Below are 111699 nucleotides of genomic sequence, written 5' to 3'. Positions count from 1 at the left end.
GCAATCTGTAACGATACAGTAGAAATGTCGAGGGCTTTTTCTTGTGTGCATTGCGACAATATCCCCGCAGGTTGAATCCGTCATCTGTGCCCCCTTTTTCCGCAGTAGCGAAAAAGGTAAAGCGAGCCGTAGACCGGTTTTCCTTAAATCATCTTGTGATTTCAATCTGATATATTGATTGTGCATATGCGATATCGCTTATTAAGATGGCGATATTAGGAGGATAGTGGATGCAGCCGAGAACAGCTAGAAATAGCAATTCCGGCCTTCGTCGAAAAATTTAGAGGTGGGCAGTTGCGTGGTGAAATCGATTGATCTAAGTTTTTCCGGCAACGTTTCAGTGAGGGAGGAGAACTCATGAAAATCCGTATGATGGCGGCCGTGCTTGCCGCCTCAGTCGCGCTTCCGCTCGGCGCCGCCAGTGCTACCGATCTCGAGGTCACGCATTGGTGGACCTCAGGCGGCGAATCCGCCGCCGTCGCCGAGCTGGCAAAGGCTTTCGACGCCACCGGCAACCACTGGGTCGACGGCGCGATCGCCGGTTCCGGCGGCACTGCTCGTCCGATCATGATCAGCCGCATCACTGGCGGCGATCCGATGGGCGCCACCCAGTTCAACCATGGCCGTCAGGCAGAGGAACTTGTCCAGGCCGGCCTGATGCGCGACCTGACCGATGTCGCGACCGCCGAGAAGTGGAAGGACATCATTCGTCCGTCGAGCCTGCTCGATTCCTGCACCATCGACGGCAAGATCTACTGCGCACCTGTCAACATCCACTCCTGGCAGTGGCTGTGGCTTTCGAACGCCGCCTTCAAGAAGGCCGGCGTCGAGGTTCCGAAGAACTGGGACGAATTCGTCGCCGCCGCCCCGGCTCTCGAAAAGGCCGGTATCCTTCCGCTCGCCGTCGGCGGTCAGCCATGGCAGGCTGCAGGCGCCTTCGACGTACTGATGGTGGCGATTGCCGGCAAGGACACGTTCAACAAGGTCTTCAAGGACAAGGATGCGGAAGCTGCTGCCGGCCCTGAAATCGCCAAGGTCTTCAAGGCCGCCGACGATGCACGCCGTATGTCCAAGGGCACCAATGTCCAGGATTGGAACCAGGCGACCAACCTCGTCATCACGGGCAAGGCCGGCGGTCAGATCATGGGCGACTGGGCGCAGGGCGAATTCGCGCTCGCCGGTCAGAAGGCCGGCACCGACTATACCTGCCTGCCGGGCCTCGGCGTCAACGAGATCATTTCGACCGGCGGCGATGCCTTCTACTTCCCGCTGCTGAAGGATGAGGAAAAATCCAAGGCGCAAGCTGTGCTTGCCAAGACGCTGCTTGACCCCAAGACCCAGGTTGCCTTCAATCTGAAGAAGGGTTCGCTGCCGGTGCGCGGTGATGTCGATCTCGCCGCCGCAAATGACTGCATGAAGAAGGGTCTCGATATTTTGTCCAAAGGCAACGTGATCCAGGGTACCGACCAGCTGCTTTCGGCCGACAGCCAGAAGCAGAAGGAGGACCTCTTCTCCGAATTCTTCGCCAATCCGTCGATGACGCCGGAAGACGCGCAGAAGCGTTTCGCTGAGATCATCGCTTCGGCTGACTGAGCGATAGAGTCGCTGCCTTCGCGATCCGGCTCCGCAAGGGCCGGATCGTTCCCGGACAAATGTTCGGCCGGTGGCGTGTCTCCGGCATCCCGGAAAACCGGGGCGGGGATGGCAGACGGCAAATCCGCTCTGCCGCGGTCGCAGTTGCGATTTGAGGAGAAGTGTTCATGACGGGTCAAGCGCAAGCCGGCCGGCCAATCAAGTTACTGCGCAATCTGAATGCCAAGATTGCATCCATCCCGATGATCCTGACGGCGTTGGTGATCTTTGTCGGCGGCACATTCTGGACGGTCTTTTATTCCTTTACCAATTCCAAGCTCCTCCCGCGGTTGAGCTTCGTCGGCATCGATCAGTATGAGCGCCTCTGGGCGGCACCTCGCTGGGTGACGGCGATCGAGAATCTGGCGCTCTATGGCGTGCTCTCGCTGATCTTCAGCCTTGTCATCGGCTTTGTGCTCGCCGCGCTGATGGATCAGAAGATCCGTTTCGAAAACACCTTCCGCACTATTTTCCTCTATCCCTTCGCGCTGTCTTTCATCGTGACGGGGCTCGTGTGGCAATGGGTTCTGAACCCGGACTTTGGCGTGCAGTCGGTGGTGCGTTCGCTCGGCTGGACGAGCTTCACCTTCAATCCGCTCTATACGCCTGAAATCGTCATTTACGGTATTCTGATCGCGGCGTTGTGGCAGGGGACCGGATTGGTCATGTGCCTGATGCTCGCCGGCCTGCGCGGCATCGACGAGGATATCTGGAAGGCGGCGCGCGTTGACGGCATCCCGATGTGGAAGACCTATCTTCTCATCGTTATTCCGATGATGCGGCCTGTGTTCATCACGACGATCGTCATCATCGCTTCCGGTATCGTCAAGGTCTACGACCTCGTGGTGGCGCAGACGTCGGGCGGCCCCGGCATCTCCTCGGAAGTGCCGGCGAAATACGTCTATGATTACATGTTCCAGGCGCAGAACCTGGGGCAGGGCTTTGCCGCCTCGACGATGATGCTGCTCACGGTAGCGATCATCATCGTTCCGTGGGCCTATCTGGAATTCGGAGGAGGGCGCAAGCGTGGCTAATATCGGAACTCTAAACACCACGGCGGCCGGCATCGATGCCGTCTCAGGGAGACTCGGCGACGGACCAACCGGCCCAAAGCCGCGCCCGGCATTGTCGCCGCGCAACATCATGCTCTACGGCACGCTGACCATCGCGGCGCTCTACTATCTGCTGCCGCTCTATGTGATGGTGGTGACGTCGTTGAAGGGCATGCCGGAAATCCGCCTCGGCAACATCTTCTCGCCGCCGATGGAAATCACCTTCGAGCCCTGGGTGAAAGCCTGGGCGGAGGCCTGCACGGGCTTGAACTGCGATGGCCTGTCGCGCGGCTTCTGGAATTCGGTGCGCATCACCGTGCCGTCGGTCATCATCTCGATCGCCATCGCCTCGGTAAACGGCTATGCGCTGGCAAACTGGCGCTTCAAGGGATCCGAGCTTTTCTTCTCGATCCTCATCATCGGGGCGTTCATTCCCTATCAGGTGATGATCTATCCAATCGTCATCATCCTGCGCGAAATCGGCATTTACGGTACGCTGACCGGCCTCGTTATCGTGCATTCGATCTTCGGCATGCCGATCCTGACGCTGCTGTTCCGCAACTATTTCGTGTCGCTGCCGGAAGAACTGTTCAAGGCGGCGCGCGTCGACGGCGCGGGTTTCTGGCAGATCTTCCTGAAGATCATGCTGCCGATGTCGCTGCCGATCTTCGTCGTGGCGATGATCCTGCAGGTGACCGGCATCTGGAACGACTTCCTGTTCGGCGTGGTCTTCACCCGGCCGGATACCTATCCGATGACTGTGCAGCTCAACAACATCGTCAATTCCGTCCAGGGCGTGAAGGAATACAACGTCAACATGGCGGCGACGATCCTGACCGGCTTGGTGCCGCTGATCGTCTATTTCGTCTCCGGACGGCTTTTCGTTCGCGGCATCGCCGCCGGCGCAGTGAAGGGGTGATCACATGAACATGAATTCTACTGTCTCCAATTCGAGCGTCTCGATCAGGGATCTGTCGCTGAACTTCGGATCGGTCAGCGTGCTGAAGGATCTCAATCTCGACATCAACGACGGCGAATTCCTTGTGCTGCTCGGCTCATCCGGCTGCGGCAAGTCGACCTTGCTGAACTGCATTGCCGGCTTGCTCGATGCTTCCGAAGGCCAGATCTTCATCAAGGGCAAGAACGTCACTTGGGAGGAGCCGAAGGACCGCGGCATCGGGATGGTCTTCCAGTCCTACGCACTCTATCCGCAGATGACGGTCGAAAAGAATCTCTCCTTCGGTCTTCGCGTTGCCAAGGTGCCGCAGGCCGAGATCGACAAGCGCGTGGCGCGCGCGGCCGAGATCCTGCAGATCCAGCCGCTCCTGAAGCGCAAGCCGGCCGAACTTTCCGGCGGTCAGCGGCAGCGCGTCGCCATTGGCCGGGCGCTGGTGCGCGATGTCGACGTGTTCCTGTTCGACGAGCCGCTGTCCAACCTCGACGCCAAGCTGCGCTCGGAGCTGCGCGTCGAAATCAAGCGCCTGCACCAGTCGCTGCAGAATACGATGATCTACGTCACCCACGACCAGATCGAGGCGCTGACGCTCGCCGACCGTATCGCCATCATGAAGAGCGGCATCATCCAGCAGCTCGACGATCCGACGACGATCTACAACCGGCCGCGCAACCTCTTCGTCGCCGGGTTCATCGGCTCGCCGTCGATGAATTTCCTGCGTGGCGAGCTGGTCAAGACGGCCGAGGGGATCGCCTTTACGGCCAACGGCGTCAACTTCTCGCTGGCTGCCTATGACGCCAACGAGGCACTGCAGCCCGGCCGCAAGGTGGTGCTCGGCGTTCGTCCCGAGCACATCAAGGTTAACGAGAACGCCGGCGGCGAGGAACATGACGCGACCGTCGACATCGAGGAGCCGATGGGCGCGGACAATCTTCTGTGGCTGAAACATGCCGGTCACACGATGTCGGTCCGCGTCAACGGCGCGCGCCGCTTCAATGTCGGAGCCAAGGTGAAGCTGAGCTTCGACATGGCGCTGGCGTCGGTGTTCGATGCCGAGAGCGAGTTGCGGCTTTAGGGAGATTCTGCGGACGGGGGCCGGGGATGGCGCCGCCGCCTGCTTGCCGTAGGGCTGTTTGAATGAATTCGACCGACGCTCCACCGAAGCCGGCGCGAGCTTGGCAAGAGGCCAACTCCGCTCTCCGTCATCCTCGGGCTTGACCCGAGGATCCATGCCCGCGGCGGTCGTCGGATGCCGAGTAGATGCTCGGGTTAAGCCCGAGCATAACGGAGGCGAAGGGGGCGCAGCGAACGACAATTGCCGGACGGCGGCTCTGCGCCGTCCATCTTAAAAACGTGAATCGGAAATGAAATTGTGACGCAACAACCGCCCCCCTCCTGCATCGACCTTTCCGGTTCGTGGCAACTGACCTCCGTCGATGGCGAGATTAAGAGTGTGATCACGCTGCCAGGCGACGTGCACACCGCGCTCCACCGGGCCGGCCTGATCCCCGATCCTTATTTCGGCCGCAACGAGGAGAAAGTACAGTGGGTCGCCAAGCGCGAATGGGCGGTCGAGCGAAGCTTCACGCTGCAGGAGGCCGAGGGCGACTGGTACCTCGATATCGACTATCTCGACACAGTCGCCTCCGTTTATGTCAATGGCTTCCTGGCACTCGAAGCCGACAACAGCTTCCGCCGCTATCGCCCCGACGTGTCGAGCATGCTGAGATCCGGCGACAACGTCATCCGTATCGTGTTTGCCTCCAACTCCGCCGTCGGCGCCGAGCGGCAGAAGCAGCAGCCCTTCTATATTCCTTACAGCACCGGCAATTCGCCGATCCCGGACGGCAACATGCTGCGCAAGCCGCAATGCCATTTCGGCTGGGACTGGAATATCGCCATTGCGCCGCTCGGCCTTTACGGCACGATCGCGCTCAAAAAGCTTGAGAGCGCACGCATCGAACATGTCGTCACCCGCCAGACGCATAATCTCGACGGTTCGGTCGATCTGACGGTCACGGCAACGCTGTATTCCAAGGGGCCAAGTATTGCCCAGGTCTATTTCGATCTCGATGGCGAGCGGGTGCGCCTCGATGTCGGCGTCCATGGCGAGACCCATGTCAACCATCTCTTCCATATCGATCATCCGCGCCTTTGGTGGCCTTCCGGCAGCGGCGAACAGGCGCTCTACACGCTGTCCGTCGAATTGCCGGCGGATGAGGTGGTGAAACAGATCGGCCTTCGCACCATCGAGCTGATCACCACCCCGGATGCATCAGGCGCCCGTTTTACTTTCAAGGTCAACGGCCGCGAGATCTTCTGCCGCGGCGCCAACTGGATCCCCGCCGATGCGCTCTATTCGCTCTCCTCGCCGGAGAAGACGGAAGACCTGCTGCAATCGGCGAAAGCCGCCAACATGAATATGATCCGCGTCTGGGGCGGCGGTTTCTACGAGCAGGATCATTTCTATGATCTCTGCGACCGGCTGGGGCTGATGGTCTGGCAGGACTTCATGTTCGCCTGCAACCTCTATCCCTCGACCGAAGACTTCCTTGAGAATGTGGCGATCGAGGTGGATTACCAGGTGCGCCGGCTTTCCTCGCATCCCTCGATTGCGCTCTGGTGCGGCGACAACGAACTTGTGGGCGCGCTGACCTGGTTCGAGGAATCGAGGAAGGATCGCGATCGCTATCTCGTCTCCTATGATCGGCTCAACCGGACGATCGAGCAGGCGGTGAAGAAGGCGCTGCCCGGCGCGCTCTGGTGGCCGTCGAGCCCGGCTTCCGGCTATCTCGATTTCGGCGATGCCTGGCATGCCGATGGCTCGGGCGACATGCATTACTGGTCGGTCTGGCACGAGAACAAGTCATTCGACAATTACCGATCGGTGCGGCCGCGCTTCTGCTCGGAATTCGGCTTCCAGTCCTATACCTCGCTGCCTGTGATCAGGACCTATGCCGAGGAGAAGGATATGAATATCGCTTCTCCCGTCATGGAACTGCATCAGAAGAATGCCGGCGGCAACGAGCGCATCGCCGGCACGATGTTCCGCTATTTCCGCTTCCCCAAGGATTTCCCGAATTTCGTCTATCTCTCCCAGATTCAGCAGGGCCTGGCGATCAAGACGGCGGTGGAATATTGGCGTTCGCTGAAACCCCATTGCATGGGCACGATCTACTGGCAGCTTAACGACACCTGGCCGGTCGCCTCCTGGTCCAGCCTTGATTATGGCGGGCGCTGGAAGGCGATGCATTATCTCGTCAAGCGCTTCTTCCAGCCGGTGGCGGTCGCAGCCATTCCTTCCGAGGACGGCAAGACGATCCGCTTCTCGCTGGTCAACGACACGTTTGCGGATGTCAGCGTCGATCTTTCGATCTCGTTGCTGACGATGAAGGGCGAGCGGAAGCACGTGAAAGACGTGCAGGCCGTCTGCTCGCCGGATGCGGCGGTGACGGCCGCGACCATCGACGTTGCCGAGATCGGCGAGGGAACGCTGCTAGCCTGGCGTTTCACCGCCTCGAACGGCATGGGCGGCGAGGGCCATTATGTCAACGGCACCTACAAAGCGCTGGAGCTTGAGCCCGCGGGGCTGACGGTTACGCATGAATATGTCGAGACGAGCGGTGCGATCGACATCAACGTCACCGCTAAGGGACTTGCGCTCTTCGTGATGATCGAGAGCGAGACGGACGGCAAATATTCCGACAATGCCTTCGATCTTGCGGCCGGAGAAAGCCGCCGCATCACCTTCACCCCGGCAGAGCCGCTTGAACGCGGCAAGCTGCCGGATTTCCGGTTCTACGACCTGCAGTCCTGCCAGTCGGCGGATTGATCCTTCCCAAGCGTGGGCACGAGGCCCAAGGAGAATATGATGACGAAACTCAGCTACCAGCTCTACAGCGCGCGTAATTTCCAGCCCTATTCGGCAATTTTCGAGAAGCTCGGCAAGGCGGGCTATGCGGAAGTCGAGGGCTTCGGAGGCATCTATGCCGACCTCGACGATGCCGGCTTGAAGAGCCTTCGCGCCGAGCTCGACAAGAACGGCCTCGTCATGGCGAGCGGCCATTTCAGCCCTGATTTCCTGGAAAAGGACGTTCAGAAATCGCTCAACATCGCCAAGATTCTCGGCATGGATTCGATCTATGCGCCGCATCTGGCGGCCGACCAGCGTCCCGCCGACGCCGCCGGCTGGACTGCCTTCGGCAAGCGCCTGCAGGAGGTGAGCAAGCCTTACAAGGACGCCGGCTACGAGTTCGGCTGGCACAACCATGATTTCGAGTTCGTCAAGCTCGCCGATGGCTCGCTGCCGATCGAGCGCATCTTCGAAGGCGCGCCTGACATTTCCTGGGAAGCCGATATCGCCTGGGTCATCCGCGGCGACGCCGATCCCTTCGCCTGGATCGAAAAGCTCGGACCGCGTATCACCGCAGTTCACGTCAAGGACATTGCGCCGGCAGGCGAAGCGAAGGACGAGGACGGCTGGGCTGACGTCGGCCATGGCAAGGTCGAGTGGGCCAAGTTGATTGCAGCGCTTCGCGGCACCAGGGCCAAGCATTTCGTCGTCGAACATGACAATCCTAATGACATCGACCGCAACATCAGCCGCTCGATCGCATCCTTCCAGACTTATTGAGGCACATCATGACCAGGGAACTTGGCGTCGGCATCATCGGATGCGGCAACATCTCCACTACCTATTTCTCGCTCGCACCGCTCTTCAAAGGGCTGAAGGTGCTGGCCTGCGCCGATATCAACGTGCAGGCCGCTGAGGCCCGCGCCAAGGAATATGGCGTGAAGGCACAGACGATCGAGGCGCTTCTCGCCAATGACGAGATCGACGTCGTCGTCAACCTGACGATCCCGGATGCGCATTTTCCGGTGTCGAAAGCGATCCTCGAAGCCGGAAAACATGTCTATTCGGAAAAGCCGCTGGTGCTTTCGCTGGAGCAGGGTGAGGAGCTTCGCCGCATCGCCAAGGCGAAGAATCTCGCCGTCGGCTGCGCGCCGGACACCTTCCTCGGCGGCGCCCATCAGCTTGCCCGCAAGTTCATCGACGACGGCGGCATCGGCCGGGTCACCTCGGGGGCCTGCTATGTGATGAGCCCCGGCATGGAGATGTGGCATCCGAACCCGGACTTCTTCTTCCTGCCAGGCGGCGGCCCGATCCTCGATCTCGGCCCCTATTACATCGCCAACCTGATCAACCTGATCGGGCCGGTGAAGCGCGTCGGCGCCATGACCTCGATGGCATCGGAGACCCGCACGATTACCAGCCAACCGCGCCATGGAGAGATCATCCCGGTCAAGACGCCGACGACGATCCAGGCGTTGCTCGAATTCGTCAACGGAGCCACGGTGACGCTGTCGGCAAGCTGGGACGTGTGGTCGCATCGCCATGCCAACATGGAACTCTACGGCACCGACGGCTCGCTCTACGTGCCGGACCCGAACTTCTTCGGCGGCACCGTCGAGGCAAGCGGCCGCGACAAGGACATCAAGCCGCTGGAAGACTGGGACCATCCCTTCGGCAAGATCAACCAGGAAAGCCCGAACGGTTCGCGCGCCAACTACCGCACAGCCGGCCTTGCCGATATGGCGATGTCGCTGATCGAGGGGCGTGACGCACGCTGCTCGCTGGACCGCACGCTGCACGGTGTCGACGTTATGACCTCGATCCTGAAATCGGGCGAGGAGGGTCGGTTCATCGATCTCACCACGACCTGCACCCAGCCGGCGGCACTTGGCATCGAAGAGGCGCAGGCGCTGTTGAAGTGATTGAGACCCGCGCCGTGCGCTTGCCGTATCGGCGCGGTTGTTCCAATAGTCTCGTCATACTCGGGCTTGTCCCGAGGATCTGCCGCGCTTTCAGTAGATCCTCGGGACAAGCCACACGTTTTTTGCTTTCGGCCGCCACTTAGGGCGGATACGAAGGGGAAGCAATTTAAGACAGGTTCAGGAGACCTTCAGATGAGCTGGCAGCCGGCCGAAGACCGCTATTCGAAGATGAAATATAACCGCACGGGCCGTTCCGGCCTGAAGCTTCCGGCCGTTTCCCTCGGTCTCTGGCACAATTTTGGCGGCGACACGCCGCATGATCGCAAGATCGACATGTGCCGCACGGCGTTCGATCTCGGCATCACCCATTTCGACCTCGCCAATAATTACGGCCCGCCTCCCGGCAGCGCCGAGACCGCTTTTGGCGAGATCCTGCGGTCCGAGTTTTCCGGGCTTCGCGACGAGCTGATCATCTCCTCGAAAGCCGGCTACGACATGTGGCCGGGTCCTTATGGCGAATGGGGCAGCCGCAAGTACCTGATCGCCTCCTGCGACCAGAGCCTTAAGCGCATGGGCCTCGACTATGTCGATATCTTCTATTCGCATCGTTTCGACCCGGACACGCCGCTCGAGGAAACCTGCGGCGCGCTCGACCATATCGTCCGCTCCGGCCGGGCGCTCTATGTCGGCATCTCCTCCTACAATTCGCAGCGCACCCGCGAAGCGGCCGCGATTCTCAAGGATCTCGGCACGCCCTGCCTGATCCACCAGCCGAGCTATTCGATGCTCAACCGCTGGGTCGAAGACGACAGGCTGCTCGATACGCTTGACGAAGTCGGCATGGGTTCGATCGTGTTCTCGCCGCTGGCCCAGGGCATGCTGACCACGAAGTATCTCGGCGGTATCCCAGCCGACAGCCGCGCAGCCCAGAACCATTTCCTGAAGCGCGACTTCATCCGTCCCTCGATCATCGACAATATCGGCAAGCTCAACGCGATTGCCGAAAGGCGCGGCCAGACGCTGGCGCAGATGGCGATCGCCTGGGTGTTGCGCGGCGGCCGCGTGACCTCGGCTCTGATCGGCGCCAGCCGCTCGTCACAGATCATCGATTGCGTCAAGGCACTGGATAATCTTGAATTCAAGGCCGAGGAACTTGCCGAGATCGACGTCTACGCACGCGAGGCGGACATCAATCTCTGGGCGAAGTCGGCGGAGCGGGAATAGGGAAGGTCGGGGAAATTTAAGACCCGGAGTTCGGGCAGTTGGTTGCCACACCCTCCTTCATCTCTGTGAACTCAGGCATCCCCGAGGGATGTCACAGAGATCCAGCCATCCCAAGTCCTTGGGCTGAAGGGACTCCCTTCGCCGCACGGACGCGCGGCGGCTGAATGCCTGTGACAAGCACAGGAATGAGGGCGAGAAGTGAGCTATCTTGGCCCGTATGACGTACGTACCACAGAAATAATCTAGGAGGAGGCCGCAACTATGATCCGCAATCCCATCCTGCCCGGGTTCAACCCCGATCCGTCGATCTGCCGCGTCGGCGCGGATTATTATATCGCCACCTCCACCTTCGAGTGGTATCCCGGCGTGCAGATCCACCATTCACGCGATCTGGTAAACTGGACGCTGGTGCGCCGGCCACTCGAGCGGCGGTCGCAACTCGACATGCGGGGGAACCCTGACAGTTGCGGCATCTGGGCGCCGTGCCTTTCCTATGCCGACGGGCAGTTCTGGCTTGTTTATACCGACGTCAAGCGCTTCGACGGCAATTTCAAGGATGCGCCGAACTACATCGTCACCGCGCCTTCGATCGAGGCCGAATGGTCCGATCCGGTCTATGTCAATTCCTCCGGCTTCGATCCCTCGCTCTTCCACGACGATGACGGCCGCAAGTGGTTCGTCAACATGCAGTGGAACCACCGCACCGAAAGCTTCGGCGGCTCACCGAAATCGCCCGCCTTCGATGGGATCCTGCTGCAGGAATGGGACCCGGTAGCGAAGGCGCTGAAGGGGCCGATCAAGAACATCTTTGCCGGCAGTCCGCTTGGCCTCGTCGAAGGCCCGCATCTCTTCAAGAAGAACGGCTGGTATTACCTGACGACTGCCGAAGGCGGTACCGGCTACGACCACGCCGTCACCATGGCACGCTCGCGTCGCATCGAAGGGCCTTATGAGACGCATCCCAACATGCATCTCATCACCTCCAAGGATCACCCCGGTGCGGTGCTGCAGCGGGCCGGCCACGGCCAATACGTCGAGACGCCGGATGGTCAGGCCTATCACACCCATCTCTGCGGCCGGCCGCTGCCGCCGAAGCGGCGCTGCACGCTGGGGCGCGAGACGAGCCTGCAGAAATGCGTCTGGCGCGACGATGACTGGCTCTATCTCGAAAATGGAACTTGCGTGCCTGATGTCGATGTGCCGAGTCTTTTTGGTGCTGCGCCGGTGGAAAATCCGATGCGCAGTGAATACAGTTTCGATGGTACGGCGCTGCCGGCTGATTTCCAGTGGCTGCGCACGCCCGAGCCGCAACGTATCTTCAACCAGACGGACCGTCCGGGCCATCTCCGGTTGATCGGGCGCGAAAGCATCGGTTCCTGGTTCGAACAGGCATTGGTAGCCCGCCGGCAGGAGCATCACAGCTTCCGCGCCGAGACGGTGATCGAGTTTTCGCCCGACACCTATCAGCAGGTCGCGGGGCTGACACATTATTATAACCGCCACAAGTTCCACGCGCTCGCCGTCACGCTGCATGAAACACTCGGCCGCTGCGTCACCATCCTTTCCTGCAATGGCGACTATCCGAACGGACGCCTGAGCTTTCCGGCTGAAAGCGGGGTGGCGATCGCCGCCGAGGGCCGCGTACAGCTCGCCATGGAGATTCGCGAGAACGACCTGCAGTTCTTCTGGCAGACCGAAGGCAAGGGGGCCTGGCAGCCGATCGGCCCGGTGCTGGACGCCGGGATGATCTCCGACGAGGGTGGACGCGGCGAACACGGCTCCTTCACCGGCGCTTTCGCCGGCCTGTTTGCCTTCGACACGTCGGGGCGGGGAAAGGTCGCGGATTTTGATTGGTTTAATTACGAGGAGTTGTGAGGGTGGCTCGGCTACGCGGAACTGATAAAAAGAAAGCCGGCGCAGCGGCCGGCTGAGACGAACGCGGCTGGACAGGGGATACTCGCCGGCTCCAAGCACTTCGTGACTGAACAATAACTTTCACTACAAGCCGAGGCAGCGGTAAAGGGCGCAACAAAAACGCCGAAAAACGGCTCCGCAAAGGGATGGGCGGCGGGGCGGATGCCGGTGCTTGCCTCGGCTCTCTTATCGGGCATCAAGATCACCGTATGATGACATTCCGAACCGGCTGTTACCTTTCTTTTCCCCGGGTTGGTCATTGCGATGATAGTCGAAAAGCTGGCATCTTGGCCATATCTCCAGCGGGTGACTCCGTCGTCGCCAGTAACGGTGTTGGCGCTGCGTGAATGCAGTGTTCACGTTCCCGAAGGATGTCAAATCGTCACAGACGAACTATATAGCGGGCCGAAATACTTCGAGAATCCTTAAGAGTTCCGCATGGCCCCCATTATTTCCGTTCAGAACCTGACCAAGACCTATGCCAATGGGTTCGAGGCCCTGAAAGGCATCAACCTCGACGTGGAGAAGGGCGAGATTCTGGCGCTGCTCGGACCGAACGGCGCCGGCAAGACGACGCTGATCTCGATCATCTGTGGCATCGCCAATCCGAGCGGGGGGCAGGTGCTGGTCGCCGGTCACGACGTCGTCAAGGATTTCCGCGCCACGCGTTCCATGATCGGGCTTGTGCCGCAGGAACTGACGACCGATCAGTTCGAGACAGTGTTCAATACGGTGAGCTTTTCCCGTGGGCTGCATGGCAAGAAGGCCAACCCCGCCCATATCGAGAAGGTGCTGCGGGCGCTCTCGCTCTGGGACAAGAAGGACAACATGCTGCGCCAGCTCTCCGGCGGCATGAAGCGGCGTGTGCTGATCGCCAAGGCGCTCTCCCACGAGCCGGAGATCCTTTTCCTCGACGAGCCGACCGCCGGCGTCGACGTGACGCTGCGCAAGGATATGTGGAATGTCGTCGAGCAGCTGCGGGCTTCCGGTGTCACCATCATCCTGACAACACATTACATCGAAGAGGCCGAGGAGATCGCCGACCGGGTCGGCGTCATCAACGGCGGGCAATTGCTGCTCGTCGAGGACAAGGCGGCGCTGATGGCCAAGCTTGGCCGCAAGCAGCTCATTCTCGATCTCATCGAACCGCTCGAGCGGCTGCCGGACTGCTTCGCCGGCAACGGATTGACGCTGGAAGCTGATGGCTGCCGGCTGACTTATGATTTCGATACCGATAATGAGCAGGAGAGCATCGCGACCCTGCTAACCCGGCTGAGCGAGAACAATATCCATTTCAAGGATCTCTCGACGCGGCAGAGTTCGCTCGAAGACATCTTCGTGGCGCTGGTGGGAGCGGCAAAATGAACGTCGAAGCAATCAAATCGATTTATTTCTTCGAGATGGCGCGCACGCGCCGCACCCTGCTGCAGAGCGTGATCTCGCCGGTAATTTCGACATCGCTCTATTTCATCGTCTTCGGCGCGGCGATCGGCTCCCGCATACAGGAAGTGGAGGGGGTATCCTACGGCGCCTTCATCACACCCGGCCTGATCATGCTGACGCTGCTCGGCCAGTGCATCAGCAACGGCTCCTTCGGCATCTATTTCCCGAAATTCACCGGCACGATCTACGAGGTGCTGTCGGCGCCGGTGGCGATGACGGAAATCCTGCTCGGTTATGTCGGGGCGGCGGCGACCAAGGGGATGATCATCGGTTTCATTATCCTGCTGACTGCCAATCTTTTTGTCGACGTCAGGATCGAGCATCCTTTCATGATGATCCTGTTCTTCCTGCTGACGGCCGTCACCTTCAGCTTGTTCGGCTTTATGATCGGCATCTGGGCCGGTAATTTCGAGCAGCTGAATCTTATTCCGATGCTGGTGGTGCCGCCCCTGACCTTCCTCGGCGGCAGCTTCTACTCGATCAACATGCTGCCGCCCTTCTGGCAGGCAGTCAGTCACTTCAATCCAGTCCTCTATCTCGTCAGCGGTTTCCGCTGGAGCTTCTACGGGATCGCCGATGTCAATCCGGCGACCAGCCTGGCGATGATCACGGTGTTCCTGGCGATCTGCCTCGGCACGCTCGGCTGGATCTTCAAGACCGGTTACCGGCTGCGCAACTGACACTGACCGTGGTCATCGGAAACTCCGATGACGCTATCGATTTCTTCCGTTTTTCTTCCGCTGCGGTCTCGGGCATCTGCTGTCTCATTCGAATGGAGATGCGAGATGACTGCTATCAGGATTGAAGGTGTGAAGGTGTTGATCGTCGGCGGCAGTTCCGGCATGGGACTGGCGCTTGCCATGCGCCTGCTTGCCGAGGGAGCGTCGGTGACGATCGTGGGGCGCAGCAGGGAGAAGATCGCGGCAGCCCGCCGCCACCTCGGCGATCATCCGAACCTTGCGACGCGTGCCGTCGATATAACCCGCGAGGAGGAGGTCGCCGCGCTGTTTCAGGACGGCGAACCACTGGATCATATCGTCAGCACGGCGGCCAATATCGACGGCGCTTATCAGCTTCTGCCGTCGATCGAGCTTGCGGCGGCGCAGCGGGTGGTCGAAAGCAAGCTTTACGGGCCGCTGCTTCTGGCGAAGCATGGCGCCATCGGCCTGCCGCCAGGGGGATCCATCACCTACACCTCAGGGGTCGCCGCCTATCGACCGGCGGCGCGTGGCGCGGTGGTCGCAGCCGTCAACGCGGCGCTCGAAGGCCTGGTGAGAGCGCTTGCCGTCGAGTTGGCGCCCATCCGTATCAACGCCGTATCACCCGGATGGGTCGATACGCCGATCTGGCGCTTTGTCGCCGGCGACGCCAAGCATGCGACGCTGAACACGATGGCGGAGCGCCTGCCGGTAGGCCGGGTCGGGCAGCCGGAGGATATTGCCGACGCAATCCGTTTTCTCATCGGCAACGGCTTCACTACAGGCACGATCCTGCACGTCGAAGGTGGACATCGGCTGGTTTGACCTGCGAGAGATTTTCGCTTGCTGACTGCAGGATAAGGGCGAGCGCAGGCGGCTGAACGCGCCGGCGCCGCCACGTCATCACCAGCGAAGCGGCTGGCGGTTTGCCCGGCCACGACAATTCGACGATTTCGCCACGCGCCGGAGACAACCCGATCGCGAGGCGCGGGACAAGCCCATAGCCGGTGCCGGAGGCAACGAGGCGAATGATCGTCGCAATACTGTCTGCTTCCGTCGCAATGGGCGGCGGCGTCACGCCCGCTTCCGCAAAGGCCGTATCGAACAGATGGCGATAGACGCAGCCTGCCTCAGTCGCAACAAAGGGTGCGGTACTCAGCGCCGCCAGGCTATCAAATGAGGATAGCTGCGAGTTGTGGCCCGCGATCAACACCAGCGGTTCGCTGCAGATATGGCGCGTCGCGAACCGCTCGTCCTCATGGCCGCGATCGAAAGTGAAGGCGACGTCGATGGAGCCGTGCTGCAAATGCGCATGCAACTCGCCACTGCCGCCAACCTTGAGTTTGAGAGCAAGGCCAGGGTTCTGCCGACGGAATCTGGAGAGCCAGGGCGCCAGCCTTTCAGCGGCGATGGTTTCGAGCGTGCCCAATATGACCGATTGTTCGGCGTTGCCGGCGGCCGAGCGGACCGCGTCCTTCGCCTCGCCATTCAGCGCCAAGATCTCTTCCGCATAGGCCTTCAAAGCTGCCCCTGCCGGCGTGGGGACGACACCTTGCCGGGATCGAACAAAGAGCTCGGCGCCCAATTCCTCTTCCAACGCCTGAATCTGGTCGCTGAGGCTCGACTGGGCGAGGTTGACCTCGGAAGCGGCGCGCGTGAGGTTTCCGTGGCGGATGACCGCAAGGAATGTCTTCAGTTGTCGTGGGGTCATGTCTGGTTCCGGCATTGCGCAGGCGCAGAATACAAACAAAGAGGACCGAGCGGCAATGAGGACGCGCCGCAATTTTAACACGGAAAATTTCCAGCGTTGCTGTCATCGACCGCGGGGGCAAGGGATGATCATCAGCAGCGTGTTTGAATTCTTCGCGATCGCCACGCTCCTCTGCTTAAATCCACAAGAAAGCAGGTCGCACGACGCCGCAGCACCCGTCAAAGTTACTTGTGCCGTGGTCATGGGGCAACACGAGCCGATCTCTGCTGAGGTATCATACGTCCCGGATGTTGCTTGCGAGCTTGTCGACCATGCCGATCCCGCCGTCCATCTCTCGATTACAGTGTATTCGGACTTGAAGGGGGTGAGCTGCGCATCTATTGCTGGTCTGATCCCTGTTCCTTCAGGGGTTCGCGATCGCGCATCGATTTTTCCAGCCGGCGATTTACGGCCGACATCTTTAGGCGAGTCTGACTTCGGTATTGCGGTTCCGCTTGTTGTAAGGCAGCGACCTATTTTCGGCGAAGCCCTTTCCCCTCAGGCGCTGTTGACGAGGAGAGCGCCTGAGAGAATGAGGAGGGTGCCGGCGGCGAGCTTGAGTGTGTTGATCTCTGAGGCTTCGCCGAGGTAAAGGGCGCCGATTGCCAGCGTCACCAGCACGTTACAGCTCCAGATTGGCGCGAGTTTCGAGACGGGTACGCCGTAAGCGAAGAGCGCGAAGCTGATCAGGCCGGTACCGAGGGCGAAGCAGGCGCCGGCGGTTGCGGCAAAACCGAGGCCCTCGATGCTCCAGGGAGCGGGGCGCCAGATCAGCGCGGCGACCAAGCCGGCGAGAGCACAGGCGGCGCCGAAGACGATCAGATAGACGGCGGAGCCTGTGGCGGACATGGCGCTCTGCTTCTGGAAGATGGCGGCAATGCCCCAGAATATGGCGGGCAGAATGCCGCCGATGACGATCGGCCAGAGTGAATTCATCGCGAAACTCCTGTCGCACTCATAGGTCAAGCCTTCGCCTCAGGCGAAGGCCGATCGAACATGCGGGGTGCCACCAGACTAGGAGTTTCTTCTTGCTCTTTGTGGTCTTGTTGTTTTGCGAGCGAAGGTGCCAGATCCGGCCGTTACCGTAAAGTGCGCATTACGCCATTGGCCGCACGGGTTCGCCGGATTGCATTTCCAACAGGCGGTGAAACCTCACGTTGACGAGGTGGAAATATTGGTCTAGCCATAGCGGTCATGAAGATCGCTATGGTTCTTGTCGTGGTGATAACGCGCATGGGCAGGATGGTGTAACCATCCGGCGATCGGCCCTATGCGCGGTAAATCAAGCTCCTGACGGGGCTTTTTTTGTGCCCTGAATTTGCGCCTCGCCTCGTCAGACTCTCCCACAATCTCGCTGACAAGACGGGTAAAACCATGACACGCGACAATTCCGTTCAGACTCCCGGCAACCGCCTGACAGAGAAAACGGTCATGACACCGACAGCGGCGCCCCGACGCACGATCCTTCTCCTGCTGACGGCGCTCTCGGTCTTGCCGGTCAACATATATCTGCCGGCGCTGCCAAACATCGCAATCACGTTTCAGGCCGATTTCGCGCTCGTCAATCTTTCGATTGCGGGTTATGCGATCATCAACGCCGTGACGGAAATTATCGCGGGCGCGATGTCGGATCGCTACGGCCGCCGCCCGGTTGCGCTGATCGCCGTTTCCATTTTCATCGTTGCGTCGATCGGCTGCGCGTTAGCTCCCAATATCGGTGTTTTCCTGTTGTTTTGCGTGATGCAGGCGTCGATCGCCGCCTGCTTCTGCGTTGCCCTCGTCGTCATCAAGGAGACGGCGGGTGACCGCCAGGCCGCCAACAGGATCGGCCACGCCGCCATGGGATGGGCCATCGCGCCGATGCTCGGTCCGAGCTTCGGCGGCGTTCTGGATGAAGCGTTTGGGTGGCGGGCGATCTTCGTCGCTCTGGCGCTGCTTGGCGCAGCCATCCTCGCCATCTCCATGCGCGAGCTGAAGGAAACGGCCGGACACGCCTCAAGATCGAGAGGCAATTACTTTGCTTCCTATCGGCAGCTTCTCAGCTCATCACGGTTCTGGACGTATACGCTGTGCATGGCCTGCTCCACCGGCACTCTCTATATCTTCCTCGGCGGCGCATCCCTGGCCGTTGGTTCGTTCGGCGGATCGAGCGCGAAACTGGGCTTCTTCATGGGAATGGTTCCCGCAGGGTTCATTCTCGGCAGTTATATCGCTGCCCGATTGGCGGGGAAATCGCTCGGCACCACACTTGTCATTGCGCGCCTGTCGACGTGCATGGGCCTGCTGCTGGGGCTGATCCTGTCGATCTCAGGCGTTACGCATGTCCTGGCGTTTTTCGGACCCTGCATGTTCATCGGCATCGGCAACGGTTTGACCTTTCCCGCCGCCAATCTGGGCGTGATGTCGGTTCGCGCCGATCTCGCAGGTACCGCTGCCGGACTTGCCGCCGCCATGTCGATCGCCGGCGGAGCGCTGATCGCTTCGATCGCCGGACTTTTTCTCCGGGAGGCCGGCGCGATTCCGACGCTGTTCGCGATGTTACTGACATCGGCGTCGCTTGCTTTGTCGGCAGCGCTTTTCGCAGCTTTTATCGACGCTCCTCATCGAGAGCCTGCAGAAAGCGGATCGGGGATAAATTAATCCGCCGGTTCAATCCCGCAGGCGCAATTCGTCGGTCTGCATCTGCATGGAGCCTAGCGTTTCCAGGAAGCTCATGCCGAGCAGGCTCTGGTCGAGTCGGCCGTCCTCGGCGACGCTGGCTGCGACGTTGTTGCGGATGATCGGACCGATCGCCACCTCGTCGAGAGTGATCGGGGCTGCGCGGCTGCGGCCGTTGGCGGTCATGACCGTCATCGAGTAGGTGAGCCCGGTGAGATCGATGCCGATGCGTTCGGCATCCTCGTGCGAGAGCGCCACCATGCTGGAGCCGGTGTCGACAAGCATCTCGACCGTTCGGCCATTGACATTGACGTCGGCTTCGAAATGGCCGCTCAACAGCTTGTGCAGGATGATTTCCTTGCCGCCCTCGCTCGTCGTGACGACGACGGCGTGGCCGGGAACGAGGCCGGCGAGCACGCGGTTGCCGACTCCGAGTGCTTCCTGGCGATAAAGATAGACGGTGACCAGCGTCAGGATGATCACCAGCCAGATCATCATTTGGCGCATGGTTTCACCGACGCGGCGCCGGCTTCCCCAGATGCCGGCCGACAGCATCAGCGCGATCGGCAGCAGGTAAACGACGCGGCCGAAATCGTCGCTTTGCAGGCCGAGGATGCGGCTGCCGTCATTGTTGAGGATCAGCACGGCAAGGCCGATGCCGATCACGACGAGAAAGACAGTCAAACGGATCATCAGAGCCGCTCCGGCTGTTCGGCGAGGTTTGATTTCATGTGGGTCCTTGTGGCAGCCGCGAGCCTCGCCGGCAGCACCGCCATGATCCCGCCCCGTTCGGCATCGGTATAGGTCATCCAGCCGCCAATTTCCTCAAGAGTGCGGCCGCATCCGGCGCAAAAACCGGTGGCTGAAACCATGGAACAGACGTGAATGCAAGGTGTTTGCATGGAGGATATATCGGAGTTTCAAAGAGCCGTCGCAAGGGCGCAAAAAGTGGCGATTTCGCAAATCTGCTGCGTTGCCCCCAGCGTGTCGCCCGTGTGCCCGGCAAGCCGGCGGCGGATGAAGACGGTGCAGGCAAATCCTGCGATGCCGGTGGCGAGCAGGCTGGCGACGAGCGGCTGCAGGCCGAAGGCCGGCCAGATCAAAAGCGCTGCGAGGAGACCGGCCGAAACGAGCGCAAAATGCATCGCCGCCTCATCCGGCTGACCGTTGGAGGCGGCCACGCCATCGGCCTTTGCCGGCGGCAGCCGCTGCCAATGCCAGACGATCGCGCCGCGGCTCAGCGCCGCGACGGCGGGAATGGCAAGGACTGCTGCGAGCGGCGAGGAATGGCGGACAATGGCGGCAAGCGCTGCTGCCCGGATCGCTAAGGAGAGAATGAGCGCGATGGCGCCATAGGTGCCGATCCGGCTGTCTTTCATGATGATGAGGCTCTGCTCGCGGCTCTTGCCGCCGCCGATGCCGTCGGCCGTATCGGCTAAGCCATCTTCGTGCAGCGCGCCGGTGGCAAGAGCCTGGACTGCAAGTGCGACCAATCCGGCCACCAGCGGATCGGCTTGCATGCCTAGAAGAAGGAGGAGAGCGAGGGCTGGGACAAAGCCGATGAGAAGGCCGGCGAAGGGAAAGGCGCGCACCAGGCGGCCGAGCCTGCCGTCATAGCCGTGGAACAGCGCTGGCGGCATGGGAAGGCGGCTGAGGAAGGCGACGGCGCGGGCGGTATCGACCGCATAATCCTTGATCTTCATTCTGTTTCGTTCTGCCGAAGGCCCCGGCGGCGCTTTTGGTGTTGTTCGCTTCGTTCGCCGGCTTTAAGAGAGAGCCACCGCAAAGAAGCTGATTTGCTCGACGCAAACAAGTGGTTTGCGTGAAAACAAGAATAGCCGATTCATAGGAATACCGCACAGATGAGCGTTTCAGGCCTGCCGTTCGACGATTTCCGTACCCTGCTCCGCGACCTGCCGGGGCCGGATGCCCGCGCGCTGGTGGCCGCACGCGAACGCGATGCGCAGCTGACCAAGCCGCCGGGTGCGCTCGGACGGCTCGAAGAAATTGCCTTCTGGCTCGCCGCCTGGACCGGTCGCTCACCGGCCGTCAACCGGCCGCTGGTGGCAATCTTCGCCGGCAATCACGGCGTCACCAGGCACGGCATTACCCCTTTTCCTCCGGCGGTGACGCAGCAGATGGTCGAGAATTTTGCAGCCGGCGGCGCGGCGATCAACCAGATTTGCGTCGCTTATGATCTCGGCCTGAAAGTCTTCGACCTGGCACTCGATTATCCCACAGGCGACATTACCGAGGAGGCGGCTCTGTCCGAGCGTGACTGCGCCGCGACCATGGCCTTCGGCATGGAAGCAATCGCCGGCGGCACCGATCTGCTCTGCATCGGCGAGATGGGCATCGGCAATACGACGATTGCGGCTGCGATCAATTATGCCCTCTATGGCGGTTCGGCGCGCGATTGGGTGGGGCCCGGCACCGGCTCTGAAGGCGACATGCTGGAGCGCAAGATCGCGGCGGTGGAAAAGGCAGTGGCGCTGCATAGCGACCATCTCGATGATCCGCTCGAGATCATGCGGCGGCTCGGCGGGCGCGAGATTGCAGCGATGGCCGGCGCTATTCTTGCCGCCCGCATGGAGCGCATTCCGGTGCTGATTGACGGTTATGTCGCGACTGCCGCGGCTGCGATTCTCAAAGCCGCAAATCCTACCGCGCTCGATCATTGCCTGATCGGCCACGTCTCGGCCGAACCCGGGCATCTGCGCTCGATCGAGATGCTTGGCAAGACGCCGCTTCTGGCGCTCGGGATGCGGCTCGGCGAAGGCACCGGTGCGGCACTGGCCGCCGGCATCGTCAAGGCGGCGGCCGCCTGCCATTCCGGCATGGCAACCTTTGCGCAGGCGGGTGTTAGCGGCAAACATTGAGGCTGCTGCCGGCACCGGCGATGCGGGCTCCGGTTCGCTTGCGCCGTTCAGTCGGATTCGCTATTTGCCTATTGGCTCACCAAAGGGGAGATGGCGAAGACTTTCCCGGGTCTGGGGCGCAACGGGAAGAGGAGAGGGCGTATTGACCAAGCCTGCGGTGACGAAAGAGACCGGATTTCGGCATTTCATCGCCGCTGCCAGCTATTCCTGGGCGGGCTTTCTGCGTGTGCTGAAAGAGGCGGCCTTCCGCCAGGAGCTCGGATTCTTCTTCGTGTCGCTCGTGGCGCTGGCGCTGGTCGGGGCAAGCGCCGGCGAGATCGTCATCGCGGTTCTGCTATTTCTCGGGCTGTTTTCGATGGAGGCGATGAATACAGCCGTCGAGGAAGTGATCGACCGGATTTCACCGGAGATTTCGATCGTCGGCAAACATGCCAAGGATCTCGGCTCCTTCGCGGTGACCTGCATGATCGCCGCCTGCTGTCTCTATCTCGGATTCGTTCTCGGCAAACACCTGTTTTTTGGTTGAATCAGGCAAAGCTCTTGCGCTTGCGCGCGACGGCCTGAGCCTCTTCGACAGCCGGCAGGCTCTGGAGCACGCGTTTGGCGGGCAGGATGGCGATGACCTCTGTGCCCTCGCGCAGCTTCGATTTCAGCAGGAACTGTCCGTCATGCTTGGCAAGGATCGCCTGGACGATCGGCAGGCCGAGGCCGGTGCCCTGCTCGGCGCTCTTGATGGCGATCGAGCCCTGGCCGAAGGCCGAGAGCACAACGGGAATCTCTTCTTCCGGAATGCCGGGTCCGTTATCCTTGATCGAGATGTACTGGCCGCCGCCGGCCGTCCAGCCGACCTTGACGTGGATTTCGCCGCCCTGCGGCGTGAATTTGACGGCATTGGAGAGAAGGTTGAGCACCACCTGGCGCATCGACTTCTCGTCCGCCCAGATGGCCGGCAACTGCCGCTCGAACTGATCCGAAATGGCGATATTCTTGGCGCGCGCACGCAGCTGGACCATGCCGATGCAATCTTCGGTGATATCGAGAAGCGAGATCGCCTCTTCGCTCAGTTCGTATTTGCCGGCCTCGATGCGCGACAGGTCGAGGATTTCGTTGATGAGATCAAGCAGATGCTGGCCGGAGCGATGAATATCGCCGGCATATTCCTTGTAGGTCGGATTGGCGAGCGGCCCCATGACTTCTGCCGACATCACCTCGGAAAAGCCGAGAATGGCGTTGAGCGGGGTCCTGAGTTCGTGCGACATGGAGGCAAGGAAGCGGGACTTGGCGAGGTTTGCCTCCTCGGCGCGACGACGCGCCTCGTCAGACATCGATTTCGCCACTTCCAGCTCGGCGATCAGGTCGTCTTTCTCCGACTGATAGGAAAGGATCCTGAGGTTCGATTTGAAGAGCCGGTCGCTGATGTAGTTGAAGAAGACCAAGGTGGTCGTGAACAACCCGGTCAGGCTGATTTCGAGGAGGTCGCGCGATAGGCCACTCTTCGCGCCAAGCGCCAGGACCGCCGGTGCGAAGGCGACCAGCACGGCAGGCGTCAGCATGAAATTCGACATCGCCGTGACGGAGAGCGCAATCAGCAATGTTGCGCCCTTATAGAGAATGAAGCTCGACGGCTCGCAGGTGTCGCAGCTCTGCAGCGCGAAGACGGCCCAGCAGCAGCCGACCAGGAACTGGCCGGAGAGCAGCAGGCGGCGCCATTTGCGGGCGCTCTCGGAGGTGATTTCCTGGCGGCGCGCGCGCCGCGCCAACAGAATATTGCCAGTGTGGCAGGTGAGCGTCAGCAGCGCCCAGAAGAGCAATCGAGTGTCTTGGGTGAAATAAACGCCGAGGGCGGTAATGATGACGACAAAGAGCGGCATGATCGTCGCGCCCTGCAGCATCGACGCGATGTACATCTTAAGTACATCACGGTCGAAGGAGGAATTGGACGCATGGCCGGACTGAAGACGTTCGCGCGTCTGCCGCACGGCCTTGGAAACGGCCTTGTTGCGGTGGGTGCGCGACCTGTCGACGATAATCTTGTCGGTCGATGTGCTTACGCCGGTACTCATGTGCACGTTGAAACTTCATCCCAGGGTGGATAAGAGCTTAACCGGCAATTCTTAAGAAGATGTTTGCCATCTTTGCCAAGGATTTGTTTTTTAAGGAGGCGAAAGCGTGACACGGGGCCTGCGCCTGATTCGCGACGGCGTAACCGCTTTTGCCCTCCTGGCGCTCCTGGCGCTGATCGCCGCCAAGGTCAACGATACTGCGGCCACAAAGCATGCGGGCGCCTTTCATGCCGCCGATGGCGACAGTCTTTCTTTGGGGCGGGAACGCTTCCGTCTCGAAGGCATCGATGCACCGGAGCTTAATCAGAGCTGCGAGCGGGCGGGAGCGGTCTGGGCTTGCGGGCGCGCTGCGCGCCAGGCGCTGCAGGAGATGGTGCTGGTATCGGGAACGCTTTGCCAGGGCAGCCGGCGCGACCGTTACGAGAGGCTGCTCGTCGTCTGCCGCGATGGGGCAGGCGGAGACATCAATGCCGCCATGGTCCGGCGGGGCATGGCCATCTCCTATGGCGGGTACGGCAAGGAGGAGGCCGAAGCGAGGGTTGCCAAGGCGGGGATGTGGGCCGGAAGTTTCGAACGGCCGCGCGATGTGCGCGACCATGCCCGCCAGAATTCCGGTTTCGACGCGGCGCTGCGCCTCATCGGGCGGATCGTCGGATGGGAGTAAAGCGATGACCGACGAAGCCGAGCTGGAAATTTTGCGACGTGAAATCGCCGCCTGCCGCATCTGTCGCGACGCGCCGGCAAAGGGCGCCGCGCGGCGGTTGCCGCACGAGCCGCGGCCGGTGGTCGTGATTTCTTCGAACGCCCGCATCCTGATCGCCGGGCAGGCGCCCGGACTTCGCGTGCATGAGAGCGGCCTGCCATTCGACGATGCCTCGGGCGACCGGCTGCGATCGTGGCTCGGTGTTGACAGCGCAACATTCTACGACCGCGACCGGTTCGCCATCGTGCCAATGGGCTTCTGCTTTCCCGGCTACGACGGTAAGGGGGCAGATCTGCCGCCGCGTCGCGAATGTGCGCCGTTCTGGCGGCAAAGAGTCATTTCGGCGATGCCGCAGATCGAACTGGTGCTGGTCATCGGTCAATATGCACAGGCCTGGCATATGGCCGGCGGAAGCCAGGCCGGTATGACCGAGACGGTGCGGGGGTGGCGCGACAGCCTTATGTCCGGCCGATCGCCGGCGGTGCTGCCGTTGCCGCATCCGAGCTGGCGCAACAGCGGCTGGCTGAAACGCAATTCCTGGTTCGAGGAAGAATTGCTTCCTGTCTTGCGGGCACGGGCAAAAATGCTGCTTTCCTGAAACAAAATTCTTTTCGTCGCGCGGAATCGAGGTATACAAAGAAAAAAATTCGAAAGGACTGACGTGCGCATGGACCGCCTCGACCGAAAAATACTGCGTCTGCTGCAAGAAGATTCAACCCTTGCCGTTGCTGACCTCGCCAAGAAAGTGGGGCTGTCGACGACGCCATGCTGGCGCCGTATCCAGAAAATGGAGGAAGACGGCGTCATAAAGCGTCGGGTTGCCATCCTCGATCCCGAGAAGGTCAACACCAAGGTCACGGTTTTCGTGTCGATTCGCACGGCTACCCACTCGATCGAGTGGCTGCGCCGTTTTTCCGAGGTGGTCGCGGAATTCCCCGAAGTTGTCGAATTCTACCGGATGAGCGGTGATGTCGATTATCTCTTGCGAGTCGTCGTGCCCGATATCGCAGCCTATGACGCCTTTTATAAGCGGATGATCGCAAAGATCGAGATTCGCGACGTCTCCTCCGCCTTCGCGATGGAGCAGATCAAGTATTCGACGCAGTTGCCGCTGGACTACATGATTCTCGAGAACGCCAAGTCCAACGAGGATTGACGCCGGTGTGATTTGCGATTGCGCGAATAGGTTGTATCTGGACGATAGGCGCGGTCGCGTATGTCACGCCTGAGTCTGGCCGCTCAGGCGATTCGACTGCATGCAGGAATGTGCGGGGCGAAATGCGGCTTTCCCGAGAAAGCGGTCGCAATTGCAGTAAAAGCCGGAAAAAACGCGAAAAATGGCTCCGTTTTCGCCAAAAAGTATATAGCCTAGTAACGATTGCGAGGCTATGATATGTGACATCAGTGAGGGTCATGTCATCATTTTGTCTCATTGGTATCGAATTCAGGACATCATGTTCTACACCGCTGCCTTGTATATGTTCATTAGCGGGCGGTAGATTTTAGGCTTTACCAATATGTCCGACAGGGGGTCGGGCGGTGAAGAATTTGACGATGCAGGTAGCGTTTGCGGCCGGCGATGGAGGTTTCCGTCGCGGGGTCGCTTGTCGTGTTTTTTTTGGCTAAATATCTGGAGTTGTTGTATAAAAATCACGTTTGCGGGGAAAGTTGCTGAACCTGATCCTTCTCGCCTGCATCGAGAATTGCCTGAGAGAGCCTTGTATGTGATGACGGTTTGGCGGTTCGATCGATCCGCACGCCGAGATGGCTGTTCAAACTGGGCCGGCTTCAAATCGACTACCCGATTGGAAGCCAGCCCCGATCGACAAAGGAATGGATTGGTAAATGAACATCAGAATGGTTTTGCTCGCATCAGCAGCAGCATTTGCTGCATCGACGCCGGTTCTTGCAGCTGACGCTATCGTTGCTGCCGAGCCGGAACCGGTTGAATATGTTCGCGTCTGCGACGCTTACGGCACCGGCTACTTCTACATCCCGGGCACCGAAACCTGCCTCAAGATCGAAGGCTACATCCGTTTCCAGGTTGACGTTGGTGATCAGCCGCTCAACGGCTCGCTCAGCAACGATTCGGATTGGGATGCCCGTACACGCGGCCAGGTTCAGTTCACGGCCAAGAGCGACACCGAGTACGGTCCGCTGACCGGCGTTATCGTCATGCAGTTCAATGCTGACAACGCTTCGGATCAGGATGCCATCCTCGACTCCGCTTACCTCGACGTCGCGGGCTTCCGCGCCGGTCTCTTCTACAGCTGGTGGGACGACGGCCTCTCCGGCGAAACCGACGACATCGGTTCGATCGTAACGCTGCACAACTCCCTCCGCTATCAGTATGAAAGCGGCACCTTCTACGCTGGTATCAGCGTCGACGAACTGGAAGACGGCTTCTATAAGTCCGACGAAGGCCCGAACAACGTTGGCGTTGCCTTCGGCATTGGCGGCACCGCTGGCGCGTTCAGCTACCAGGTCACCGGCGGCTGGGACTTCGACAACGAAGACGGCGCTGTCCGTGCAATGGGTACGGTTGAAATCGGTCCCGGTACGCTCGGCCTCGCTGCCGTATACTCCTCCGGCCCGAACTCCTACTACTCCGCAGCTGAATGGGCTGTCGCTGCCGAATACGCAATCAAGGCAACCGACAAGCTCAAGATCACTCCTGGCGTCCAGTACTACGGTGACTACTACGCTTCCGGCGACGACTTCAGCAATGACGACGCTTGGAAGGTTGGTCTGACGGTTGATTACCAGATCGTCGACAACTTCTACGCCAAGGCTTCGGTTCAGTACCTCGATCCGGACAACGGCGACGACTCGACGTCTGGCTACTTCCGCCTGCAGCGTTCGTTCTAATCGACTTAATGATGCTCCCGGTCTCCTGACCGGGGGCACTCAATCAGTTTCTGATCCGAGTGACCTCCGATCAGCTACGGGGACGGGTCCGGTCTTCCCTGCCGGACCGTCCTTGCAGCGTTTTTGCTCCCATCTTCATGGCAGTTTTTTTGATCGCCATCCAGGCAGGCCGACCGGCATGTTGCGTATCGCACGTCGGCATCCAGTCGCGATCTGAAGATACCCCGTTCGAAACTCAGCAGGCGAGTCAGCCGCCTTGAGGACGGGCTCGGCGCACGGTTGATAGAGCGTTCGACCCGTCACTGAGGCCCAGTCCGACCCGCAGGGCGTGGTGCGGATGGCCTACCCGCTCGGTCTTGTCGACATCTCCGTGGGCGGGATACTGCCTGAATTCGTCGAACGTTATCCAAGATCAAGTTGCAGATCATTGGCTCCGACCGGCGCCCGATCTCATCAACGAACGGATTGATCTCGAGGTGAGGCGACCAACGAGCCGGAGACGCAGACAAGCCTGACGATGCGCAAGCTCGACCGGACGCGGTGCGTCCTCGTCGCAAGTCCGTCGCTCGTCGAGCGCAGCGGTGGGTTGAATTGCGTGGACGAACTCGCCGATCAGCCGACGCTGGCGATGATCTCATGGGTGTCGTTCCATACCAGGGAACTCATCGGCCCGAATGATGACGAACGGGTCATCCGGCAACAGCCGCGGCTGACTTGCCGCAGCATGACCGCCATTCTCGATGCAGCCCGCGCCGGCCTCGGCTTCGGACTGCTGCTCGAAAGTGCCTGTGAGGCGGATCTTCAGGCTGGCAGGCTGGTGCGGGTGCTGCCGGAATGGCAGTCGGAAGAAAGCGAGTTTTATATCGTTTTCACGACGGCCAGGGGCATGCCGCCGGCGGTAAAAGTGCCGATCGATTTTTTGGTCGAAAAATCCAGGCATCACTGACGGCCAGGCGAAAGCCTCGGCCCTATAGGTGTGCTTTGCCGAAGATCTGGCCGTCGATCTAATTTGGGGCTTCAGCCGGGTATGGGTAGCTCTCAGACGACCAGGCACGAGGTAGGCGGGAAAAAGCTCGAGGAGCGGCGGCCTGTCATCGTTCAAGTCGGACAGCCCGCACTGAAGCTGGGCGGTTACCGCGGCACGGACAAGCATGCGGTACGGACAATCAGAGGAACGATCTGCCTCGACCAATGTTGAATCCTGGGCGGTGGAGTCCCTGATGATGCGAATGCTGATGATCGTCATTATCGGAGCAATGATTGCTTCAATACTCGGTATCCTGGCGATCAAGCCATTTGATCGCGGTAGCGACGAGCCACCGCCGGTGATTCAACAACCGGAGCCGAATAGTAGTTCAACCTCGGCTGAGGTGCCAAGTTCTCGGTAAAAACAGAAGCAAACCAAGCTCTTTCCAACTGGGCTCGAGCCATAACAACGGAGCTATATGAAGCCTCCTGATGTGCGATTGCAGAACTCTCGCGCCAAAGCAATGGAGCGAGAGTCGAGAGTTGAATGAGCAGATGACCGCCGGCTCGTGGACGGCTTTCTGTGGCGCTACGCGGACCGTCAGTGGGCCGTCTGTGAATGTGCACCGCCGCGTTGCGAAATGCCGCTCAGTGCTTTGCCTGTTTCCATCGTCTCGCCCTTCATGGCGAGATCGCCAAGCGAGATGATGCCGACCAGCCGCTTGCTTCGGTTCAGCACGGGCAAGCGCCGCACTTGAAGATCCCCCATGTTGTGGAGGACGTCTTCGATATCTTCGTCATCGAAGCAGTATTTGACATCGGTACTCATTACGTCGCGGACCTTTGCGTCGGGGCCTTTGCCTTCTGCCACGCCACGAATGGCGATGTCGCGGTCGGTGATCATGCCGACCAGCCGGTCATTCTCGCCCACCGGGAGAACGCCGGCGTCGAGACGTCCCATCATTGAGGCAACATCTCGCAAAGTGTGCTCGGGATCGGTGATCTGCACGTCTGTGGTCATGCAATTGCTGACTTTCATGATAACCTCCCTGGTGCTGCCCGCGCCTCTCGCACGGGATAAGGAGAATCAACGCGCGCCGTTGGGAAACGTTCCTGCCCAGACCGGTCGGCTTTATGCGTGCCGGAGTGACGTCGTCGAAATTGACTCGACGCAAACCGTGAAAATTGTGCCGGAGTATATCTCTTCTTTCTCCTCCTCATGACGGCATCCTCGACATCGGCAGTTTAGTGACATCGATTCCGAACCAAGCAGCGCTTCTGGCCTCGGAACCTTCGGAGGAGCAATCGGTTCTTGTCGTAAAGCTAGAGGAACTGGCGATGTCCAGAAAAATTGCTGCCCCCGCCAAACGGATCGACCCTAAAGGGCAGCCTGTCCACCGTTCCGACGACCAGGCGGCCCCGCGGAGTCTGACGATCGCCAGCATCCGCCACGAGATACAAGAGAGACGCCGGCACAGAACCCAAACGACAAAGGGCACCCGCATAGGCCGTCGGAATAAGGCAGAGACCGAAGACGGTCTCAAGGCGCGCGATCGGTAAGAGCGTCGGCTCCCTCCTGCTCGGCGCAATGCCCACAACAATAAATGATGTCGCCCTGCTCGACGCCATGCCCGATGATCCGGACGCCGCAATGCGGGCAGGCCGGAGCGAGTTTCTGAATAGCGCACTCGAAGCTGTCGAAGGTGTAGGTTTCATTTCCTAGATTTACTTGGAAGGCCTTGTCATAATCGTTGCCGCACTGGTCGCATTTGGCCATAACTGAATCCTCCTGCTTATCAACCTCGCGCGCAGCGACAGGTTCCATTTTAGGTTCCGGCTCAAGCCTGGTACCCGACCATGTGGCCGACCGATCAATTGCTGCCGGGCGTGATTTTTGAATCTTGGTTGATTCGCTACTTTAGCGCCTTGTTTTTGCGCATGTGATTGTTGCAAAACCGCTGCATGCTTTTGCGGAACATGCGGCATCGCGCTATTTCAGCCGCGCCACGAGCTTTTCGGCGCTCAGCTCCCTGACCGCGTCCCTGCCGATCCAGCGGGCGGTTTTATCCGGAGTTTCGGCCAGAAGCTTCGCCAGCCGCAGTGCCGGGCCATGGCAGCCGCGATTGCGTTTGCCGATGCTGCGCAGGGCCCAATTGACGGCCTTGCGAACGAAGTTGCGGGAATCGCCGGAATGCGCCTCGATCAGGGGCAGCCAGGCAAGGATAGTCATATCGCTCTCGTTCTTCCGATGGACGGCGGCGCCGGCGATCATGGCGAAGGCGGCGCGGCGAACGAACTCGCGCGCGTCGGCGGCGAATTCCGGTATGAGTTCGTCCAGCCGGGCCTCGACGAAGAGATCGGCGGCGCAGTCGACGATCTCCCAGGAATTGAAATCATTGGCCCAGCTTCTGGCCTCTTCCGCGGTCAGCCGTTTCGGCTCAGCTGTGCACAGGGCAAGCAGGCGGGCTTCGCGGATATCACTTTGCCAGAGCTGCATTGCCCTGACGTGATCCCTCTTCGCCAATCTGGCGACCGCTCTGATATCGGGATTGGAAATCCCGAGAGCGCGACCGGTGACGATGCCGAAGCGCGCCATGCCGGCGACATTCTCCTCCGAGCGCAGCGTTTCGAGATGCGCGATCAGTTCTGCCGGATCGGAGGAGGGGCCGATCATTTCTCAAGACGGGCGAGCAGCGAGGAGGTGTCCCAGCGATTGCCCCCCATCGCCTGCACGTCGCCGTAGAACTGATCGACAATGGCTGTGACTGGCAATTTGGCGCCGTTGCGGCGGGCTTCGGCGAGCACGATGCTCAGATCCTTGCGCATCCAGTCGACTGCGAAACCGAAATCATATTTGCCGGCGTTCATGGTCTTGTGGCGGTTTTCCATCTGCCAGGAGCCTGCCGCACCCTTTGAGATCACCTCGACGACCTTTTCGATATCGAGGCCGGCGCGCTTGCCGAAATGCAGCCCTTCGGCGAGTCCCTGGACGAGGCCGGCGATGCAGATCTGGTTGACCATCTTGGTCAGCTGGCCGGAGCCTGCCGGCCCCATCAGGCCGACCATCCTGGCATAGGCTTCGATGACGGGCCTGGCGCGCTCATAAACGGCTTCGTCGCCGCCGCACATGACGGTCAGGACACCGTTTTCGGCGCCGGCCTGGCCGCCGGAAACCGGAGCGTCGATAAAGTCGACACCTTTTTGCTTTGCCGCTGCATAAAGTTCGCGAGCGACCTCGGCGCTGGCGGTGGTGTTGTCGATCAGCACCGATCCAGGCTTCATGCCGTGCAGAGCGCCGCTATCGCCTGATGTCACCGATCGGAGATCCTCATCGTTGCCGACGCAGACGAAGACAAAATCGGCCCCCTCCGCGGCCCCAGCCGGGGTAGGGGCGGATTTGCCGGAGAATTTCTCAGCCCAGGCGGCGGCTTTCTCGGCGGTGCGATTGTAGACGGTAACATCGTGGCCGCCCTTGATCTTCAGGTGGCCGGCCATGGGAAAGCCCATGACGCCGAGACCGATGAACGCGACTTTAGCCATATGTCCTATCCTTTTCCTGAGTGAGAGGCCCCGAGGATTAACCGAAACGGCGGGAGCAGAAAAGCCATCAGAAGCGACTTCCCGTCGATTGACGTGAGGCTGGCCGTCGTTCGATCCAGCCCTAGATTGCAGGAAGGCACAATACTCCGGGGGACGGCATGAGCGAAAGTCCGACGATCAAGCAGCGGCGCAAGGGCCGCAGTGGCATGCAAGCGATGCTCATTCCGTCGCAGCAGATGGTCGCGGAGCAGATCCGATCAGCACCGCAAGGTGTTCACACCGATCTCGGCGCCCTCCGCCGCCGCCTCGCCGCCCAATACGGGGCGGATGCCTGCTGCCCGGTGACAGTGCAGCGGCATTTGCGAGCCGTCGCCGAACTGTCCTTCGGCGCGTTGGCGGCGGGCGAGCCGGTTTCGGCGGTGACGCCCTACTGGCGTCTGGTCGATCCCGCGAGCCTGCTTGCGGCGCGTCTTGCCGGTGGTCCCGCCTTCATTCGGGAGCGGCTGGAGGCCGAGCGTCCGGAGAGTTCTTGAGGCAGTTTATCGGGCTGGTGCGGCGGTGCGCTCGCTGCTGCCGAATATCTGCCTGTCGCAGCGGCGGTGCGATCGATGTGAGATGCTTCTATACATAGCTGTAGAGCTATGTAAACTCTCCGTTTCGATGCGCCGCAAGGCTCTGGTTCTCTTCCTACTTGGTTCTATAGGAATCTCGCAGCGTGCTTGCGGCTTGATTCACGTATGCCTCGACAGCTATACGTAAATTCATAGCCCCAGAGATATGAATCGCCAATGCCAGATGCTCACGACGTGCTTTTTAGGACGCTTGCCGATCCGACGCGGCGGGCTCTGTTCGAGCGGCTGTGCCGCGAAGGGGAGAAGACAGTCGGGGCTCTGACGGCCCAGGCCGGCGTGTCGCAGCCGGTTGTTTCGAAGCATCTTGGAATACTGAAGCAGGCCGGATTGGTGCGCGACCGCCACGAAGGACGGCAGACGCATTACAGTGCGCAGCTTGGCGCGCTGGCGCCGCTGGTCGACTGGACGCGCGAGATGGCCGGCTTCTGGCAAAGCCGCTTTAACGCTCTCGAAGATTTGCTGAAAAGGATGGATCAATGACCGACACATCGACAGAAACGCGCTCCGTCGTCATCGAGCGGGAAATGCCCTATCCCTCGGAAAAGATCTGGCGGGCGCTCACTCAGCCGCACCTGCTTCAGGAGTGGCTGATGAAGAGCGACTTTAAGCCCGCCATCGATCATCGTTTCAGTTTCAGCGCGGATTGGGGCTCTGTCGACTGCAGGGTCCTGGAAGTCGAGCCGAACAAGACCCTGTCCTATAGCTGGGAAGCCTATGGGCTGGAAAGCGTGGTCACCTGGACTCTCACCCCAACCGGCACCGGCACACATTTGCGGATGGAGCAGTCTGGCTTCCGGCCGGATCAGCGGCAGGCTTACGGGGGCGCCAGGAGCGGGTGGACGCAGTTCTTTGCAAATCTGGAGCAAGTTCTGGCGCGGTCGGAGTGAGATCGTCGAAGGGCGGATCGTCCGTCGCTAAAGCTCGTTTTCCCGGGATAGGAGGTCCCTTTGAACTGGAACACCTGCTTTCGGCAAATCCATCGCTGGCTGTCCGTCGCCTTTACGGCGGCTGTCACCGTCAATATCATCGCCGTGCTGCAGGAGAAATCGACCATCTGGGTAGGCCTCTTGGCGCTGTTGCCGCTCCGCCTGTTGATGCTGACCGGTCTTTACCTGTTCCTGCTGCCCTATGCCGCGAGGTGGTGCGGGAGATGGGAGTGAATGCGACCGAGAAAAGATCCAAGACGGCGGCCAAGGTGACGAGCAAGACGGCCGCCGAACCGGCCGCGACGCCGAAGCTGCTGTCGGGTGGCAACCCGCAGATCGCCAAAGGCCATGGCGACGCGCCCGTGCAAGCCTATATCGCGGCGATGCCCGGCTGGAAAAGCGAGATCGGTCGTCGCCTCGATGGGATCATCACCGCCACGGTGCCTGGCGTATCCAAGGCAGTCAAATGGAACTCTCCCTTCTATGGCATCGAAGGGCAGGGCTGGTTCCTCGGCGTCCATTGCTTCACGAGATACGTCAAGGTGGTCTTCTTCCGCGGCGCCCTGCTCGATCCTCCGCCGCCGGGCGCGTCCAAGCAGAAAGACGTGCGTTACCTCGACATCCGCGAGGATGACGACATCGATGAAGCCCAGTTGACCGCCTGGGTGGAGCAGGCCAGCCGATTGCCCGGAGAGCGGATGTGACCGCAGCGATGTCATCGACATCTGGGCCGATGAAGAGAGACAATCATGAAGAAAGCGACGGCAAGCATGAAGAAGAGCGGTTCCGGGCAGCAGGCCGAAGAAGCCTCGCCCTCCCAAATGATCGATGCGAGGATCGAGGAGCTCAAGGATTGGCGCGGCGAGGCGCTCGCGCGGGTCCGGGCGCTGATCAGGCAGGCCGAGCCTGACGTTGTCGAGGAATGGAAGTGGCGAGGGGTTCCGGTCTGGGAGTGCGGAGGCATCATCTGCACCGGCGAGACCTATAAGAGCGTGGTGAAACTGACCTTTGCCAGGGGTGCCGCGCTTGAGGATCCTTGGGGACTCTTCAACTCCAGCCTCGAAGGCAACACCCGGCGCGCCATCGATATCCACGAGAGCGACAAGATCGACGAGGAGGCGTTGAAGGCGCTCGTTCGCGCCGCCGCCGCGTTGAACATGTCAGCCAAGGCCTCTCGTTCTAAAAAGTGATGTAATATCTGAAACTTGCTAATGGATCGGGCTTGTTTCGCGCTCGAGAAAGAGTTCGAGATTGTCGAGGCCGATTTCGGTGCCCTGAAGACGGGCGCCGTTGTCGGCATATCCGTCAAGAAACACCGCTTGTTCGGTAAAGACCATCTTTGTGCCGCCGGGTTCGGCTTCGAAGGCGACGGTGGCGAGTGAGACCGAGATGCGGGCTTCGCCGAGCTTCATCTCATAAGCGTAGATGATCCGCGCATCGGGCACGATGTCGATGTAACGGGCGTCATAGGCGTGCAGGAGCCCTTCCGTATCGGCGACATAATTTCTCTCCAGTCCACCGGGACGGAAATCCAGGCCGTATTCCAGCGGCACCCAATCGCCGTGGCAGGCGAACCACTGGCGCTTGGAATCCGGCAGCGACCAGGCGCGGAAGACGCGGGCGACGGACGCCTTCAGGTGGCGTTCGATGACGAGGGTGGCGTGTTCTGTGGATCGTGTCGTCATTCGGGGAGGGTCTCCGGCTCATCGGCGAGAAATTGGTCCAGCCTGTCGAAGGCGGTGGTCCAGCGGGTCTTTCGCTGTTCCACCCAGCGCTCGACGGCGGCAAACGCATCCTGCTGCAGGCGGTAGGTCCGCACCCGGCCGGATTTTTCGGAGAATACGAGGCCGCTGTCTTCCAACACCTGCAGGTGTTTCATTACCGTCGGCAGGGCGACGGCGAGCGGCGCCGCGAGCTCGGTGACGGAAGCCGGGCCGCGGCCGAGGCGGTCGATCATGCCCCGGCGGCTGCGGTCGGAAAGCGCGTGGAACATGCGGTCGAGATCCGCCTGGTCGTCGATCATCCCGCTGCATCCCGGAAGCAGGCGGGCAGCCTCTCTTTATAAGGGTAGAACTTGAAATAGGGCCGGGCTTCTTCCAGCGTTCTTGCAAAGGATGGGCGCGTCAGCAGCCGATCGTAATATGCGCTAAGGTTGGGCTGTTCCGGTGAAAACGGGATCAGCGTCTCGGCGTAAAAGAGGGCCGGGGCGGCGGCGCAATCGGCCATGGTGAAATCGTCGCCGGATATCCATTGCTTGCCGGCCAGCTGTTTTTCGATCATCGCGTAGGAGGTGCCAAGCGTCGACCGGGAGGCGGCCATCTCGATCTCATCCGCCTCGCCCTCGGGTCGGCGACGATTGCTGACCAGCGACTGCATCGGTGCCTGGACATAGTTGTCGAAGAAGCGGTCCCAGAGGCGGACCTGCAGCGCCCGGTCGATCTCCAGCGGCAGCAGGCGAACGGGGCCGGGATAATATTGCTCGAGATATTCGATGATGATCGAGGTCTCGGGGATGGTGCTGTCGCGGGCCTCGTCGCGCAGCAGCGGCATCTTGCCGATCGGCCAGAAGCGGAAGAGATCGGCACGCGAGTTCTCATCGGATAGATCGACGAGACGGTTTTCGAAGGGCGTGCCGTTTTCGTAAAGCGCAATCAATACTTTGTGGCAGAAGGAGGCGAGCGGATGCCCATAAAGCACAAGCGACACGGGGCGACCTTTCCAATTTGGAAAAACTTTACCGATCGACTAAGTAACAGCTAGCCGCACATCACGCAAGAGATACTTCGCCGAGCATGCAAGTATTCCGTCAGGCGATATGTCTGGCGATTACCAGATGGCCGGGCGTCGGCTGTCCATCTTCCATCCGCACATTGATATCCGATATCTCGACAAGCTCGAAACCGGTGGCCGTCAGCCGCTCTCTCACATAGGCGTCGGCATGGGCGAAGCGCTGATGCGGGCCGACCATGTAAGCGCGTCCGGCGAGAATTTCTTCGGGCAGGGTTTCGGAGGAGAAGATGAAGAGGCCGCCCGCCGTCAGATTCTCGGCGGTCCCGAAGAACAACGGTTCGAGCGCCCCGAGATAGGGCAGCACATCCGTTGCGGTGATGATGTCGAAGGCTTCCTCGTCATTGTCCTCGAGGAAATCCTCGACTTCGGCGACGAAGAGCGTCTCGTAGAGATCCTTCTCATGAGCGATCTCGACCATCTTTTCCGAAATGTCGATGCCGGTCATGTCTTCGCAGAGGTCGCGCAGGGCGCCGCCGGTCAGACCCGTGCCGCAGCCGAGGTCGAGCAACCGCTTGAATGGTCCGAGCTTCAGCTGCTGCAGGCGCTGGCGGACCAGCATCGGCACATGATAGCCGAGCTGCTCGACGAGCACGTCCTCGAAGACCTCGGCATGCTGGTCGAACAAGGTCTCGATATAGGCGTCGGGCGCCTTGGCCGGCGTTTCACCGCGGCCCATCGCGGCGATGCGCACGGCGGCTCCGCCGTGGTCGTCCGGATCGATTGTCAGTACTTCCTCATAGGCCGCCACGGCCGCATCGACATCACCGGCCTTTTCCAGCGCCAGTGCACGGTTATAGGCCTCGGCAAGGGCTTCTTCGTCGATTTTCTTTGCCATCGCGGTCATTATCCTTCTGTTTCAGGCACGGCTCTAAGGCGGCTTTCAATCTTTTGCAATGGCGTGGCTGCAGGCGCAGAATGGTCGGGCGCCCTATGAGAGGCAGCCGAAAGGGAGACGAAGGGAGGAAAATCATGGAGACCGAGCAGGACAGAATATTGTCGATAAGGGAAAGAGAGGATGCGCGGAGGTCGCTGCTGCCCGGTACGCCCGGCGAGACCACCAATACGCTCGTCCATTATTACCGTGGCGAGCTCGGACGCATGACGAGCTGGCGCGACCGCATCGACCGGACATCCAACTGGGCGATCACCGTGGTGGCGGCGCTGCTCTCGGTATCGCTGTCGACTCCGACCTCGCATCATGGCGTGCTGCTGTTCGGGATGATGCTGATCACGCTGCTTCTGATGATCGAGGCGCGGCGCTACCGCTTTTTCGACATATACCGCGCCCGCATCCGCCAGATCGAGCGCTGCTATTTCGCGCAAATTCTGGCGCCCGACCCCAATAGCGGCAGCGATTGGGCCGCGGTGATCGCCGGCAGCCTGCGCCATCCGCGCTTCCTGCTGAGTTATGGCGAGGCGATGCATCGCCGTCTCAAGCGCAATTACGGCTGGATGTATTTCATCCTGCTGCTAGCCTGGTGCCTGAAGATCTCGACGCCGAAACTGCAAACAGAGGGCACGCCGGCGCTGCAGGCGCATTCATGGGCTTATGTTATCGACAATGCCGTGCTTGGGCCGATCCCCGGCCTTGCGGTCATTGCTGCGGTCGTCGCCTTCTATTTCGGCATGCTCTATTTCGCATTGCGTCCGGATCGTGACGAGGGCGAATTCGGCCATGGCGAGGCGCATGTCTGATCAGTGCAGGATGAACTCACCCTTCAGCGCGCGCCACTCGGTTGCCGAGATCAGCTTGCGGTGGACGTAGCGCACCGAATGCAGCGGTCCGTCGAGCTTCTCCTGCCAGAATTTCAGGAAGCCGCGCATCTCGGGAAAATCCGGGGCGAGATCGTAATCCTGCCAGACGTAGGTCTGCAGGATCCTCGGGTGGTCCGGCAGGCGGTAGAGGATTTGGGCGGTGGTGAGGCCGTAACCTTGTAATTGTCTTTCCATGTCCGTGTGCATTTTATTCCGCTTGTTCTCGTTCCCACTCGCGCGCCTATTAGCGCTACGTGATATGGAAACATGCGAGTGGTTAACGGAAACTTTACAGACACTTCCGGAAAGGGCAATTCATTTTTAATATCAATGGCTTGGCAGCACGGCCCCGCGAGTGCTGCCAGTCAGCGCTTGAGATGGCGGGTCAGCCGACGCTCGATCCACGCCCAGAGATGGCGCAGCGCCTCGACGATGGTGAGATAGAAGATCGCCGCCCAGAGATAGGTCTGGTAGTCGAAGGTGCGGGAGAAGGCGTAGCGGGTTTCGCCCATCAGATCGAGCACGGTGATGATGGCGACGACCGCCGAGCCCTTGATCAGAAGGATGATTTCGTTGCCATAAGGGCGCAGCGCGACGATGAAGGCCTGGGGCAGGATGACCTTGCGGAAGGCAATGGCCTTGTGAATGCCGAGTGCGGCGGCCGCCTCGCGCTGGCCGTGCGGCACGCTCTCGATTGCGCCGCGCAGGATTTCCGCCTGATAGGCTGCCGTATTGATGGTCATGGCAAAGAGGCCGCAATACCAGGCTTCGCGGAAGAACCACCAGATGCCGATGGCTTCCAGCTGTGGACGAAAAACGCCGAGGCCGTAATAGACCAGGAAGAGCTGCGCAAGCAGCGGCGTGCCGCGGAAGAAATAGATGTAGCCATAGGCGAGCCAGTTGAGCACCCGGTTCTTCGACAGCCGCGCCATGGCGAGCGGCAGCGACAGGATGGCGCCGCAGACGACGGAGATGGCGACAAGGCTGAGCGTCACCCAGAGACCGTGTAGATAACGCGGCCCATAGCGGGAGAATTTGTCCGGATCCCAGCCCTTGACGACGGTAAAGATCAGCAGTGCTGCGAAGAGGGCCCAGAAGGCAACGAGGATATAGCCGCTGAGGCGTGCCGCCGTCATCGGCTTTGCCACCTCTCGGGGGGCGGGTTGCGGCGGGATCAAGGCTTCGGCATAGCTCATCGGCGGACCTCGGAACGTTTGGCCCAGCGGTCGATGCGGACGAGCAGGAACGAAGAGAGGATGGCGAGCACCAGATAGAGACAGCAGGCGATGCCGTAGAAGAAGAAGGGTTCCTTGGTCACCCGCACGGCGACGCTCGTCTGGCGCAGGATGTCGGCAAGGCTGATAATCGAGACATAGGACGTGTCCTTCAGCAGCACCATCCAGAGGTTCGTCAGGCCGGGGAGTGCGATTCGTACGAGCTGCGGCAGGATGATGAGCCGCAGTGTGCGGCCGCGATGAAGGCCGAGCGAGTCTCCCGCCTCATACTGGCCCTTGGGTATGGCGCGGAAAGCCGAGAGCAGCACTTCCGAACAGTAGGCGGAGAAGACGACCGACAGCGCGATCACGCCGGCGAGAAAAGCGTTGATCTCGATCGGCGGGCCTACATAGCCGGCAAGCTCGAGGAGGGACTGGATCAGCATCTGCATGCCGTAATAGATGATGAAGAGCGTCAAAAGCTCCGGCAGGCCGCGGAAGATCGTCGTGTAGATGCCGGCGGCCAGCCGCAGCGGCTTTTCCTCCGACTGTTGGCCGAGCGCCACGAGAAAACCGATGACGAGGCCGATCGGCAGGGTGACGATCGCCACCGAAACGGTGACCTGCAAGCCGAGGGCGATTTCGTCGCCCCAGCCAGTATCGCCGCAGGCAAGAATCGTCGACTGACCAAACCAGGTGAAGATGCCAACGGGTCCGCACAGCGGATCGAAAATGTGAACAAGTGAGCTCCAGAAGGAGCCGAGCGCGGAAAATAATCCGCCCATGCGAGTATTCCCCTCACGGCTTTTGCCGTTTTAATCTTGTCACCGTTGTCAAACAAAAATGGCGGAAGAGCAAGCCTTCCGCCATTCGCTTTACCGGCCAGATACCGAATTTCTCATTCGCCGTAAACGTCGAAGTCGAAGTACTTGTCCTGAATCTTCTTGTACTCGCCGCTGGCGCGGATCGCAGCGATCGCCGTATTGAGCTTTTCCTTGAGCGGATCGCCCTTGCGGATGGCGATGCCGGCGCCTTCGCCGTTGATTTCCTTATCGACCGGCAGGGTGGTCAGGATCTTGCAGCAGGCACCGGCGTCGGACTTAACCCACTCGGAGAGAACGACGACGTCGTCGATGACGGCATCGACACGGCCGCTGGAAACGTCGAGCTTGTATTCGTCAGCGGTCGGATAGAGCTTCAGCTCGGTGTCGGCCAGATGCTTCTCGGCGTAGTTGGCGTGCGTCGTCGAGGTCTGCGCGCCGATCACTTTACCCTTGAGCCCAGCAACGTCGGTGATCTTGGAGTCCTTCGGCACGGCGATCGCCGGCGGGGTGTTGTAGTACTTGTTGGAAAAGTCGACGAGCTTCAGGCGTTCCGGCGTAATCGACATGGAAGAGACGATCATGTCAAATTTCTTGGCGTTGAGCGCCGGAATGATGCCATCCCAATCGGTGCTGACGAAGCTGCATTCGGCCTTCATCTCGGCACAGAGCGCCTTGGCGATATCGATGTCGAAGCCCTGAATCGTGCCGCTGGCATCGACGAATTCGAAGGGCGGATAGGTCGAATCGGTGCCGATCACGTATTTTTCGCCATCGGCCATGGCCGAGCCGGCAAAGAGTGACATTGCCGCGATCGAGGCTGCCGCGAAGATGCGGGTGGAGTTAAACATGAGGATCCTCTCTGTTGGTGGCCGCTGTCTGTTTTTCTCTCGGACTCGCGGCCGCTATTCAACGGTGTCGACACCGCCTTAGGGCGATAATCAGACTTTTTTTCATGGAATTGCAACACAAATTCCCGCGCAATTGTGCGGTGCAAATAACAGGCGAGATGAACGAAAGCAGACTGCAACATTCACGGGAGGTTAATCCCGCGCTTCCTAGAACCGGAACAAATCGGCGGCTTGGCGCTTTGCCAATTCGCCGTTTCGCCTCATTGCGAAGCTAGGGGCGAATCAAGGCCTGTGGGCCTTCAGGAAGCTCAAACAGGATCGAGGAAACCAGATGGGCAAGAAATCTAGATTGTTTGCGAGTGCAGCTTTCCCGCTGCTTTCCCTATCGCTGGCTCTCCAGCCTGCCACGACGATGGCTGCTGTCCGCGACGGCACGACGCCGACCGCGGCCGTGCAGCAGGCGGAACAGGGCAGTTTCGAAGTGGCGCAGGACGCGCCTTCCGAGGAAGAGCTCTTGAAGAAGAAGCGCAAGCAGAAGGAGGAAGCCCCGGCCGAGCAGGCGCCGGCCGCGGAACAGCCGAAGGAGGCGCCCGCCGAAAAACCGAAGCCCGAGCGCAAGGAAGCGCCGGAACCCAAGGCAGAGCCGGAGCCGCCGAAGGCCGAAGCCGCGCCGAAGGAAGAGCCGGCCCCGCAGGCCGAAAGCAAACCCGAGCGCAAAACCAAGAAGGAAGCCCAGCCAGAGGCCAAGCCGGACGCCGAGCCCCAGCAGGAGCAGCAGCCGGTAACGCAGGAAAAGCCGAGGAAGCCGAAGAAACAGGCCGAGCCGGATGTCCAGCCGGAGCCCGAACAGCAGCCGGCCGCCAAGGAAGCTCAGCCGGAGACGGAGCAGGCGCAGCCCGAGGCGAAGCCCGAAGGCGGCAAGCGGGAAAAAGGCCGGGATAAGGCTAAGGCGAAGAGCGAAACTGCCGCTCCCGAAGCGGTGGCGCCCGCCGAGGAACAGACCACGCCCGAAGCCAAGCCGGAGGTAAAACCCACGGCCGAAACGCCTGCTGAGAAGAAACCGAAGAAGGGTGAGGCTGCCGCACCCGCGGAGAAGGAAACCGAAGACAAGGCGGCAGCTCCGGAAGCTGCGCCCGCCGAAAAACCCGCCGAAGGCACGGCCGTAAAGCCTGCCGCTGAGCAGCCTGCCGGCGAAAAGCCGGCTGCGCCCAGCACCGAAACGGCCCAGCCAGCGCCGGATGCCAGCGGCGGTCAGCAGGTCGAGCAGGCGATTCCGGCACCGGAAAAGGTTTCTCCCGAGGAACTGGAACGCCGCAAGAAGGTTGCCGCGGATCCGGCCAAGAGCAACGAGACCGTCGTGCTGCCGGTCGAGAATGGCGCCGCCGTGCTCGACAGCGACAAGGATGCCGACCGCAGCAAGGGCCGTGAAGGCCGCCGCGACCGCGACAAGGTGCGCGCCGAGAGCCAGGAGGTGAAGGTGCCGACCTCGGATGCCGATGCGCAGGCGGCCACCGCCGATAAGGCGCCGGCGACGATCAAGCTCGAGGCGGTGACCAGGGAGAAGGGCACCAGACTAGAGGAGCGGCCGCGATTCGTCCGTCCCGAGGGCGCCCGCGTTGACGACCAAACCGACGACAATCGCGTGATCATTCAATACAACAATCAGGTAATCGTGCGCAGCGACGACGACAGACGGTTCCTGCGCGACGGCGAACGGCCGATTTATGAAGAGCTGCCCGACAGTCGCTATCGCGAGACGATTACACGGCCGGAGGGCTATCGCATCGTGACGATCCGCAACCGTTACGGCGATATTATCCAGCGGTCGCGCATCGATGCCCGCGGGCGCGAATCCGTCCTCTATTACTCGCCCGATCTCTACGAAGATCCGGACCGCGGCTATTTCGAAGATCCGGGCGCCGATCTGCCTCCAATGCGGTTGCGGGTGCCGCTCAGCGATTACATCATCGATACGCGCAGCGACCCGGACCGGGACTACTATGAGTTCCTGAGCGAGCCGCCCGTGGAGCCGGTGGAGCGGGTTTATTCGCTCGACGAGGTGAAGTATTCGGCGCGTATCCGCGACAAGGTGCGCCGCATCGACCTCGACACGATCACCTTCGCGACCGGCAGCGCCGATATCCCGATGACCCAGGCGCGCACCCTGCGCAAGGTTGCCGACGCGATCAGCCAGGTGCTGAAGAAGGATCCGAGCGAGACCTTCCTGATCGAGGGGCACACGGATGCCGTCGGCAGCGATCAGAGCAATCTGGTTCTTTCCGACCAGCGCGCGGAATCGGTCGCTAACGTGCTCACCGACGTCTACGGCATCCCGCCGGAAAACATGGCGACGCAGGGTTACGGCGAGCGTTACCTGAAGGTGAACACATCAGGTCCCGAACAGGAAAACCGCCGCGTCACCATCCGCCGCGTTACCCCGCTGGTGCGCCCGGTCGCCGCCAACCAGTAAATATTGTTGCCCCTCTCCAGTCGTGGAGAGGGGCAACAGGCTTGCTCCCTCTTCTCCCCGCGGGGGAGAAGAGACTTGAAGTCCTACTCGCCGACTCTCTTCGCCGCCTTTTCGATGACGTCGGCGACTCTTTCCGGTTGGGATGCGAAAACGGCATGGCTGGCCTTGATTTCGGTCACGTCACTGCCGGCTCGTTTTGCCATGTCGCGCTCGAGATCCGGGTTGATGGCGCGATCCTGAGTGGCGACGATCGACCAGCTCGGCTTCGTCCGCCATGCCGGCTCTGCGATCTTGGCCGCGAAGGCCTGTTTCGAGGCGAAGACTTGTGACTTTGCCAGGAAGTCGGCCTCGGCTTTTGGAAGGTCGGCGGCAAAATCCGCCGCGAAGGCGCCGGGGTCGAGATATAGATATTTGCCGTCCTTCGTTTCCTTGATATCCATGCTGCCGGCCGGCTTTGAGCTGGCGAGGCTCAGCAGGCTTTCGCCCTCGTCGGGCTGGAAGGCTGCGACATAGACGAGGCCCGCGACATGAGGATCGTTGCCGGCTTCGGTGATCACCATGCCGCCGTAGCTGTGGCCGACGAGGAGCGTCGGTCCTTCCTGAAGGTCGAGAACCCGTTTTGTCGCGGCCACGTCGTCGTCGAGCGAGGTGAGGGGTTCCTGGACGATGGTGACGTTGAAGCCGCGCTTTTCGAGGATCTCGGTTGCCTTGCGCCAACCCGAGCCGTCGGCCAGCGCGCCGTGGACGATCACGATGTTCTTCACCGAGGCAGCCTCGGCTGCGAACGCGATTCCGGCGGTGGCAAAGGCAAAGGCTGCGATGAAAGTCAGATGCTTGTTCATGAGGTTACTCCTTGTGGTCGATGTTGAAGAGCGGGGTGTGGAACGGTCTTGGGTTCAGCCGAAGGTGAAGGCGTAGGCCTGGACGCCGGGATCGAGGAAGCGGATCTCGAAGTTGCGGGCGGCGACGGTGCCGGATTGGCGGACGAGCTGGTAAAGCCTGGTCGCGGTGACCGTGCCGTTGCCGTCGGCATCGATGTCGGAGCCGTGATCGGATCCTGGCGGCTTGCCATCGATCGATACCTGGAAGCGGATCGGTTTTGCGTCGGCACCGGGTCCGAGCACGAGATGCAGGTCACGGGCGCTGAAGCGATAGGCGATGCCGCCGCCCGGCTGGTCGAGCGTCGCCTGATCCTTACCGACGGTCCAGGTACCGGAGAGGCCCCATGCGTTGAGACCGGGCTCGGCAATCGAGTAGTTCTGCGGCGTATCGGCCTGCAGCCCTTCGGGCGACGCGAAATTTGCCGTCTGCCCATAGCCGAGATAGGTCTCGCCGGAGCGGATATTGCTGAGGTCGGGAGCCGCTTCCACGCCCTTGGCATTCGGTACGGCGGGCGCCGTCGCCGTCATTTGGCTGCCGGCCTCGCGCAGCAGGTCCTGAATGGCCTTTTCGGTCCTGCCGTAATTGCCTTCGCCGAAATGATGATAGCGGATCTGGCCCTTGGCGTCGATCAGATAGGCGGCCGGCCAGTAGCTGTTCTCGAAGGCGCGCCAGATCTTGTAGTCATTGTCGACGGCAACGGGATAGCCGATCTTGAAGTCACTGATCGCGCTTTTGACGTTATCGATCTTCTTTTCGAAGGCGAATTCCGGAGCGTGGACGCCGATCACCACGAGACCTTGATCGGCATATTTTTCCGCCCAGGCCTTGGTGTAGGGGATCGTGCGAATGCAGTTGATGCAGGAATAGGTCCAGAAGTCGACGAGCACCACCTTGCCGCGCAGCTCTGCTGTCGTCAGGGGTTTCGAGTTCAGCCATTCGACCGCGCCGTCGAGCGAGGGCGCATAACCCTCGACGGGGAGATCGCTGCGGAAAGGCTTCTTCGCATCGACCGCGACGAGCGTCGCGTCGTTGCTCGCGACCTCGGAGGGTGCAGCGGCGAGCTCCTTTGCATGCAGCCGGTCGAGCACGGCCTGTTCAAGAGACGCGGTGCTGGCGTAGGAGAGGCGGGACAGTAGGCTGGTGTCGAGGCCGAGGGCGATGATGGCGACACCTGCGAGCACGGCAGCGCCAAGCACCTGGCGAATACGATCACCGAAACCGAGCGAGCGCTTCATGGCGGCAAATATCTTTCCGCCGGCCGACAAGGCGACGGCAAGGGAGGTCGCCGCACCGGCTGCATAGGCAACGAGCAGGAAGCTGGTCTCAAGGTTGGCGCCCTGCAAGGCAGCACCCGTCAGCACGAGACCGAGGATCGGCCCGGCGCAAGGCGCCCAGAGCAGGCCGGTCGCGACGCCGAGAATGAGGGCGCTCCTAACCGTCGGCGCCGTGCGTCCGCCGCCGCTGGCGTTCACGAGGTTATTTCCCAGGTCGACGATCGGACGGGCGAGGGTGCTGGCAAAGCGCGGCGAAAGCAGGCTCACGCCGAAGAGGGCAATCAGAACGATCGCGGCAAGGCGGCCATATTCATTGGCGCGAATGGCCCAGCTGCCGCCGACCGCAGCAAGTGTCGCGACCAGCGCGAAAGTGGCGGTCATGCCTGCCAGCATCGGTAACGTGCTTTTGACGAAGGGCTGGCCGGCGCGGGCGAAGACGAAGGGGAGGATGGGGAGGATGCAGGGGCTGAGTATGGTCAGCATGCCTCCGAGATAGGCAATGATCAGAAGTGTCATCATCGTTTCCTTTGAAACCGATTGGTCGGGCTCTGGACGGCGATGGGCCTGAACCAGCAACGACGCGATGTAGCCGGGCGGAGGTATCTCCGGTGTGTCTGGTTTGGCGGGAAAATGTACCGAACTATTGCGCTGGGGCGGAAGCGATACAAAAGAATACAAACTGCCTCATCCGCAGAGGGGCTGACGCACCCGGCGCTCGGACGAAGGCAGGGCGGCGATTGTATCAGAATGTATCTCGGCGGGCCGGGGTTACATTCGCATTCAAAAACCGCGGCTTGCGACATACGGGCGATACAAGCCGAACGTCTTCTGAGCACCGTGATCCATTCGACAGGAGAGACCCATGTCAGAGCAAATCAACCATCACCGCCGCCGCTTCTTCGGCATGACAGCCGTCGCCCTTGCGGCGGTTGAATTCGGCGTGACCGGCATCGCCGCTGCCCAGACCGCGCCGGCTTCGGCCGGAGCCATGCCCGACGTGAAGAGGGGAACCCATACGTCCTTCGAAGCGCTGAAGCAGATCAAGACCGATGTGCTTAATATCGGCTACGCCGAAGCCGGCAAGACGGACGGTCCTGTGGTCCTGCTGCTGCACGGCTGGCCCTATGACATTTATAGTTTCGTCGACGTCGCGCCGCTGCTTGCCTCCGCCGGCTACCGCGTGATCATACCTTATCTGCGCGGCTACGGCACGACCCGGTTCCTCAACGACAAAACGCCTCGTAACGGCCAGCCTTCGGCGCTCGCCGCCGATATGATCGCCCTGCTCGATGCGCTCAAGATCCAGAAGGCGGTGATTGCCGGCTACGACTGGGGTGGGCGGACAGCCAACATCATGGCCGCACTCTGGCCGGAGCGCTGCAAGGCGATGGTGTCGGTCAGCGGCTACCTAATCGGCAGCCAGGCAGCCAACGAGAAGCCGCTGCCGCCGAAAGCCGAGCTTGCATGGTGGTACCAGTTCTATTTCGCCACCGAACGTGGCCGTCTGGGCTATGCCAGCAACACGCATGATTTCGCAAAGCTCATCTGGCAGACGGCCTCGCCGAAGTGGAATTTCGACGATGCGACCTTCGACCGATCTGCTGCCGCCTTCGACAATCCGGACCATGTCGACATCGTCATCCACAATTATCGCTGGCGCCTGGGGCTGGTCGAAGGCGAGGCGAAATACGACGCCTATGAAAAGAAGCTTGCCGCCTTGCCGATGATTTCGGTGCCGACGATCACCATGGAGGGTGATGCCAACGGCGCGCCGCATCCGGAGCCCTCCGCCTATGCCGAAAAGTTCTCCGGCAGGTACGAGCATCGCACGATCGGCGGCGGCATCGGCCACAACCTGCCGCAGGAGGCGCCGCAGGCCTTTGCCCAGGCGGTCATCGACGTCGATCACTTCTGATCGGCGGCAGTGGCTCGTTGCACGGGCCGGCGGAATATGCGTAGGTCGCGTCTGCGCTTCGGTATCATGACCGAGGCGGTGGGCGCGGCCATATCGTTGAGGAATAGGCAAATATGGATCATGTCGATCACGTCCTGATCGTCGACGACGATCGCGAAATCCGCGAGCTGGTTTCGGGCTATCTGCAGAAGAATGGCCTCAGGACCAGCGTTGCCGCGGACGGCCGCCAGATGCGCAGTTTTCTGGACTCCAATTCAGTCGACCTTATCGTGCTCGACGTGATGATGCCCGGCGATGACGGTCTGGTGCTGTGCCGCGAACTGCGCGGCGGGCGGCACAAGGCAATCCCGGTCCTGATGCTGACGGCCCGCACCGACGAGATGGACAGGATCCTCGGGCTGGAGATGGGCGCCGACGACTATCTCGCCAAGCCGTTCGCAGCGCGCGAGCTTCTCGCCCGCATTAAGGCGGTGCTGCGGCGCACGCGCATGCTGCCGCCCAACCTGCAGATCAGCGAGGCGGGACAATTGCTGACCTTCGGCGATTGGCGGCTCGACACGGTTGCTCGCCACCTCTTGGACAAGGAAGGGACGGCGATTGCACTGAGCGGCGCCGAATACCGCCTGCTGCGTGTCTTCATCGACCATCCGCAGCGGGTCCTCAATCGCGATCAGCTTCTGAGCCTGACGCAGGGGCGCGACGCCGAGCTCTTCGATCGCTCGATCGATCTATTGGTCAGCCGCCTGCGGCAGCGGCTGGGAGACGATGCGCGCGAACCCACCTACATCAAGACGGTGCGCAGCGAAGGCTATGTCTTCTCGGTTCCGGTCGAAATTTCGGAGCCGCGGCAATGAGGAGTGCGGTCGCCATGCTGCCTGGCCTGATGTGGCCGAGAACGCTGCGATCGAGGATCTTTCTCATCCTGCTGGTCGGCCTGGCCTTCGCCTACGGGCTTTCCTTCAGCGTTCTCTACATGGAGCGCTACATGTCGGCCAAGGCGGTGATGCTCGGCACGCTCGAGAACGACGTTGCAACATCGATTGCCGTTCTCGACCGGCTCCCGGCGGCCGAGCGCGGCGACCTTGTGGACTGGTTGAGCCGCGGCAACTACCGATTCGAACTTGGGCCTGGCTTGGCCGGTGTGCCCGACGCCTCGAGCAAGGGCAGGGAGATCGCGGGAAAGATCGAGGCGGCCGTCGGGCACCGCTTCCCGATCCGGATCGAACGGATACCGGGCGGGGTGAACCGGCTGCAGGCGCATCTGATGCTGAGCGACGGCAGCCCGCTCACGATCGATGTGACGCCGAGGGGCGTCATGCCGATCGCGGAATGGCTGCCCTATGTCTTTGCCGTCCAGATGGCGCTCCTCATCCTGTGCACCTGGTTTGCGGTGCGCCTGGCGATCCGGCCGCTCGGAAGGCTGGCGGCTGCCGCAGATGCGCTCGATCCTGACAAGGATGGTCCCGCTTTGAGCGAGGCGGGGCCGAGCGAAGTCGCGCATGCGGCGAGGGCGTTCAATGCGATGCGGGAGAGGATCGCCCATTATCTCGAAGAGCGGGTCCAGATACTGGCGGCGATTTCCCATGACCTGCAAACGCCGATCACCCGCATGCGACTGCGCGCCGATATGGCGGAGGATTCGCCCGAGAAGGACAAGCTGGTGAGTGATCTCGCCGAGATCCAGCGCCTCGTGCAGGACGGCATAGCCTATGCGCGCAGCGCCCACGGCAGCGGGGAGAAGAACGCCCGCATCGATCTCTCCTCGTTCATTGACAGCATAGCTTACGACTATCAGGACACCGGGAAAGCCGTCAAAGTCGTCGGGCTGGTTGAGGGCGCCGCCTTCACCAAGCCGCATGCCCTTCGCCGCATCCTGTCGAACTTCATCGACAATGCCCTGAAATTTGCAGGCTCTGCCGAGATCAGCGTCGGGCATGACGCGGAACAGCATGTCGTCATATCGGTCATGGACCGCGGGCCCGGAATACCGGACGATATGCTGGAAGCAGCCATGCAGCCGTTCTTTCGGCTGGAGCAATCCCGCAACCGCGAGACCGGCGGCACGGGGCTTGGCCTTGCGATCGCCCAGCAGCTGACGGCCAAGATCGGTGGTTCGCTGCGGCTATACAATCGCGCCGGTGGCGGGCTTGCGGCGGAAGTCACCCTGCAGTGACCGCAGGGTTACCGGGGGTTTTTCCGGCGGTTTTGTATACAAGAATGTCCCGGATACCGGATGCTACGTTTTGTGACATTTCGGTCGATTTTGGAAACATGCAGGATATATCGGCCGGTCAAAACTCACTTCGTCAACCCGGTCGCAGCAGTGATCTCCTCGCGTTCTGCGGCCAATCTACGGAGTGTTCCCATGACAAATATCGAACAGGTTCTCTATACCGGCAAGACCCACACCACCGGCGGGCGCGACGGCGCTTCGCAAAGCGACGACGGCCAGCTCGACATCAAGCTCTCGCCTCCCGGCAGCGCGCGGCTCGGCACCAATCCCGAGCAGCTTTTCGCCGCCGGCTGGTCCGCCTGCTTCATCGGCGCGATGGGCATTGCCGCCGGCAAGCTGAAGATCAGGCTTCCCGCGGAGACTGCGGTGAATGCCGAAGTCGATCTCGGGACGACGGACGGCGATTATTTTCTGCAGGCCCGGCTGAAGGTCAGCCTGCCCGGCATCGAGCCGGATGTCGCCAAGGCGCTTGTCGACGAGGCGCACCGGACCTGCCCGTATTCGAAGGCGACACGCGGAAATATCCATGTCGAGCTGAGCATTGCCTGAAGGCGGCAGCGGAGAGGAAACAGGGCGAGGCCCGGCCGGGCTTCGCCGATGGAGGGTCCAATGAGATTGATGATTATCTGCGTTCTGGCATCTGCGGTCTTCGCCGCCCCCTGTATCTACGACATCAGCTCGCACGAACCATCGCCGCTTGCGGGCCTTGTCACGGCGGCCTTCGCGGTTGAGCAACCGCTTTTCTGAATTTAGCAGGGAGAATGACAGTGAAACTCTACCAGAACGAAATTTCTTCCGCGACCTCGAGGGTCCGGATCGCGCTGGCCTTCAAGGGGCTGACGGCAGAGGCGCTGCCGGTGAGCATTCTCGGAGAAGATGCCGAGAGCCGGCAGGCCAGCTATCGCAGCGTCAACCCGCAGGGGCTGGTGCCGGCCTTGCTGACGGATGGCGGTGTCCTCATCACCCAATCGCTGGCGATTGTCGAATATCTCGATGAGGTTCAGCCGGAGCCGCCGCTGCTGCCCGATACGGCTGAAGGCAGGGCGCAGGCCCGTTCGATCGCGCTTGCGGTCGCAGCCGAAATCCACGCGCTGCTGCCGCCGCGGATCGGCCTGCATCTGAAGGCTGCCTTCCAAGCCGATGCCGACGCCGTTGCCGCCTGGAGCCGTCATTGGGTCGGCGAGGGAATGGCCGCGGTCGAGACGATGATTGCCGGCCGCAGGAATGGCACTTTCGCCGTCGGAGACAGGCCTGGCATAGCCGACATCTTCCTCTTTCCGCAGGCGGTCAGCGCCCGACGCATGGGCTTCGACCTTGCCCGGTGGCCAAATATCGCTGAGATCGTCACCAAGCTGGAGACGATACCGGCTTTTCGTGAGAATGCGCCTGCGCCGAGGAAATGATCTGATTGGTGAAGACGCAGCCGAAAAGTATTTCATTCTCCACACGACGTCACCCTCGGCCTTGTGCCACTACTGTCCGGTTGAAATCCTTTCCAAAGGGTTATGGGGAAATTAGTGTCTACTTTACGGTGCGTAATGTAGGCACAGAAGGCTCGGCATAATTTCGCCTCGGAACTCTCTGCGACGCCGATGCCACCCGCCAGCATTCGTCTTATCGCGAAAATAATAAGTCAAAACAGTAAAGCGGCACATCTACTGCAAGTCTCGGAAACTTCCGCAACCGCTTTTGCTAAACCGGACAGCAGTGGGCAAGCCCGAGGATGACGGAAGGACTTTGCTTAGCGGGTGACCCTTGCCTGCAGATGCGGAGGGTAACGATCGCCTTCGACCTTGATGGTGGCCAGCGCGCTTTCGGCAAGGTCCTTAGCGCTTAGCTCGACCGCGGCGGATTGAATTTTTTCCTTGAGGCCGTGCAGCTTGGTCGTCCCGGGATTGGCGCGATCAGGGCTTGTGCGCCAGCACCCATGCGAGAGCGATTTGGGCGGAGCTTGCCTTTTTGCCCGCGGCGATTCTCCGAGACGATCGACCAGCGCTTGGTTGCCTTTGGCGCCTCCAGAAAAAGAGCGGACCGAAATGGCGGACATCCTTGCTGTCGAGTTTGGTCGTTTTTCAATCGGGCCGCTCAGAAAGCCCCTGTCGACCATTTGACATTCCGTTTGTCGCCACTAATTCCAGTATAAACTGAAGGAAACAATGAATGAATACAGTCGTGCCTGCCATGAAAGCCCGTACCGGAGTGTCCGGTTTAGATACAATTCTGGCAGGTGGTCTTTCGCCGGGGCACGTGTTTCTCCTGGAGGGAAACCCCGGGGCGGGAAAGACAACGATTGCGCTGCAATTTCTGATCGAGGGTGCTCGACTTGGCGAGCAGGGGCTCTACATCACCCTTTCCGAAACCGAGAGCGAGCTTCGTGCAGGTGCCGCATCGCACGGTATGGTGATCGACGGCCATATCGAGGTCTTTGAAGTCGTTCCTCCGGAAAGCTTGTTGGATGCCGACCAGCAGCAGAGCTTGCTCTATTCATCAGACCTGGAACTCGGAGAGACGACAAAGGAGATCTTTGCCGCATTCGAGCGGGTCAAGCCAAGTCGTGTGGTTCTCGACAGCCTGTCGGAGATCCGGCTGCTCGCGCAAAGCTCGCTGCGCTACCGGCGGCAGATCCTGGCGCTCAAGCACTATTTTGCCCGCCAGGGGGCGACAGTCCTTCTGCTCGATGATCTGACGTCCGACGTGCTTGACAAAACGGTGCACAGCGTCGTGCACGGCGTCATCCATCTCGAGGAGATGGCGCCGACCTATGGTGCCGAGCGCCGACGGCTCAGGATCACGAAGTACCGCGGGCAAGCCTTCCGCGGCGGCTTCCATGACTTCACCATTCAAACGGGCGGTGTTGTTGTTTTTCCACGTCTCGTTGCCGCCGAACATCGGTCAACTTACGTCCGCGATGAAATATCCTCGAATATCCCGGAACTGGACCTTCTGCTGGGCGGGGGCTTGGAAAGAGGTTCCAGCACGCTCATCCTCGGTCCAGCCGGTACCGGCAAGAGTACTTTCTCGTTTCAATTCTTGGTCGCGGCGGTCGCGCGTGGCGAGAAGGCGGCGGCCTTCATCTTCGACGAGGAGCTTGGTCTGCTCTTTACGCGGCTAAAGTCTTTGGGAATGGATCTCGAGACGTTAAGGAGCAGCGGTCTTATTCATATCGAACAGCTCGACGCCGCTGAACTGTCGCCAGGTGAATTCGCGCATCGCGTTCGCGATTGCGTGGACAAGACGAATGCCAAGACCGTCATCATCGATAGCATCAATGGCTATCAAGCATCCATGCCGGATGAAAACTCGCTGATCCTTCACATGCATGAGTTGCTTCAATATTTGAACAGGCAAGGTGCCAATACCTTCCTTACCGTTGCGCAGCATGGGCTTGTCGGCGACATGAAGGCGCCGGTCGACGTCACCTATCTAGCGGACACAGTCATTCTGCTGCGTTATTTCGAGGCTGCGGGAAGGGTGAGGCGAGCAGTCTCCGTAATCAAGAAGAGAACAGGGCTGCACGAGGATACCATCCGGGAGTATCGTATAGACAGCTCCGGGCTGACTTTCGGGGACCCTCTGGTCGGGTTCCAAGGTGTGCTTCGCGGCGTTCCCGAATTCGTGACGACCTCAGCGCCGCTCCTGTCGACAGTTGACGGGGATCGCGGCAATTCCTAGCTCCGAAAAACCGAAAGCATTGATATACACTCCTGCCGGTCGCGATGCTTGGGTGGCGGGATCGTTAATCGAAGAGGCCGGATTGGCACCAATTGCTGCCGCCGACCTGGCTATGTTCGCGTCGTCGCTCGGCGATGACGTCGCACTTGGCGTCCTGACAGAAGAGGCCGTTCGTTCGACAGATCTCAGGCCGATAGCGGCATGGGTTTCGGCTCAGCCGAGCTGGTCAGACCTGCCGTTCATCGTGCTTACCATGCGTGGAGGCGGGCCCGAGCGAAATCCCGCCGCCGCTAGGCTCTCGGAGGTTCTTGGCAACGTCACCTTCTTGGAAAGGCCGTTTCATGCAACCTCCTTCATCAGCATTGCCCGTACCGCATTGAAGGGGCGCTTGCGCCAATATGAGGCGCGAGCTCAGCTCGAGGCGCTGGGCGAGGGAGAGCGACGGTTGCAGACTGCGCTCGCCGCCGGTCGTCTCGGGGCGTGGGAACTGGCGCTCTCGTCGATGGCTCTGTCCGCCTCGGCGACCTGCAAAGCAATCTTCGGCCGAGATGCCGACGACGATCTCACGCGCGACGATCTCATCGCAAGCATCCACCCAGACGACCGGGATCTTGTGCTGGCGCGCCTGCGTCGGACGATCAATACCGGACGTGATTATTCGATCGAGCACAGGACGATCTGGCCGGATGGATCACTGCATTGGACCGAAGTTCATGCGCAGCTCTATACCGACAGATATGGTTCGGCCAGGAAGCTCGTCGGCGTCTGCTCCGATACCACCGCTCGGAAAGCCATTGAGGAAAATCTGAGGCGGCTTAATGAAAACCTCGAAGAGCGTGTGAGGGAACGAACCAGGGAGGTCAACGCCGCCCACCAGACGCTACTGGAGGAAGTCGCGCAGCGCGAAAGAGCTGAGGAGCAACTTCGCCAATCGCAGAAAATGGAGGCGATCGGTCAGTTGACCGGCGGCGTCGCACACGACTTCAACAATTTGTTGATGGTCGTTCTCGGAAATTTGGAATTGCTTGGCAAACACGTGGCCGGAGATGCCAAGGCGACGCGTCTGGTCGACGGCGCGCTTCAGGGCGCGCGGCGCGGGGCGGCACTGACACAACGGCTGCTGGCCTTCGCCAGACAGCAGGATCTGCAAGTCAAGCCCGTTGATCTGGCCGAGCTGGTCTCAGGCATGAACGACCTCCTGCGACGCTCGGTAGGATCCTCGATCAGGGTCGAAACCATCCTGCCGGCGACCCTGCCGCCGGCCCTGGTCGACGCGAACCAGCTCGAACTGGCCTTGCTCAACCTTGTGGTCAATGCCCGTGACGCGATGCCGGAGGGGGGGACGCTGTCAATTTCGCTGCGAGAGGAACATGTTTCCGGCGATAAAAGTGATCTCGGCGACGGAAGCTATGTGGTGTTGGGGGTGGCCGACAGCGGCATCGGCATGGATGCGGTGACGCTGAAGAAGGCAGTCGAACCATTTTTCTCCACTAAAGAAGTCGGAAAGGGCACGGGCCTGGGGTTATCGATGATCCACGGACTCGCGGTTCAGCTCAATGGCGCACTTCGCCTGAGAAGCGAGCCTGGGTTAGGAACGACTGCCGAGTTATGGCTTCCGGCGACCGCGTGGCGCCCCGAGGAGCCAGCCGGATCGGAGGTGGCAATTGAGCAAGCTGCATCCAGACTGAAGATTCTCCTGGTCGATGACGACGCGTTGATCGCCATGAGTTCGGTCGACATGCTTGAAGATCTCGGCCACGAGGTCGTCGAAGCAAATTCCGGCTCGCAGGCGCTGGAACTGATCAGGAGCGGTCAGCATTTCGATCTTGTCATCACCGATTATTCAATGCCCGGCATGACCGGCGAACAGCTCGCCCACGCCGCTAGGGAGATTGATCCAGAGTTGCCGATCCTGCTGGCGACAGGTTACGCCGATCTTCCTGCTGGCACCGATTTCGATCTTCCGAGATTGGGAAAGCCCTATAATCAGGCTCAACTTACCAAGGAAATCGCTAAGGCAATGGCAAGCGGAAGTGCTCCGGTTCTCAGATCCGCGAGCGGCGCAGGCGGCTCAGACCCAACAGCGCCACACGTCTTTTCCGACGCGCAAAGGACGCTGTAGCACATTTAATCGCTGCATATTGTCATCCGCAAATCGACTCGGGTGCAGCGTCACCCCAAATCGGTTCCGGTGGCGGTGTCATTCGGCAGGCGGTCCAAGGCCAACGGCCACGGCGATGAAATCAGCGATGGCACCTGTATCATCTAGACTGAAGACGGGCAGGGACGTATCTGATACGGCGTGATCGGCAGCGATCGCGCAGATATGAGGATCGCTCGGCGCCAGCGGTTCGCGATTGGCGGCCTCCAGGCGACGAGCCTCGATCTTCGGGATTGGCTCGCGCTTGTAGCCTTCGATCAGCACGAGATCGCAGGGAGCAAGCCGTGCGAGAATTTCCTCGAACTCGGGTTCCGGCGCGCCGCGGAGCTCATGCATGATGGCGTAACGCGTGCCGGAGACGATGGTGACCTCGTGGGCGCCAGCCTGGCGGTGGCGGTAGCTGTCGGCGCCGACCTTGTCGATGTCGAAATCATGATGGGCGTGTTTGATCGTCGAGATCCTGTAGCCGCGGCGCGTAAACTCCGTCACCAGCCGGACGGCGAGCCCCGTCTTGCCTGAATTCTTCCAGCCGGCGATGCCGAAGATTTTGGGTGCGGTCATGCGCGAAGGGCCTCCAGCCAGCGTTGCGCCTCGACAAGATCGTCCGGGGTATTGATGTTGAAGAAGGGATCGAGCAGGCTGGCGCGGGTCGGATGCAGCGGAAACGCCACTTCCGTAACGTCATGCCGTAACAGGAAGTCGCGTACGCGGCGTTTCTCGTCGGTGGCGATCCAGGCTTCGAGATCGGCAGCGAGCGTCAGCGGCCAGAGCCCGAAGACGGGATGGCTACGGCCTTCGGACGCCGCGATGGCGATCTGCGACGGGCGTTCGATCGCTGCCGCCAGCCGGGCGACGAGATCGGCCGGGAAGAACGGGCAATCAACCGAGACGGTGACGACATGGGTGATCGCGGGAAGGCCGGCGGCATAGAGCATGGCCGCATGGATGCCGGCCAAAGGCCCGGCCTTGCCGGGAAAACGGTCGGGGACGACAGGCACATCTTCTGCGGAGACATCGGCGTTGACGGCGACGGCGGCGACCTGCTGCGCGAGGCGGCTGAGGACATGGTGCAACAGGCTCTCGGTTCCGAGCATCACGCTCGCCTTGTCGCGGCCCATGCGCTGTGAGCGGCCGCCGGCCAGCACGATGCCTGCTATATCGAATCTGTCGAGCGAGAACTCCGTCATCATCCTGCCTCAAACCGGTGAGCGCGGCGCGGATTCCTGCGCGATCGGCGGGACCCGGCGCTTGGCTTCACGATAGAACGTATAGAGGCCGGAAGCGATTACGATCGCAGCGCCCAGGAGCGTCCAGCTGTCCGGCACTTCGGCGAAGAAGAAAAAGCCGAGCAGCGAGGAAAAGATCAGGCTGGTGTAGCGGAACGGCGCGACGAAGGAGATTTCGCCGGTGCGCATGGCGAGAATGACCGACTGGTAGCCGACGAGCACCAGCACCGAGGCGAGCAGCAGATGCCCGAGCGACGTGGCGCTGACCGGCTGCCAGCCGCCGAGCACCGGGATGAGCAAGGCGCCGAAGAAGGAGATGGAAATGGCTGTGATGACGGTGATCATCAGCGAGGGAATCTCCGGATCGATCGAGCGGGTGGCGAGATCGCGGCCGGCCGTCGTCAGGACCGCGCCGACGCAGAGGAGGGCGGCGGCGGTAAAACCTTCCGGGCCGGGACGGATAATGATCATCACGCCGACGAGGCCGACGAGGATCGCCGACCAGCGCCGCCAGCCGACGGGCTCGTTGAAGAAGAGCGCGGCGCCAAAGGTGACGACCAGCGGCAGCGACTGCAGGATCGCCGAGGCATTGGCAATCGGCATCATGCCGAGTGCGGTGATATAGGTGACGGCGGAGAACATCTCGCAAACGATGCGGAGGATGATGATCGGCTGCCGCACGACGCGCCAGGAGCGCAGGGCTCCCATCTTTCTGGCGATCAGATAAACGAGCAGGCTGGTGAAGAGGCCGCGCAGGAACATGATCTCACCGGCGTTCATATAGGCGACAACCGATTTGGAGAGAGCATCGCTCGCGGAAAAGCCGGCCATCGCCATGCTCATATAGATGGCGCCCTCAGTATTGCGTGACCGCGGCATGAAGAGATTCCCTTTACCTGTGCGACCCTTCTTAGTCGGGAAGAACCATGAAGGGAATCGGATGAATGTCACACCCGGGATAAATCGATGATGCAACGCACAATGGCACTTACGTCGCGGCAGGCACGCATTGGAAAGGCCCGCAAATCAGCATTTTACAACACGAATTTTCAATGCGGCGAACGAGGCACCTTCCTCCGTCGGCGATTGAGTTGATCACCACCCGAAAGCATCGACTGTCGACGGCTTTTGTTTGTCCGCGCGGGAAACGGGTGGCTGCGTCGCCTGATGTTTGAGATTTGGGATGCCTCGACAACTGAGGAGAAACGGACATGACACTTCTGAACGACAAGGTCGCAATCATCACCGGCGCAAGCTCCGGCATCGGCCGCGCGGCGGCGAAACTCTTTGCGCGGGAGGGTGCGAAGCTCGTGGTCACCGGAAGGCGACAGGCGGCGCTCGATGCCGTCGTCGCCGAAATCGAGGCGGAGGGCGGGCAGGCCGTCGCGATATCGGGCGACGTCAGGGAAGAGGCGCTGCAGGCAAGGCTTGCCGATACGGCAGTCTCGCGCTTCGGCCGGCTCGACATCGGCTTCAACAATGCCGGCATCCTCGGAGAGATGGGGCCGGTCGCCGGGCTGTCGCTGGGCGGCTGGCGCGAGACGCTCGAGACCAATCTCACCGCCGCCTTCCTCGGCGCCAAACATCAATCGGCAGCGATGGGACAAGGTGGCGGATCGCTGATCTTCACCTCCACCTTCGTCGGTCACACCGCCGGCATGCCCGGCATGGCCGCCTATGCGGCGAGCAAGGCGGGGCTGATCGGCTTCGTGCAGGTGCTCGCCGCCGAACTCGGGCGGCAGAACATCCGCGTCAATGCCCTGCTTCCCGGCGGCACCGACACGCCGGCCAGCATCACCAATGCGCCTGATGCGACGCCAGATCTGCTCGCCTTCGTCGAGGGGCTGCATGCGCTGAAGCGCATGGCACAGCCGGAAGAGATCGCCAATGCGGCGTTGTTTCTGGCGTCCGATATGGCGAGCTTCGTGACGGGGACGGCGATGCTGGCGGATGGCGGGGTTTCGATCAGCCGGACGTAGGATGGGTGAGGGGCGTTCATTTTGGCCAGGCAATGAAAGATGTGCCGTGCGGCCCCTCATCTGCCTGCCGGCATCTTCTCCCCGCTGGGGAGAAGGGACTCGTGGCAGGGGCCTCGCTCCTTTCTCCCCCTTCGGGGAGATGAGGTGAGGAGCGCCAGCGACGAACGCCTTGAGCGGCAAGCGAAAGGCAGATGCCTGCTCAGGTCAAATCTTCCATTCAGCTTCGGTGCCGCCCAAGCCGACCTACGACATAATCAACCCGCCGTCGACATTGATCGTCTGGCCGGTGATGTAGGCGGCGTCGTCGCTGGCGAGGAAGGTGACCAGCCCGGCGACGTCTTCGCCGGATCCGGCGCGTTTCATCGGGATGCCTTCGACCCATTCCTTCATCAGTTCGCCGGCGGCGTAGTTGCCCAGCAGTTTGCCCCAGGCCTGGTCGTTATAGGCCCACATATCGGTTTCGATGATGCCGGGGCAGAAGGCGTTGACAGTGATGTTTTCGGTCGCGACTTCCTTGGCGAGGCTCTGGGTGATGCCGACGACGCCCATTTTCGAGGCGGCGTAGTGCGGGGTGTAGATGAAGCCGTCGCGGGCCTGGCCGGAGGCGGTGTTGATGATGCGGCCGCCGCGCTTGTGCTTGCGCATCCTTGCGATAGCCTCCTGGGCGCAGAGGAAGACGCCCTTGGTGTTGACGGCCATGACCTTGTCCCATTCTTTTTCGGTCATGTCCTCGATGCGGGCTATGGTGATGACGCCGGCGTTCTGGATCGAGACGTCGACGGCGCCGAATTCAGTTTCGGCGGCGTCGTAAAGCGCCTTGACGCTCGCCTTGTCGGTAACATCGCCGATGAAGGGGATCGCCTTGCCGCCGTCGGCCCTGATCGCTTCGGCAACACCGTGGACCAGATCCTCATTGGCCGAGACCACGAGATTGGCGCCTTCGTGCGCAAAGCGCCTGGCGATGGCGGCGCCGATGCCGCGGCTGGCGCCGGTGATGACGACAGTCTTGTTTTCGAAGCGTTTCATCCTCTTTCCTTTCAGATATCTCTCGGGAGACGGCAATCCGCTGAACGAGTTCGCGCAGTCTTGAGCGCCAATGACGGCGCCGTGGCCTCAGCTTGTTCCATCGGCGGGAAGGCGGGCGGACGACGATATCGCGCCGTCTTGCCCGTTGGTCCCTTCAGCGCCTCGATCTCAGCCAGGGAGGAAGCGAGATCGGTTCAAGTCCTAAAATCAGCGTTCTGATCGCATCACCAGCAGCAGAAACCGCCATCGACGAGAAGATCGACGCCGGTCACGAAACTTGCCGCATTCGACAGCAGGAACACCGCCGGACCGACCATCTCGTCGACCGTTGCCATGCGTTGCATCGGTGTCTGCTCTATGAAAAGCTTGGTCTGATGAACCATCTCCGGACGGGTGTTCATGGGCGTTGCCGTATAGCCGGGGGAGATGGTGTTGACGCGAATGCCGCGGCCGACCCATTCCATCGCCATTGATTTCGACATATGAATCACGCCCGCCTTGGAGGCGTTGTAATGCGCTTGGCTGAGGCCCCGGTTGACGATGACGCCCGACATGGAGGCGATGTTGACGATGGAGCCGCGTCCATTCTTCAGCATGGCGCGGGCCTCGGCCTGGCAGGAAAGGAATATGCCCTTCAGGTTGATATCCATCAACGTCTGGTATTGATCCTCTTCCATATCTTCCGCCGGGTTCGCATTGGCGATGCCTGCAGCGTTGACGGCCAACGTCAAGGCGCCGAGGTTCGCTTCGGTTCGTGCGACTGCATCAGCAAGTGAGGATTTGTTTGTGACATCGGCAGCGATCTCGATCGAGCGGCGGCCGGCGGCGCGAATAAGTTCGGCGGTCTTGGCCAGTCCATCGTCGGTTCGACGGTCGAGCAGCGCCACATCAGCGCCGCATTGCGCAAGGCCGATGGCAATGCGCTGCCCGATGCCGCTCCCGGCACCGGTTACGATGGCAACCTGGCCGCTTAGGTCGAAAAGCTTCGGGGCGTTCAGAGTGATGTCGGACACCGCTCTTCCTTTCTCTGTCTGTTTAGATGGTCGCTAGCTCCATGACCGAGACGTCATTCGCCTGGTCACGATCGAGGATGCCTGCCTGCTTGCCCTGGGCAAGCACGAGAATGCGATTGGAAATGCCGAGAACTTCCTCGAGGTCCGAGCTGACGACGATGACCGCCACACCCTGTTTGGCAAGGTCGACGATTATGTCGTAGATGCCCGCGCGGGCGCCGACGTCGATGCCTCGCGTCGGTTCATCGAGGACCACGACCTTGGGCTCGCGCAAGAGCCACTTCGCGATGACGACCTTCTGCTGGTTGCCGCCGGAAAGATCGGAGGCGTACTGCTCGGCTCGGCCCTTGACGCCGAACCTGGCAACTGCCTTTTCCGCGAAGGAGCGCTTGATGCGCGGCGTAATCCAGCCGCCGCCGAGTTTGTCCAGATTGGCGTAGATAATGTTCTCGCTGATCCGGTGCCCGACGATCAGGCCCTGCTCCTTGCGGTCTTCCGGAACCATCACGATGCCTTTGGCGATCGCGTCGGCCGGGTCGCGCAACCTGAGTTCCTCGCCTTCCAGCTTGATTGAGCCTGCACTGATCGGATCCGCTCCCGCAATTGCACGCACCATTTCGGTGCGGCCGGCACCGACCAGTCCGGCGATGCCGAGAATTTCTCCGGCCCGCACCTTGAAGTTAACGTCGCGGAAAGAGTCATCAGGCGAGCTCAGCCCTGATACCTCAAGGACCGGGCGGTCCCTCGGAACTGGGAGGGTAGGGAACAGGCGATCAAGCGGGCGTCCGACCATGCTCTCGACAATCGTTCGCACCGGGGTGGCGCTGTCTGAGAATTCCTGCACCCGCTCCCCATCGCGAAGAACGACGATCCGGTCGGTGATCTGCTTGATCTCTTCCATGCGGTGGGAGATGTAGACGATGCCGACACCTTCCGAGCGAAGCTTGCGAACCTGCTCGAACAGAGCTTCCGTCTCCGCGCCGCCGAGGGCGGCTGTCGGTTCATCGAGGATCAGGAGCTTGGCGTTGAGAGCCAGCGCCTTGGCGATTTCGATGAGCTGTTGATTTGCCGTGGAAAGGCCGGCGACCATCCGTGTGGCCGGTATATGAAGGTTCAAACGCGCGAGCTGGTCCTGAGCCCGGCGAACCATCTGAGCCCGGTCGACGACGCCGTTCTTCATCGGCCAGCGTCCGATGAAGACGTTTTCGGCGATCGACAGTTGCGGCAGAAGCTGCAGTTCCTGATGGATCAGGACAACGCCCTTGTCGATCGCTTCGCGTGGGGTGGTCGGGGCATAAGGCTGCCCCAACCATGTCATCGAACCCTCGGAGGGTGTGCGTGAACCGGCAATGATGCCTGACAGCGTCGACTTGCCCGCTCCGTTTTCACCGAGAAGTGCCACCACTTCACCGGGATAGACGTCCAGGCTGACATTCTTCAGCACCTGGAGCGGCCCATACCACTTGGATATGCCCCTCAGGGAAAGAACTGGATCAGTCACGACACACCTCCTCAAGACCTCGACATCATTACGGATGGTTGGCGATGAAGCCTGCGACGTTTTCCTTGGTTGTCAGCGTGGCATCCAAGAGCTGTACCGGCGGTACTTTTTCACCGGCGACAAGCTTGGCGGCGTTTTCGACTGCATCGCGGCCCATTTTCTGCGTCTGCTGCGTCGCCGTCACGTTGAAGACGCCCTTGCTGAGCGCTTCAAGAGCCGCGGTATCCCCATCGAAGCCGCCGACCACGATCTTCTGCGAGGGATTTGCGACCTTGATCGCCTGAGCGGCGCCAAGCGCGAGGCCATCGGCCTGTGCGAAGACGATCGAGACGTCGGGGTTTGCCTGCAGCATATTCTGCATGATCTGGAAGCCTTCGTCCTGGCTCCAGATGTTCGAATATTGCTCGGCGACAACCTTCACATCAGGATAGGCCTTGAGCGATTCACCGCAGCCCTTCGAGCGATCGACTTCCGGGGTGGTGCCTTTCTGGCCATGGATGATGACCATCTTACCCTTGCCGCCGGCTTCCTTCAGAATGTAGTCGCACACTGCCTTGGCCGATGCGACGGAATCCGTTGCAAGGAAAGTATCGCCCGGCGCGCCCTCGGCGTTGCGGTCGACGTTGACGACCGGAATGCCGGCGTTCTTCGCCAGCTTGACCGGAACGGTCGCCGCTGCCGCACCTGCCGGAATGTAGATCAGCGCGTCGATCTTCTGGGTCAGAAGATCCTGGATCTGGTTGACCTGCGTCGGCCCGTCGCCCTTCGCGTCGACCGTGATGACTTCGATGCCGCGCTTCTTGGCTTCGGCCTCGACCGATTGCTTGATTTGGTTGAAGAAGTTTGCCTGAAGGTTGGCAACGGCTAGGCCAAGCTTCTTCAGTTCCGCCGCGTGTACGGGACCGAGCATGAGACCGAGCAGTGCAGCGGACGCGAGCATGGTGCGCGCAATTTTCATTGAAGTTCCTCCGTTGTTTGATGGACCCTAGGGTATGTCCTCCCCCTGGGGTTATTGATCCGCCCCGAATTTCCGGGACGGAATTCCGTGTCCGCCAACGCGGCGGAGCATGCGCGTCAGGCGCGACGCCGACGAATGGTCTCTGCGCCGACCGCGAGCACGATGACGATCCCGATGATCACCTGCTGCAGGAAGGGCGAGACGTTGAGAAGGTTGAGGCCGTTGCGAAGCACGCCGATGATCAGCACACCGATCAGCGTTCCCCCGATGCCGCCCGCGCCGCCGGAGAGCGACGTGCCGCCGATAACGACCGCGGCGATGGTGTCCAGCTCATAACCCAGGCCGCTGGAGGGCTGGACGGAATCCAGGCGGGCGGCGAGCACGATGCCTGCGAGCCCGGCAAGGACGGCGCTCACGACATAGACGGCTATGGTCACCAGCGGAACGTTGATGCCTGCCAGGCGCGCGACTTCGGCGTTGCCGCCCACCGCATAGAGCATGCGGCCTTCGGAGCGGAAGTGCAGGAAGAGCCATGCCGCAAGAACGACCGCGAGCATGAGGAAGACCGTGGCAGTCATGACGCCGAAATGACGATCGATCGCCAGCATCATGAACCAGTCGGGAAAGCCGACGATCTGCTGGCCGTCGGTGATCATGTTCGCAACGCCGCGCGCCGCCGACATCATCGCAAGCGTGGCGATGAAGGCTGGAACCCTGAACTGCGTCACCAGAAGCCCGACGATAAGGCCTGAAATAGCCGAAGCGATCAGGGCAAAGGCGATCCCCACGGGCAGCGGCAGACCGGCGACGTTGGCCGTCCAGCCCATGACCATCATCGCCAGGGCGAGTGCGGAGCCAACGGAGAGATCGATGCCGCCGATCAGGATGACGAACGTCATTCCAACCGCCATGATGCCGAGGACGGTGATCTGGTCGAGGATATTGAGACCGTTTCGAACCGAAAGAAACGTGTCTGTGCTGAAGCTCAGAAAGATGCACAGCGCGAGCAATCCCACGAGCGGACCGGTGGCTCCCTTGAGCTTACCGAGCCAAGCGCCGGACGAAAGCCTTTGTTCATTGATATCGAGCGCCACCATTGCTCCTCCCTATGCCTAGGCTTGTATCCGATATTTGTGCAAGCAAGAATAATTATTCACTATTGCTGGAAAATTCATTAACAACTTGCTTTTCGTCTGTCAACAGGATTTGTTCAAACACGGCGTCGCCGGGCTTCGCGTCTAAAGGCTTGACTAATCGGCGTATTGTGCAAGAATATTGAGTAGTGAATATTTATGCACCAAGAGGAACCCATGGATTCGACAGAACTTGAGCGCATCGCCCGCGAAATCCGATTGCGCGATCTCCAGGCGGTCTTTGAAGCGGGCGCCGGCCATATCGGCGGGGAGATGTCGGTCATCGACATTTTGACCGCGCTCTATTTTCGTGTGCTGAATGTCTGGCCGGACCAGCCGAAGCATCCCGACCGCGACAGGTTCGTTCTTTCAAAGGGACATACGGCTTGCGCTCTCTATGTGACGCTCGCAAAACGCGGCTTCATCCCGGAGGAGGAGATTTCCACCTTTTTGCAGCCGCATTCGAGGCTGAACGGGCATCCGAATTGCAATAAGGTTCCCGGCGTCGAAACGAATACCGGGCCGCTCGGCCACGGTCTTCCGGTTGCAGTCGGAATGGCGAAAGCCGCTAAACTCTCGGGCGCTAGATATCACACCTACGTCGTCACCGGCGACGGCGAGATGCAAGAGGGCTCCAACTGGGAAGCGATCATGGCGGCAGCCCAGTTCAAGCTCGAGAACCTGACCTTGATCATCGATCACAACAGGTTCCAGCAGGGCGCCGCGCTTGCCGAGACCAACGATCTCGCTCCGCTTCGTCCGAAGCTCGAAGCCTTCGGCTGGGAAGTCACCGAGATCGACGGCAACAATATGGGCGAAATCGTTCCGGCTCTCGAACACCGGGGTTCAGGACCGCACTGCATCGTCGCCCACACCAACAAGGGCCACGGAATCTCCTTCATGCAGGACCGGGTCGAGTGGCACCATAAGGTGCCGAGTAGGGAACAATACGAAATCGCATTGGCAGAATTGTCGGAGGCACTGTAATGAACGCGCCAGTAAACCCACCCAAGCTTCACGATTGCCGCGATGCATTCGCCTCTACGCTCGAGCGGCTGGCAGCTGAAGACGAAACGATCGTTGCCGTCTGCAATGATTCCGTCGGTTCCTCCAAGCTCGGCGGCTTCAAGTCGAGGTTTCCGGAACGCCTCGTCAATGTCGGCATCGCGGAGCAGAACATGGTCGGCGTCGGAGCAGGGCTCGCCAATGGCGGGCGGCTGCCCTTCGTGTGCGGCGCTGCTCCGTTTCTCACGGGGCGGTCGCTGGAGCAGATCAAGGCAGACATTTCCTACTCGAACGCAAACGTCAAACTGGTGGGCATTTCGTCCGGAATGGCATATGGCGAACTCGGTCCGACTCATCATTCGATCGAAGACTTTGCCTGGACGCGCGTCTTGCCCAATCTCCCGGTCATCGCGCCCTGCGACCGGATCGAAACCGCTGCTGCCGTTGCCTGGGCGGCGACCTACAGCGGGCCCTGCTTCCTGCGTCTGTCGCGGGTCGGAGTGCCCGACCTTCTTCCGGAGGGGCATAGGTTCGAACTCGGCAAGGCGAATCTCCTTCGCCAGGGTTCCGACGTCACCCTGATCGCCAACGGCACCCTAACCCATCGCATTGTGAAGGCTGCCGAGATTCTCGCCGACCGCGGTATCGATGCCAGGGTGCTCAACCTCGCAACGGTTCGTCCGATCGACGAGGAGGCCATCATCGCCGCGGCGAGGGAAACCGGCGCGATCGTTACGGCCGAAGAGCATTCGATCTTTGGCGGGCTCGGCTCCGCGGTGGCCGAAGTGGTGGTCGATTATGCTCCAGTTCCGATGAAGCGTCTCGGCGTTCCCGGCGTCTATGCCCCGACCGGTTCGGCAGAGTTTCTGCTCGACGAATACGGAATGTCGCCGTCCGCAATCGCCGAAGCTGCACAGGCGCTGATCAAGCGCAAGTAACTGGGGATGGAACGGCCGGGGCGTATTTTGCCGCCGCGGCTACCGCCTGATCTGTGGAGGATAGAATGCGGGCAATTCTGGCAATCGACCAGGGCACGACCAATTCAAAGGCAGTTCTCGTTTCCGAGACGGGGGAAATCATCGGCAGAGGTTCGTCTCCTGTCGGCATCTCCTATCCGCGGGAGGGGTGGGTCGAACAAGATCCACGCCGGCTGTACGCCTCGGTCTGCGAAGCGGTCGACGCCTGCCTGAAGACCGGCCCCGATGTGACGATCGAGGCCGTAGCCATTTCCAACCAGCGCGAGTCCGTTACCGCCTGGGACGCGGAAACCGGAGACGCGCTCGGACCGGTGGTCAGCTGGCAGTGCCGTCGAACGGCGCAGGATTGCGAACGTCTGATTACCGAAGGCCGCCTCGATCGTGTGCAGGCGCTGACCGGCCTGCCTCTGGATCCGATGTTCCCGGGTTCGAAATTCCGATGGCTGCTCGACCGGATTTCGGCCGGGCGATCGGTACGGCTGGGAACGGTCGACAGTTGGCTCATTCACTGCCTGACGGGTGGTCGCCGGCATGTCTGCGACGCTTCGAATGCCGCAAGGAGCCAGTTGTTCGATCTCAACGAACAGAGATGGAGCGAGGAACTCGGCGAGATCTTCGGCGTCGATATCGGGCTCCTGCCCGAGGTGCTCGACAGCTCAGCCGATTTCGGCAGAACGCAAGGATTACCAGGGGTGCCGGATGGCACGCCGATCATGGCCGCGATTGGGGACAGCCACGCGGCCCTGTTCGGCCATGGAGCATTCAAGCCGGGCGACGGCAAGGTGACCTTCGGAACCGGTTCTTCGGTCATGACGACGCTGCCGCGATTCATTGCCCCGCGCAACGGCATCACAACTACCGTCGCATGGCGTATCGGGGGAAAACCGACTTTTGCGTTTGAGGGCAATATTCTCGTTTGCGCCGCCAGCCTTCCCTGGATGGTTGACATTCTCGGCCTGGCTGACGTAGCCGCCCTTGTCGAACTTGCGACGAGCGCCGAGCCGGGCGCGCCCGGCTTCGTGCCGGCGTTCGTGGGGCTCGGTGCGCCTTACTGGAATTCCGACGCTCGTGCCCTGTTCTCCCAGATCAACTTCAATACGACACGCGCGCAGATGGCGCGGTCGGTAACCGATTCGATCGCTTTCCAGGTGCACGATGTGATCGCGGCCATGCGGGCACAGAGCGGCGGCGAGCTCGGCGCGCTCTATGTGGACGGCGGGCCGAGCCAAAACCGTTTCCTGATGCAGTGCGTCTCGAACCTGATCGACCATCCCGTCATCCAATGCGAAGCACCCGAGGCCTCGGCTCTTGGCGCCGCCTATCTGGCGGGGCTGTCACTCGGCTTGTGGAGCGATCTCCATATTGTCTCGGAGCTGCCGCGGAACTCCCAAATCATTGAGCCGCAACCCGTGGATCGAGCAGCACTTCTCGAGATCTGGAATGATGCGCTTGCCCGCTCGACGTCCTGCAAAACACAGGCTAAAGGTGAATAAAAATTCACACTGGGACCAGCGATGACTCGCCTCAACGAACTCCGCCTCATTTCAAGGGTCGCCCAGATGTACCACATCGAGGGGCGGCGGCAGGCGGAGATCGCGCAACACCTTCGCCTGTCGCAGGCGACGGTGTCGCGTATGCTGAAGCGTGCCGAGGCGGAAGATATCGTACGAACCAGCGTGATCCCTCCCGTCGGCACCTACAGCGAACTCGAGAGCGTGCTTCGCGAAAAATACCATCTGCCGGAGGCAATCGTCGTCGAATGCACGGAAGATCGGGACGGAGCCATCATGGCCCGTATCGGCGAGGCGGCGGCGCATCTCCTGGAGGTGACGCTTGCGCCGGGGGAGATCATCGGCGTTTCGAGTTGGAGCCAGACCATCTTCAAGATGGTCGAGAACATTCATCCCCAGAAGAGCGCTCAGGCGAAGTACGTCGTCCAGACCTTGGGAGGCATGGGCGATCCTTCCGTGCAGACGCATGCGACGCAGCTGACCACGCGGCTTGCGCGGCTGACCGGCGCCGAGCCGAAACTGCTGCCTGTGCAGGGCGTTACGACATCCAGAGAGGCAAAACTTCTGATGCAGGCCGACCCCTTCGTCCGGGAGACGATGGATCTCTTTGGCAGCATAACGCTTGCGATCGTCGGAATCGGAGCCGTCGAACCGTCCGAACTTCTCGCGCGGTCCGGCAACATCTTTTCGTCCCGCGAACTCTCCGATCTCGCGGAAGCAGGAGCCGTCGGCGATATCTCGCTTCGTTTCTTCGACAAGAACGGCAAGCCGGTCAAGACACCACTGGACGACCGCGTCATTGGGCTTCCACTCGAGGATCTGGAACGGGTGGACCGGGTCATCGCCCTTGCTGGCGGTGCCAAAAAGACCGACGCCATCGCGGGCGCGCTCCGCGTTGGGGTTATCGACATGCTTGTAACGGACAAGTTTACCGCGCAGCGGTTGATCGACTGACGGCGCGGGTGGTGGAGTGCCCGCCTCTTCCTTCGAGGCTCCGCCCGATGGGCTACGCGCCTCACGATAAAGGCTGACCGTCGTGGCGCGAGGCTCTCGCGGGCGTTGCTGACACTCCTGGATACTTCTGGAATTTGCCACGCCATATTCCGGCCCTTCGCTTGGGCTCAGGGCGTTGGGCCCTGCGATCGATTTACTGGATCAATCGCTCCCGCTTGGGGGATCGGGCCTTACCCACCCGTAACACTCATATGCCGCGCCACCGCTGGTCGATTGTGAGTCCGGTCGATGATGAAGTCGTGGCCTTTCGGCTTGCGGGTGATGGCTTCGTCGATGGCAGCCTGGAGGAGGGCGTCGTCTTCGGTGGCGCGCAGTGCGGCGCGCAGATCGGCGGCGTCGTTCTGGCCCAGGCACATATAGAGGGTGCCGGTGCAGGTCAGGCGCACACGGTTGCAGCTCTCGCAGAAATTATGGGTCATCGGCGTGATGAAGCCGAGGCGGCCGCCGGTCTCTGTGACCCTGACGTAACGGGCCGGGCCGCCGGTCTGGTAGTCGATGTCGGTCAGCGTGAACTGTTTCTCCAGATCGGCGCGCAGCTCGGAGAGCGGCAGGTACTGGTCGGTACGGTCCTCGTCGACCTCGCCCATCGGCATGGTTTCAATGACCGTCAGATCCATGCCGCGGCCATGGGCGAAGCGCAGGAGATCGGGCATCTCGGTATCGTTGAAATCCTTCAGCGCCACGGCGTTGAGCTTGATCTTCAGCCCGGCCTTTTGAGCGGCATCGATACCTTCCATGACCTTGGCGAAATCGCCCCAGCGGGTGATCTTGCGGAACTTGTCGGGATGGAGCGTATCGAGCGAGACGTTGATGCGGCGCACGCCGCACTCATAAAGTTCCTCGGCATGGCGCGACAGCTGTGAGCCGTTGGTGGTCAGGGTCAGCTCGTCGAGGCCGGAGCCGATCTTCTCGCCGAGCCGGCGGACCAGATACATGATGTTCTTGCGCACCAGCGGCTCGCCGCCGGTTAGCCTGATCTTCCTCACGCCCTTGGCGACGAAGGCGCAACAGAGCCGGTCGAGTTCTTCCAGCGTCAACAGGTCCTTCTTCGGCAGGAAGGTCATGTTCTCGGCCATGCAATAAGTGCAGCGGAAATCGCAGCGGTCGGTGACGGAGACGCGGAGATAGGTGACTGCCCGGCCGAAAGGGTCGATCATTGGATGTGCATCCACCGCCAGCGGCGATGCGGTGCCTATCGTTCCTATTCTCGTATTCACCTTTTCCTCCGCAGCCGGATCTGAAACGCGCCAGACCCGTACGTCTGCCTGTTTTCAAGCGATATGTTTCTATTTGTGCATATGTGATTGCGCCGTCAAGGGAAATGGATTTCGCACACGCTAATTTGCGCTTGCCACGAAACAGGCGAACGCCTACTTCTCCAGGGGAAAGAGGTGTTAGAGATGAGCGATACCTGGCCGAGCGAACTTCGTGTTTCGAAAGACCGGCAGTGGCTGGCGATAACCTTCGACGACGGCCGGAGCTTCGACCTGTCGGCCGAACTCCTGCGCGTGCTGTCGCCCTCGGCCGAGGTGCAGGGCCACGGCCCGGGGCAGAAGGTGACGGTGCCGGGCAAGCGCAACGTGGCAATCATCTCGATGACGCCGACCGGCAATTACGCCGTCAGGATTGGATTCGACGACATGCACGATACCGGCATCTACACCTGGACCTATCTGCGTGAGCTCGGCGAACGGGGGGCGGAGCTGTTTTCGGCCTATGAGGACGAGCTCAGGGAAAAGGGTATGAACCGCGACACGGCGGAAAAGCCGCGCTGAACTGAAAAATAACCAGCCGTCGGGGAATTTATGGCGAAAGCGAATAGCAAGAACTGGCTGCGCGCCAAAGGCAGCGCCGCCGGCAGCAAGGTGACCTTCCTCGAGCTCTTCTTCGATCTGGTCTTCGTCTTTTCGATCTCGCAGCTTTCGCATGCGCTTGCCGCCCATTACACGCCGCTCGGCGCCGCCGAAGCGGCGCTGATGACCTTTGCCGTCTGGTGGGTGTGGATCTTCACCGCCTGGGTGACGAACTGGCTCGATCCCGACAAGATGCCGGTGCGCGGCATGCTCGTCGTGCTGATGATGCTGGGGCTGATGCTGTCAGCCTCCATTCCCGAAGCATTCGGCGACAAAGGGCTGTTCTTTGCCGGCGCCTATGTGGCGATGCAGGTCGGCCGCTCGCTATTTACGACCTATGCGATGACGCGCGTCGACCGCGCCAACACGCTGAATTTCATCCGCATCAGCACCTGGCTTGTGGTGGCTGGGATCTTCTGGATCGCCGGCGGGCTCCTCGATCATGAAGCCCGCCTCATCGCCTGGGTGATCGCGCTGGCGATCGAATATGCCGGACCGGCGGCCGGTTTTGCGGTCCCCGGCCTCGGCCGCTCACAGGCCAGCGACTGGGATGTTTCCGGCGCCCATATGGCCGAGCGCTGTGCGCTCTTCGTCATCATCTGCCTCGGCGAGGCGATCCTCGTGTCCGGCCGCACTTTTTCGGAGCTGCCGGTTTCGGGGCTGACGGGCATTGTTTTCGTCACCGGCTTCGTCGGCACGGTTGCCATGTGGTGGCTTTATTTCCGCTTCGGCCACGGTCGTGCTGCCCACCGCATCGAACATGAGGAGACGCCGGGAGCTTTGGCGCGGCTGGCCTTCACCTATGGGCACATCCCGATCCTTGCCGGCATCATCGTACATGCGGTGGCGGTCGAATTCATGTTCTCGCATCCGCATGAGGTGGGCGATCTCGGCATCGCCGCGGCGGTGCTTGGCGGCTCCGGCCTGTTCCTGATCGGCAATCTCTGGTTCAAGGGCGCGACCAGCAGGCAGCTGCCGCTGTCGCATCTCGCCGGCCTCGTGTTCCTGATCCTGCTTACCTTCGCAGCACCCTTCATCGAGATCTATCTGCTGGGCATTCTGGCGACGCTGGTTCTGATCATTGTCGCGGCCTGGGAATACCGCTCGCTGACCGGCACATCGGCGGCGCCGACGCTGCATTGAGATCAATCGTCGTCGTTGCTGAGATCCTTGAGCAGCACGGTGATAATGCGTTCCATTGAATCGGCGGTCGCCATGCATTGCTCGATCGGCTCGTCGGAGAGCGTGCGTTCGATGAGATCGGTCTGAATCGCCATCGCCGCCTCGGTCAACCGGCGGCCTTCCGTGGTGAGATAAAGGCGCAGCACGCGCTTGTCGCGCGCGTCGCCGCGCCGCTCGATCAGCCCACGCTTTTCCATCTGCGGCAGCAGCATGCTCATATTGGAGCGGCCGACCAAGAGCTTGCGCGCGAGCTCCTGCTGCGAGATGCCTTCGAAACGGTAGAGATTGACCAGAATGTCGAGGTGCGGCGGCTTGATGTCGAGATCGGCCAGCGAGCGGGTCAGTGACTGCTGCATCAGCTGGCAGGCGCGCGCCACCGCGATCCAGCTGCGAAAACGTGGATGATCCCAGGGAAGGGATTGATTTTTGTTCATCGTTGTACTTTATTGTTCAGTGTTGAACGTATTGGATTCCCACTATGGCAAATTTCGCGCTCAAGGTCATCCGCCTGGGATTCTCGGTTCTGCAAGCAGTTTCTCCCCGGCTTGCGGGCAGGGCGGCGTTTCTGCTGTTTTGCCGCACGCCATCGCAGCGTCCGAAGGGCGGCAAGGCGAAGGCGGCGCATGCGGCTGGTGCGGCACGGCTTGCGGGCGCCGAGCGTTTCGTCCTCAAGCTTTCCAGCGGCGCCAAAGCCCATGCTTACCGGCTGAACGGCGGGGCGCTCGGGAAGCGCAAGCGCTATCTCGTCACCCATGGCTGGGGTTCCAGTGTGGTCTATATGGCCGATCTTGTTTCGACGTTGGCGGCAACGGGTGCCGAGGTCGTGGCGCTCGACTTTCCCGGTCATGGTCGTGCGCGCGGACGCTTCCTGCATATGGGGCTTGCTGTCGAGGCGATCGCGGCGGCGGGGGAGCGGTTCGGCGCATTCGATGCGGCGATCGGCCATTCCTTCGGCGGTGCAGCGCTGATGGTCTCGGCCGCCGCCCTCCTGCCAGACGCGGCGCCCGTCACTGGCGAGCGACTGGTGCTGATCGGCGCGCCCAGCGACATGGCATGGCTCTTCACCGATTTCGGCCGGCTGATCGGCCTTGGCGCCGCTGCACAGGCGGCACTGGAGAATGAGGTTCATCATGTCACCGGGCGGAGACTCGAAGATTTCGACGCCGGCAATACTGCAGGTACGATCTCGAGTTCGGTGCTCGTGGTTCATGCGGAGGACGACAAGGAAGTGTCGTCGGCGCATGCCAGGCGTTATGGTGCGACGGGCAAGCGTGTACGGCTGTTCTGGGCGAACGGCTTCGGGCATCGGCGCATCGTCGGCGCGGCTCCAGTCCTTGGAGCAGTCGCGGCCTTCCTCGAAGAGGAGGCGCATAAGGAGCTCGAATGCATCAAAAAAGATGCGGAGATCATTCCGATTTTTGAGCTTCCGGCGCGGCGCGCGGCATTGTAGCGTCCGGCGCGAAGATCAAGTCGCGGCGGGCGCCCCATGAAAATCATCAGCAGCATCGAAGAGCTCAATACGATCTATGGCGCGGGCCTATCGCAGGCCTCGGTCGACAAGGTGACGACGCGACTGACGCCGCTTTACCGCCAGATGATCGCGATCTCGCCCTTTGCCGCACTTGCTACCGTCGGGCCGGAAGGGCTCGACTGTTCGCCGCGCGGTGATCTCGGCGGCGTGGTGCGCGTTGTCGGCGACGAGACGCTGCATCTGCCCGACTGGCGCGGCAACAACCGCGTCGATTCGCTCTCCAATATCGTGCGTGACCCCAGGCTTGCGCTGATGTTCCTGATCCCCGGCTCGAACACGACGATGCGCATCAATGGTCGCGGCGTCGTCTCCAATGACGAGACGCTACTCAGGGGTTTTGAGATGGACGGCAAACATCCGCGCACGGTCGTCGTCATCTCCATCGACGAGGTCTATTTCCAGTGCGCGCGCGCCGTGATGCGGGCCGAGCTCTGGAATGCCTCGCACTTTGCCGACCCCGCCGCTCTGCCGACGCCGGGGCAGATGCTGAAGGCGGCAGTCGGCGATTTCGACCAGGAAACCTACGACCGGGAGTGGCCCGGTCGCGCGGCGAAGACGATGTGGTGAAAGCCGTCAGGCCTTGTAGATCAGCCAGCTCTTGCTGAAGTCCTTCTGCATCCCGTCCTGATAGAGGACGATGCAGTTTCGTCCGGCATTCTTGGCGCCGTAAAGGGCGATGTCGGTCTTGCTGTAAAGCTCGCCGGCATCCTCGGCATTAGAGGCCATGCAGATGCCGATCGACACGGTAATCGGGCCGTAGTTCACGCGTGTGCGGGAGTTTTTGAACGGGGTGGTCTCCAGCGTGCGGCGGATGCGTTCTGCAATCGCCGTCACTTCCTCGGCCGTGTTGCCCTCGATGATCAGCGCGAATTCCTCACCGCCGGCACGGGCGACGAAGACGTCGCGTCGCACATTGCTGCGGATCACCGAGGCGACGGTAGCGAGGATCTTGTCGCCGACGGGATGGCCGTAGGTGTCGTTGATTTTCTTGAAATTGTCGATGTCGGCGAGCAGCAGGGCGGTCACCGGCCGCATGCCTGGATTGTTGAAAACGGCAGCAAGGCGGTCGTCGAACGCGCGGCGGTTGGAGAGGCGCGTCAGCGAGTCGGTGTTGGCGATGCGCTTATATTCGTCGAGTTCCTTGCGGACTTGATCCATCTCCTGGGAACGCTGAACGACGTCCTCGACGGTGCGTTCACCATGCGCCATGGTATCGCCCGTCGCCCGGCTTAAAAGTTCAATTGCGTTTTCGATCAGTTCGACGCTGGCATTGCTCTTGGAGGTGATGCGCTTATGGGTCTCGCCGAGCAGTCTGGTATAGCTTTCGAGTGAGCTCTGCTCCTGCCGCAGAATCCGCAGCAACCCGTCGAGTTCGCCCGATATGCGGGTATGGGCGTCATCGAAGACTTGACCTGGGCTCGTGTTGAAATATTGCGCGCCGAGCGCGTCGAGTTCGGCCTGCGTCGCATGGGCGCCGAGGGCCGCAAGTTCTCGGGTAAGGGCAGGATTGGAGCCGATATAGGCCTCGTAGAAGAGTTCGTAATTGCGGGGTATCGGGGCAACGCCCATCGAGCGCATCGCATAGGTGATCTGACCCGCGACATCGGGAACCTGCACCTTGGGCGCGACAGCCGTATTCATCCGGCGATACTCCTCATATATTCAAAGGCAATATTTTAGTTGTTAGCTTAAATTTCTTGGGAAAAGATTAAAGCGACATATACCAAAGATTACATATGACAAGTTCCCGGAGAGGCAATACTTCCGGCAGGTCTATGATTTTTCATCAAAAAACGTATTTTTAGTGAGGCAATGCATATCCGCTGTGCGGGAATGGTGTCTGAAAAACTTAAAGTTCTTCTTGTGCTGAGGATCGTATTCATCTTGTCGACAGTTGGTTTTGGGCGCCGGCTATTTCAGAACGAGTATTTTGCAACGATACTTCCTGACGGCCGAGCCGGTCGCAGTCTGCAAATTCAGGCGTAAGATTATGCGAAGGTCTCGTCACACTTCCTTCGCCATCATGGCCGTCGCCGCCATCGCTGCTGGCGTCTTGCTGTTGGAGCATGCCGGCCTCCTTGCCGGAGCTTTCCGCACGGAAATCCTGGCAAGGGTGGATGACGGCAATGTGGTGAATGCTTTGGATATTGCGGGCGGAACAACGCGGTAGAAAGTCCGCCCGCGGCCATCGAGCCTGCCGCAATTACCCCAGGTTCAATTCCTGGAAGAAATCATTGCCCTTGTCGTCGATGACGATGAAGGCGGGGAAGTCTTCGACCTCGATCTTCCAGACCGCTTCCATGCCGAGTTCTGGATATTCGAATACTTCGACCTTGCGGATGCAATCCTGCGCGAGGCGGGCCGCGGGGCCGCCGATCGAGCCCAGATAGAAACCGCCATGCTTCTTGCAAGCCTCGCGCACGGCACGCGAGCGATTGCCTTTGGCGAGCATGACCATCGAGCCGCCGAAGGACTGGAACTGGTCGACGTAACTATCCATGCGGCCGGCAGTCGTCGGGCCGAAGGAGCCGGAGGCGTAGCCGGCCGGCGTCTTGGCGGGGCCGGCGTAGTAGACCGGGTGGTTTTTCAGGTAATCGGGCATGCCTTCGCCCTTTTCTAGCCGTTCGCGGATTTTGGCGTGGGCGAGGTCGCGGGCGACGATGATCGTACCGGTCAAGGACAGGCGCGTCTTGACCGGATGCTGCGACAGTTCGGCAAGCACCTCGGCCATCGGCCGGTTGAGGTCGACACGGACGGTCGATTCCGACAGTTTCGCCTCGTCGATCTCGGGCATGTATTTCGACGGATCGGTTTCTAGCTGTTCGATGAAGATGCCGTCGCGGGTGATCTTGCCCTTGGCCTGGCGGTCGGCGGAACAGGAGACGCCGAGGCCGATCGGTAGCGAGGCGCCGTGGCGGGGCAGTCGGATGACACGTACGTCATGACAGAAATACTTGCCGCCGAACTGGGCGCCGACGCCCATCTGCTGTGTCAGCTTGTGGATTTCCTTTTCCATCTCGAGGTCGCGGAAGGCGTGGCCGCTTTCCGAACCTTCGGTTGGCAGCTCGTCGAGATAGCGTGTCGAGGCGAGCTTGACCGTTTTCAGGTTCATCTCGGCCGAGGTACCGCCGATGACGATCGCCAGATGATAGGGCGGACAGGCCGCCGTCCCTAACGTTAGGATCTTCTCCTTGAGGAAGTCGATCATCCTGTCGTGCGTCAGGAGCGAGGGCGTGCCCTGATAGAGAAAGGTCTTGTTGGCCGAGCCGCCTCCCTTGGCGACAAAGAGGAATTCGTAGGCGTCGGTGCCTTCCTGGTAAATGTCGATCTGCGCCGGCAGGTTGTTCCTGGTGTTCTTCTCCTCGAACATCTTCACCGGCGCGAGCTGCGAATAACGCAGGTTCTTCTTCTCATAGGCATCCATGACGCCGCGGGCGAGCGCTGCGGTATCGCCACCCTCGGTCCAGACTCTGCGGCCCTTCTTGCCCATGATGATCGCCGTGCCGGTGTCCTGGCACATCGGCAACACGCCGCCGGCGGCGATATTGGCATTCTTCAACAGGTCGTAGGCGACGAAGCGGTCGTTATCGGTCGACTCTGCATCATCGAGGATCGAGGCGAGCTGCTTCAGATGGCCGGGCCGGAGCAGATGGTTGATATCGGCAAAGGCGGTTTCGGCAAGCAGGCGGATGCCCTCCGGCTCGACGGTCAGGATTTCCTGACCCTTGAAGCGATCGACCGAGACGTAATCGCTGCTGATCTTGCGATAGGGGGTGGCATCCTTGCCGAGCGGAAAGAGATCGTCAGCCATCGAAGTGACCTTTCTGGTGGGCGCGTCGCGAAATTGGAACCGATCTAAATCTCCTGTCGGGCAAAAGCAATCTGCATGCGCAAGTTTGGAGTTGGGGCCAATGTCGTGCCGCATTTTGCAGTCGGTATGTCACACGCGATAAGCGAGTGAAAGAAAGGGGACATCGACATTTGTCGCGAAACGACCGACCTCAGGTTGCCTTCAGTTCAAGCGCGGTTCATATTCCGGCAGCGTTAACCTGCCGGGGCTTCCAATGACAAATGCAAAGCCAACTGCTGTCGACGACCTTCTCGTATTTTTCGAGCATGACTGGATCATGGGCGATCTGCTGCGCCTCGCCAGCGATCCCGAAGGAGCGGACATGTATGTTCGCTTGGGGATTCGTCCTACTCGCTCTACCTGACTCACATGATTGCGATCGGTGTGGCAAGCTCGCCATCTATATTGCCGGGGTCGAACGCTGGACTGCGCCGCTTGCTCTTCGAATTCCATTGCTCGTGATCACGACGATATTCTGCGTTTCTGTTGGACTCGTCTTTTACTTCTGCGTCGAAAAGAAGATTGCGCAGTTTCTCAAACGATTGGAGAGAGGCAGAAGGGCCGCTTCATACATGCCTGCTGAATAAGTCGCGGCCGCGTCGGAGCTTATCTCAGCATTCAGACAAAGCGGGCGTTCTCTGCGCACCATGCGTAGAGTGGCCGGGTTCAGCATCGTTTCCTCCATTGCAGGATGGAAGGGGGTCGAACCCGTGGCTCAACCCGACACTGTTCGCGGGCGGGATGGGAGACGCCGGCTCATTTCGGGCCGATCATCGTTTCCGGGCGGACGATGGCGTCGTAGTCTTCGGCGGAGACGAGACCGCTGGCGAGGGCTTCCTCCTTCAGCGTCGTGCCGTTCTTATGGGCAGTCTTGGCGATCTTGGCGGCCGCGTCGTAGCCGATCTTCGGGGCAAGTGCGGTCACCAGCATCAGCGAACGTTCGAGGCCGGCCTTGATGTTGTCCTCGCGCGCCTCGATGCCTACGATGCAATTGTCGGTAAATGAGACGGCGGCGTCGGCAAGCAGCTGCACCGACTGCAGGAAATTATAGGCCATCATCGGATTGTAGACGTTGAGCTCGAAATGGCCCTGGCTACCGGCGAAAGTCAGGGCGGCGTGATTGCCGAAGATGTGGATGCAGACCTGCGTCAGCGCCTCGCATTGGGTCGGGTTGACCTTGCCGGGCATGATCGACGATCCGGGCTCGTTTTCCGGCAGCGCCAGTTCGCCGAGACCGGCGCGGGGGCCGGAGCCGAGGAGACGAATGTCGTTGGCGATCTTGAAGAGGGCGGCTGCGGCTGCGTTGATGGCGCCATGGGAAAAAACCATGCTGTCATGTGAGGCAAGCGCCTCGAACTTGTTCGGCGCGGTGACGAAGGACAGGCCCGAAATAGCGGCGATCTCTTCGGCGACCTTTTCGGCAAAGCCCGCCGGTGCATTGAGACCGGTGCCGACGGCGGTGCCGCCCTGGGCGAGTTCGCAGAGTCCGGGCAGGGTCATCTCGATGCGCTTGATGGCGGAGCCGACCTGGGCGGCGTAACCGGAAAATTCCTGGCCGAGCGTCAGCGGCGTCGCATCCTGGGTGTGGGTTCGGCCGATCTTGATGATGTGGCTGAATTCCGTGACCTTCATGTCGAGAGCGGCATGCAGGTGTTTCAGGGCCGGCAGCAGGTGATGCGCGATACGTTCGGCGCAGGCGATATGCATGGCCGTGGGGTAGGTGTCGTTGGACGACTGGCTCATATTGACGTGATCGTTCGGATGCACCGGCTTCTTGGAACCCATCACGCCGCCCAGCATTTCTATGGCACGATTGGCGATTACTTCGTTGGCATTCATGTTGGACTGCGTGCCGGAGCCGGTCTGCCAGACGACCAGCGGAAAATGGTCGTCGAGCTTGCCGTCGATCACTTCCTGGGCCGCATCAACGATGGCTTTGCCGAGGCCAGGATCGAGCTGGCCAAGTGCCATGTTAGCGCGTGCCGCGGCTTGCTTGACGATGCCGAGTGCGCGCACGATCGAGAGCGGCTGCTTTTCCCAGCCGATCTTGAAATTGCCGAGCGAACGCTCGGCCTGGGCGCCCCAATATCGGTCGGCGGCGACGTCGATGGGGCCAAAAGTATCGGTTTCGGTGCGGGTTGCGGTCATTGGGGTTTGCCTTCCTGTCACATGCTGTTTCGGGCATTTTCTAAAGATGAGGTTTTATAGGTTGGAAACCAGATCAAGAAAACCGGATGCCGTGCGAAATATTGAAAATTCCAGTCAGGTTTGCGCCGGCTGGCGGCCGTGCTTTTTAGGCCACTTTGAAAATATTATGCATCGGCAGGTTTTTGCCGCACTGGCCTGGCGGCAAAAATTCGGTAAAAAATTAACTAATAATTTCATAATTTTGTGTGAACTGCTGCGCGGCGCCGTGCAGAATTTCCGTCACAGAGAATTGAGTCCGCCGGCGCTGGCGGCGAAGGCCGGTTTCTGATCAATGAGGCCCTACGCTGCGTGAGTTTCGCGGGATTTGATCTGAGAACAGCATGACATCGGGACTGGAATATATATGACGTTCGTTTTGAAAAGCGCGGTATCCGCATTTGCAGTTTCCTGCGGCCTGGCAGTGATGGTCGCTCCCGCACATGCCTACACGCTGATGGATATGCTGCGAGGCGACAGGCAGCGGAGCCAGAGCACCATCTTCATGGATCAGGCGCCGGGCCGACCGGTGCCGCGCGGCGCCGTCGGCGGCTCGCTCGGCGGGCTTGATCCGGAAGCGCCGTTGCCGAAGGTGAGCGGTCCGCGCTATTACACCTATAAAGCCGAAACGCTGCAGTTCGTCGACACCAGCAAGTTTGCCGATCCCGTCGTCACCGGCGCGGTGGCCGAGGTTTCGCCGAGCGGTGAGGCCGGTGCCGAACCGGTCGTGCAGCGCCGCCTGCTGGCGCAGGCCAAGGTGCGCGCCAATGCCGACGTCGCCAAGGCGCTCGAGGCCTATTACCGTGACAGCCGCAATCCGCTCGTCTGGGTTGAAGGCAATGGGATCAACGAGCGCGCCAAATCGGTGATGGCGGCACTTGCCGATGCGGCCTCCGTCGGCCTCGATCCCGCCGATTACGCCATCCAGACACCGGAAATTGATCCGGCCAATCCCGATCCGGCCGTCCGCGACCGGGCGCTGACCCAGTTCGAACTCGAACTCTCGGCCAAGGTGCTTGCCTTCGTGCAGGACACGGTGCGCGGCCGCATCGATCCGAACAAGATTTCCGGCTATCACGATTTTCAGCGCAAGGCGGTCAAACTGGCGCCGGTCCTGAAGCTTGCCCGCATGAGCCCCGATGCCGGCGCCTATATCGCCAGCCGCTCGCCGGACAGTCCGCAGTTCGAGGCGCTGAAGGCGGAGCTTGCCAAGCTTCGCGCCGCCGATGGCGGCAAGGAGGAGCAGATCGTCGTTTCGCTCAGCGGCCTGCTGAAGCCGGGCGACAGCTCGCCCGAGATCGCCAATATCGTCAAGGCTGTCCAGAAGCACGGTTCCGAGACGCTGAGGACCGATCACGCCGCGACCTTGGCAGCCTACACCGGCGGCAGCGACTATTCGCCTGATATCGTCGCGCTGGTGGAGGATTTTCAGAAGGAGCGCGGCCTGAAGGCCGACGGCGTCATCGGTCAGGCGACGGTGCGCGCCATGACAGGCGGTGACACCAATGCATCCAAGATCGACAAGCTCGTAGTCGCCATGGAACAGGCCCGCTGGCTGCCGGAAGATCTCGGTTCGCGCTATGTCATGATCAACCAGCCGGCCTACATGGCCTACTATCACAATGACGGCAAGGAACAACTGTCGATGCGTGTCGTCGTCGGCGGCAAGAATAATCAGACCTATTTCTTCGACGACGAGATCGAGACGGTGGAGTTCAACCCGTTCTGGGGCGTGCCGCAGTCGATCATTATCAATGAAATGCTGCCGAAGCTGCGCTCGGATCCGAACTATCTCGACCAGCTCGGCTATGAGGTTGAGGTGAACGGCCACGCCGTCGCCTCATCCAGCGTCGACTGGTACGGCTCCACCGACAATGTTTCGGTCCGCCAGCCGCCAAGCAGTGACAATGCCCTCGGCGAACTCAAGATCCTGTTCCCGAATAGCCATGCGATCTACATGCACGACACGCCGTCGAAGAGCTTCTTCAAGCGTGACATGCGGGCTCTCAGCCACGGCTGCGTGCGTCTTTCCAATCCGCGCGCGATGGCCGCTGCCGTGCTCGGCACGACCGTCGACGATGTCGCCAAGCAGATCGCCAACGGGCAGAACCATGCGGTGAAGGTACCGCAGAAGGTCCCGGTTTACGTGTCCTACTTCACCGCCTGGCCGAACAAGGACGGCGTCGTGGAGTATTTTGACGACGTCTACGGCCGCGACGCCTATGTCAAAAAAGCCTTCGACGCGACGACAAAGGCGCGCGGCGCGCAGATCTGACGCAGGTTTTATGCGTTTGGGGACGGGCGGTCTTCGGGCCGCCCGTTTTGTTTTGGGACGGGTTACCGACGCCGTTGTTCTCCTCGGTTTATGACGGAGGAGAGGGGGCTGCCACGGCACGCCGGTAAAGGAAAAATGACATAGGCGAGTGGCAGCCTCAGACCGCGACCTTGTCCGGATACTCCCGCAACAACCGCTCCACCAGCTCCGGCATCAACTCATCGTAATGCATGATGATCACATCCGGATCGAGGCTTGAAACCGGCACATCCGAGTAACCGAAGGGTACGGCGATCGACGGGACGGCGGCATTCTTCGCCACCGCGATATCGTTGATGCTGTCGCCGATCATCACGGTCCGGCCGATGTCGCCACCAGCGCGGTCGATGGTGCCGATGAGATGGCGGGCGTCGGGTTTGCGGTATTCGAAAGTATCGCCGCCGGTGATGGCTTCGAAATAGCCGGTGAGGTCGAGCTTATCGAGCAGGCCGTAGGCGAGGCTTTCCATCTTGTTGGTGCAGACGGCGAGGCGGTAGCCGGCTGATGTCAGCCGGTCCATTGCGGCGACTAGGCCGGGATAGGGTTCGGTATGGCCTGGCATATTGCCGGCATAATGGGCGACGAAACGTTCGACCAGCGGCGGGACGGCGTCGCTTTCGAGCGGATGGCCCCGCAGCCGGCAGGCACGTTCGATCATCACCCGTGCGCCCTGGCCGACCAGGTGGGTGAGGTCGTCATAGCTGACCGGCTCGAGGCCGAGGGCTGCGATCGTATGGTTCAGGCTTTCGACCAGGTCCGCATGGGTATCGAGAAGCGTGCCATCGAGATCGAAGACGATGAGCGCCGGGCGAACGGGGGCAGGGGTCAAGGGCTTGCCTCTTTGAGCGATGAGTCTTCCGGGAAGCGACGGGCCGCGCCCGGGGGACGAGGGATCGTGCCTGAGGTAGGCGATCACGCGGCGGAAAGCAACGTCCTGTGATGGCCGGGAGGGCTGCAGGCATTTGTTTCCGCTTTTCATTTTCCGTGATGATTTTGACTTTCGTTTGCCAAGCGAGCCGTGTAAACAGCACATCCAACGCAATAAATCGGAGCTGGCGGCGCATGGATGCCCGCGAAATGAAGATCAAGGCCGCCGAGGCCGCGCTCGCTCATGTCGAAGACGGGATGCGCCTCGGGATCGGGACGGGCAGCACCGCGGAAGAGTTCGTCCGGCTGCTGGCGGAAAAGGTTGCGGGCGGCTTCAGGGTCGAAGGTGTTCCGACGTCCGAACGAACCGCGCGGCTCTGCGTCGAACTCGGCGTGCCGCTGAAATCGCTTGACGAACTGCCGGCGCTCGATCTGACCGTCGACGGCGCCGACGAGGTCGATCCGGCGCTCAGATTGATCAAGGGTGGCGGCGGCGCGCTGCTGCGCGAAAAGATCGTCGCCGCCGCTTCTGAGCGGATGATCGTCATTGCCGACGAAAGCAAGCTGGTCGATACGCTCGGGGCCTACGCGCTGCCGATCGAAGTCAACCCGTTTGGTCTCGTCTCGACGCGGATGGCGATCGAGAAAGTCGCGGCTCGGCTCGGCCTTTCCGGTGAACTCAGCCTGCGCCAGTCGGGTGACGGAGAGTTTACCACGGATGGCGGCCATCACATCATCGATGCATCTTTTGGCCGCATTCCTGATGCAGAGGCGCTTTCGAGCGAGCTGAATTCCATACCCGGCGTCGTCGAACACGGGCTCTTTATCAATATGGCGGCACTTGCGATCATTGCCGGTCCTGCGGGTGCGCGCACGCTGCAGGCAAACAGATAACAGGAGCATACACTCATGATGAACATTGCAGGTCTTGGCCGTTTTGCCGCTGCGACCATCGTTCTTTCCGGGCTTGCCTTCGGGTCCGCCGTCAAGGCGCAGGAGGTTTCCGATGAGCAGCTGAAGGCCGCGCGCGCCGCTGTCACCTCGATCGGCGCCACCGCCGCCTTCGATAACATCCTGCCGGGTTTGGCCGAGCGCCTGAAGGCCGGCCTGATTCAGGACTCGCCGAACTACCAGGACATCATCTCGTCGACGGTCGATGCACAGGCGCTGGCGCTGGCGCCGCGCCGCGGTGATCTCGAGAAGGAAGCCGCACTTATCTATGCCAAGACCTTCACCCTCGAAGAGCTGAAGGCGATCGCCGATTTCTACAATTCCGACGTCGGCAAGAAGCTGCTGCGTGACGGCCCGGTCGCCTTGCGCGAGATGGGGAAGGCCGCCGATATCTGGGGCCAGGGGATTTCCCGCGATCTGGAAAAGCAGAGCAACGCCGAGCTTTCCAAGGTTATCAAGGCACCGCCGCCGGCAACTGACAGCCCGGTTGCTCCTGCACCGGCCGCCCAGCAGTAACGACTGCCCCCAGAATTCGCGAAAGCCCGGCGTCGTCCGGGCTTTTTTTGTTATAATGCGCCAGAGCATGATGCCGAAAGGTGTGAGCGGTTTTCGAACGACATCATGCTCTTACTCTTTAATTTAGAACAGAGTTCAGGTTTTCGGCCAGGCCTAAAATCATCCTGTTCTGGAGCCCTGGCGGTGAAGGTTGGTGAGGCCGATATGTCCGATCGTTACGAGGCTGTGAGAGTACGAATATCAGGCAAGGTCCAAGGTGTGGGTTTTCGCATGTGGACGCGCGATGAGGCGCTCCGGCTCGGGCTGACCGGCTGGGTGCGCAACGAGGTGGACGGATCCGTCGCTGCCTTGGTCGCAGGGCCGGACAACGCGATCTCGACGATGATCGAGCGTTTGAGGCGCGGGCCTGCAGGGGCGTCGGTTTCGGGCGTGGAGACGGAAGCGACCCGGCTTGAGAAGATGCCGACGGATTTCCGCATCACGTGATGAGAGCAGCAGTCCGGCAAGGGACGGGCTGTACGGATGCGTCTGACGCTCAGCCCCATTCCTTCGAGCTCTTGGCCAATTGCCATGCGCCTGTCTCGTCCGGCTCTACGCGCTTGTTGCCGCGGTAGAAAATCGGCAGTCCGGTTTTCTTGTCCATCGCAAAGCGGCTCGGCGTGAATTTCTCGTCTTCGTGGCCCTCGATGGCGAGATTGAGCGCCTCCTTGAATTTGCCGGCCTTGCACAGCTTGGCGAACAGAGTTTGATCCATCTTTTGCTCCGGCATCCTTTTCCATCTCAAGCATTGCCCTGCCAGCCTCAGCTGGCCGGGTCAACCGTAAACGGTGACCGGCTCAAATCAAGATTCAGCGATGGAGAGTGGGATGAGGTAGGGGCGGGGCTTTTGTTTTCATGGGGATCGCCCCTATATCAGGAACGTCCTTTCCTGCGATTCCCTTCCGGAGTTCCTCATGTCTTCCTACGACTACGACCTCTTCGTCATCGGCGGCGGTTCCGGGGGCGTACGCGCCGCCCGTGTTGCCGCCTCGCTTGGCAAGAGGGTGGCGATCGCCGAGGAATATCGCTATGGCGGCACATGCGTCATCCGCGGCTGCGTGCCGAAGAAGCTCTTCGTCTATGCGTCGCAGTTTCATGAGCATTTCGAGGATGCGGAGGGCTTTGGGTGGACGGTGGGCGAAAGCAGCTTCGACTGGAAGAAGCTGGTAGCGGCCAAGGATGCCGAGATCGCGCGGCTGGAAGGCCTCTACAAGAAGGGGCTCAGCGGCGCCAATGCCGACATCCTGGAAACGCGCGCCGAACTGGTCGATGCTCATACGGTCCGGCTGATGAAAACCGGACAGACGGTGACGGCCAAGACCATCATCATCGCCACCGGCGGAAGGCCGAACCCGCATGCGGCCCTTCCCGGTCACGAATTCTGCATCTCCTCCAACGAGGCCTTTCATCTCGAAGAGCTGCCAAAATCGATCGTGATCGCTGGCGGCGGCTATATCGCCGTCGAGTTCGCCAATATTTTCCATGGTCTCGGCGTCGAAACGACGCTGATCTATCGCGGCGCCGAAATCCTGTCGCGCTTCGACGAGGATCTGAGGCGCGGGCTGCACGAGGCGATGGTCGCCAAGGGCATACGCATTCTCTGCCACGATACGCTGCAGAAGGTCTCCAAAGGCGAGGACGGGCTCACTCTCGAGACGATGAACAATGGCACGCTGCAGGCAGGAGTCGTCCTGCTGGCTCTCGGGCGCGATCCCAACACCGAGGGCCTGGGTCTGGAGGCGGCCGGCGTCGCTGTCGACGAGCGCGGCGCCATCATCGTCGACGACTATTCCCGTACCAACATCGAAAACATCTATGCCCTCGGCGATGTTACCAATCGCGTACAGCTGACGCCGGTGGCGATCCACGAGGCAATGTGCTTCATCGAAACCGAGTACAAGAATAATCCGACGCGGCCGGACTATGATCTTATCCCAACCGCCGTCTTTTCGCTGCCGGAGATCGGCACCGTCGGCCTCTCGGAAGAGGAGGCGGGCAAGCGTTACGACGAACTCGAGGTTTATCGTGCCCAGTTCCGCCCGCTGAAGGCCACGCTTTCGGGCCGGGCCGAGCGGATGATCATGAAGCTGATCGTCGATGCGGCGAGCCGGAAGGTGGTCGGCGCCCACATCCTCGGCCACGACGCCGGGGAAATGGCGCAGCTGCTCGGCGTCACGTTGAAAGCCGGCTGCACCAAGGATGATTTCGACCAGACGATGGCGCTGCATCCAACGGCCGCCGAGGAGCTGGTCACCATGTATGCGCCGAGCTATCGGGTCCGTGACGGGCAGCGCGTCTGAGTCCTCCGCGTGCGCTTAGCTGGTAATGCGCGGCGCGCGGATGACCTTGAGGAAGAGCGCCTTCATCGCATCGGCGATACCTTCCGTCGGCGTCACCTCGAAATAGAGGCCGGGCGAGGCGCATTCCTGCATCTTCGTCGGGATTTGGCTCTGGAAGGGGCTGATCCAGGTATTGTACCAGCTATTCTTCGGCAGAGGCAGATAAGTCGTATATAGCACCGCAATCCTGATGCCCTTGTCCTTCAGCGGTTTGCAGAAGGAAGTGTCGATCGGCTCCTGGCAGCGGTTGCCGGTCAGTTTTTTGGTGCAGCCCTTCGGCTTTTCGCTGTCGCCGACGCCGTCCGAGACGAAGAATAGGATCTTCTGCGGCGTCGTGGCGGTGCTGCCGTCGCCGGGGGTGGTGATAATGTCTTTCATCTGAGTCAGCGCGTTGTCGAAGCTCGTTTGCTGGTCGTTATTGTAGCCCTGCTTCGGGATAGTCATCAGATCGACCGCGTCGGTGTAGGTGCCAACCTTGTCTAGGTCGTCCGTCGGGTCCGATATGGTGGTCAGATTGGCGTCTTCGGCCTTGGCGCCGAAAGTATAGACGCCCATGCGGAACTGATTGGTGGAAGCGCGCGTCGACTTCGCGGTGAGCGTCAGCTCCTTGGTTGCCTGGCGTACGACGTCGATGCGCATGCTGACGCCGAGCCTCTTGGCAAGGTTGTAGTAGTTGTTTTTGTTTTCCGTTTCGTGGCAGGCGAAAGCGCAGCTGTCGCTGGTGTTCTTTTCCATCGTCGCGACGTCTTTCGCGGTGGCACCGACGCCCATCGATGGCGTGTTGTCGAGCAAGATGTAGAAATCCATGAAGGAGGCGGTCAGGTATTCGGCCGTTGCCGTGCCGGAGATGGTGATCGAATCCTTGCCGAGAACGCGCATGAAGGTGGTTGGCACGGTCGCCGTGAAGGAAACCTGCGAATTCAGCTTATTGGCGTTTTTGGTAACGTCGATGCCGAGATCGATATTAACATCCGCCAGTTCTCCCGATACTTGCGACAGGAAAATGCTGCGGGCGTCGGTCTTGCCGAGAGAGATCGTGCCATTGCCGCTCATGGTCATGGCGGCGGCGACCGCGCTGGATTTTTCGGCGATCGAGCCCACGGCGGCAGCATCGGCGGCGGCAAAGAGCTGCGTGCGCAGGCTCATGGCGTGAGCGAAATCCACCGCCATCCCTGCCATGCCGAGCAGCGGCACCATCAGCAATGCCGTCATGATACCGAAATTGCCAGAACGATCCGATATGAATCCTGGCGGAAGGATCGCCATGATGTGTCCCCAATGTTGAAACTCATCCCGGTTCTACATTCAAAGTCTAAAATATGGGGAAACCGACGTGGTATATGCCGGTTTAACGATGGTAACGGGGTTTTTTGCCACCTATATGCGAGCATTGACCGATGGCGGCGGCATGGCATGGAGCTTCCGGCGATTGGCCTTTGCAAGCCCGATCTAAAGGGCTATAAGCCGCCGCAATCGAGGATAGGTGCATCCCAGGGACGGATGTGAATGAGGTAAGTGACATGGCAGAGAATTGGACCCCGAGCAGCTGGCGGCAGAAACCGATCCTGCAGGTTCCCGAATATCCGGATGCAGCCGCCTTGGCGGCAACGGAGGCAACGCTCGCCAGCTATCCGCCGCTCGTCTTCGCCGGCGAGGCGCGCCGACTGAAGAAGCATCTCGCCAATGTTGCCGAAGGCAACGGTTTCTTGCTGCAGGGCGGCGACTGCGCCGAGAGCTTCGCCGAACACGGCGCCGACAATATTCGCGACTTCTTCCGCGCTTTCCTGCAGATGGCCGTCGTGCTGACGTTCGGCGCGCAGCTGCCTGTCGTCAAGGTCGGGCGTATCGCCGGACAGTTCGCCAAGCCGCGTTCGTCGAATGTCGAAAAGCAGGGTGACGTGACACTGCCGGCCTATCGCGGCGACATCATCAACGGCATCGAGTTCACTGAGGAGTCGCGCATTCCGAACCCGGAACGCCAGGCCATGGCCTATCGCCAGTCGGCTGCGACGCTGAACCTTCTGCGCGCCTTCGCGATGGGCGGTTACGCCAACCTCGAAAACGTCCATCAGTGGATGCTGGGCTTCGTCAAGGACAGCCCGCAGGGTGAGCGGTACCGCAAGCTGGCCGACCGCATCAGCGAAACCATGGATTTCATGACGGCGATCGGCATCACCTCGGAAAACCACCCGAGCCTGCGCGAGACCGATTTCTTCACCAGCCATGAAGCGCTGCTGCTCGGCTACGAGGAGGCGCTGACCCGCGTCGATTCCACCTCGGGCGACTGGTACGCCACGTCAGGTCACATGATCTGGATCGGCGACCGCACGCGTCAGGCAGACCATGCGCATATCGAATATTGCCGCGGCATCAAGAACCCGATCGGGCTGAAATGCGGTCCGTCGCTGCAGGCCGACGATCTGCTGCAGCTGATCGACATCCTGAACCCAGCCAACGAAGCCGGGCGGCTGACGCTGATCTGCCGCTTCGGCCACGAGAAGGTCGCCGAAAACCTGCCGCGCCTGATCCGCGCCGTCGAGCGCGAGGGGCGCAAGGTCGTCTGGTCCTGCGACCCGATGCACGGCAACACGATCACGCTCAACAATTACAAGACCCGTCCCTTCGAGCGGATCCTGTCGGAAGTCGAAAGCTTCTTCCAGATCCATCGCGCCGAAGGCACGCACCCCGGCGGCATCCATGTCGAGATGACCGGCAAGGACGTGACGGAATGCACCGGCGGCGCCCGCGCCGTCACTGCCGACGATCTGCAGGACCGCTACCACACCCATTGCGACCCGCGCCTCAATTCCGACCAGGCGCTCGAACTCGCCTTCCTGCTTGCCGAGCGCATGAAGGGCGGCCGCGACGAGAAGCGCATGGTCGCCAACGGCTGAGACAGCCGAAATAGAACGACGAAAAACCCGGCGCAATGCCGGGTTTTTTATTGTCTTCAGATGCTGGCCTGAACGCTGTGCAGATTGGCGTAGACGCCGCCTTTCGCCATCAGATCATCATGGGTGCCCTGTTCGACGATGCCGTCGCCGGTCAGGACCAGGATACGGTTGGCATGGCGGACGGTCGACAGGCGATGGGCGATGACCAGGGTGGTTCGGCCGTTCGCCAGGCTCAGCAGCGCCTGCTGCACCGCCCGTTCGCTCTCATTGTCGAGCGCGCTGGTCGCCTCGTCAAAGATCAGAATCTCAGGATTCTTGAGGAAGGCGCGGGCAATGGTAATGCGCTGGCGCTGGCCGCCGGAAAGTTTGACGCCGCGTTGGCCGATATCAGTGTCATAGCCATTAGGAAAGGCCGTGATGAAATCGTGCGCATTGGCGGCGCGGGCAGCCGCTTCGAGCTCGGCATCGGTCGCGTCCGGCCTGCCGTATCGCAGGTTCTCCGCAATTGTGCCGGCAAAGAGATAGACATCCTGCTGAACCACTCCGACATGGCGCCGGAGCGAGGCCAGTGTCACGTCGCGAATATCGGTGCCGTCGATCCGGATCGCCCCGGCCGCGACATCGTAGAAGCGCGGGATAAGGGCGCAAAGTGTGCTCTTGCCAACCCCTGAGGGGCCGACCAGGGCGACGAACTCTCCGGGGGCGATGGTGAGTGACAGCCGCTCCAGAACGCTGGGGCCATCGGCCTCATAGCCGAAGGCGACGTCGCAAAAGCTGATCTCGCCCTTCGGCGCCGGCATCGGACGGGCGTTGGGTCGATCGGTGATATCAGGGGCGATCTCCAGGATTTCCATAGCCCTGATGAAGCCGGTATAGCCCTCCTGCCAGAGCCGCACGAAATTGGCGAGCCGCTGCACCGGGTCGACCAATACGGCGACACAGAGCAGGAAGGTCAGCATATCGGGGACGGTGAGATCCGCTGACAGGATGCGCAGGCCGCCGACGATGATCACCAATATCGTCACGAGCTGGGCGAAGGTTTCGGTGCCGACCGAAAACCAGGCTTCACTGCGGTAGCCCTCGGCGCGGCTTTGCAGGAAGCGCTGGTTCTGTGCGTCGAAGCGCTCTCTTTCCAGCGCCTCGTTGGCGAAGGACTGGACGACGCGGATACCTGCCAGAGCGTCCTCGACGCGCTCGTTGACGGCGGCGATCTGTTGCTTGCTGGCTTCGAGCGCGCGGTTCATGCGCCGGTTGAAATAGAGCGCATAGGCGACCGCGACCGGCGTGAGCAGCAGGATCAGGGTCGCCAAGGGCGGGTCGATGAAGAAGAGCACCAGCATGGCGCCGGCATACTTCAGCACGGCGATGGCAAGATCCTCGGGGCCGTGGTGGAAGAGTTCGCCAAGCCAGAGGGAGTCATTGGTGATGCGGCTCATCAGCTGGCCGGTGCGCTGGCGGTCGTAAAAGCTGAAGGAGAGCTTCTGGCAATGCTCGAAGAGCTCCTGCCGAACCGTCGCCTCGATGCGGGCGCCCATGACGTGGCCGCGATAATCGACGAAGAAGATTGCGGCGATCTGGACTGCCAGGACGGCCAGCATGACGCCGCCCATGGCGAGGATCTGGGCGAAGGCCTCCGGCGCATCGGGTAGGGCCAGAAGGCGGCTGGTGACGATATTGGCGCAAAGCGGCAGGGCGACCGCCGTGCCGGCAACAAGGATCGCGCAAAGCAGATCCGCCAGCAGCAGAGGCAGATGCGGGCGATAGTAGGAGAGAAATTTTCGCATGCGCGACCAGCGCCGGCCATGATCGGCGGCGAGGTCGTCCAGGAAGAATGTAGGGAAGGCGTTATTGCGTCGCGCGTTTTTCCTCGCGCGGGAGAACGGAATATTCATGAGGCAGAATGTCCTTGTGGGCGATGTTTCCTTTCTGTTTGGACAGGATCGCTCTCATGACAGTCTCCCAAAGGTTGAATGAATTGAACCCTCAGTATCGCCGAGAAGCCGGATCAATTCAACTTGGTGACGTGAGGAGATCGGTCGGTGTTGTCGACAGGCAACAGCGGAAGGTCTGCTGGCCATGTATATGGGAAGCGAGCGTGCTTCAAGTTTTCTGATCTCTCGTTGAACGGAATGGATTTGACGCCCGCGGCAATCGGCGGCAACTTTCTGCGAAATGGAGGAGTGGTCATGACCGAACGGCATACAGGCGGCTGCCTTTGCGGCGCCGTGCGATATACGATTGCGGGCAAGCCCGGCCCTGTCGTCGGCTGCCATTGCTCGCAGTGCCGCCGGCAGACGGGATTTTATTATGCGGCGGCCAACGTGCCGCGCACGGCTCTTTCGGTGGAGGGCGCCGAGGCGGTCCGCTGGTATCGGTCGAGCGGTGAGGCGCAGCGCGGCTTTTGCGGGAATTGCGGCTCGGCACTGTTCTGGCAGGGCGACGAATCGCCGGAAGTTTCGGTCCTGGCCGGAAGCTTCGACGAGCCTACCGGCCTTTCCTTCGGTCACCACATTTACTGCACTGACAAGGGCGATTTCTACGAGATCACGGATGGCCTGCCGCAATATGACAGGTTTCCGGTCTAGCTTCTGGCTGAAAGCGCGGCGGTGAGGCGGGCGACGTCCTCGCGCAACGCCGTCAGCTCGGTCAGCACATGCATATCGATCTTCTGATGCAGGGAGAGCACTTCGAGCTCGGCCTTGAGATTGACTTCGTAATCCTTTGCGGCCTCGAAGCGGTCGCGCTCGGCCTGGCGGTTCTGCGACATCATGATGATCGGCGCCTGGATGGCGGCGAGCATCGACAGGATCAGGTTCAGGAAGACGAAGGGATAGGGGTCGAAGGCGCGGGTCGCCAGTAAGACGGTGTTGATGATCGTCCAGACGGCGAGAAAAGCCAGGAAGGCGATGATGAAGGACCAGGAGCCACCGACGCGGGCGATGCCGTCGGCGACACGCGCGCCGAACGAGGCTTCGGCGGAAAGAGCGGCGTTGACGTCGGTCGAGATGACCTTGCGCTCGTGCGCCTTCGCCAGCACGCGTTTTTCAATATCGCCGAGTTCGTCGGCCGGCTTGTCGAAATGATGGTGCATGAAGTTGGAAATATTAGACATGGCCTGTTTCCGGTGCTGTCGCTTTCGCGCAGTATTCCGCTCCACGGGTAAATTGCAATGCGCGTCGGTGCCGCGTCATGCCGTGTCGACCCTTCATAAAAATTTCGTCACCACCAAGGTCGCTTTGACCGCGAACGTGTTGCGGTAACGGAAGGCGCAGGCTAAATAAATGACATGACACAGGAAAACGCTCTTTCTGATATTTTCCGCATCGCCATCGGCCAGCTCAACCCAACGGTCGGTGATGTGACCGGCAATCTTGCCAAGGCACGCGAGGCGCGCGCCGATGCGGCCCGGGAGGGCGCGCATCTGCTCGTCCTGACCGAGCTTTTCATCTCCGGCTATCCGCCGGAAGACCTGGTGCTGAAGCCGGCCTTCATCCGCGCCTGCTGGAAGGCGGTCGAGAGGCTGGCCGCCGATACCGCCGATGGTGGGCCGGGCGTCATCATTGGTTTTCCCCGGCAGGACGAGAACGGGCGTTATAATTCCGTAGCCGTGCTCGACGGCGGCAAAGTCATCGCGGTGCGCGACAAGGTCGATCTGCCGAATTACGGTGAGTTCGATGAGAAGCGCGTCTTCCATCAGGGCGCCATGCCCGGGCCGGTCAATTTCCGTGGAGTGAGGCTCGGTATTCCGATCTGCGAGGATATCTGGGGCGACCTCGGCGTCTGCGAGACGCTGGCCGAAAGCGGCGCCGAAATCCTGCTGTCGCCGAATGGGTCTCCCTACTACCGCGGCAAGGTCGATATCCGTCATCAGGTGGTGTTGAAGCAGGTGATCGAGACCGGTCTGCCGCTGATCTATGCCGCCCAGCTCGGCGGCCAGGACGAGCTCGTCTTCGACGGCGCGAGTTTCGCCTTCAATGCCGACAGGTCGCTTGCCTTCCAGGTGAGCGAGTTCGAGACGGCGCTTGCGGTGACGACGTGGAAGCGCGGCGAAAGCGGCTGGCACTGCGCCAAAGGGCCGATGGCGCGGATCCCCGAGGGCGAGGAGGCCGATTACCGCGCCTGCCTGCTCGGCTTTCGCGATTACGTCAACAAGAACGGCTTCAAGACGGTCGTGCTCGGCCTTTCCGGCGGTATCGACTCGGCGATCTGCGCGGCCATCGCCGTCGATGCGCTCGGCGAGGAGCGGGTGCGCACCGTCATGCTGCCTTACCGTTATACCTCGGAGGATTCGCTGAAGGACGCGGCCGATTGCGCCAAGGCGCTCGGCTGCCGCTACGACATCGTGCCGATCGAGCAGCCGGTGACGGGCTTCAGCAGCGCGCTGTCCGATCTCTTCGCGGGTACGGATAGCGGCATCACCGAGGAGAACCTGCAGAGCCGCGCGCGCGGCGTCATCCTGATGGCGATCTCCAACAAGTTCGGCGCGATGGTGGTGACGACGGGCAACAAGTCGGAAATGTCGGTCGGTTACGCCACGCTCTATGGCGACATGAATGGCGGCTTCAATCCGATCAAGGACCTCTACAAGATGCAGGTCTATGCGCTGGCCCGCTGGCGCAACGAGAACGTGCCGCCGACTGCGCTGGGGCCGTCGGGCGAGGTGATCCCGCTGAATATCATCGACAAGGCGCCCTCGGCAGAATTGCGCCCCGACCAGAAGGACCAGGATTCGCTGCCGCCCTATCCCGTTCTCGACGATATCCTCGAATGCCTGGTCGAGAAGGAGATGGCGGTCGAGGAGATCGTCGCGCGCGGCCATGACGTGGCGACCGTTCACCGCGTCGAGCACCTGCTCTATCTCGCCGAATACAAGCGGCGGCAGTCGGCGCCGGGCGTGAAGATCACCAAGAAGAATTTCGGGCGCGACCGGCGTTATCCCATCACCAACCGGTTCCGTGATCGCTGAAGCGATCGAGATCGCTAGCACAATCGAGATCGCCGAGGCGATCGAGATGTCAGGAGAAACATCGATGCGCAGCTCGGTCGAGATCTACAATGTCAGGACGGGCAGGGCGCGTGAGGTCTGGCAGACGGATCGGCTGGTGGAGGCGCCGAATTTTGCTCCTGACGGCTCCTATCTTCTGTTGAATGGCGACGGACTGCTCTACAGGCTGCCGCTTGATGGCGGCGAGGTGGTTCAGGTCGATACCGGCTTTGCGGTCAACTGCAACAATGATCACGGCATCTCGCCCGACGGCACTGAGATCGTCATCTCCGACAAGACCGAATTCGGCAAGTCGTCGGTCTATATCCTGCCGATCGAGGGCGGCACGCCGCGGCTCGTCACCGAGAACCAGCCCTCCTACTGGCATGGATGGTCGCCGGATGGGCGCCGCATCGCCTATTGCGGCATCCGCGACGACCTTTTCGACATCTACACGATCTCCGTCGACGGCGGCGCCGAGACGCGGCTGACGCATGGCGAGGGCCGCAACGACGGGCCGGATTATTCCGCCGACGGGCAATGGATCTATTTCAATTCCAGCCGCACCGGGTTGATGCAGATCTGGCGCATCCATCCAGACGGCAGCGGGCTCGAACAGGTGACCTCGGACAATCAGGGCAACTGGTTTGCTCATCCATCGCCCAGGAACGACAAGGTGCTGATCCTGTCCTACGATCCCAGCGTTTTCGACCATCCACGCGATCTCGACGTGCGGCTGCGGCTGATGGATATGGATGGCGGCAATCTGAAGACGCTGTTCGAGCTGTTCGGCGGGCAGGGCACGATCAACGTGCCCTGCTGGTCACCAGATGGTGATGAGTTTGCCTATGTCAGGTATTTCCCGGTGAACTCTTGAGAGCGACGCACCGCCATTAAGTGATTCGGTGGTGGGGTGCTGGGATGCACCCGCCTTAGTTTAGCGTCTCGCTTGCAAACGAATGCGCGTCAGTGCGGCCTCGACGCAGAGACATGTCCACGCAAAGCCGTTGCAAAAGCCGATCATGATGATGAGATAAAAAAGCAACGGCTGTTCTTCGGCTTTGATGATGGAAGTCTTAGTGTGCAGTTCCCCCTCATATAGCCATAGCAGTGGGATGCTTAGCGGTACGGGACAAAACAGCAGCAATCCGGTGATCAGTAACCGGGTCCAAAGCTTTTCAATCATACCTTTGCATTTGCCCTGCAGAGCTGCTCGCCTTGACACAAGTTTCTCCTGCCGCACGACACGGCGCTAAACTGCTTGCCAGCCAATATAGAGCGCACAGTTTTACATCAATTTATGATCGGGTGGTCAGGCATCATCATAAAGCCTCACGCAACCCTTCTGAAATAGGCATTGGCCATAGGATGGGGAAATCGATGCCGAATATGCCTGCAATTTCAGCTGTGCGACTCCATGTGCAGATAGTTCTTGTACTGATGCTGTGCTTCCCAGGCATGGCAGCGGCAACGCCTCCGTGCCGTGACAACACGCTGGCGAAAGCCAAGGTCGTGGTCGAGGCACGTGTGAAATCGCTCTCGATTGGAGATCCCGGATTGCTGCTACCGAAAGATTATCCGAACCGGGTGATCCGGGTCGACCTGGAGATCGAGAAGGTCATTAAAGGCACCTTCATCGGCAAGGAGGCGACATTTTATGGTATCACGTATCCTCCTCCAGAAAGGCTCCTTGAGCTATTAATAATGTCTTTGGCAATTGGTCCGGGTGGACGAGACACCTTCGAGTGGGAGCTTTCAGCCAACAAAATAGACGACGACATGTCCTTCTATTCATTGAACAATTGTCACTACTCAAAATTCCCCATCGACATTTTACCGTGGCAGCGGCCTTGATGCCCGTCAACTGATGCGCAGGCGGTGGGTGCTCACCTATAGATATCTACGGTCAGGATTAATGCGGTGCTGTTTCGGCCGGACATAACGCTTCGGAAGCGCGGTGCACAGTAACTTTCGAGTGCCCTCCGATGCTTTGGAGCTGCACCGAGAGAGACTCGCCACCGGGAAGGGCAAATTTCGAATCGATACTTGAAACCGTGGTCGGTCCGAGCGGATACGTCACGACGGTCGTCTTCGGCTCACCATACTTTGATGTGAATGAATAGAACACGATCGAGGCGAAGTCATCAATGCTCCCATCTCGCGTTTTTGTCACACCGGCAATTCGGTTGTTATCGCAAACAAAAAGGGCAACTTCCGCGCCATCAACATACCATTGGCCCGGGAGGTTAGGTGAAAGCTCCCGAATCTGCCATCCCTTTTCGATCGAGATGCGACGGGCTTGTTCTAGCGAACTACCTAGTTCAAAAACGCTGGGGCTATCAGCCGTGTCCGCACTGGCGAACTCGGCATTGAACCCCAGAGCTGCCATTAAGCAACAGGCAAAAAACAATCGAGCGTGAGCGGCACTCAACTTTTACGTCCTTCAAATATTCAGTTGTAAGCTGTCATAATTGCATCAACGCCAGCATGCCACAAGGCGTCAGATAATGATGGGCGGTGGGGACAGGTTGTTCTCTATAGGGCTTCGCCATCTGATTGGCAATGAGCCTAGATGGGTCCCGCCAATGAGGTTAAGGGAAATCGATCGTGCGCGCCGTATTGTTCGGGACATTAGCCATCATAACCTGCTGTCCTATTTTACTCTTTGCTGCGTTTCCGGTGGAGTACCTACGGTTGTTCGGAAAATACCAAGAGTCTCAAGCTCTAAATCAGATGGCGGTTCCCATCGCCAAATTTTATATTCAGCACGATATGAGATATGCTTGCGGCAACGAGACGTACTTCAGGAATTATAATGCCATGAACTTTTTCGATGACCTGCCGCTTTCGCCGGAAGAGGAGCTTATGCTCCAGTCACAGGACAAGATTGCGCTCTTGTTTTTAAGTGACGTCGTTTATGACGAGAATGAATATCTCGACTCTATTCGAACCGTGACCGCTTATAATCTGGTCGTCGCCTCTAAGTGCCTGCACAGGCGCACGTCGTGAAAAGCCCTCACCGGCGATCGAGCCAATATTAGTGGACGGGGTAGTGGGTGGCGAGATTTTACTTTAACAATCACCGTCTCAAGTTTTTACCGAGCAGCGAAGCTTAATTTCAATGACACCTGAAGAAAGAGCGATCCTTAAGGCTCTGGCCTCCATGTGTGTTCAGTATATGGATGATGGTCGAAACGGGCTGGTTCACAAGTCCATGAGTGCCGGCGAAGGCGCGGTCGAAGTGCTGGCTTCCTATGATCTGGTCAAACCGGAACCATGGGGCGGCTTCTGGACCGATGAGGGCCTGCGTCTTTTGGACGAAGATTGACCTGTGAATGGGCGGCGGGTGTCTGCCCGCCGCGCTTGATGCTGTCTATCAGGCTGCGACGGCTGCCTTGCGCCGCTCGCGGGCGGATTTTGCCAAGTCTTCCAGCACGGCGACCGACATATCCCAGTCGATGCAGCCGTCGGTGATGGACTGGCCGTAGACGAGCGGCTTGCCGGGAACGAGATCCTGGCGGCCGGCGACGAGGTTGCTTTCGATCATCATGCCCTTGATCTGGCGGTTGCCGGCGGCGATCTGTCCGGCGACGTCCTTGACGACGCGCGGCTGGTTCATCGGATCCTTGCTGCTGTTGGCATGGCTGGCATCGATGAGGATGCGCGGATCCACGCCTAGCTTGACGGCCTCGCTGACCACCGCCTGGACGTCGGCGGCCTCATAATTCGGGCGCTTGCCGCCGCGCAGGATGATGTGGCAATCCTCGTTGCCTCGGGTCGAGGCGATTGCTGCCTGTCCGTCTTTGGTGACGGCGGGGAAGTGATGCGGCTGCGACGCGGCGAGGATTGCGTCGAGCGCGACGCGGGCGCCGCCATCGGTGCCGTTCTTGAAGCCGATCGGGCAGGAGAGGCCGGAGGCGAGCTGGCGATGGATCTGGCTTTCGGTCGTGCGCGCGCCGATCGCGCCCCAGCTCACGAGATCGGTGATGTATTGCGGCGTGATCGTCTCGAGGAATTCGACGCCGGCGGGCAGGCCCATGGCATTGATGTCGAGCAGCAGGCGCCTGGCAATCCGAAGCCCTTCCTCGATGCGGTAGCTGCCATCGAGATGCGGGTCGTTCATCAGGCCCTTCCAGCCGACCGTAGTGCGGGGCTTTTCGAAATAGACGCGCATGACGATTTCGAGATCGCCGGAGAAGCGCTGCCGCTGTTCCGCCAGCCGCTCGGCATATTCGCGTGCCGCGGCAGGATCATGGATGGAGCAGGGGCCGATGACGACGACCAGGCGGTCGTCGTCTCCCTCCAGAATCTTATGGATCGCATGGCGGTTGCTGGTCACCGTCTCGCTGACGGCAGCGGTTCGGGGGATTTCCGCGATGATATCAGCGGGTTTGGTCAGCGGGGTGATTTCGAGGATACGCAGATCATCGATGGTATCGGACACGGTATGGCTCCTGTTTGGTCATACCGAGCGGAACAAAAAAGCCGCCAGGTAGACTAGCGGCTGTTCGGGTTGTCGTCGCGTTGACTTCAGTTACGCATAGACCCGCATCCGCTGGGAGCAGCGGTACGAATAAAATCGCGAGGCGTGGATTGAAGTCGTCGACATTAGGCGTATGTAGCGTCGCGGTTGCCAGTTGTCACGCAGAATTTTCTGCCTGAAATCGGACATCCCGGAGGGCGGCAATCGCTTCTGCCGGAGGCTGGCTTAAGTATGTCGCCCGAGGCTCACGGCAAACCCTAAACGCGCGAAAAATAGTGTGTATTTGATGTATGAATATATCACCAAGTAGAATGGGATCGAGGGCACGCGCAGTTTGTTTCGCTCGCGCACGGGCCGGTGCTTGCTGCCGCGTCGCTTTCCTGAAATAGATGCTTTGTCAGGTGCCCGCTCTTGAGGGCGGGAGAATCGGGAATCCGGTGCAAGGCCGGAACGTGCCCAACGCTGTAAGGCCGACGTCTGCCGCTTCATCACGCCACTGGCTTTTGCCGGGAAGGCTGCGGCAGGTGGGTGACGCCAAGTCAGAAGACCGGCCTGGCATAATTGACCCAACCCGCGCGGACGGCGGGCGGTTGCGTTGTTGGGGATTGACGATGCGACCCTTTGATGAGGGTGCCGTTTCAGCGGCATCCGGTTTTTCTCTCGCCGAACGCGAGGCCGTGTATCACGCGATCATGACGCGACGCGACGTGCGCAGCCAATTCCGGCCCGATCCGTTGCCGGATGACGTCGTGGCGCGGCTTCTGACCGCCGCCCATCACGCCCCCTCCGTCGGCTTCATGCAGCCGTGGAACTTCATCTTGGTGAAAAGCGAAGCCGTACGGGCGCGGGTAAGGGATGCCTTCCTCAGGGCGAATGAGGAGGCGGCACTGATGTTCGATGGCGAGCGGCGGCAGGCATACCGCTCCCTCAAGCTCGAAGGCATCGTCGAGGCGCCGCTCGGCATATGCGTGACCTGCGATCCCACGCGCAGCGGCAGCGTCGTTCTGGGCCGCACGCACAATCCACGGATGGATTCCTATTCGACGGTCTGCGCCATCCAGAACCTCTGGCTCGCGGCGCGCGCCGAGGGAATCGGCATTGGCTGGGTCAGCATCTTTCGCGAAGGTGAGCTGAAAACCATTCTCGGCATACCCGATCATATCGAGGTGGTCGCCTGGCTCTGCGCCGGCTTCGTCGACGGGCTTTACGACGAGCCGGAACTCTCCGTCAAAGGCTGGCGGCAGCGGCTGCCGCTCGACGAGCTCGTCTTCCACGATGGTTGGGGACGGAGCGAGCCGTAGCAGCGGTCACTGCTGTTGCGGCTGCGGGCCCGGTGTTGCCGGGTTGGCAAGATCGATCGAACCCTGGTCGCCCGCCAGAAACTGCGGTCCGACCTGCCGGACCTTGTTTTGCGCAGGGTCATAGGGACGCTCCGGGACTGACGGCTGGGGTGCCGTTGGCGCAGCCGCGGTACCTTTCGCCGGCGGATTGGTGCGGATCGTGGTGATCGATCCCTGCTGCGGCGGTTCGCTCACGGCCTGCTTGCCGCGCATCTCTTCGTAATAGGCGGTGAGATTGCAGGCGCAGGCATTTTTCTCGCCGGGCGCGCGGTTCTTGTAGGCGAAGGCGTTCTGCAAGGCGCTGTAGGGCGTGCCGGTTGCCACCGAAATCATGTTCGAGGCTTCGGTGCTCCTCACGTCTCGATAGAAAAGCTCGGTCTCTATGCCCGGACACATCTTGGCGCAGGTTTCAGCATCGCGGCCGAAATCGACCGAGGTGGCGTTCGAGCTGATCGGGAAGAAGCCGCCGTCGCAACTGCGCACGCAGATGGTGCTGACCGGCGAAAGCATCTCGGTCCTCGGCAGGCCGTAACGCGGGTCAACTTCTTCACCGCCGCCGAGCGGAATGAAGGTGTCGGCGCGCATCGTCTGTTCCTCGATGCTCGGGGCAAGGTCGTTGGCGCTGCGCTCGGACGGGGCGTAGAAATTCTCGCTGTTGCAGCCATTGCGCTCAAGAGCAGCCATCAGTTCGCGGCGCCCGCCGTCATCACCGCCGCCCTGGCTGCGCAGTTCGGCACGACGATCCTGGAGATACCGGATATTATCGATCATCCGGGCTTCAGCTTGCGAGAGCTCGTCACAATAATCGGCATTCTCGCCGCCGATCACCACCATGCTGCCCGAGGTGCAGCCGTAGCTGCGCAGGTCGTTGCGGACCTTGCGCAGCTCGAGGTTCTGCTCGGCTATGGCACCGGAAAATTGGCGCGCTTCCGGACCATTGCCGTTGCCGATCGATCGCGGCAGGTCGGCCAGGCGGCCGCGCAGGTCATCGCAGATGGCACTCGTCTGCGCGGCGACGGGCGTCGCGAAGGCAAGGAGAAGCGCAAGAGACAGGTTTCGGCGTTTCACGGCGTCGTCCCGGAATGAGCAAACGGTCGATGGGTCGAGTGCGACGTCACTTCGTCGCGCGTTTCCTCTTAGCGTGTTTCTCTTAATAAGCTCAGAGAAATTCTTAGCGTATTTTCGCGATCTTATCCACCAGAGGCCGGCGATTCCCCGGATGGACCGCGTCGCGCCAGAAGTCGCTCGCGGACAGATCCGGTCGCGGACTGTCAGGTCTGTTTCGAGCGAGCCATTTCGGCACGCATCCAGCTTGAGTCTCCCCATGTCGACAGCCAGATCATCAGATCGGTGAGTGCGGCGACCACGGGCAGGAGCAGTGTGTGGCTCATTCCGCGTGCTGTCTGGTTTTTCTCGGCCTGCCTGAGATGAGCCAATTCTTCCTCTTGAATGGAGGCTATAAGGCCATGAAGCTCGGGGTCACCGGCCTCCAGAAAAGCCAATTGATCCTCAAGGTGACGGTGAACGGTGCTTTCGACCGCCTCGGTACAGATCCAGACCGTATTACGTCCACCGAGGGCTGTCAGGAAACCGAGCAGGTAACCACCGAGGCTCCAGAATGCCATGACGCGGCATGGCTTCGCCTTCCTGGGCGGCATTGCATCGCGAAACAGGCGGCAATGCTTGATCTCGTCGTGTCGCATTTCGCGGAGTGCGGGAATGATGTCGGGAAACAGCCTACGGGCCATCCAGATCTGTGCGCCATAGATGCGAATTGCGCCGAATTCGCCAGCATGATTAACCTTGAGAATACGACGAACGGTTACGCTTCGATCGCGCCTACCGGCATTGCTCAACGGATTGTCCATGATCGACGCTGCCCCATAGTTCACCCCTCGGCAATAGGCACCACTGCCGCTACTATCGTCAATGGTCGACACAATCGACGAGGTGCATTCCGCTTCAGGCGGCGTGCAGACCGTCGCAATTCGCGCCGGTCTGGGCGGCGCAGCAAAGGCGAGGGCGGGGCGAGAATGATAGGCATCTTCAGCGAACGCCACTCGCCTGCAACAACCGGCGGGATGCGCGAACCTCAACACGGCCTTCACATCTTCGTGGACGGTTGTTACGAACCCGGTTCCCAGCACGGCGGCTGGGCATTTGTGGCCTATCGCGATGCGGTGGAAATCGCCTCCGGATTCGGTGGCGTCCGGGAGTCGGCCAACAATTCGATGGAATTGACCGCCGTCCTGAAGGCCGCCATCTGGATCAATAGCGAAGCAGCCGGCGAAGCTGCGACCATCTGGTCCGATTCCGTCTATGCCGTCAAAGGCTGCAACAGCCGGCGACATATCTGGAAAAGCAACGGCTGGAAGAAAAGCAGCCCGAATGGAAATGCTCGAAGGCGAACGATCGACAATGCGGAACTGTGGAAGGCAGTCGATTTTCAACTATCGCAGAACGCCCTGGTGACCGTTACCTGGTGCAAAGGCCATTCCGGCATTGCCGGCAACGAACGCGCCGATGCGCTCGCGGATCAAGGGCGCCTGTCGATCCGGGCTGTCTGATAGTTCTCGCCGGGTTGCGAGCAGCCGGCTTATGCCGGCTGCGATGCCTCGACGACGGCCAATGCCGCCATGTTGACGACGCCGCGGGAGGTGACGGAGGGCGCGAGGATATGGGCGGGCATGGCGGCGCCGAGCAGGATCGGTCCGACATGCAGTCCATCGGTCATCGATTTGACCACGCCGAGGGTGATGTTGGCGGCGTCGAGGTTCGGGAAGACCAGCAGGTTCGCCTCGTCGTGCAGCGTCGTGTGCGGCATGACGCGCTTGCGCAGGGCTTCGGTGATGGCGCTTTCACCGTGCATTTCGCCGTCCACCTCGAGATCGGGCGCGGCGTCGCGCACGAGCTGCAGGGCATTGCGCATTTTGGTGGCGCTTTCGGATTCGCGCGAGCCGAAGTTGGAGTGCGAGACGAGGGCAGCGCGCGGGGTGATGCCGAAACGGCGGATTTCCTCGGCCGCCAGCACCGTCGCCTCGGCAATCTCTTCGGCGCTCGGATTGAAGGTGACGTAGGTGTCGGTGAAGAAGGTGGCGCCGCGCTGCGAGATCATCAGGCTGAGGGCGGAGAAATCGCGGACATCTTTGCGCTTGCCGATGATCTGGCGGACGTCGCGCAGGTGCTTCTCGTACCGGCCTTCCAGGCCGCAGATCAGCGCATCGGCCTCGCCGCGCCTCAGCGCCAGCGCGCCGATGACTGTCGTGTTGGTGCGCACGATGGTGCGGGCGGCTTCCGGAATGACGCCGCGGCGGCCGACGAGCGAGAAATAGAGATCGACATATTCGCGGAAGCGCGGGTCGTCTTCCGGATTGATGACCTCGAAATCCTGCAGCGGGCGAATGCGCAGGCCGTAGCGCTTGAGGCGTGTCTCGATGACCTGCGGACGGCCGATGAGGATCGGTTTGGCCAGGCCTTCCTCAAGCAGCACCTGGGCGGCGCGCAGCACGCGCTCGTCTTCACCTTCGGAGAAGATGACACGCTTGCGCTCGGCGGCCTTGGCCGCGGTGAAGATCGGCTTCATGACGAAGCCGGAGCGGAAGACGAAGCGGTTCAGCTGATCGAAATAGGCGTCGAAATCCTGGATCGGGCGACGGGCGACGCCGCTCTGTTCGGCAGCTTTGGCGACGGCCGGCGCGATGCGCAGGATGAGGCGCGGATCGAAGGGCGAGGGGATCAGGTAATCCGGGCCGAAGACCGGGGTCTCGCCGGAATAGGCGCGGGCGGCGACATCGGACGGCTCTTCGCGAGCGAGTGCTGCGATGGCACGCACGGCCGCCATCTTCATTTCCTCATTGATCGTCTCGGCGCCGCAATCGAGCGCGCCGCGGAAGATATAGGGGAAGCAGAGGACGTTGTTGACCTGATTGGCGAAATCCGAGCGGCCGGTGCAGATCATCGCATCCGGACGGGCCGCGCGGGCGAGATCCGGCATGATCTCCGGCGTTGGATTGGCGAGCGCCATGATCAGCGGCTTGTCGGCCATCTGTGCCAGCAGTTCCGGCTTCAGCACGCCGGCGGCCGACAGCCCGAGGAACACATCGGCGCCGCCGATGTTTTCAGCCAGTGTACGCGTGTCGCTCTGCTGGGCGTAGACGGCCTTCCACTCGTCCATCAACTCGGTGCGGCCCTGATAGACGAGGCCTTCGAGGTCATGGACCCAGATGTTTTCGCGCTTGGCGCCGAGGGTTACCAGCAGGTTCAAGCAGGCAAGAGCGGCGGCACCCGCGCCGGATGCGATGATCTTGACGTTCTCGATCGCCTTGCCGGCAAGTTCGAGCCCGTTCAGGATCGCGGCGGCGACGATGATTGCCGTGCCGTGCTGGTCGTCGTGGAAGACCGGGATCTTCATCTTTTCGCGCAGGCGCCGCTCGACCTCGAAGCATTCCGGCGCCTTGATGTCCTCGAGATTGATGCCGCCAAAGGTCGGCTCCAGCGAGCTGACGGTCGAGACCATCTGGTCGACGCTCGCCGCGTCGATCTCGATGTCGAAGACGTCGATGCCGGCGAACTTCTTGAAGAGCACGGCTTTGCCCTCCATGACCGGCTTCGAAGCCAGCGGGCCGATATTGCCGAGGCCGAGCACGGCGGTGCCGTTGGAGATGACGGCGACGAGATTGGCGCGCGAAGTATATTCGGCCGCCATTTCAGGGTTGTCGCGGATGGCAAGGCAAGGGGCGGCAACGCCCGGCGAATAGGCGAGCGCTAGATCGCGCTGGTTGCCGAGCGGCTTGGTCGCCTGGATCTCCAGCTTGCCGGGGCGGGGGTAGCGATGGAAGAAGAGCGCCTGCTCGTCGAGATCGCCACTCGTCAGGTTCTTGTCCGTCTTGGATTTATCCTGGTGATCCATTGCCGCCTCCGTGCACGTCTTTTTCTGGAGTTCCCTCCATACATCAATCGGATACGGGCGACAGTATGGAAATGGGGGATGGGAGAAGTTTTCGTCGGCCGAGCGAGAGGCGGCATGGGCTCGGTTGCAAGCTGGACACTGCACAGCCCTTGCCTCATCCTGCAGAGATGCTGCCCGTTTTCGAAATCCTCGAGCCTACCGACGAAGAGCGAAACAAAGTCCTCGCATTGCTGTTGGACTTTAATGCTCTTCATACCGCGCATGTGATCGACCGGCCCCACCTCGGCATCGTCCTCAAAGATCCAAACACGTCCGAAATCATCGGGGGTCTCTATGCGGTGGATGAATACAATTGGCTTTTCATCAAATACGTAATTGTCCCCTCCGCGCTTAGAGGGAAGGGTTTCGGCACGAAACTGATGAATGAGGCGGAGCGCATAGCGCGTGAGCGCGCTTATGTCGGCATCTTTCTCGATACGTTCGATTTTCAGGCCAAACCCTTCTATCTCAAACTTGGTTTCGAGCAGTTTGGTGAACTTGAAGGCGACGAGCAGACGCCTCGCCGGTTCTTCCTGAAGAAGGTGCTCTCCGGCGAGTGAGGACACGCGATCCCCACATGGGCGAACGGTGCGTGGCCGCCCACAAAGATTGGCCCTTCGGCAGCGCTCGCACCGAATGTAAATTCAATGAGAGTCGCTTCTCTCCTCTCGTGCCAGTCGAGAGCTAATCCTTTTGGAAAACTTGTCTGACGGCTGCAGCAAGCGCAAAATGCCGGCCGCGACGGTGCGGGGCGCCGGTCGCATGGAGGAAATCATGGACAATTTGAACCTCATGACCCTGCAAAAGGGGCAGACGATGGTCAATGACGCGGCCATGGACGCGTTTGCTGCCGGATTTCGCGGCAATCTCCTGACCAGCAAGGATACGGATTACAATGAGGCTCGGGCGATCTGGAATGCGATGATTGACCGCCGGCCAGGCCTCATCGCGCGCTGCGCGGGTGCTGCCGATGTCGTGCGTGCGGTACGGTTTGCGCGCGACAATAATCTGCTCGTTTCGGTGCGTGGCGGTGGGCACGGCATTGCTGGAAACGCCGTCTGCGAAGGCGGTGTCGTCATAGATCTCTCGCCGATGAAATCCGTGCGGGTAGATCCCGAGATACGCCGCGCGAGAATCGAACCGGGTGCCACACTTGGTGACATAGACAAGGAAACGCTGGCCTTCGGGCTGGTGCTGCCGACCGGCATCAATTCGACGACCGGGATCGCCGGCCTGACGCTCGGCGGTGGTTTCGGCTGGCTCACCCGTAAGTTCGGGCTGACGCTCGATAATCTGGTTTCGGTGGATGTCGTGACGGCCGATGGCGAGCTGGTCAAAGCGAGTGAGACGGAAAGACCGGATCTCTTCTGGGCGCTGCGTGGCGGCGGCGGCAATTTCGGCGTCGTCACCTCCTTCGAATTCCAGCTCAACCCGCTCCATTCCGAAGTACTCGCCGGATTGGTCGTGCATCCTTTCGCCGATGCGGAGAAGGTGCTGCAGGAATATCGGCAGGCGCTGGACGAGGCACCCGATGAACTGACCTGCTGGGTGGTGATGCGCCAGGCGCCGCCGCTGCCGTTCCTTCCGGCCGAATGGCACGGCAAGGAGATCGTGGTGCTCGCCATGTGCTATTGCGGAGATATCGCCGCGGGGCAAAAGGCGACGGCCAGATTGCGGGCGATCGGAAAACCGATTGCCGATGTCGTCGGTCCGGTGCCGTTTACCGGCTGGCAGCAGGCATTCGATCCGCTTCTGACACCTGGCGCGCGCAATTACTGGAAGAGCCAGGATTTCGTCTCCCTCTCGGATGCGGCGATCGACGTCCTGCTCAACGCCGTGGGCAAGCTGCCGGGGCCGGAATGCGAAATATTCATCGGCCATGTCGGCGGTGCTGCCGGCCGTATTCCCACAGAAGCCACCGCATTTCCGCAGCGCAGTTCGCATTTCGTCATGAACGTGCATGCGCGCTGGCGGGAAACCGGAATGGATGCAAGATGCATCGGCTGGGCGCGCGAACTCTTCGAGGCAACCAAGCCACATGCTGTCGGTACCGCTTATATCAACTTCATGCCGGAGGATGAGACGGATCGGGTCGAGATGGCTTATGGCGCCAATTACGCGCGTCTCGCTGAGATCAAGCTGCGCTACGATCCGAATAATCTGTTCCGCATGAACCAGAATGTGAAGCCGATGGCTGTGAGGGCCGCCTGATTGATATCGCTCGGCGACTGTCAAAACCCTTCCCGACAAGGGGGACTAAGTCGTGCGCGCTAGCTGGAGCAGACATCGGAACGATGAAATGGATCCGAGCTTCGTCTTTCCACTCAGCTGACTAGCGACCAAGCCTCGGCGCGAGGGTCACGTCGGCACCATGGACATCGCGCAGCTCGCCTTCCTGTCCAGGCAACCGGTCGGCCGCACGGTGCAGCAGGATCGACGCGTAGCCTTGCGAGCGCGTGCCCTCGATCAGCGTGATGTCGGCATTTCCGGGATTGTCGGAGCGCTCGAACCATTCAACAGGGTGTTGCAGGAAGTTCATTTCGACCGCCCGATTGGTGACGCCGTGGCCGACGATGACGACGTTGTAATCGTCATTTTCGGCGTCTCGCATGACCGTCTGGAGGAACAGGCGCACCCGCTGGGCCACGTCCGCACGGCTCTCGCCGTCCGGCGGCCGTGCGTAGAATTTGCCGCTATTGCTGCGCAGCCTCGCCCATTTTTCGAATTCCTCGGGAAACTTCTGTTTCCGTTCGGCGTGGTCGTAAATTTCGGTGAAGAGACCGAAATCCTGCTCGCGCAGCAGATAATCCTCCCTGATATCGCCGACGACGCTTGCCGGCAGGGCTTCGAGCACGGCGTCCTTGCTCTGCCGCGTCCTCAGGAATGGCGAGTACCAGATGTGCAGCTTGCCGAGACCGGAACTCGGCACGGCCTGCAGATAGGCGGCAATCATACCGCCGGCCTCCAGCGCCTGCCGGTAGCCCCATTGCGTCAGCGGCACGTTGTGATCGCCGAACTGGCGGTAGGCCCGTTCGTCGATGTTGCCGAGGGATTCGCCGTGGCGAACGAGAAAGAGACGCATCAGACATCCCGCAGTGTCGGATCTGGAATCGCCATCATCATGAACGCGCACAACAGGCAGGGCAAGATTGTCGCTGCGCCGTGCGGCGAGCGTCCCGCCAGCAGGGCTTTGCTGGGCTTTTCCCCAGCCTGTCATCTTCCTGAAACACGAGTCTGGTTTTGGAGGGCTATATGAAAGATGGGGCATGAGCCGTAGCTCGTGATAGACATGATGGAACCCAGACATTTCCGCACGCTCTTCATTTCCGATGTCCATCTCGGCTCGAAGGCCGCGAAGGCCGACTTCCTGCTGGACTTCCTGCGCTACCACGAGGCGGATACGATCGTTCTCGTCGGCGACATCGTCGACGGCTGGCGGCTGAAGCGCAGTTGGTATTGGCCGCAGGTCTGCAACGACGTCGTCCAGAAGCTCTTGCGCAAGGCGCGCAAGGGCACGCGCGTCGTCTATATCCCCGGCAATCACGACGAGTTCCTGCGCGATTTTCCGGGCATGCACTTCGGCGGCATCGAGGTCGTCGAGCGGATGATGCATGACGGCGCCGATGGCAAGAGATACCTGATCCTGCATGGCGACGAATTCGACGTCGTTGTTCGCAATGCCCGCCTGCTCGCCTATCTCGGCGACTGGGCCTACGATACGGCCATCCGCATCAACATCGTGCTGGCGGCCGTGCGCCGCCGCCTCGGCATGCCCTACTGGTCTTTCTCGGCCTGGGCCAAGCTGCAGGTCAAGCATGCCGTCAATTTCATCGGCGAATTCGAGCGTGTCGTCGCCGAAGAGGCGCGCAAGAGCGGTGCCGACGGGGTGATCTGCGGCCATATCCACCACGCGATCATCCAGGACATGGACGGCATCCGCTACATCAATACCGGCGATTGGGTGGAAAGCTGCACGGCGGTCGCCGAGCACGAGGACGGCACGTTCGAATTGATCACCTGGCGGACGCTCGCCAGCACCGTGCCGGCGCTGACCGCGGTGGAGCGGAACGAGGCAGAGCTGGCACCCCAGGCTGCTTGATTTCGGCTGACTTATTCCTGCCGGCCCACCCGCGCCGGTACTTTCCAGGAATTTAGCCGTTACCGTCAGGCGACAAGCCCTATTTTTTTCTAAAACGTTTCAGGAGGGCTATTTCTCGCAATAGTCGCATCCGGGATGGCGTGTTAGGACAACGTCAGTTTCCTTCAGGTCCCCCCATGATTCCCGTTCAACATTCCCCGACGAGTGAGGGAGCGCCGCCGCGCTTCCGGCTGCTCAGCGCGCTTTCCTATTGTGCGCCGCTGCTGGTCAACGGCATCGTTCTGCCGTTCTTCCCCATCTGGCTCGCGACCCACAGTTTCAGCGACCATGAGATCGGCATCATCCTTGCCTTACCCATGGTGGTCCGCGTGCTGGTGGCGCCCATCGTCGCCATGATCGCCGACCGCTTGAAGGAACGTGCCGATGTGCTGCTCTGGTCGGGCGGCCTGTCGCTGCTGACGGCGATCGCGCTCTACTGGACGACGAGTTTCTGGCCGGTGACGATCGTCTATACGCTGCAGGGGGCCACCTTCGCGCCCTATCTGCCGGTCGTCGAATCGATCGTCATCTCCGGCGTGCGCCGCTGGGGGCTCGATTACGGGTCGATGCGCGTCTGGGGCTCGATCGCCTTCATCGTGTCGACGCTCGGCGGCGGCCAGTTGATCAGCCGGTGGGGCGGCGAGATGGTGCTGCCGGTGATGGTGTTCGGCTTTACCATGACTGTCGTCATGGCGATCTTTTGTCCGCGCATCGGGCCGACGCGGCGGCGTGGCCAGCCGATCAACATTCCCGCCGCCACCGGCAGCGGCCTGCGCGAGCCGCATCTGCTGCTGCTCCTGATCGGCGTCGCCATCCAGCAGTCAAGCCATGCCGTGCTCAACGCTTTCTCGTCGATCTACTGGCATCAGCTGGGCTTTTCCGGCGCTGAGGTCGGGCTGCTCTGGAGCGCCGGTGTCGCTTCGGAGGTGACGGTATTCTTCCTGTCAAAGCGTCTCAACCGGCGCTTCAATGCCTGGACGCTGATCCGCTTCGGCTGCGCCGTCAGCGTCTGCCGCTGGATCCTTTTTCCCATGAACACGGGCCTCGCCGGTTTCTTCCTGCTGCAATGCTTCCATGGCTTTACCTACGCCTTCGTGCATACCGGCGTGCAGCGGCGAATCGTGGCGACAGTGCAGGAGACGCAGGAATCCTCGGCCCAAGGCGCCTATTACTTCTATGTCGGCATGGCGATGGCGCTGATGACCATCGCAGCAGGTTATCTCTACGCCTTACTCGGCGTCGTCAGCTTTTACGTCATGGCGCTGGTCGCGCTCTGTGGCCTCGGCCTCGTCATCTCGGCCTATTACCTTCAGCCCCAGAGGCTGCTTTCGGGCGGAAAAACCCGGGAAGCAACGTAACGCAGGCCGGGCTCGCGGTCGCGGGCGAGCAGCAGCGGACCGTCGAGATCGACGAAATCGGCATTCTGGCCGAGCAGCACCGCCGGCGCCATGGCAAGCGAGGTGCCGACCATGCAGCCGATCATGATGGCGAAGCCGATCCGCTCGGCTTCCGTCTTCATCGCCAGGGCTTCGGTGAGGCCACCTGACTTGTCGAGCTTGATGTTGATCGCGTCATAGCGGTCGGCAAGGCTTGCGAGGTCGCCGGTATGGTGGACGCTCTCGTCGGCGCAGACGAGGAGCGGGCGGTGGATCTCGGCAAGCAAGGCGTCGCGGCCGGCCGGCAGCGGCTGCTCGACGAGCGTCACGCCCGCCTCCGCGGCGATGTTGAGGTGACGTTCCAGCACCGCTTCCGGCCAGCCTTCATTGGCATCGAGGATGATTGCGGCCTCGGGCGCGGCTGCGCGGACGGCGCGGATGCGGCTTTCATCGTCGCCAGTGCCGACCTTGACCTTCAGCAGGGTGCGGCCGGCATGTTCGCGCGCCTGGGCCGCCATCACCTCTGGTTCGCCGAGCGAGATGGTATAGGCTGTCGTCAGCGGTTTCGGATCGGCAATGCCGAGTCGAGACGCGACGCTTTGGCCCGTCTGTTTCGCTTCCAGATCCCAGAGGGCGCAATCGACGGCGTTGCGGGCAGCGCCGGGCGGCATCGCCGACAGCAGGTCGCGTCGCGAGATGCCCGCCTCAATCAGCGGACGCGCGGCTTCGATCTGAGCAAGAACACTCTCCATCGTTTCGCCGTAGCGGCGATAGGGCACACATTCGCCATGCCCCTCAGCCCCTTCGTCCGTCAGCGTGCAGGTGATGACCTCGGCCTGCGTCTTTGCGCC

112 protein-coding genes, 3 pseudogenes and 1 riboswitch (1 of these 116 only partly in view) are annotated in these 111699 nt (G+C 60.9%); of the genes and pseudogenes, 67 read left to right on the top strand and 48 right to left on the bottom strand.

The features are described 5' to 3' along the window. Positions 1-357 precede the first annotated feature (357 nt). The 12 genes from GGI60_RS01110 (at position 358) to GGI60_RS01055 (ending at position 15518) form a co-directional block, all read left to right on the top strand. Positions 358-1593, top strand: a complete 1236-nt coding sequence (locus GGI60_RS01110) for an ABC transporter substrate-binding protein (protein ID WP_097579755.1) — start codon at positions 358-360, stop codon at positions 1591-1593. Between the two features lie 167 nt (positions 1594-1760). Next, complete coding sequence (locus GGI60_RS01105; RefSeq protein ID WP_183913303.1) at positions 1761-2666, top strand: carbohydrate ABC transporter permease; 906 nt, start codon at positions 1761-1763, stop codon at positions 2664-2666. Then, entirely contained in the window at positions 2659-3603 is a 945-nt protein-coding gene (locus GGI60_RS01100; protein ID WP_064682391.1) for a carbohydrate ABC transporter permease, read from the top strand. The genes GGI60_RS01105 and GGI60_RS01100 overlap by 8 nt, the downstream gene beginning before the upstream one ends. A gap of 4 nt (positions 3604-3607) precedes the next feature. Then, a complete protein-coding gene (locus GGI60_RS01095; protein WP_183913305.1) occupies positions 3608-4714 on the top strand; it encodes an ABC transporter ATP-binding protein in 1107 nt (368 codons plus the stop codon). Positions 4715-5011: 297 nt separating this feature from the next. Continuing rightward, positions 5012-7471: a beta-mannosidase gene (locus GGI60_RS01090; RefSeq protein ID WP_183913307.1), complete on the top strand. Its 2460-nt coding sequence runs from the start codon at positions 5012-5014 to the stop codon at positions 7469-7471. A gap of 39 nt (positions 7472-7510) precedes the next feature. Further along, entirely contained in the window at positions 7511-8272 is a 762-nt protein-coding gene (locus GGI60_RS01085; RefSeq protein ID WP_183913309.1) for a sugar phosphate isomerase/epimerase, read from the top strand. A gap of 8 nt (positions 8273-8280) precedes the next feature. Beyond that, positions 8281-9414 carry a Gfo/Idh/MocA family protein gene (locus GGI60_RS01080; RefSeq protein WP_183913311.1) on the top strand — a complete coding sequence of 378 codons (1134 nt, stop codon included), beginning with the start codon at positions 8281-8283 and terminating at the stop codon, positions 9412-9414. Between the two features lie 192 nt (positions 9415-9606). Then, positions 9607-10638, top strand: coding sequence for an L-glyceraldehyde 3-phosphate reductase (gene mgrA, locus GGI60_RS01075; RefSeq protein ID WP_183913313.1), 1032 nt, complete (start codon positions 9607-9609; stop codon positions 10636-10638). A 261-nt stretch (positions 10639-10899) separates the two neighbouring features. Further along, on the top strand, positions 10900-12513 hold the full coding sequence (locus tag GGI60_RS01070) for a glycoside hydrolase family 43 protein (protein ID WP_183913314.1): 1614 nt from the start codon (positions 10900-10902) through the stop codon (positions 12511-12513). Between the two features lie 477 nt (positions 12514-12990). Next, entirely contained in the window at positions 12991-13917 is a 927-nt protein-coding gene (locus GGI60_RS01065; protein WP_183913316.1) for an ABC transporter ATP-binding protein, read from the top strand. Then, positions 13914-14675 (top strand): ABC transporter permease, encoded by a 762-nt coding sequence (locus GGI60_RS01060; protein WP_004678436.1) that lies wholly within the window; start codon positions 13914-13916, stop codon positions 14673-14675. The genes GGI60_RS01065 and GGI60_RS01060 overlap by 4 nt, the downstream gene beginning before the upstream one ends. 105 nt (positions 14676-14780) lie before the next feature. Continuing rightward, positions 14781-15518 (top strand): SDR family oxidoreductase, encoded by a 738-nt coding sequence (locus GGI60_RS01055; protein WP_183913318.1) that lies wholly within the window; start codon positions 14781-14783, stop codon positions 15516-15518. Here GGI60_RS01055 and GGI60_RS01050 read toward each other — a convergent pair. Together GGI60_RS01050 and GGI60_RS01045 are read right to left on the bottom strand one after the other, a co-directional pair. After that, the gene (locus tag GGI60_RS01050; RefSeq protein ID WP_183913320.1) at positions 15472-16404 is read right to left on the bottom strand and encodes a LysR family transcriptional regulator; all 933 of its coding nucleotides are present in this window, start codon (positions 16402-16404) and stop codon (positions 15472-15474) included. The two genes, GGI60_RS01055 and GGI60_RS01050, sit on opposite strands and share 47 nt — an antisense overlap. 537 nt (positions 16405-16941) lie before the next feature. After that, a complete protein-coding gene (locus GGI60_RS01045; RefSeq protein WP_183913322.1) occupies positions 16942-17379 on the bottom strand; it encodes an EamA family transporter in 438 nt (145 codons plus the stop codon). A 438-nt stretch (positions 17380-17817) separates the two neighbouring features. Between GGI60_RS01045 and GGI60_RS01040 the strand changes: the two genes are divergently transcribed. Then, positions 17818-19083, top strand: a complete 1266-nt coding sequence (locus GGI60_RS01040) for an MFS transporter (protein ID WP_183913324.1) — start codon at positions 17818-17820, stop codon at positions 19081-19083. Positions 19084-19092: 9 nt separating this feature from the next. On the opposite strand, the gene GGI60_RS01035 is transcribed toward GGI60_RS01040, so the two are convergent. The 3 genes from GGI60_RS01035 to GGI60_RS01025 are packed head-to-tail and all read right to left on the bottom strand — an operon-like array spanning position 19093 to position 20804. After that, complete coding sequence (locus GGI60_RS01035; protein ID WP_183913326.1) at positions 19093-19794, bottom strand: TIGR02281 family clan AA aspartic protease; 702 nt, start codon at positions 19792-19794, stop codon at positions 19093-19095. Then, a complete protein-coding gene (locus GGI60_RS01030; RefSeq protein ID WP_183913328.1) occupies positions 19794-20003 on the bottom strand; it encodes a DUF1289 domain-containing protein in 210 nt (69 codons plus the stop codon). The genes GGI60_RS01035 and GGI60_RS01030 overlap by 1 nt, the downstream gene beginning before the upstream one ends. A gap of 18 nt (positions 20004-20021) precedes the next feature. Then, the gene (locus GGI60_RS01025) at positions 20022-20804 is read right to left on the bottom strand and encodes an adenosylcobinamide-GDP ribazoletransferase (protein ID WP_183913330.1); all 783 of its coding nucleotides are present in this window, start codon (positions 20802-20804) and stop codon (positions 20022-20024) included. Positions 20805-20963: 159 nt separating this feature from the next. Between GGI60_RS01025 and cobT the strand changes: the two genes are divergently transcribed. Further along, a complete protein-coding gene (gene cobT / locus GGI60_RS01020; RefSeq protein WP_183913332.1) occupies positions 20964-21980 on the top strand; it encodes a nicotinate-nucleotide--dimethylbenzimidazole phosphoribosyltransferase in 1017 nt (338 codons plus the stop codon). A gap of 142 nt (positions 21981-22122) precedes the next feature. After that, the gene (locus tag GGI60_RS01015) at positions 22123-22506 is read left to right on the top strand and encodes a diacylglycerol kinase (protein ID WP_183913334.1); all 384 of its coding nucleotides are present in this window, start codon (positions 22123-22125) and stop codon (positions 22504-22506) included. 1 nt (position 22507) lies between these two features. Here the strand turns inward: GGI60_RS01015 and GGI60_RS01010 are convergent, their stop codons facing one another. Continuing rightward, entirely contained in the window at positions 22508-24043 is a 1536-nt protein-coding gene (locus GGI60_RS01010; RefSeq protein WP_183913899.1) for a HAMP domain-containing sensor histidine kinase, read from the bottom strand. A gap of 106 nt (positions 24044-24149) precedes the next feature. Here GGI60_RS01010 and GGI60_RS01005 point away from each other — a divergent pair, with 106 nt between their 5' ends. The 6 genes and pseudogenes from GGI60_RS01005 (at position 24150) to GGI60_RS00980 (ending at position 29002) form a co-directional block, all read left to right on the top strand. Continuing rightward, the gene (locus GGI60_RS01005) at positions 24150-24707 is read left to right on the top strand and encodes a thermonuclease family protein (protein WP_183913337.1); all 558 of its coding nucleotides are present in this window, start codon (positions 24150-24152) and stop codon (positions 24705-24707) included. Positions 24708-24711: 4 nt separating this feature from the next. Next, positions 24712-25344, top strand: a complete 633-nt coding sequence (locus tag GGI60_RS01000) for a uracil-DNA glycosylase family protein (RefSeq protein WP_183913338.1) — start codon at positions 24712-24714, stop codon at positions 25342-25344. A 69-nt stretch (positions 25345-25413) separates the two neighbouring features. After that, positions 25414-25902 carry an Lrp/AsnC family transcriptional regulator gene (locus GGI60_RS00995; RefSeq protein WP_004678404.1) on the top strand — a complete coding sequence of 163 codons (489 nt, stop codon included), beginning with the start codon at positions 25414-25416 and terminating at the stop codon, positions 25900-25902. A gap of 689 nt (positions 25903-26591) precedes the next feature. Then, positions 26592-27614 (top strand): porin, encoded by a 1023-nt coding sequence (locus GGI60_RS00990; RefSeq protein ID WP_183913340.1) that lies wholly within the window; start codon positions 26592-26594, stop codon positions 27612-27614. A 195-nt stretch (positions 27615-27809) separates the two neighbouring features. Further along, positions 27810-28560 (top strand): annotated as a pseudogene (locus GGI60_RS00985) (LysR family transcriptional regulator); the annotation flags it as partial. Between the two features lie 274 nt (positions 28561-28834). Continuing rightward, positions 28835-29002 (top strand): hypothetical protein, encoded by a 168-nt coding sequence (locus GGI60_RS00980; protein WP_183934451.1) that lies wholly within the window; start codon positions 28835-28837, stop codon positions 29000-29002. Between the two features lie 179 nt (positions 29003-29181). Here the strand turns inward: GGI60_RS00980 and GGI60_RS00975 are convergent, their stop codons facing one another. The 4 genes from GGI60_RS00975 to GGI60_RS00960 form a co-directional block, all read right to left on the bottom strand. Further along, entirely contained in the window at positions 29182-29619 is a 438-nt protein-coding gene (locus GGI60_RS00975; RefSeq protein ID WP_183913342.1) for a CBS domain-containing protein, read from the bottom strand. 501 nt (positions 29620-30120) lie between these two features. Beyond that, positions 30121-30405, bottom strand: a complete 285-nt coding sequence (locus tag GGI60_RS00970; protein WP_246720280.1) for a hypothetical protein — start codon at positions 30403-30405, stop codon at positions 30121-30123. 165 nt (positions 30406-30570) lie between these two features. Further along, positions 30571-31254 (bottom strand): DNA alkylation repair protein, encoded by a 684-nt coding sequence (locus GGI60_RS00965; protein ID WP_183913344.1) that lies wholly within the window; start codon positions 31252-31254, stop codon positions 30571-30573. Beyond that, complete coding sequence (locus tag GGI60_RS00960) at positions 31251-32120, bottom strand: NAD(P)-dependent oxidoreductase (protein WP_183913346.1); 870 nt, start codon at positions 32118-32120, stop codon at positions 31251-31253. Before GGI60_RS00960 ends, GGI60_RS00965 begins: the two co-directional genes overlap by 4 nt. Positions 32121-32278: 158 nt before the next feature. On the opposite strand from GGI60_RS00960, the gene GGI60_RS00955 reads away from it, so the two are divergent. The 6 genes from GGI60_RS00955 to GGI60_RS00930 all read left to right on the top strand — a co-directional run bounded on the left by GGI60_RS00955 (position 32279) and on the right by GGI60_RS00930 (position 34868). Then, a complete protein-coding gene (locus GGI60_RS00955) occupies positions 32279-32653 on the top strand; it encodes a hypothetical protein (protein ID WP_183913348.1) in 375 nt (124 codons plus the stop codon). A 255-nt stretch (positions 32654-32908) separates the two neighbouring features. Next, the gene (locus tag GGI60_RS00950; protein WP_183913350.1) at positions 32909-33232 is read left to right on the top strand and encodes an ArsR/SmtB family transcription factor; all 324 of its coding nucleotides are present in this window, start codon (positions 32909-32911) and stop codon (positions 33230-33232) included. Next, positions 33229-33639, top strand: a complete 411-nt coding sequence (locus GGI60_RS00945) for an SRPBCC domain-containing protein (protein WP_183913351.1) — start codon at positions 33229-33231, stop codon at positions 33637-33639. Before GGI60_RS00950 ends, GGI60_RS00945 begins: the two co-directional genes overlap by 4 nt. Positions 33640-33699: 60 nt before the next feature. Beyond that, entirely contained in the window at positions 33700-33912 is a 213-nt protein-coding gene (locus GGI60_RS00940; RefSeq protein ID WP_183913353.1) for a hypothetical protein, read from the top strand. Further along, positions 33903-34382 carry a DUF1801 domain-containing protein gene (locus tag GGI60_RS00935; RefSeq protein WP_183913355.1) on the top strand — a complete coding sequence of 160 codons (480 nt, stop codon included), beginning with the start codon at positions 33903-33905 and terminating at the stop codon, positions 34380-34382. Before GGI60_RS00940 ends, GGI60_RS00935 begins: the two co-directional genes overlap by 10 nt. A gap of 45 nt (positions 34383-34427) precedes the next feature. Beyond that, positions 34428-34868: a DUF1801 domain-containing protein gene (locus GGI60_RS00930; protein WP_183913357.1), complete on the top strand. Its 441-nt coding sequence runs from the start codon at positions 34428-34430 to the stop codon at positions 34866-34868. Between the two features lie 18 nt (positions 34869-34886). Here GGI60_RS00930 and GGI60_RS00925 read toward each other — a convergent pair whose 3' ends face one another. The 4 genes from GGI60_RS00925 to GGI60_RS00910 all read right to left on the bottom strand — a co-directional run bounded on the left by GGI60_RS00925 (position 34887) and on the right by GGI60_RS00910 (position 37303). Continuing rightward, positions 34887-35363, bottom strand: coding sequence for an SRPBCC family protein (locus tag GGI60_RS00925; RefSeq protein WP_183913359.1), 477 nt, complete (start codon positions 35361-35363; stop codon positions 34887-34889). Beyond that, complete coding sequence (locus tag GGI60_RS00920) at positions 35360-35701, bottom strand: ArsR/SmtB family transcription factor (RefSeq protein ID WP_183913361.1); 342 nt, start codon at positions 35699-35701, stop codon at positions 35360-35362. The genes GGI60_RS00925 and GGI60_RS00920 overlap by 4 nt, the downstream gene beginning before the upstream one ends. Beyond that, positions 35698-36384 (bottom strand): glutathione S-transferase family protein, encoded by a 687-nt coding sequence (locus tag GGI60_RS00915; RefSeq protein ID WP_183913363.1) that lies wholly within the window; start codon positions 36382-36384, stop codon positions 35698-35700. Before GGI60_RS00915 ends, GGI60_RS00920 begins: the two co-directional genes overlap by 4 nt. Positions 36385-36484: 100 nt before the next feature. Then, positions 36485-37303 (bottom strand): class I SAM-dependent DNA methyltransferase, encoded by an 819-nt coding sequence (locus GGI60_RS00910; protein ID WP_183913365.1) that lies wholly within the window; start codon positions 37301-37303, stop codon positions 36485-36487. Between the two features lie 134 nt (positions 37304-37437). On the opposite strand from GGI60_RS00910, the gene GGI60_RS00905 reads away from it, so the two are divergent. Beyond that, complete coding sequence (locus tag GGI60_RS00905) at positions 37438-38163, top strand: DUF2270 domain-containing protein (protein WP_183913367.1); 726 nt, start codon at positions 37438-37440, stop codon at positions 38161-38163. Here the strand turns inward: GGI60_RS00905 and GGI60_RS00900 are convergent, their stop codons facing one another. From GGI60_RS00900 to GGI60_RS00885, 4 genes are all read right to left on the bottom strand, one after another. Continuing rightward, positions 38164-38430, bottom strand: coding sequence for an usg protein (locus tag GGI60_RS00900; protein ID WP_183913368.1), 267 nt, complete (start codon positions 38428-38430; stop codon positions 38164-38166). It lies immediately after the preceding gene. A gap of 158 nt (positions 38431-38588) precedes the next feature. After that, positions 38589-39419 carry an ABC transporter permease gene (locus tag GGI60_RS00895; RefSeq protein WP_183913370.1) on the bottom strand — a complete coding sequence of 277 codons (831 nt, stop codon included), beginning with the start codon at positions 39417-39419 and terminating at the stop codon, positions 38589-38591. Then, positions 39416-40222: an ABC transporter permease gene (locus GGI60_RS00890; protein WP_038689396.1), complete on the bottom strand. Its 807-nt coding sequence runs from the start codon at positions 40220-40222 to the stop codon at positions 39416-39418. The genes GGI60_RS00895 and GGI60_RS00890 overlap by 4 nt, the downstream gene beginning before the upstream one ends. 113 nt (positions 40223-40335) lie before the next feature. Further along, positions 40336-41109, bottom strand: coding sequence for a transporter substrate-binding domain-containing protein (locus GGI60_RS00885; protein ID WP_183913372.1), 774 nt, complete (start codon positions 41107-41109; stop codon positions 40336-40338). A gap of 331 nt (positions 41110-41440) precedes the next feature. On the opposite strand from GGI60_RS00885, the gene GGI60_RS00880 reads away from it, so the two are divergent. Then, positions 41441-43579, top strand: coding sequence for an OmpA family protein (locus GGI60_RS00880; RefSeq protein ID WP_183913374.1), 2139 nt, complete (start codon positions 41441-41443; stop codon positions 43577-43579). 83 nt (positions 43580-43662) lie between these two features. Here GGI60_RS00880 and GGI60_RS00875 read toward each other — a convergent pair whose 3' ends face one another. Both GGI60_RS00875 and GGI60_RS00870 read right to left on the bottom strand, forming a co-directional pair. Beyond that, positions 43663-44421, bottom strand: a complete 759-nt coding sequence (locus GGI60_RS00875; RefSeq protein WP_183913376.1) for an alpha/beta fold hydrolase — start codon at positions 44419-44421, stop codon at positions 43663-43665. A gap of 54 nt (positions 44422-44475) precedes the next feature. Further along, on the bottom strand, positions 44476-46251 hold the full coding sequence (locus GGI60_RS00870) for a cytochrome c biogenesis protein DipZ (RefSeq protein ID WP_183913378.1): 1776 nt from the start codon (positions 46249-46251) through the stop codon (positions 44476-44478). A 346-nt stretch (positions 46252-46597) separates the two neighbouring features. Between GGI60_RS00870 and GGI60_RS00865 the strand changes: the two genes are divergently transcribed. From GGI60_RS00865 to maiA, 6 genes are all read left to right on the top strand, one after another. Next, positions 46598-47650, top strand: a complete 1053-nt coding sequence (locus tag GGI60_RS00865) for an alpha/beta fold hydrolase (protein WP_183913380.1) — start codon at positions 46598-46600, stop codon at positions 47648-47650. A gap of 113 nt (positions 47651-47763) precedes the next feature. After that, positions 47764-48504: a response regulator gene (locus GGI60_RS00860; RefSeq protein ID WP_183913382.1), complete on the top strand. Its 741-nt coding sequence runs from the start codon at positions 47764-47766 to the stop codon at positions 48502-48504. Beyond that, entirely contained in the window at positions 48501-49823 is a 1323-nt protein-coding gene (locus GGI60_RS00855) for an ATP-binding protein (RefSeq protein WP_183913385.1), read from the top strand. The genes GGI60_RS00860 and GGI60_RS00855 overlap by 4 nt, the downstream gene beginning before the upstream one ends. A gap of 192 nt (positions 49824-50015) precedes the next feature. Continuing rightward, the gene (locus GGI60_RS00850; RefSeq protein WP_183913387.1) at positions 50016-50432 is read left to right on the top strand and encodes an organic hydroperoxide resistance protein; all 417 of its coding nucleotides are present in this window, start codon (positions 50016-50018) and stop codon (positions 50430-50432) included. Between the two features lie 60 nt (positions 50433-50492). Continuing rightward, positions 50493-50630 carry a hypothetical protein gene (locus tag GGI60_RS00845; RefSeq protein ID WP_183913389.1) on the top strand — a complete coding sequence of 46 codons (138 nt, stop codon included), beginning with the start codon at positions 50493-50495 and terminating at the stop codon, positions 50628-50630. Positions 50631-50650: 20 nt separating this feature from the next. Beyond that, on the top strand, positions 50651-51286 hold the full coding sequence (gene maiA / locus GGI60_RS00840; protein WP_183913903.1) for a maleylacetoacetate isomerase: 636 nt from the start codon (positions 50651-50653) through the stop codon (positions 51284-51286). Positions 51287-51624: 338 nt separating this feature from the next. Here the strand turns inward: maiA and GGI60_RS31795 are convergent. Next, a pseudogene (locus tag GGI60_RS31795) lies at positions 51625-51981 on the bottom strand (aldo/keto reductase); the annotation flags it as partial. A 62-nt stretch (positions 51982-52043) separates the two neighbouring features. Here GGI60_RS31795 and GGI60_RS00830 point away from each other — a divergent pair. After that, positions 52044-53555, top strand: coding sequence for an ATPase domain-containing protein (locus GGI60_RS00830; RefSeq protein WP_183913391.1), 1512 nt, complete (start codon positions 52044-52046; stop codon positions 53553-53555). Next, positions 53530-55677: a hybrid sensor histidine kinase/response regulator gene (locus GGI60_RS00825; protein WP_183913393.1), complete on the top strand. Its 2148-nt coding sequence runs from the start codon at positions 53530-53532 to the stop codon at positions 55675-55677. Before GGI60_RS00830 ends, GGI60_RS00825 begins: the two co-directional genes overlap by 26 nt. A gap of 78 nt (positions 55678-55755) precedes the next feature. On the opposite strand, the gene mobB is transcribed toward GGI60_RS00825, so the two are convergent. Genes mobB through GGI60_RS00810 form a run of 3 tightly spaced genes read right to left on the bottom strand, consistent with a single transcriptional unit; the run spans position 55756 to position 57821 of the window. Continuing rightward, positions 55756-56277, bottom strand: coding sequence for a molybdopterin-guanine dinucleotide biosynthesis protein B (gene mobB / locus GGI60_RS00820; protein WP_183913395.1), 522 nt, complete (start codon positions 56275-56277; stop codon positions 55756-55758). Continuing rightward, complete coding sequence (gene mobA, locus GGI60_RS00815) at positions 56274-56903, bottom strand: molybdenum cofactor guanylyltransferase MobA (protein WP_183913905.1); 630 nt, start codon at positions 56901-56903, stop codon at positions 56274-56276. The genes mobB and mobA overlap by 4 nt, the downstream gene beginning before the upstream one ends. 9 nt (positions 56904-56912) lie before the next feature. Further along, entirely contained in the window at positions 56913-57821 is a 909-nt protein-coding gene (locus GGI60_RS00810) for a DMT family transporter (protein ID WP_183913398.1), read from the bottom strand. Between the two features lie 332 nt (positions 57822-58153). On the opposite strand from GGI60_RS00810, the gene GGI60_RS00805 reads away from it, so the two are divergent. Then, positions 58154-58921, top strand: a complete 768-nt coding sequence (locus GGI60_RS00805; protein WP_183913400.1) for an SDR family oxidoreductase — start codon at positions 58154-58156, stop codon at positions 58919-58921. Between the two features lie 243 nt (positions 58922-59164). On the opposite strand, the gene GGI60_RS00800 is transcribed toward GGI60_RS00805, so the two are convergent. The 5 genes from GGI60_RS00800 to GGI60_RS00780 form a co-directional block, all read right to left on the bottom strand. Then, positions 59165-59947: a glucose 1-dehydrogenase gene (locus GGI60_RS00800; protein ID WP_183913402.1), complete on the bottom strand. Its 783-nt coding sequence runs from the start codon at positions 59945-59947 to the stop codon at positions 59165-59167. Between the two features lie 224 nt (positions 59948-60171). Then, a complete protein-coding gene (locus GGI60_RS00795) occupies positions 60172-60960 on the bottom strand; it encodes an SDR family oxidoreductase (RefSeq protein ID WP_183913404.1) in 789 nt (262 codons plus the stop codon). Positions 60961-60982: 22 nt separating this feature from the next. Beyond that, positions 60983-62461 (bottom strand): sugar ABC transporter ATP-binding protein, encoded by a 1479-nt coding sequence (locus tag GGI60_RS00790; protein ID WP_183913406.1) that lies wholly within the window; start codon positions 62459-62461, stop codon positions 60983-60985. 28 nt (positions 62462-62489) lie between these two features. Continuing rightward, positions 62490-63419, bottom strand: coding sequence for a sugar ABC transporter substrate-binding protein (locus GGI60_RS00785; RefSeq protein WP_012484069.1), 930 nt, complete (start codon positions 63417-63419; stop codon positions 62490-62492). Between the two features lie 116 nt (positions 63420-63535). Continuing rightward, a complete protein-coding gene (locus tag GGI60_RS00780; protein ID WP_183913408.1) occupies positions 63536-64516 on the bottom strand; it encodes an ABC transporter permease in 981 nt (326 codons plus the stop codon). A 213-nt stretch (positions 64517-64729) separates the two neighbouring features. On the opposite strand from GGI60_RS00780, the gene GGI60_RS00775 reads away from it, so the two are divergent. The 4 genes from GGI60_RS00775 to GGI60_RS00760 all read left to right on the top strand — a co-directional run bounded on the left by GGI60_RS00775 (position 64730) and on the right by GGI60_RS00760 (position 68999). Then, positions 64730-65539 carry a transketolase gene (locus tag GGI60_RS00775; protein WP_183913410.1) on the top strand — a complete coding sequence of 270 codons (810 nt, stop codon included), beginning with the start codon at positions 64730-64732 and terminating at the stop codon, positions 65537-65539. Next, positions 65539-66495 (top strand): transketolase family protein, encoded by a 957-nt coding sequence (locus GGI60_RS00770; protein ID WP_183913412.1) that lies wholly within the window; start codon positions 65539-65541, stop codon positions 66493-66495. The genes GGI60_RS00775 and GGI60_RS00770 overlap by 1 nt, the downstream gene beginning before the upstream one ends. Before the next feature lie 65 nt (positions 66496-66560). After that, positions 66561-68027 (top strand): FGGY family carbohydrate kinase, encoded by a 1467-nt coding sequence (locus GGI60_RS00765; protein WP_183913414.1) that lies wholly within the window; start codon positions 66561-66563, stop codon positions 68025-68027. A gap of 21 nt (positions 68028-68048) precedes the next feature. Further along, positions 68049-68999 carry a sugar-binding transcriptional regulator gene (locus GGI60_RS00760; protein WP_183913416.1) on the top strand — a complete coding sequence of 317 codons (951 nt, stop codon included), beginning with the start codon at positions 68049-68051 and terminating at the stop codon, positions 68997-68999. Between the two features lie 230 nt (positions 69000-69229). On the opposite strand, the gene moaA is transcribed toward GGI60_RS00760, so the two are convergent. Further along, entirely contained in the window at positions 69230-70276 is a 1047-nt protein-coding gene (gene moaA, locus GGI60_RS00755) for a GTP 3',8-cyclase MoaA (protein WP_183913418.1), read from the bottom strand. A gap of 183 nt (positions 70277-70459) precedes the next feature. On the opposite strand from moaA, the gene GGI60_RS00750 reads away from it, so the two are divergent. Together GGI60_RS00750 and GGI60_RS00745 are read left to right on the top strand one after the other, a co-directional pair. Then, on the top strand, positions 70460-70834 hold the full coding sequence (locus GGI60_RS00750; protein ID WP_183913420.1) for a gamma-butyrobetaine hydroxylase-like domain-containing protein: 375 nt from the start codon (positions 70460-70462) through the stop codon (positions 70832-70834). A gap of 30 nt (positions 70835-70864) precedes the next feature. Then, on the top strand, positions 70865-72055 hold the full coding sequence (locus GGI60_RS00745; protein ID WP_183913422.1) for a low temperature requirement protein A: 1191 nt from the start codon (positions 70865-70867) through the stop codon (positions 72053-72055). A 2-nt stretch (positions 72056-72057) separates the two neighbouring features. On the opposite strand, the gene GGI60_RS00740 is transcribed toward GGI60_RS00745, so the two are convergent. Then, positions 72058-72528 carry a MarR family winged helix-turn-helix transcriptional regulator gene (locus GGI60_RS00740; RefSeq protein WP_183913424.1) on the bottom strand — a complete coding sequence of 157 codons (471 nt, stop codon included), beginning with the start codon at positions 72526-72528 and terminating at the stop codon, positions 72058-72060. 44 nt (positions 72529-72572) lie between these two features. Between GGI60_RS00740 and GGI60_RS00735 the strand changes: the two genes are divergently transcribed. Then, on the top strand, positions 72573-73544 hold the full coding sequence (locus GGI60_RS00735) for an alpha/beta hydrolase (protein ID WP_183913426.1): 972 nt from the start codon (positions 72573-72575) through the stop codon (positions 73542-73544). A 36-nt stretch (positions 73545-73580) separates the two neighbouring features. Then, positions 73581-74192, top strand: coding sequence for a pyridoxamine 5'-phosphate oxidase family protein (locus GGI60_RS00730; RefSeq protein ID WP_183913428.1), 612 nt, complete (start codon positions 73581-73583; stop codon positions 74190-74192). Positions 74193-74198: 6 nt separating this feature from the next. Here GGI60_RS00730 and GGI60_RS00725 read toward each other — a convergent pair whose 3' ends face one another. Further along, on the bottom strand, positions 74199-75266 hold the full coding sequence (locus GGI60_RS00725) for a GGDEF domain-containing protein (RefSeq protein ID WP_183913430.1): 1068 nt from the start codon (positions 75264-75266) through the stop codon (positions 74199-74201). A gap of 238 nt (positions 75267-75504) precedes the next feature. Continuing rightward, entirely contained in the window at positions 75505-75693 is a 189-nt protein-coding gene (locus tag GGI60_RS00720) for a hypothetical protein (protein ID WP_183913432.1), read from the bottom strand. On the opposite strand from GGI60_RS00720, the gene GGI60_RS31790 reads away from it, so the two are divergent. Further along, positions 75616-75795 carry a hypothetical protein gene (locus GGI60_RS31790; RefSeq protein WP_246720305.1) on the top strand — a complete coding sequence of 60 codons (180 nt, stop codon included), beginning with the start codon at positions 75616-75618 and terminating at the stop codon, positions 75793-75795. The two genes, GGI60_RS00720 and GGI60_RS31790, sit on opposite strands and share 78 nt — an antisense overlap. A gap of 33 nt (positions 75796-75828) precedes the next feature. On the opposite strand, the gene GGI60_RS00715 is transcribed toward GGI60_RS31790, so the two are convergent. Beyond that, positions 75829-77436 carry a fumarate hydratase gene (locus GGI60_RS00715; protein ID WP_183913434.1) on the bottom strand — a complete coding sequence of 536 codons (1608 nt, stop codon included), beginning with the start codon at positions 77434-77436 and terminating at the stop codon, positions 75829-75831. 253 nt (positions 77437-77689) lie between these two features. On the opposite strand from GGI60_RS00715, the pseudogene GGI60_RS00710 reads away from it, so the two are divergent. After that, positions 77690-77821: pseudogene (locus GGI60_RS00710) on the top strand (autoaggregation protein (adhering protein)); the annotation flags it as partial. A 410-nt stretch (positions 77822-78231) separates the two neighbouring features. On the opposite strand, the gene fumC reads toward GGI60_RS00710, so the two are convergent. After that, complete coding sequence (fumC, locus tag GGI60_RS00705; protein WP_183913436.1) at positions 78232-79623, bottom strand: class II fumarate hydratase; 1392 nt, start codon at positions 79621-79623, stop codon at positions 78232-78234. A 61-nt stretch (positions 79624-79684) separates the two neighbouring features. Here fumC and GGI60_RS00700 point away from each other — a divergent pair, with 61 nt between their 5' ends. Both GGI60_RS00700 and GGI60_RS00695 read left to right on the top strand, forming a co-directional pair. Continuing rightward, positions 79685-79951 carry a hypothetical protein gene (locus tag GGI60_RS00700; RefSeq protein WP_183913926.1) on the top strand — a complete coding sequence of 89 codons (267 nt, stop codon included), beginning with the start codon at positions 79685-79687 and terminating at the stop codon, positions 79949-79951. A 75-nt stretch (positions 79952-80026) separates the two neighbouring features. Then, positions 80027-81934, top strand: coding sequence for a murein L,D-transpeptidase (locus GGI60_RS00695; protein ID WP_183913438.1), 1908 nt, complete (start codon positions 80027-80029; stop codon positions 81932-81934). Positions 81935-82091: 157 nt separating this feature from the next. Here GGI60_RS00695 and GGI60_RS00690 read toward each other — a convergent pair whose 3' ends face one another. Further along, positions 82092-82802 carry an HAD family hydrolase gene (locus tag GGI60_RS00690; RefSeq protein WP_183913439.1) on the bottom strand — a complete coding sequence of 237 codons (711 nt, stop codon included), beginning with the start codon at positions 82800-82802 and terminating at the stop codon, positions 82092-82094. A 233-nt stretch (positions 82803-83035) separates the two neighbouring features. On the opposite strand from GGI60_RS00690, the gene rpiA reads away from it, so the two are divergent. The 3 genes from rpiA (at position 83036) to GGI60_RS00675 (ending at position 84793) form a co-directional block, all read left to right on the top strand. Further along, the gene (gene rpiA, locus GGI60_RS00685) at positions 83036-83734 is read left to right on the top strand and encodes a ribose-5-phosphate isomerase RpiA (RefSeq protein ID WP_038692596.1); all 699 of its coding nucleotides are present in this window, start codon (positions 83036-83038) and stop codon (positions 83732-83734) included. Between the two features lie 15 nt (positions 83735-83749). Further along, positions 83750-84307, top strand: coding sequence for a DUF2059 domain-containing protein (locus tag GGI60_RS00680; protein ID WP_183913441.1), 558 nt, complete (start codon positions 83750-83752; stop codon positions 84305-84307). Positions 84308-84511: 204 nt separating this feature from the next. Beyond that, on the top strand, positions 84512-84793 hold the full coding sequence (locus GGI60_RS00675) for an acylphosphatase (RefSeq protein ID WP_183913443.1): 282 nt from the start codon (positions 84512-84514) through the stop codon (positions 84791-84793). A gap of 49 nt (positions 84794-84842) precedes the next feature. Here the strand turns inward: GGI60_RS00675 and GGI60_RS00670 are convergent, their stop codons facing one another. Further along, positions 84843-85061, bottom strand: a complete 219-nt coding sequence (locus tag GGI60_RS00670; RefSeq protein WP_246720278.1) for a hypothetical protein — start codon at positions 85059-85061, stop codon at positions 84843-84845. A 199-nt stretch (positions 85062-85260) separates the two neighbouring features. Here GGI60_RS00670 and gor point away from each other — a divergent pair, with 199 nt between their 5' ends. Then, complete coding sequence (gene gor, locus GGI60_RS00665; protein ID WP_183913447.1) at positions 85261-86646, top strand: glutathione-disulfide reductase; 1386 nt, start codon at positions 85261-85263, stop codon at positions 86644-86646. Between the two features lie 15 nt (positions 86647-86661). Here the strand turns inward: gor and GGI60_RS00660 are convergent, their stop codons facing one another. Continuing rightward, complete coding sequence (locus GGI60_RS00660) at positions 86662-87951, bottom strand: TadE/TadG family type IV pilus assembly protein (protein WP_183913449.1); 1290 nt, start codon at positions 87949-87951, stop codon at positions 86662-86664. 254 nt (positions 87952-88205) lie between these two features. Between GGI60_RS00660 and GGI60_RS00655 the strand changes: the two genes are divergently transcribed. Continuing rightward, entirely contained in the window at positions 88206-89579 is a 1374-nt protein-coding gene (locus GGI60_RS00655) for a class II 3-deoxy-7-phosphoheptulonate synthase (protein ID WP_183913451.1), read from the top strand. Between the two features lie 56 nt (positions 89580-89635). Here the strand turns inward: GGI60_RS00655 and GGI60_RS00650 are convergent, their stop codons facing one another. Then, on the bottom strand, positions 89636-91471 hold the full coding sequence (locus tag GGI60_RS00650) for an ABC transporter ATP-binding protein (protein WP_183913453.1): 1836 nt from the start codon (positions 91469-91471) through the stop codon (positions 89636-89638). 294 nt (positions 91472-91765) lie between these two features. Here GGI60_RS00650 and GGI60_RS00645 point away from each other — a divergent pair, with 294 nt between their 5' ends. Further along, entirely contained in the window at positions 91766-92164 is a 399-nt protein-coding gene (locus GGI60_RS00645) for a GFA family protein (RefSeq protein WP_183913455.1), read from the top strand. Here GGI60_RS00645 and GGI60_RS00640 read toward each other — a convergent pair. Continuing rightward, a complete protein-coding gene (locus GGI60_RS00640; RefSeq protein ID WP_183913457.1) occupies positions 92161-92691 on the bottom strand; it encodes a DUF1003 domain-containing protein in 531 nt (176 codons plus the stop codon). The genes GGI60_RS00645 and GGI60_RS00640 overlap by 4 nt on opposite strands. 174 nt (positions 92692-92865) lie before the next feature. On the opposite strand from GGI60_RS00640, the gene GGI60_RS00635 reads away from it, so the two are divergent. Then, positions 92866-94545 (top strand): NAD+ synthase, encoded by a 1680-nt coding sequence (locus tag GGI60_RS00635; RefSeq protein WP_183913459.1) that lies wholly within the window; start codon positions 92866-92868, stop codon positions 94543-94545. Between the two features lie 64 nt (positions 94546-94609). Beyond that, positions 94610-95440: a PD40 domain-containing protein gene (locus GGI60_RS00630; RefSeq protein WP_183913461.1), complete on the top strand. Its 831-nt coding sequence runs from the start codon at positions 94610-94612 to the stop codon at positions 95438-95440. Between the two features lie 60 nt (positions 95441-95500). On the opposite strand, the gene GGI60_RS00625 is transcribed toward GGI60_RS00630, so the two are convergent. Beyond that, entirely contained in the window at positions 95501-95788 is a 288-nt protein-coding gene (locus GGI60_RS00625; RefSeq protein ID WP_312862791.1) for a hypothetical protein, read from the bottom strand. Here GGI60_RS00625 and GGI60_RS00620 point away from each other — a divergent pair. Continuing rightward, complete coding sequence (locus GGI60_RS00620) at positions 95782-96417, top strand: hypothetical protein (protein ID WP_246720277.1); 636 nt, start codon at positions 95782-95784, stop codon at positions 96415-96417. The two genes, GGI60_RS00625 and GGI60_RS00620, sit on opposite strands and share 7 nt — an antisense overlap. A gap of 58 nt (positions 96418-96475) precedes the next feature. On the opposite strand, the gene GGI60_RS00615 is transcribed toward GGI60_RS00620, so the two are convergent. Beyond that, positions 96476-96994, bottom strand: a complete 519-nt coding sequence (locus tag GGI60_RS00615; RefSeq protein WP_183913463.1) for a hypothetical protein — start codon at positions 96992-96994, stop codon at positions 96476-96478. A gap of 176 nt (positions 96995-97170) precedes the next feature. Between GGI60_RS00615 and GGI60_RS00610 the strand changes: the two genes are divergently transcribed. Then, positions 97171-97572 carry a hypothetical protein gene (locus GGI60_RS00610; RefSeq protein WP_183913465.1) on the top strand — a complete coding sequence of 134 codons (402 nt, stop codon included), beginning with the start codon at positions 97171-97173 and terminating at the stop codon, positions 97570-97572. Positions 97573-97684: 112 nt separating this feature from the next. Beyond that, entirely contained in the window at positions 97685-97891 is a 207-nt protein-coding gene (locus GGI60_RS00605) for a hypothetical protein (RefSeq protein ID WP_183913467.1), read from the top strand. 48 nt (positions 97892-97939) lie between these two features. Here the strand turns inward: GGI60_RS00605 and GGI60_RS00600 are convergent, their stop codons facing one another. Continuing rightward, positions 97940-99007 carry a 3-deoxy-7-phosphoheptulonate synthase gene (locus GGI60_RS00600; protein WP_183913469.1) on the bottom strand — a complete coding sequence of 356 codons (1068 nt, stop codon included), beginning with the start codon at positions 99005-99007 and terminating at the stop codon, positions 97940-97942. 421 nt (positions 99008-99428) lie between these two features. Beyond that, positions 99429-99617, top strand: a riboswitch (cobalamin riboswitch). 40 nt (positions 99618-99657) lie between these two features. Here GGI60_RS00600 and bluB point away from each other — a divergent pair. Beyond that, on the top strand, positions 99658-100347 hold the full coding sequence (bluB, locus tag GGI60_RS00595; protein WP_183913471.1) for a 5,6-dimethylbenzimidazole synthase: 690 nt from the start codon (positions 99658-99660) through the stop codon (positions 100345-100347). Between the two features lie 6 nt (positions 100348-100353). Here the strand turns inward: bluB and GGI60_RS00590 are convergent, their stop codons facing one another. Further along, positions 100354-101454: a DUF2865 domain-containing protein gene (locus tag GGI60_RS00590; protein WP_183913473.1), complete on the bottom strand. Its 1101-nt coding sequence runs from the start codon at positions 101452-101454 to the stop codon at positions 100354-100356. A gap of 203 nt (positions 101455-101657) precedes the next feature. Next, positions 101658-102254 carry a demethoxyubiquinone hydroxylase family protein gene (locus tag GGI60_RS00585; protein ID WP_183913476.1) on the bottom strand — a complete coding sequence of 199 codons (597 nt, stop codon included), beginning with the start codon at positions 102252-102254 and terminating at the stop codon, positions 101658-101660. A gap of 165 nt (positions 102255-102419) precedes the next feature. Between GGI60_RS00585 and GGI60_RS00580 the strand changes: the two genes are divergently transcribed. Then, the gene (locus tag GGI60_RS00580; protein WP_183913478.1) at positions 102420-102953 is read left to right on the top strand and encodes a ribonuclease H; all 534 of its coding nucleotides are present in this window, start codon (positions 102420-102422) and stop codon (positions 102951-102953) included. Between the two features lie 29 nt (positions 102954-102982). On the opposite strand, the gene GGI60_RS00575 is transcribed toward GGI60_RS00580, so the two are convergent. Then, on the bottom strand, positions 102983-105295 hold the full coding sequence (locus tag GGI60_RS00575; RefSeq protein WP_183913480.1) for an NADP-dependent malic enzyme: 2313 nt from the start codon (positions 105293-105295) through the stop codon (positions 102983-102985). A gap of 65 nt (positions 105296-105360) precedes the next feature. Here GGI60_RS00575 and GGI60_RS00570 point away from each other — a divergent pair, with 65 nt between their 5' ends. Next, positions 105361-105894: a GNAT family N-acetyltransferase gene (locus tag GGI60_RS00570; protein ID WP_246720275.1), complete on the top strand. Its 534-nt coding sequence runs from the start codon at positions 105361-105363 to the stop codon at positions 105892-105894. A 214-nt stretch (positions 105895-106108) separates the two neighbouring features. Further along, positions 106109-107545 (top strand): FAD-binding oxidoreductase, encoded by a 1437-nt coding sequence (locus GGI60_RS00565; protein ID WP_183913483.1) that lies wholly within the window; start codon positions 106109-106111, stop codon positions 107543-107545. 121 nt (positions 107546-107666) lie between these two features. Here the strand turns inward: GGI60_RS00565 and GGI60_RS00560 are convergent, their stop codons facing one another. Further along, entirely contained in the window at positions 107667-108416 is a 750-nt protein-coding gene (locus GGI60_RS00560) for a histidine phosphatase family protein (RefSeq protein ID WP_183913485.1), read from the bottom strand. A gap of 207 nt (positions 108417-108623) precedes the next feature. On the opposite strand from GGI60_RS00560, the gene GGI60_RS00555 reads away from it, so the two are divergent. Together GGI60_RS00555 and GGI60_RS00550 are read left to right on the top strand one after the other, a co-directional pair. Beyond that, the gene (locus tag GGI60_RS00555) at positions 108624-109433 is read left to right on the top strand and encodes a UDP-2,3-diacylglucosamine diphosphatase (protein ID WP_183913487.1); all 810 of its coding nucleotides are present in this window, start codon (positions 108624-108626) and stop codon (positions 109431-109433) included. Positions 109434-109609: 176 nt separating this feature from the next. Continuing rightward, positions 109610-110830, top strand: a complete 1221-nt coding sequence (locus GGI60_RS00550; protein ID WP_183913489.1) for an MFS transporter — start codon at positions 109610-109612, stop codon at positions 110828-110830. Here GGI60_RS00550 and dgcA read toward each other — a convergent pair. Beyond that, positions 110782-111699 carry the 3' portion of an N-acetyl-D-Glu racemase DgcA gene (dgcA, locus tag GGI60_RS00545; RefSeq protein WP_183913491.1) on the bottom strand. 66 nt of this gene lie beyond the right edge of the window, so 918 of the gene's 984 nt are visible here — the last part of the coding sequence; its start codon lies off the right edge, out of view; its stop codon occupies positions 110782-110784. The two genes, GGI60_RS00550 and dgcA, sit on opposite strands and share 49 nt — an antisense overlap.

Source organism: Rhizobium lentis (assembly GCF_014200175.1).
GTDB classification, from domain to species: Bacteria; Pseudomonadota; Alphaproteobacteria; order Rhizobiales; family Rhizobiaceae; genus Rhizobium; species Rhizobium mulingense.
Note: the sequence above shows the minus strand (reverse complement) of the source record. Positions and strands in the feature narration are given on the sequence as shown.

Bases quoted from the DNA above. Each gene is read 5' to 3' on its own strand.
- fumC (WP_183913436.1), bottom strand. From the start codon at position 79,623: ATGACCGCAACCCGCACCGAAACCGATACTTTTGGCCCCATCGACGTC.
- GGI60_RS00765 (WP_183913414.1), top strand. From the start codon at position 66,561: ATGCGGGCAATTCTGGCAATCGACCAGGGCACGACCAATTCAAAGGCA.
- GGI60_RS00850 (WP_183913387.1), top strand. From the start codon at position 50,016: ATGACAAATATCGAACAGGTTCTCTATACCGGCAAGACCCACACCACC.
- GGI60_RS00845 (WP_183913389.1), top strand. From the start codon at position 50,493: ATGAGATTGATGATTATCTGCGTTCTGGCATCTGCGGTCTTCGCCGCC.
- GGI60_RS00930 (WP_183913357.1), top strand. From the start codon at position 34,428: ATGAAGAAAGCGACGGCAAGCATGAAGAAGAGCGGTTCCGGGCAGCAG.
- GGI60_RS00640 (WP_183913457.1), bottom strand. From the start codon at position 92,691: ATGTCTAATATTTCCAACTTCATGCACCATCATTTCGACAAGCCGGCC.
- GGI60_RS00570 (WP_246720275.1), top strand. From the start codon at position 105,361: ATGGAAATGGGGGATGGGAGAAGTTTTCGTCGGCCGAGCGAGAGGCGG.
- GGI60_RS00810 (WP_183913398.1), bottom strand. From the start codon at position 57,821: ATGCCGCGGTCACGCAATACTGAGGGCGCCATCTATATGAGCATGGCG.
- GGI60_RS00855 (WP_183913385.1), top strand. From the start codon at position 48,501: ATGAGGAGTGCGGTCGCCATGCTGCCTGGCCTGATGTGGCCGAGAACG.
- GGI60_RS00785 (WP_012484069.1), bottom strand. From the start codon at position 63,419: ATGAAAATTGCGCGCACCATGCTCGCGTCCGCTGCACTGCTCGGTCTC.
- GGI60_RS00635 (WP_183913459.1), top strand. From the start codon at position 92,866: ATGACACAGGAAAACGCTCTTTCTGATATTTTCCGCATCGCCATCGGC.
- GGI60_RS00720 (WP_183913432.1), bottom strand. From the start codon at position 75,693: ATGCTCCAACAGCAAGACGCCAGCAGCGATGGCGGCGACGGCCATGAT.
- GGI60_RS01105 (WP_183913303.1), top strand. From the start codon at position 1,761: ATGACGGGTCAAGCGCAAGCCGGCCGGCCAATCAAGTTACTGCGCAAT.
- GGI60_RS00630 (WP_183913461.1), top strand. From the start codon at position 94,610: ATGCGCAGCTCGGTCGAGATCTACAATGTCAGGACGGGCAGGGCGCGT.
- GGI60_RS00975 (WP_183913342.1), bottom strand. From the start codon at position 29,619: ATGAAAGTCAGCAATTGCATGACCACAGACGTGCAGATCACCGATCCC.
- GGI60_RS00670 (WP_246720278.1), bottom strand. From the start codon at position 85,061: ATGGATCAAACTCTGTTCGCCAAGCTGTGCAAGGCCGGCAAATTCAAG.
- GGI60_RS00905 (WP_183913367.1), top strand. From the start codon at position 37,438: ATGGAGACCGAGCAGGACAGAATATTGTCGATAAGGGAAAGAGAGGAT.
- GGI60_RS01010 (WP_183913899.1), bottom strand. From the start codon at position 24,043: ATGAGTACCGGCGTAAGCACATCGACCGACAAGATTATCGTCGACAGG.
- GGI60_RS00885 (WP_183913372.1), bottom strand. From the start codon at position 41,109: ATGTTTAACTCCACCCGCATCTTCGCGGCAGCCTCGATCGCGGCAATG.
- GGI60_RS00695 (WP_183913438.1), top strand. From the start codon at position 80,027: ATGACGTTCGTTTTGAAAAGCGCGGTATCCGCATTTGCAGTTTCCTGC.
- GGI60_RS00550 (WP_183913489.1), top strand. From the start codon at position 109,610: ATGATTCCCGTTCAACATTCCCCGACGAGTGAGGGAGCGCCGCCGCGC.
- GGI60_RS00730 (WP_183913428.1), top strand. From the start codon at position 73,581: ATGAAAATCATCAGCAGCATCGAAGAGCTCAATACGATCTATGGCGCG.
- GGI60_RS00990 (WP_183913340.1), top strand. From the start codon at position 26,592: ATGAACATCAGAATGGTTTTGCTCGCATCAGCAGCAGCATTTGCTGCA.
- GGI60_RS00960 (WP_183913346.1), bottom strand. From the start codon at position 32,120: ATGGCTAAAGTCGCGTTCATCGGTCTCGGCGTCATGGGCTTTCCCATG.
- GGI60_RS01060 (WP_004678436.1), top strand. From the start codon at position 13,914: ATGAACGTCGAAGCAATCAAATCGATTTATTTCTTCGAGATGGCGCGC.
- GGI60_RS00865 (WP_183913380.1), top strand. From the start codon at position 46,598: ATGTCAGAGCAAATCAACCATCACCGCCGCCGCTTCTTCGGCATGACA.
- GGI60_RS00920 (WP_183913361.1), bottom strand. From the start codon at position 35,701: ATGATCGACGACCAGGCGGATCTCGACCGCATGTTCCACGCGCTTTCC.
- GGI60_RS01050 (WP_183913320.1), bottom strand. From the start codon at position 16,404: ATGACCCCACGACAACTGAAGACATTCCTTGCGGTCATCCGCCACGGA.
- GGI60_RS01080 (WP_183913311.1), top strand. From the start codon at position 8,281: ATGACCAGGGAACTTGGCGTCGGCATCATCGGATGCGGCAACATCTCC.
- GGI60_RS00870 (WP_183913378.1), bottom strand. From the start codon at position 46,251: ATGACACTTCTGATCATTGCCTATCTCGGAGGCATGCTGACCATACTC.
- GGI60_RS01045 (WP_183913322.1), bottom strand. From the start codon at position 17,379: ATGAATTCACTCTGGCCGATCGTCATCGGCGGCATTCTGCCCGCCATA.
- GGI60_RS00910 (WP_183913365.1), bottom strand. From the start codon at position 37,303: ATGGCAAAGAAAATCGACGAAGAAGCCCTTGCCGAGGCCTATAACCGT.
- mobA (WP_183913905.1), bottom strand. From the start codon at position 56,903: ATGACGGAGTTCTCGCTCGACAGATTCGATATAGCAGGCATCGTGCTG.
- GGI60_RS00605 (WP_183913467.1), top strand. From the start codon at position 97,685: ATGACACCTGAAGAAAGAGCGATCCTTAAGGCTCTGGCCTCCATGTGT.
- GGI60_RS01035 (WP_183913326.1), bottom strand. From the start codon at position 19,794: ATGATCCGTTTGACTGTCTTTCTCGTCGTGATCGGCATCGGCCTTGCC.
- GGI60_RS01070 (WP_183913314.1), top strand. From the start codon at position 10,900: ATGATCCGCAATCCCATCCTGCCCGGGTTCAACCCCGATCCGTCGATC.
- GGI60_RS00575 (WP_183913480.1), bottom strand. From the start codon at position 105,295: ATGGATCACCAGGATAAATCCAAGACGGACAAGAACCTGACGAGTGGC.
- GGI60_RS00745 (WP_183913422.1), top strand. From the start codon at position 70,865: ATGGCGAAAGCGAATAGCAAGAACTGGCTGCGCGCCAAAGGCAGCGCC.
- GGI60_RS00860 (WP_183913382.1), top strand. From the start codon at position 47,764: ATGGATCATGTCGATCACGTCCTGATCGTCGACGACGATCGCGAAATC.
- GGI60_RS01110 (WP_097579755.1), top strand. From the start codon at position 358: ATGAAAATCCGTATGATGGCGGCCGTGCTTGCCGCCTCAGTCGCGCTT.
- GGI60_RS00945 (WP_183913351.1), top strand. From the start codon at position 33,229: ATGACCGACACATCGACAGAAACGCGCTCCGTCGTCATCGAGCGGGAA.
- rpiA (WP_038692596.1), top strand. From the start codon at position 83,036: ATGGATGCCCGCGAAATGAAGATCAAGGCCGCCGAGGCCGCGCTCGCT.
- GGI60_RS00830 (WP_183913391.1), top strand. From the start codon at position 52,044: ATGAATACAGTCGTGCCTGCCATGAAAGCCCGTACCGGAGTGTCCGGT.
- cobT (WP_183913332.1), top strand. From the start codon at position 20,964: ATGAGCGTTTCAGGCCTGCCGTTCGACGATTTCCGTACCCTGCTCCGC.
- GGI60_RS01025 (WP_183913330.1), bottom strand. From the start codon at position 20,804: ATGAAGATCAAGGATTATGCGGTCGATACCGCCCGCGCCGTCGCCTTC.
- GGI60_RS00770 (WP_183913412.1), top strand. From the start codon at position 65,539: ATGAACGCGCCAGTAAACCCACCCAAGCTTCACGATTGCCGCGATGCA.
- GGI60_RS00560 (WP_183913485.1), bottom strand. From the start codon at position 108,416: ATGCGTCTCTTTCTCGTTCGCCACGGCGAATCCCTCGGCAACATCGAC.
- mgrA (WP_183913313.1), top strand. From the start codon at position 9,607: ATGAGCTGGCAGCCGGCCGAAGACCGCTATTCGAAGATGAAATATAAC.
- GGI60_RS00655 (WP_183913451.1), top strand. From the start codon at position 88,206: ATGGCAGAGAATTGGACCCCGAGCAGCTGGCGGCAGAAACCGATCCTG.
- GGI60_RS00725 (WP_183913430.1), bottom strand. From the start codon at position 75,266: ATGAATACGGCTGTCGCGCCCAAGGTGCAGGTTCCCGATGTCGCGGGT.
- GGI60_RS00925 (WP_183913359.1), bottom strand. From the start codon at position 35,363: ATGACGACACGATCCACAGAACACGCCACCCTCGTCATCGAACGCCAC.
- GGI60_RS00950 (WP_183913350.1), top strand. From the start codon at position 32,909: ATGCCAGATGCTCACGACGTGCTTTTTAGGACGCTTGCCGATCCGACG.
- GGI60_RS00645 (WP_183913455.1), top strand. From the start codon at position 91,766: ATGACCGAACGGCATACAGGCGGCTGCCTTTGCGGCGCCGTGCGATAT.
- GGI60_RS01095 (WP_183913305.1), top strand. From the start codon at position 3,608: ATGAACATGAATTCTACTGTCTCCAATTCGAGCGTCTCGATCAGGGAT.
- GGI60_RS00780 (WP_183913408.1), bottom strand. From the start codon at position 64,516: ATGGTGGCGCTCGATATCAATGAACAAAGGCTTTCGTCCGGCGCTTGG.
- GGI60_RS00740 (WP_183913424.1), bottom strand. From the start codon at position 72,528: ATGAACAAAAATCAATCCCTTCCCTGGGATCATCCACGTTTTCGCAGC.
- GGI60_RS00750 (WP_183913420.1), top strand. From the start codon at position 70,460: ATGAGCGATACCTGGCCGAGCGAACTTCGTGTTTCGAAAGACCGGCAG.
- GGI60_RS00715 (WP_183913434.1), bottom strand. From the start codon at position 77,436: ATGGCTGACGATCTCTTTCCGCTCGGCAAGGATGCCACCCCCTATCGC.
- GGI60_RS00965 (WP_183913344.1), bottom strand. From the start codon at position 31,254: ATGATCGGCCCCTCCTCCGATCCGGCAGAACTGATCGCGCATCTCGAA.
- GGI60_RS00675 (WP_183913443.1), top strand. From the start codon at position 84,512: ATGTCCGATCGTTACGAGGCTGTGAGAGTACGAATATCAGGCAAGGTC.
- GGI60_RS00735 (WP_183913426.1), top strand. From the start codon at position 72,573: ATGGCAAATTTCGCGCTCAAGGTCATCCGCCTGGGATTCTCGGTTCTG.
- GGI60_RS00660 (WP_183913449.1), bottom strand. From the start codon at position 87,951: ATGGCGATCCTTCCGCCAGGATTCATATCGGATCGTTCTGGCAATTTC.
- GGI60_RS01030 (WP_183913328.1), bottom strand. From the start codon at position 20,003: ATGCAAACACCTTGCATTCACGTCTGTTCCATGGTTTCAGCCACCGGT.
- GGI60_RS01085 (WP_183913309.1), top strand. From the start codon at position 7,511: ATGACGAAACTCAGCTACCAGCTCTACAGCGCGCGTAATTTCCAGCCC.
- GGI60_RS00775 (WP_183913410.1), top strand. From the start codon at position 64,730: ATGGATTCGACAGAACTTGAGCGCATCGCCCGCGAAATCCGATTGCGC.
- GGI60_RS00880 (WP_183913374.1), top strand. From the start codon at position 41,441: ATGGGCAAGAAATCTAGATTGTTTGCGAGTGCAGCTTTCCCGCTGCTT.
- GGI60_RS00800 (WP_183913402.1), bottom strand. From the start codon at position 59,947: ATGAAACGCTTCGAAAACAAGACTGTCGTCATCACCGGCGCCAGCCGC.
- GGI60_RS01000 (WP_183913338.1), top strand. From the start codon at position 24,712: ATGACCGACGAAGCCGAGCTGGAAATTTTGCGACGTGAAATCGCCGCC.
- bluB (WP_183913471.1), top strand. From the start codon at position 99,658: ATGCGACCCTTTGATGAGGGTGCCGTTTCAGCGGCATCCGGTTTTTCT.
- GGI60_RS00995 (WP_004678404.1), top strand. From the start codon at position 25,414: ATGGACCGCCTCGACCGAAAAATACTGCGTCTGCTGCAAGAAGATTCA.
- mobB (WP_183913395.1), bottom strand. From the start codon at position 56,277: ATGACCGCACCCAAAATCTTCGGCATCGCCGGCTGGAAGAATTCAGGC.
- GGI60_RS01065 (WP_183913316.1), top strand. From the start codon at position 12,991: ATGGCCCCCATTATTTCCGTTCAGAACCTGACCAAGACCTATGCCAAT.
- GGI60_RS00980 (WP_183934451.1), top strand. From the start codon at position 28,835: ATGATGCGAATGCTGATGATCGTCATTATCGGAGCAATGATTGCTTCA.
- GGI60_RS00875 (WP_183913376.1), bottom strand. From the start codon at position 44,421: ATGAACAAGCATCTGACTTTCATCGCAGCCTTTGCCTTTGCCACCGCC.
- GGI60_RS00555 (WP_183913487.1), top strand. From the start codon at position 108,624: ATGATGGAACCCAGACATTTCCGCACGCTCTTCATTTCCGATGTCCAT.
- GGI60_RS00805 (WP_183913400.1), top strand. From the start codon at position 58,154: ATGACACTTCTGAACGACAAGGTCGCAATCATCACCGGCGCAAGCTCC.
- GGI60_RS00565 (WP_183913483.1), top strand. From the start codon at position 106,109: ATGGACAATTTGAACCTCATGACCCTGCAAAAGGGGCAGACGATGGTC.
- GGI60_RS00935 (WP_183913355.1), top strand. From the start codon at position 33,903: ATGGGAGTGAATGCGACCGAGAAAAGATCCAAGACGGCGGCCAAGGTG.
- GGI60_RS00900 (WP_183913368.1), bottom strand. From the start codon at position 38,430: ATGCACACGGACATGGAAAGACAATTACAAGGTTACGGCCTCACCACC.
- GGI60_RS31790 (WP_246720305.1), top strand. From the start codon at position 75,616: ATGCGAAGGTCTCGTCACACTTCCTTCGCCATCATGGCCGTCGCCGCC.
- GGI60_RS00955 (WP_183913348.1), top strand. From the start codon at position 32,279: ATGAGCGAAAGTCCGACGATCAAGCAGCGGCGCAAGGGCCGCAGTGGC.
- gor (WP_183913447.1), top strand. From the start codon at position 85,261: ATGTCTTCCTACGACTACGACCTCTTCGTCATCGGCGGCGGTTCCGGG.
- GGI60_RS01055 (WP_183913318.1), top strand. From the start codon at position 14,781: ATGACTGCTATCAGGATTGAAGGTGTGAAGGTGTTGATCGTCGGCGGC.
- GGI60_RS00890 (WP_038689396.1), bottom strand. From the start codon at position 40,222: ATGGGCGGATTATTTTCCGCGCTCGGCTCCTTCTGGAGCTCACTTGTT.
- GGI60_RS00760 (WP_183913416.1), top strand. From the start codon at position 68,049: ATGACTCGCCTCAACGAACTCCGCCTCATTTCAAGGGTCGCCCAGATG.
- GGI60_RS00895 (WP_183913370.1), bottom strand. From the start codon at position 39,419: ATGAGCTATGCCGAAGCCTTGATCCCGCCGCAACCCGCCCCCCGAGAG.
- GGI60_RS00580 (WP_183913478.1), top strand. From the start codon at position 102,420: ATGATAGGCATCTTCAGCGAACGCCACTCGCCTGCAACAACCGGCGGG.
- GGI60_RS01040 (WP_183913324.1), top strand. From the start codon at position 17,818: ATGACACGCGACAATTCCGTTCAGACTCCCGGCAACCGCCTGACAGAG.
- GGI60_RS00680 (WP_183913441.1), top strand. From the start codon at position 83,750: ATGATGAACATTGCAGGTCTTGGCCGTTTTGCCGCTGCGACCATCGTT.
- GGI60_RS00970 (WP_246720280.1), bottom strand. From the start codon at position 30,405: ATGGAACCTGTCGCTGCGCGCGAGGTTGATAAGCAGGAGGATTCAGTT.
- GGI60_RS00585 (WP_183913476.1), bottom strand. From the start codon at position 102,254: ATGGACAATCCGTTGAGCAATGCCGGTAGGCGCGATCGAAGCGTAACC.
- GGI60_RS00650 (WP_183913453.1), bottom strand. From the start codon at position 91,471: ATGAATATTCCGTTCTCCCGCGCGAGGAAAAACGCGCGACGCAATAAC.